Here is a 112,630-nt window from a genome sequence, read left to right as displayed (position 1 = left end):
CCGGTCGATGCGTTCTTCGAAAAAGTCCGCGTCAACGACGATGATCCGAAGGTGCGCGAGAACCGGTTGAAGCTGCTGAACGAGATCCGCAGCGCCACGCGCGCGGTGGCGGATTTCTCGAAGATCCAGGATTGAGTGTGCCCCGGACGCTGCGCAGCGCGCCGCGTCTTCGCGGCGTGATGCGCTGCAGAGCCGGGGCCCATGCTGGCCGCGTGCTCGGAGCTTCTGGGTCCCGGGTCTGCGCTTCGCTTGCCCGGGACACGAGAGAAAAAAGCCCCGCCCGGCGGGGGGAGACCGGGCGGGGCCTGATGTCCGACTACGCGATGCGCGTCAGCCTGATTTGACGCGCCGGACATCGAGTCGTGCAGAGCGTTTTCGAGCGACGTGGAGACCGGTTCGTGCAAGGCAAACGCATCCGGACCAGAGTCTAATCCATCACCTCGACGATGCGGCGCGAGCGCGGCTCGACCAGCACGGTCTCGCCGTTCACGACGGTGTAGCGATAGGTGGTGGCGCCGAAACGTTGCGGCACGTCATAATAGGTGACGCCGCTCTCGGGTAAGGTGGCTCCAACCACCACGCGGTCCGGAATGCGGAAGGCCGGCACACGTTGTTCGACGACATAGTCACGAAAGGCGGGTCGTTGTTCGACCTCAATGGTCGGGCCGCTGTCGACCACGACGGGTGCACGTCCCACCGTAATACCTGTCTGCGCCTGTGCCGCGATCGGCGCACCGAGCGCGGCGCCAAGCGTTGCGAGAGCGAGAATCCTGTTCCGCATGGACAACTCCTTCGACATGATTCAGCCGGCGCCAGTGGCGCGACCGGTTGCCAATGCTGCGACGCGCATGATGTTCCGGAAAATGCCCTGCCGCATTCGCGGCATTTTCGGGCAGTTTTCGCGAAGCCGGGAACTCGCACGACCCCCAGTGCGTCTCTACCCGCGGAACCGGGTCCGCTATGATCCGCCCGCGATTCGCCTCACCTCCACGGAAAGATAGTTCATGCACATCACTGTCGCCCACATTTCGCCGATCCTGTCGCTGATTGCGGGCGTGCTCATTTTGATCATGCCGCGCCTTCTCAACCTGATCGTTGCGATCTTTCTCATCGTAAATGGTGCGATCGGGCTCGGATTGTTGAAGTGGCTCCATCTCTAGGCCTTCATTTTCCGGAACTCTTCGACTTGCGCGACCCTGCCCAAAGTGGTGTAAGGCGCGCGATTTCCCTTTCCTCTCGCAGGTTGTGTGCAAGCTATGGCCAAAGCCGCCTCGAAGCCCAATAAAACTCCAGCGAAATCAAAGTCCTCCGGCAAGGCGACCGCCGCGCCGGCGGCCCGCAAGGCACTTGCCAAGAGCGCCCCGAAGCCGGTCGCCAAACCCGCTGCAAAGGCGGCGGCGAAGCCCGCAGCCAAGCCGGCTGCGAAGGCTGTGACCAAGCCGGTTGCTCCGAAGGTCGCTGCGAAGAAGCCGGCCCCCGCCAAGGCGGCGCCAGCCGCGGCGAAGGCCGGCAAATGGGTGTTCACATTCGGCGACGGCAAGGCCGAGGGCCGCTCCGAGATGCGCGACCTGCTCGGCGGCAAGGGCGCCAATCTCGCCGAGATGGCCAATCTCGGCCTTCCCGTGCCTCCTGGCTTCACCATCCCGACCTCGGTCTGCACCTACTTCTACGCACACGACAAGTCCTACCCGAAGGAATTGCAGTCGCAGGTTGAGAAGGCGCTGGACCATGTCGGCAAGTTGACCGGGAAGATCTTCGGCGACACCAAGAACCCGCTGCTGGTGTCCGTGCGCTCCGGCGCGCGTGCCTCGATGCCGGGCATGATGGACACCGTGCTGAATCTTGGCCTCAACGACGAGACCGTGGAAGCGCTGTCGGAATTGTCGGGCGACCGCCGCTTCGCCTATGACAGCTATCGCCGCTTCATCACCATGTATTCGGACGTGGTGCTCGGCTTCGAGCATCATCACTTCGAGGAAATCCTCGACACCTTCAAGGACAGCCAGGGCTACACGCTCGATACGGACCTCACGGCCGAGGACTGGGTCGACCTGGTCGGCAAGTACAAGGATGCAGTCGCGCGCGAGACGGGGAAGGATTTTCCGCAGGATCCGCACGACCAGCTCTGGGGCGCGATTGGTGCTGTGTTTTCCTCCTGGATGAATGCGCGCGCGGTGACCTATCGCAAGCTGCACGATATCCCCGAGTCCTGGGGCACCGCGGTCAACGTGCAGGCCATGGTGTTCGGCAACATGGGCGAGACGTCGGCCACCGGCGTTGCCTTCACGCGCAATCCCTCGACCGGCGAGAGCAAGCTCTACGGCGAGTTCCTGATCAACGCGCAAGGTGAAGACGTGGTGGCGGGCATCCGCACGCCGCAGGACATCACCGAGGACGCGCGGAAAGAGTCGGGCTCCGACAAGGCGTCGATGGAAGCGGCGATGCCGGAGGCCTTCAAGGAGCTGACGCGGATCTACACGCTGCTCGAGAAACACTACCGCGACATGCAGGACATGGAGTTCACGGTCGAGCAGGGCAAGCTGTGGATGCTCCAGACCCGCGGCGGCAAGCGTACCGCCAAGGCGGCGCTGCGCATCGCGGTCGAGCTCGCCAATGAGGGCCTGATCACCAAGAAGGAAGCGGTGACGCGGATCGATCCCGCTTCGCTCGATCAGCTGCTGCATCCGGCCATCGATCCCGGCGCCAAGCGCGACGTGATCGCGACCGGCCTGCCGGCATCCCCGGGTGCTGCCTCCGGCGAGATCGTGTTCTCCTCGGATGAAGCGGCCAAGCTTCAGGCCGACGGGCGCAAGGTGATCCTGGTGCGCATCGAGACCAGCCCGGAAGATATCCACGGCATGCACGCCGCCGAAGGCATTTTGACCACCCGCGGCGGCATGACCTCGCATGCGGCGGTGGTCGCGCGCGGCATGGGCAAGCCCTGCGTCTCCGGCTGCGGCACTATCCGTGTCGACTACGGCCGCGGCACCATGAGCATCGGCTCGCGCACCTTCAAGACCGGCGACGTCATCACCATTGACGGCTCGCTCGGCCAGGTGCTGGCCGGCCGCATGCCGATGATCGAGCCGGAGCTCTCCGGCGAGTTCGGCACGCTCATGACCTGGGCTGACCAGGTCCGCAAGATCGGCGTTCGCGTCAATGGCGATACGCCGGAAGACGCGCGCACCGCGATCAAGTTCGGCGCGGAAGGCATTGGCCTGTGCCGCACCGAGCACATGTTCTTCGAGGAGACGCGCATCCGCACGGTGCGCGAGATGATCCTCTCCGAGGACGAGCAGTCGCGCCGCGCGGCGCTGGCAAAACTGCTGCCGATGCAACGTGCCGACTTCGTCGAGCTGTTCGAGATCATGAAGGGCCTGCCCGTCACGATCCGCCTGCTGGACCCGCCGCTGCACGAGTTCCTGCCGCACACCCACGCCGAGGTCGAGGAAGTGGCGCGCGCCATGAACACCGATCCGCGGCGTCTGGCCGATCGTGCGCGCGAGCTCTCGGAATTCAATCCGATGCTCGGCTTCCGCGGCTGCCGTATCGCGATCGCCTATCCCGAGATCGCCGAGATGCAGGCGCGCGCGATCTTCGAGGCCGCGGTCGAGGCCGAGAAGCGCACCGGCAAGGCCGTCGGCCTCGAGGTGATGGTGCCGCTGATCGCGACCAAGATGGAGCTCGACCTCGTCAAGGCGCGTATCGACGCCACCGCGAAGGCGGTAATGCGCGACAGCAATACCAAGATCGCGTACCAGGTCGGCACCATGATCGAGCTGCCGCGCGCTTGCCTGCTCGCGGCGGAGATCGCGGAGAGCGCCGAGTTCTTCTCCTTCGGCACCAACGATCTGACGCAGACGACTTACGGCATCAGCCGCGACGACGCCGCGAGCTTCCTCGGGACCTACGTGTCCAAGGGCATCCTCCCGATCGATCCCTTCGTGGCGCTCGACCAGGAGGGCGTCGGCGAGCTCGTCAAGATCGGCGTCGCGCGCGGCCGCAAGACGCGTCCGAAGCTCAAGGTCGGTATCTGCGGTGAGCACGGCGGCGATCCCGCCTCCGTCGCCTTCTGCCACAACATCGGCCTCGACTACGTCTCCTGCTCGCCCTACCGCGTGCCGATCGCCCGCCTTGCGGCGGCGCAGGCCGCGCTTGGCAAGGCGATCGCGAGCCAGGCGTAAGACGTATTGAAAGAGTGAGTTCGAGAGAGGCGGGGCCAAACCCCGCCTCTTTCATTTTGCCACCGCTCTCTCCACGCCGTCATTGCGAGCGCAGCGAAGCAATCCAGACTGCCGCCGCGGAAAGATTCTGGATTGCTTCGCTGCGCTCGCAATGACGAGATTGTTGCACGCGCATGCCGCACGCTCGCTGTCATCGCCCGCGAAGGCGGGCGATCCAGTACTCCGAGACAGTGCGAGGATACGGAGAGGCCGCGGCGTACTGGATGCCCCGCTTTCGCGGAGCATGACAGCCGTTGTTGTCGAAGCTCTTCTTGCAACACCGGGAACTCATCGCGCGTCCCGTAATGATACGTGCGCGCAAGAGTTCCTTCACCATTCGCGTTGACCAGATGTTTACCGCTTCACGTCAGCGGACGTTTACCACGCGTGCAATTGCCCCGTGAAAACACCTGTGTTTGCTTGAGTGTGCCGCGCGCGCAACGGCGATTAACGCCCCGGCAACCTAAATTAGATACTCACGATAAAGATCGAATTGCACGGATGTACTGCGGCTTGATCCTTCTAGAGTAAGCGTAGCGTGAGCGTGTTGATGTCAGTGTTGCGTAACCATCCGAAGGGCGCGCGGTTCGCGTCCTTCGGCATCGGTCTCTGCATCTTCGCATTGATGCCGAGAGAGACCGGCTATCAGGACATTGCCTCTTTGCTGGCGCGCCAACCCGGCGTCGCCGAGCGCTGGCAGAAGCAGGTGTTTTCTGCCGCGTCCTCGATCCAGCTCGCCACTTACAGTTTTTCCCGCCCGATCGGCACGTCGGTTCCGCAGAGCGCGATGGTTCGCCTCGCAAGCATCGATGGCCGCGACGTCACCGGCGCGATCAGCCGCAATCCGGCGCTCCAGGCGCCGCCGCGCTACCAGGCCGCAGATTTTCCCAAGGTCGATCGCTCCATGAAGGGTGATCGTCTCGCAGCCGTTGCGCCCACGCAGGTGCCCGAGACGGCCGCTCCGGCCGCCGTGCCTGCGCAGGAAGATCCCGCGAAGTCGAACAGTTCGGTGTTCGGCGCCAAGACCGTCGCCCTGCCGCAAGCGATGTCGCCGGAGTCCGCAGCTGCGCTCGACCCGGAGCTCGCAGAAGCACTACGCGCGCCGCCTTTGCCGCAATATGCCAATCCGCCAAAGGCCAGCGACCTTGCGCGCTCGTTTGCGGTGCAGCCGCTGGAAGCGCTGAAGCGGGCCACTGCGCCGGCCGCGCCGCGCGATCCCTTCAGCGTCAAGACCTCGAACCTGTTCTTCGGGAGCTCCTCGCTCGGCGGCAATGTCGAAAGCATCGAGAGCTGGCAGCCCGGCGCCGAGCCGCTGATCGTGATGCCCGATCCCGACATGAAGGTGACGGCTTCGCTGTCGCCGCCGACGGAGGAGATCGCCAAGGACATCGAGAGCGGCGAGAGCGTCGCGCCGAAGGGCGAGGTCAACGCCGACAACCAGCGCGCCAAATCGCCGGCCGAGCGGCTCGCGCTCGACGACAAGTCGCGCGCGAAGTCGGAGAAGTGTCTCGCCGAGGCCGTCTATTTCGAATCCCGTGGCGAGGCCGTGCGTGGCCAGATGGCGGTCGCGCAAGTCGTGATGAACCGCGTGTTCTCCGGCAAATACCCCGATACGGTGTGCGGCGTAGTGTACCAGAACAAGTACCGTCACCTCGCCTGCCAGTTCACCTTCGCCTGTGACAACAATCCCGACGTGATCCGCGAGCCAGAGATGTGGGAACGCGCGAAGAAGATCTCGAAGGCGATGCTCGACGGCCAGATCTGGCTGCCCGAGGTCGGCAAGTCCACGCACTATCACGCCTACTGGGTGCGGCCGTCTTGGGTCGCCGAGATGAAGAAGCTGTACAAGACCGGCGTCCACACCTTCTACCGCCCGCGCAATTGGGGCGACGGCAGCGAGGAACCGAGCTGGGGCACCCCGGCCCAGACGGCGGCGCTTTCGGCCGAGCTCGCGCAGGAAGCCAAGAGCTCCGCCGAGATGGGTGTGAGCGAGCGGCGCTGAGATGGTTTGCGGCTGTCGCCGCAAGCGCAACTGCGCTCCCTCGCCCCGCTTGCGGGGAGAGGGTTGGGGTGAGGGGGACTCTCCACGAGGACGGTGAGAGCTGACCTCGCGGAGACTCCCCCTCACCCGGAATCCGCGCTTTCAGCGCGAATTCCGGCCTCTCCCCGCACGCGGGGAGAGGCGAAGAGATCACGCCTCGATATCCAGTGCGCAATCGAAGTTCGGCGCCGAATGTGTCAGCGCGCCGGCCGACGCATAGTCCACGCCGGTCGCCGCGATCGCGGCGATCGAGTCCAGCGTGACGCCGCCGGACGCCTCCAGCTCGAGGCGGCCCTCATTGAGCCTGACAGCCTCGCGCAGCGTCGCAAAATCCATGTTGTCGAGCAGGACGGCGTCAGCCATTCCCGTGTCCAGCACCGCGCGCAGCTGTGCCAGCGTATCGACCTCGATCTCGATTTTGACGAGATGGCCGGCATGCGCCCGGGCGCGCTCCAGCACCGCACCGATGCCGCCGGCGACCGCGATGTGGTTGTCCTTGATCAGGATCGCGTCGTCGAGCCCGAAGCGGTGGTTGAAGCCGCCGCCGCAGCGCACCGCGTATTTCTCCAGAGCCCGCAATCCCGGCGTCGTCTTTCGCGTGCAGCAGATGCGCATCCTGGTGCCCTCGGTGCGCGCGACGTAGTCGGCCGTCAGCGTCGCAACGCCCGACAGGCGGCCGACGAAGTTGAGCGCGGTCCGCTCCGCCGTGAGGATGGCGCGCGCGGGACCCGAGATCGTCAGCACATGCTGTCCGCGGGCGACGCGCGCGGCGTCGCGGACATGCGCGCGTACCTCGATGTCGGGTGAGAGTTTTTGCAGCGTCGCCAGCGCCAGCGGCAGGCCGGCGATCACGCCGGACTGGCGCGCGACGAGGATCGCCTGTGCTTTGGTCGCTTCCGGGATCGTCGCGAGCGAGGTGATGTCGCCGGCGCGGCCGAGATCCTCGTCGAGCGCGCGATGCACGGCCTCGTCGATCGCGAGCGGCGAGAGGAAAGCGTCGGGATAGAGCAGAGAGGTCGGGATGATCATGATAAACTCCGTCAGGCGATCATAGGTTGCGCGGTGCGCGGCATAGGACGTTCGGTGAGGTTTTCTGCGACCTCGCGCGCTGCGGCGAGCGTGGTCATCGTTCGCTGCGCCAGCGCGGCGACGTCCGCCGGATGATCGATGCGGAAATGCGCGCCGCGGCTCTCGCGCCGGCTCCAGGCGGAAGTGGCGACGAGCAGGGCCGAAATCGCCATGTTGCGAACAGCCGCGCTGGTGGCTTCGTGTTCGAGCGCGGCAAAGCTGCGCACGGCCTCTGCAAGCCCGTCAGCGTCGCGGATGACGCCGACATGTGCACTCATCGTCGCGCGCAAACGCTTCGCACCGGCGGCGTCCGGTGTGCCGTCGGGTCGCGTCACCAGCGCATCGGGAAGGCGTGCAGGCGAAAGGATGGCGCGGCCGGCGATGTCGTCGGCGATGCGCGCGGCGTAGACGACCGCCTCTAGCAGCGAATTCGAGGCGAGGCGGTTGGCACCGTGCGCGCCGGTGGACGACACCTCGCCGCCGGCCCAGAGCCCGTCGATCGAGCTGCGACCGCGTTCATCCACCGCGATGCCGCCCATGTGGTAGTGCGCGGCCGGCGCGATCGGGATCGCCTGCGTCGCGGGACCGATGCCGGCGGCGATGCAGCTTGCATGCACGGTCGGGAATTTGTCGGCAAAGCGCGCGCCGAGCGCCTGCCGCGCATCGAGGAAGGCACCGCGCCCGGCCGCGATCTCCGCGAACACGCCGCGGGCGACGATGTCGCGCGGCGCGAGCTCGGCGAGCGGATGGAGCGCCAGCATGAAACGTTCGCCGCGGCCGTTGATCAGCGTGGCGCCTTCGCCGCGCAGTGCCTCCGTTGCCAGCGGTGCCGGATCGCGGCCGACCATGATGGCGGTGGGATGGAACTGCACGAATTCAGGATCGGCGATGATAGCGCCGGCGCGGGCCGCGATTGCAAGGCCGGAGCCGCTGGCTTCAAGCGGGTTGGTGGTGACGCCATAGAGATGGCCGAGGCCGCCGGTCGCGAGCACGATCGCGCGTGAGGCGAGCAGGACAGGCCGGGCGGCGGCATTGCCGGCCTCCCGCAATTGAAGGCCGGTGACGGCGCCGTCGTCCGTCAACAGGGCTTCGGCAACAAAGCCTTCGATCAGCCGGATCGATGGCGTGCGGCGCACCGCCTCGCTCAAGGCCGCGATGATCGCCGCGCCCGCGCCGTCGCCGCGCACGTGCACGATGCGCCGCGCCGAATGCGCGGCTTCACGCCCCACTGCGAGTCGGCCTTCGAGATCGCGATCGAACGGGACGCCATAGGCGAGAAGGTCATGAATGCGTGGCGCGGCCTCGCGCGCGATGCCGAGTGCGACTGCCTCGTCGACGAGGCCGCCGCCGACCGCAATGGTATCGGCAGCATGCGCTTCCGGCGTATCGCCTTCGGCCACCGCCGCGGCGATGCCGCCTTGCGCCCATGCGGACGATGCGCCCTGTCCGAGCGGTGCGGCCGAGATCAGCGTCACCGGCCGCGGCGCGAGCTTGAGCGCGCAAAAGAGTCCGGCAAGGCCGCCGCCGACGATGACGACGTCATCGGTGTTGCGGGTGAGATTGTGGATGTTGTCCTGCATGTTCTGCTCTCAATTCTTCAGATTGATCATCCGTTCGACCGATCGTCGCGCGCGCATCGCGAGCGCTGGATCGATCGTGACTTCCTCGCGCAGCGTCAGCAGGCTCTCCAGGATGTTGGCGAGCGTGATGCGCTTCATGTGCGGGCAGAGATTGCAGGGGCGCAGCATCTCGACGTCGGGCAGCTCGGCGCGCACATTGTCGGCCATCGAGCATTCTGTGATCATCACCAGCCGCCGCGGTCGCTTTTCGCGGACCCAGTTGATCATGTGCGCGGTCGAGCCGGTGAAGTCGGCTTCCGCCAGCACGTCAGGCGGACATTCGGGATGGGCGATGATCTGCACGGTCGGATCGGCCTCGCGAAGCGCGCGCAGCTCTTCGCCTTTGAATCGCTCGTGCACCTCGCAGGCGCCCTTCCAGGCTATGATCTTCACGTCGGTCTTCGAGGCCACGTAGGTGGCGAGATAACGGTCGGGCAGGAAGATCACGGTCGGCGCGTTCAGGCTCTCGACCACCTGCACCACGTTCGAGGACGTGCAGCAGATGTCGACCTCGGCCTTCACTTCCGCGGATGTGTTGACATAGGCGACGACAGGCACGCCGGGAAATTTTTCGCGGAGCAGGCGGACGTCCGCACCCGTGATGCTGGCGGCGAGCGAGCAGCCGGCGCGCGAGTCCGGAATGAGCACCGTCTTGTCCGGATTGAGCAGCTTTGACGTCTCCGCCATGAAATGCACGCCGCACTGGACGATGATGCCGGCCTTCACCTTGGTCGCCTCGACCGCGAGCTGGAGCGAGTCGCCGCCGATGTCGGCGACGCAGTGGAAGATCTCCGGCGCCTGGTAATTGTGCGCGAGGATCACCGCGCCGCGGGCCTGCTTCAGCTCGTTGATCGCCTTGATGGTCGGCGCCATCAGCGGCCATTCGATCGGCGGGATGACGTGCTTGACGCGCTCATAGAGCGGCGCGGTCGCGCGTTCGACCTCCGGTGTCCATTCCAGCGAGGGCATTGGTAGCGCAGGCCCGGTTCGCGCTGGCGCGGCACGGGGCGAGGCGGGGAGGTGGCCCTGCGGCCGGTCTGTAAAGTCGTCGGGGCCGTAAATTCCAGTGATCGGCATCGAAGCCTCCCGTGTATGCTAATTATACTCTATATGAGTATATATGGAGCCCGAGAAATCCGGCCGAGTGGGCCGGTGCAGTTTCGTTAGCGTTCACATATACTCAAACTGAGTAAATCGAAGATAACACGCCGCGAGGGAGCCCGCTAGGCCCACCCGCACACATTCCCGTTAAGAGGCCTATCGCGCGTCAGGCGGGGCCGCCGGGAAAACGCAATGCTCCCGCCACAGCCCTTCGTGGAACGCAATCATTTTTGACTTGGGATTTTCATGCATCTGCATTAAACGCCTGACTCGCGGTGACCTATTCCGGCCCCGCCAACGACAGTTGAGGAAGCGCATGTCGACACAAGCAAGCGAGCTCGGTCGTTCCTCCTCCTGGCGCACGCCAGCGATCATCATTCTCTGCGGCTGTGCCATCGGCATGCTCGGCTTCGGCCCGCGCTCGGCGCTGGGCTTCTTCGTGCAGCCGATGAGCCACGAATATTCCTGGGGCCGCGACGTGTTCGGCCTTGCGATTGCCTTTCAGAATTTGCTGTGGGGATTGGGCCAGCCGGTCGCCGGCGCAGTCGCCGATCGCTTCGGCTTGTTCCGTGTGATGTGCGTCGGCGCGCTGCTCTATGCCGGCGGCCTGCTTCTGATGCGCTACTCGTCGACGCCGCTGTCGCTGAACATCGGCGCCGGCGTGATGGTCGGCTTCGGCCTCGCGGGGTGCTCGTTCAACCTGGTGCTGTCGGCCTTCACAAAGCTGTTGCCGGCCGAGAAGCGCGGCCTGGCGCTCGGCGCCGGCACGGCAGCGGGCTCGTTCGGCCAATTCCTGTTCGCGCCGATCGGTGTGGCGCTGATCGACAATTTCGGCTGGCAGCAGGCGCTCACCGTATTCGGCTTCCTGATGCTGCTGATCATTCCGCTGTCGCTGGCGCTCTCCACGCCGCCGGTTGACAGCTCTGCGAGCAGGGCGCCCGCGGACGACCAGACCTTTACCAAGGCGCTTGCCGAAGCTTTCGGCCATCGCTCCTACGTGCTGCTGGTGCTCGGCTTCTTCACCTGCGGCTTCCAGCTCGCCTTCATCACGGTTCACTTGCCGGCCTTCCTGGTCGACAGCGGCATCTCGGCACAGACAGGCGGTTGGGTGATCGCGGCGATCGGCCTGTTCAACATCATCGGTTCGCTCAGCGTCGGTTATCTCCAGAATAGCTTGCCCAAGCGCTACATCCTCTCCGTCATCTATTTCACGCGCGCGCTTGCGACGCTTGCCTTCATCTCGTTCCCGATCACGCCGTTCTCGGCGATCGCATTCGGCGCGATCTCCGGCCTGACCTGGCTGTCGACGGTGCCGCCGACCTCGGCTCTGGTGGCGCTGATGTTCGGCACGCGCTGGCTTGCCACGCTCTATGGCTTTGCCTTCGTCAGCCATCAGGTCGGCGGCTTCCTCGGCGTCTGGCTCGGCGGCATCGTGTTCGAAAAATTCGGTTCCTACACGCCGATCTGGTGGCTCTCGATCCTGTTCGGCGTGCTCTCCGCGCTGATCAATCTTCCGATCGTGGAGAAACCGGTCCAGCGAGCGGTTGCGCAGCCTGCCTGATCGGCTAAACATCCCGTCAAACAAGTCAGGGAGTGCAGTCGTGGCCACATTCAAGGCGATCCGCATCGACAAGGCGGACAAGGGCACCACCGCCACGCTCGCGCAGTTCGACGAAGCCGAGCTGATGGAGGGCGACGTCACCGTCCGCGTCGAATGGTCGACGCTGAACTACAAGGACGGCCTGGCGCTGACCGGCAAGGCACCGGTGGTGCGCCGCTTCCCGATGATCGGCGGCATCGATTTCGCCGGCACGGTCGAAGCCTCCTCGCATCCGACGTGGAAGGCGGGCGATAAGGTCGTCTGCACCGGCTGGGGCATGGGCGAGACCCATCTCGGCGCTTACGCCGAGAAGGCGCGGGTGAAGGGTGACTGGCTGGTCGCGCTGCCACAGGGGCTGTCGGCGCGCGATGCGATGGCGATCGGCACCGCCGGTTTCACCGCAATGCTCTCGGTGCTGGCGCTGGAAAAGCACGGCATCTCACCGAAGAGCGGCCCCGTCGTGGTGACGGGCGCAGCCGGCGGCGTCGGCTCGGTCGCCATCGCCGTGCTGTCCAAGCTCGGCTACCACGTCATCGCCTCGACCGGCCGTGCCGCGGAGGCGGACTATCTGAAAGAGATCGGCGCGACTGAGGTTATCGACCGCAATGAACTGGCGGCGCCGGCAAAGCCCCTCGCCAAGGAGCGCTGGGCCGGTGGTGTGGACAGCGTCGGTTCGACCACGCTGGCGAATCTCCTGTCGATGACGAAATACGGCGGGGCGATCGCGGCCTGTGGCCTCGCGGCCGGCATGGACCTGCCGTCTTCTGTCGCACCCTTCATTTTGCGTGGGGTGTGCCTTCTCGGCATCGATTCCGTGATGTGCCCGATCGAGCCGCGAAAAGCCGCCTGGCTGCGTTTGGCATCCGATCTGGATCGGTCAAAACTATCTGAAATCACTCACGAAATTCCGCTCGACGAGGTTCCGGAATGGGGCGCGAGAATCCTGGCCGGCCAGGTCCGCGGTCGCATCGTGGTAAAAATTGTCTAACGGCGTTCAGACTTTACCAACCAAGCTGCTTCAATGTCGCCATGGTTAGTATGGTAAGCAGCGGGTAAAGAGATAAGGCATCGCCCGCGCTGGGGTTGGTTCGGAGTAGAGCATGCTTGCGCGTATTGTGTTGGGGGCTGTCACGGCGGCAGCGACGTTGGCGCCGGCCATTGCTGGAAGCATGAATGCCGACGAGGCGCGCCGCTTCGTCGCCGGCAAGGTGTTCGCGTTCACCTGTTTCGACGGCACCCGCGGCGCAGGCCGCATCCTCGACGACCTCGGCGCCGCCGGGGCCGTGCAGTTCTCGGGCGCAGGCCCGGTCAAGCATCTCCGCCTGCCCGGCAACACGCTCCAGATCCGCGGCCAGAACGTCTGCGCCTCGATCAAGGGCATTCCATTCGAGCCCTGTTTCAACCTTGAAAAGACCGACGATCGCAGCTTCCGCGGCTCGGTGTCGGGCATGGGCTTCGCCTATTGCGACTTCCACCACCAGGGCGGCAACCAGATGCTGATGGCGCGCGCCGTGGCGCGCCCGCGCTCGCTGCGCTCCTCGGAGCACACCGGGTCGGTCAGCACGCCGAACACCGAGGTTGCCGCGCGCGTGGAGACGCCGCGTGTCGAGGGTAGCCGCCTCGAGCCGGTGAAGTCGGAAGCCAAGTCGGAGCCTGCCAAGAACGACGCTCCGCTGGAACTGCGCCGCTCCACCCAGTGAGTTGCTGCGCGGGACGATCCGCACCTTTTCGTTGAAGACATCCACCGCGCACGAAGCCGCCGCGCCGTAGTCATACGGACGGCGTCTTTCATGCGTTGGTAGCTGTTCGCGCCCCAGTTTGCGCACGGCCGGGGGGCGCGGCCCTACAAAAGGGTTCAACGATGTCGCTGTACTTCTTCCGCATCAGCACGGGCCGCTATTCCGGTGCCGCCGATCAACCGTACGAGTTCGAGGATCGCGCCGCCGCGTGGACCGAAATGACTGAGGTCTGCGCCAATCTGCTCGGCGGCATCTCGCGCAGCCTGAAGCCGAATGCCAAGTGGAGCATGGAGCTGCTCGACGAGAATAAGGAGCCGGTCTTCCGCATCAGCATCGTGGGGGAGGCGGTGAGCTGACACCGCCGCGAATGACGGTGCGGGCGTTAACGAACGCGAAGCATGCAAATCCGCGAAGCTTCATTCCGCTGCGCGCGCAAAGTGTGGAAGTCTGCCGATTTGAGCGGCGTTGTCCGTACTTCTACCCAAGGCATGGGGGTCGCACTTAACGTTAATGAGCAACCTGCCGTTCTAGCCTTCTGGGGATGTTCACGCGCTTCGTCGCGGCAATGCATATCTCGGAGATAGTTCGATGTCGTTCATTCAGAACCTGCGCATTGGCACCAAGCTCGCCATCACCTCCGCGCTGACCATCGGGCTGGTCGCGCTGATGATCTATCTCCGGATGAGCGGAGACGCCGAGGTTCAGAAGCTCGGCAATGGAGCATCGGGACAGCAGACGATCGCGCAAAACGCCGCGGAAGCGAAGGCGTCCGTTCGCGGCATGCAGATCGGCATTCGCGACATCCTGACGTCCAGCTCGCCGGCCGAGATGCAGAAGGCCGTCGCCTATTTCAACGACCGGCAGACGGCGGCCCTGAAATTCTCAGGCGAAATGGCGCGGCTCTCGCACTCGCCCGAAAACCACAAGCGGATCGATCGCCTGACCGTGCTGATCGGCAATTTCAGCAAGGGCGAGCTGCAGATCGAAGCCATCCGTAAGCAGGAACTCGCGCTCGACGGGAAGAAGGACAGCGAAGCGGCGGCGCAGATCGCAAAACTCGTGGCCGAGATCGGCGCCATCCGCAAGGGGACGCTGGTGCCGATCAACGAAGAGATTTCCGAGCTGACCAACCAGATCACCGACTTCGCCAAGCAGAAGAGCGTCGAGGCGCGCGCGGAGGCGGAAGCCGAGGCTGCGTCGGTCGCCCGGACGTCACTCGTTGTCGGCGTTCTGGTCGCGCTGGTCCTGATCGGCGCGTGCATCTTCTCCGTCTTCAGCATTGCCCGGCCGATGCGTGCGCTCACGGCAGCGATGGAGAAGCTCGCCGGCGGCGACTTTTCCGTTGTGCTGCCGGGCCTCGGCCGCAAGGACGAGGTCGGTGAGGTTGCCGGCGCCGTCGAGAAATTCAAGATCGTATCCGAGCAGAAGGCGCGCGAGGAAGCGGCAGCCAAGATGCGCCAGGATCAGATTGCTGCCGAGCAGCGCAAGGCCGAGATGCACAAGCTCGCCGACAGTTTCGAAGGCGCCGTCGGCGAGATCGTCGGAACGGTGTCATCGGCCTCGACCGAGCTCGAGGCATCTGCCACCACGCTGACCTCGACCGCCGAGCGCACGCAACAGCTCACCACCGTGGTTGCGGCCGCCTCGGAGGAAGCTTCCACCAACGTCCAGTCGGTGGCGTCGGCGACGGAGGAGCTGTCGTCGTCGATCACGGAGATCAGCCGTCAGGTGCAGGAATCCGCACGTGTGGCAAGCGAGGCCGTCGGTCAGGCTCGCACCACGACCGAGCGCGTCAGCGAACTGTCCCAGGCCGCGACGCGGATCGGCGACGTGGTCGAGCTGATCAACACCATCGCGGGTCAGACCAACCTCCTGGCACTCAATGCCACGATCGAGGCCGCGCGCGCCGGCGAGGCCGGCCGCGGCTTTGCCGTGGTGGCCTCCGAGGTCAAGGCGCTCGCGGAGCAGACCGCGAAGGCGACGGGGGAGATCGGCCAGCAGATCGCCAGCATCCAGACCGCGACGGAGTATTCGGTCGGGGCCATCAAGGACATCAGCGACACCATCGAGAAACTGTCGGAGATCTCCTCGACCATCGCGGCGGCGGTGGAAGAGCAGGGCGCGGCGACGCAGGAAATCTCCCGCAATGTGCAGCAGGCGGCGGAAGGCACGCATCAGGTATCGGCCAACATCACCGACGTGCAGCGCGGCGCGAGCGAGACCGGCTCGGCCTCCTCGCAGGTGCTGTCCGCCGCGCAGATGCTGTCCGGCGACAGCAACCGCCTCAAGTTGGAGGTCGGCAAATTCCTGGAGACGGTGCGGGCAGCCTGATCCAGTTCCAGCCTCGCAGTCCGGACGGTGGATATGTAAGGAGACCTGTCGCTAAACCCGTGGTTGTACGGTTGTCTTTCTTAAGAGACTGGGAATCCTTCAGAGAGATGCTTTACCGCGATTTAAGCATTTCCGAGAGCCGCCAATGCATTTCCTGGGTCGTTTCCGCATCCTCACCAAGATTCTTGGCATCGTTGCGCTGCTTTGCGCGATCGCCGCGAGCATTGCCTATATCGGTGTCTCCGCGCTCGCGGAGCTCAACGGCAAGGCCGACGCCATGTCGAGCGCGGCGCGCCGAGCCTTGTCGGCCGCGCGTGCAAATCAGAACGTGATCGCTCTCAATCGCGCGGAATTTCGCAGCGCGCTCGACCCTCGCGATGAGAATCGCCGTTCCGCACACGAAGTGATCGACGCGCAGCTCAAGCAATACCAGGAGCGGCTCGAGCATATCGCCGGGACCCGTGACGAACAGGCCCTGGCCATGTTGCCTGCGGTACGTGAGGCCTTCTCCGCCTACAAGAGCCAGCTCGATGCGACCATGACGGTCATCGAGGGCGAGAGGTCCGCGAAGCTGAGCGATAGTGCCGACAAGCTGCGCGATACCGCGATGAAGAGCAGGGCAGCCGCCGAAAATCTTCAGGCCAAGATCCGCGCGGTGGCCGATCGCCTGAATTCGCGGGTCGAGGAGAAGACGCGCGAGGCGCGGGAACAATATGAGTCCACCTCGCAGCTGTTGATCGTGCTGGCGGCTATCGGCGTCATTGTCGGTGGTGTGGTTGGTTTCGTGCTCGGCCAGTACGGCATCGCCGCGCCCATTCGCAACATCGTCGGCCTGCTCCAGGAGCTTGCCACGGGCAATTATTCGGTCGAAGTTCGCGGCCTCGATCGTAAGGACGAGGTCGGAGAGGTCGCCAGGACGGCCGAGGTGTTTCGCGAGAATGGTCTCGCCAAGCTCCGCATGGAGGCCGAACAGAAGGAGAGCGAGCAACGCAGCGCGGCGCAGCGGCGCCAAGACATGCTGCGCCTCGCAGACCAGTTCGAGACAGCTGTTGGCGAGGTGATCGAAACCGTGAGCTCGGCATCCACCGAGCTCGAAGCATCCGCGACGACGCTGACTTCGACCGCCGAACATGCGCAGCAACTTGCGACTGTCGTGGCCTCGGCCTCCGAGGAGGCGTCCACCAACGTCCAGTCGGTGGCGTCGGCGACCGAAGAGCTGTCGTCCTCGATCACCGAGATCAGCCGTCAGGTACAGGAATCCGCGCGCGTGGCGGGCGAGGCAGTCAGCCAGGCCCGGACCACGACCGACCGTGTCGGGGAGCTGTCCCAGGCGGCGATGCGGATTGGTGACGTGGTCGAGCTGATCAACACCATCGCCGGCCAGACCAACCTCCTGGCACTCAACGCCACGATCGAGGCGGCGCGTGCGGGCGAGGCCGGCCGCGGCTTTGCCGTGGTCGCCTCCGAGGTCAAAGCGCTCGCTGAACAGACCGCGAAGGCGACGGGAGAGATCGGCCAGCAGATTGCCAGCATCCAGACCGCGACGGAGTATTCGGTCGGGGCCATCAAGGACATCAGCGACACCATCGAGAAACTGTCGGAGATCTCCTCGACCATCGCGGCCGCGGTGGAAGAGCAGGGGGCGGCAACGCAGGAAATCTCCCGCAATGTGCAGCAGGCGGCGGAAGGCACCCACCAGGTCTCGTCCAACATCACTGACGTGCAGCGCGGCGCGAGCGAGACCGGTTCGGCGTCCGCGCAGGTGCTGGCGGCGGCGCAGTCGCTGTCCGGTGACAGCAACCGCCTCAAGCTCGAGGTCGGCAAGTTCCTGGGCACCGTTCGCGCGGCGTAGGAGTCGCCGCATGATTGACGAGGCAGTTCGTGAGATCATCTGCCTCGTCAAGCGGCCGGCTGCAAAGGCGAACGATGGGCAGCTCAAGCTGAAATTCGTAACTTGTTCGTGAAATTGGTATTTCAGTGTTAATTATTTGACTCAAGATCTCCGTATTACTCCGGAGGGTGCGTTAATCATAACAGGGAACTCTGCCGCTAGTTTCTCTGGCAGGGGCGATCAGCGTCCAAGTGGCCGGCAAGACTTGGCTGCGTGTTTCCTTTGCGAAAAACGGACCATGTCGAGCCTCGCCCAGAGTCAGCAAACCCGAACCAAGGTCGCCGGCGCGTCGAGCCGGCTTGGATACATTCGAATCGGCACGATTTTGCCAACCATCATCGCAGCGCTGGTGCTGCTGGGGTTGTCTTCGGCTGGATTCATTGCCTACCAGGCGATCGTCAAGAGGCAGGAGTCCGAAGCATTCCTGCGGGTCAATCGAGTCGCGCAGCTGCTGTTGCGCAGCGCGGGACAATGGGCGATTGAGCGCGGCATGACCTACGTGGCGCTGAAGTCTCCCGATGTCATGACCTCCGAGCGTCATGCCGAAATCGAGAGGGCACGCGCGATGGCGGACGAGGCCTTTCGCGAAGCTCTGCTTGATATTGGTTCGATTCCCGAAATGGCGACCGAGCAAAGGCAGGTTGCGGACGCGGCGGCGAAGTTCGAGGCACTGCGCGTGTTGCGCGAGAAGGTCGATGCAAGCCTCTCGCGACCGCGCGTCGAACGCGCGCCTGACGTGGTAGACGGCTTCGTTCCGATGATTACCGACGTCATCGACGTTGCGAGCAACCACTTGCGGTTGACGCTTGAAACCCTCACCAGCCCACCTGCGGCAAGGTTGGTGCAATTGATCGGCTTGCGGCACCTTGCAGCTCAGATGGCCGAGAACGCCGGAAGGGAGCGCGCCATGCTGGCGGTGGCTGTCGGGGCGCATGCGAAACTCGGCACTGAAGGCTTTCAACGTCTTTCCGCGCTGCGGGCGAAGGTGGAGCTCGCGTGGGATACGATATTGCCAGTGCGACTGCGCCCGGATCTGCCAGCGCAGATCAGGGACGCGATGATCGAGGTCGAGAAGATCTATCTCGGCGCCTATGGCGAGACGCGCGCGATCACGCTCGCCTCGGGCGACAGTGGAAACTACGAGATCACCGGCTCCGAGTACTTCGCGCGGGCCACTGCCGGCATCAATGCGGTGCTGAAGCTCGGCGAAGCCATTGGCGTCGCCGCCGGCCGTGAAGCCGCCATGCAGGCGGAAGCCAGCACGCGCAACTTCATGCTTGCGGTTCTGTTGCTTTGTGCTTCTCTTGTGCTCGCGGGCCTCAGCTTCTGGATCACCTTCTCGCGGATTCTCAATCCGCTCTCAGCTATTTCGGGCGCGATGGGCCGGCTCGCCAACGGCGACTTTGGCACCACAGTGCCCGGCACCAGCCGAGCTGATGAGGTCGGGGAGATGGCGCGTACGGTCGAAGTCTTCAAGCAGAACGGTATCGAGGTCGAACGCATGCGCAGCGAGCAGGCGGAGGCCGAGAAACGCGCCGCCGCGCAACGCAAGGCCGAGATGCGCAAGCTCGCGAATGACTTCGAAGCTGCCGTCGGCGAGATCGTCGACACCGTCTCCTCGGCTGCGACAGGGCTCGAGGCTTCGGCGTCGACGCTGACCTCGACGGCGGAACGTGCAAAGGAACTGACCACAATGGTTATGGCGGTCTCCGGGGAAGCATCCACCCACGTGCAGTCGGTGGCCGCAGCGACCGAAGAGCTGTCGTCATCGATCACCGAGATCAGCCGGCAGGTCCAGGAATCCGCGCGGGTGGCGGGCGAGGCGGTCGGCCAGGCCCGAACCACGACCGAGCGCGTCGGTGATCTGTCCCAGGCGGCGACGCGCATTGGCGACGTGGTCGAGCTGATCAGCACTATCGCCGGGCAGACCAACCTTCTGGCGCTCAACGCCACGATCGAGGCGGCGCGTGCGGGTGAGGCCGGCCGCGGCTTTGCCGTGGTGGCTTCCGAGGTCAAGGCGCTCGCTGAACAGACCGCGAAGGCGACGGGCGAGATCGGCCATCAGATTGCCAGCATTCAGACCGCGACGGAGCACTCGGTCGGTGCCATCAGGGACATCAGCGATACCATCGTAAGACTGTCGGAGATCTCATCGACCATCGCCGCGGCGGTCGAGGAGCAGGGGGCCGCGACGCAGGAGATTTCCCGCAACGTCGCGCAGGCCTCGCAAGGTACCCAGCAGGTGTCGTCCAACGCCACCGACGTGCAGCGCGGCGCGAGCGAGACCGGCTCGGCGTCCGCGCAGGTGCTGTCGGCCGCGCAGTTGCTGTCCGGCGACAGCAACCGCCTCAAGCTCGAGCTCGGCAAGTTCCTTGACACCGTACGGGCCGCCTGAGGGCGGCCGTCCTCACCCATCACGTGGACTGCAACCGCCGCGCGAGGATGCGCGGCGGATCGCATGCGTTTGAAGTTGGATGCCGCGTTGCGAAGAGCTGCACGGTTAACTTTCCGGAAAAGCGACGCAGGCATGATCTCCGCAATATTCCGGGTGCCGAGTCCCCCTCCCTGTATTGCGTACCGAGCGTTTTGGAGCACATTCAATGAGCGGCCTTTCCATTCGTCTCACCCATAAGGTCATGGCGATAGGACTGCTCGGACTGCTGGGTCTCGGCGCCTTCGGCGCGATCTATGAGGTCGGCAACCTCTCCCAGGATGCGTCTCGCAACATCGCCAACCGCGCTCGGGCGATCGCGGATCTCGACAAGCAGCTCTCGATCGAGATGCTGGAGGCCCGTCGCAACGAGAAGAACTTTCAGCAGCGCCGGACCGAGAGCTATGCCAAGGCGCATGCCGATCTGATCGGGCCGATCAACCGCGATTTCGACGAGGTCGAGCGGCTGATGGCGGCGGGCGGGATGAGCGCGCTGTCGGACAAGATGAAGTCGGCGCAGGATGGCTTCAAACGCTACGCTGCGGATTTCAATGCGCTGGTCGCCGCCGAAATCAAGCTCGGGCTGAACGAGACGCTAGGCCTGTCCGGCTCGCTCCGCGCCGCGGTGCACGAGATCGAGGCGAAGCTGATGGAGATCGACAATCCCAGGCTGACGAACTGGATGCTGACGATGCGCCGGCACGAGAAGGATTTCATGCTGCGGCGAGATCCCAAATACGTCACCGAACTGAAGAAGGCCGCGGCCGAGTTCACGAAGGCCATGGAAGCCGCGGCGGTGCCTGCCTCCGTCATGGCCGACATCACAGCCAAGCTCCAGAAATACCAGTCCGAGTTCGTGACGTGGGCCGAAACCGCGCAGCAGAGCGCGGCTTATGATGCCGGCATGATGAAGACCTTTCGCGAGCTCGAACCTGCGATGATCGAGGTTCGGACCGCCGTCGATGCCATGTACAAGCAGGCCGACGCCGCCGAGGCCGCGACCCGCGACGCTGTGCGCCTGTGGATGATGATCGCCTTCGCCGTCACCGTCGTCGTACTGGCGTTGGTCGGCTTCCTCTTGGGACGCTCGATCTCGAAGGCGCTGTCCGGCATGATCGGCGCGATGACGCGGCTCGCGCGCGGCGAATTGTCGATCTCCGTGCCCGGCGTCGGGCGCACGGACGAGATCGGCGAGATGGCCGGTGCGGTCGAGGTGTTCAGGACCAACATGGCGGAGGCCGAACGGCTGCGCGCCGAACAGGCGGAAGCGGATGCGCGTGGGCGCGAACAGCGCAAGGCCGACATGCAGCGGCTCGCCGACACGTTCGAAGGCGCGGTCGGCGAGATCATCGAAACCGTATCGTCGGCGGCGACCGAGCTCGAGGCCTCCTCCAACACGCTGACGCGGGCCGCCGAGCGCGGCAACGGGCTTGCAACCGCCGTGGCGACGGCCTCGGAGGAGGCTTCGGCCAACGTGCAGTCGGTGTCCTCGGCAAGCGAGGAGATGACCTCATCGATCTCCGAGATCAGCCGCCAGGTGCAGGAATCGGCTCGCGTCGCCGACGTCGCGGTCGGGCAGGCGCAGCGCACCAATGCGCGTGTCGCCGAGCTGGCGAAGGCTGCCTCCCGCATCGGCGACGTGGTCGAGCTGATCAACACCATCGCCGCCCAGACCAATCTCCTGGCATTGAACGCCACGATCGAGGCGGCGCGGGCGGGTGAGGCCGGCAGGGGTTTTGCCGTGGTCGCGTCCGAAGTGAAGGCGCTTGCCGAGCAGACCGCGAAAGCCACGGGTGAGATCAGCCAGCACATTGGCGCGATCCAGACCACGACGGAAGACTCCGTCGGCGCCATCAAGGAGATCGGCGACACCATCGCGCGGATGTCGGAGATCTCGTCGACCATCGCGGCCGCGGTGGAGGAGCAGGGCGCCGCGACACAGGAGATCTCCCGCAACATCCAGCACGCCGCGCAGGGCACCTCGGAAGTCTCGGCGAATATCGGCGACGTCCAGCGCGGCGCCGGCGAGACCGGAGCCGCCTCGGCGCAGGTGCATTCGGCGGCGCAGTCGCTGTCACAGGAGAGCAACCGGCTGAAGAGCGAGGTCTCCCGCTTCCTGGACTCGGTGCGGGCGGCGTGAGGGCGTCAGTCGTCCTGCTTGAGCCGCATATTGCGGTGCGCTGGTGCGGCGCTGCGCGATGTCTGCTGCACTGCAACGCATGATTGCGGAACATGTAACGGCGGTGGCAGTGAATTCCGTAGTTTCACTAGGTTCCTGTTAACGCCTGTTTGCAACTATGGGCGCAATCTTACCGGACAAAAACCAGCCAACATTGTTGGAATGCCCCCGTCCTGTCGTCCGTCGTGACGATTGCGGCGCGGATGACTTATGCGTTGCTAGGGATTCGGGATTAGGTGTGATGTCGAAATTGTCGATCGTCTTCAAGCTTCTGACCGTGTTGTCGGTCCTCGTGATCTCGCTCGCCGGCGTTGGCGTGACCGCGATCGGGACCATGCAAAACATCAACTCGCACACGGTGGAGATCGCAGAGAGCTGGCTGCCGAGCGTGCGTGCGCTGGGTTCTATCCGCGCCGACGTCAACGAGTTGCGCGTCGCACTTCGTCTGCATCTGATGCAGGACACCGCCGAGGGCAAGGAAGCTGCTGAGAAGCGCCTCGCCTCGCTGCAGGGGCGCATCGACCAGACCCGCAAGGTCTACGAGCCGTTGATCACCTCCGCCGAGGAGCGCTCGCTCTACGGGCAATGGACCAGGGCATGGGCCGAGTATCTGAACGGCGTGCAGGACGTGATGGCGCTGTCGCGCAAGAGTGTCGGTAAGTTCCCGACCGATGCCAATGAGATGTTGCAGACCAAGGTCGCGAAGATGGCGCAGGCCGCCGATCCCTTCCTCCAGAAGGGCATCGAGATGAACAACCGCGGCGCCGAGCTCGAGACCAGGCAGGCGGCCGACAGCTACGCCATGATCTTCCGCGTGCTGGTCGGCATCATCGTGCTCTCGGTCGTGATTGCGATCGGCGCCGCCTATTATCTGGTGCGCGATGTCTCGCGCGGCATCGCCTCGATCATCCGTCCGATGCAGTCGCTCGGCGAAGGCGACCTCTCGGCCGAGGTGCCGCATCGCGGCGAGAAGACCGAGATCGGCTCGATGGCGGACGCGCTCCAGATCTTCAAGGAAGCCCTGATCGCCAAGAAGGCCGCCGACGAGGCCGCTGCGGCCGACGCCGAAGCCAAGATCGAACGCGGCCGCCGCGTCGATGCCATCACCCGCAAGTTCGAAGCCATGATCGGCGAAGTCGTCGGCACCGTCTCCTCGGCCTCGACCGAGCTCGAAGCGTCGGCATCGACGCTGACCAGCACCGCGCAGCGCGGCCAGGAGCTCGCGACCGTGGTTGCGGCGGCGTCCGAGGAAGCCTCCACCAACGTTCAGGCGGTCGCCTCCGCCTCCGAGGAGCTGTCGTCCTCCATCACCGAGATCAGCCGCCGCGTGCAGGATTCGGCGCGGATGGCCGCGGAAGCCGTCGAGCAGGCGGCGCGGACCAACGAGCGGGTCAACGCGCTGTCGCTGGCCGCCTCCCGCATCGGTGACGTCGTCGAACTCATCAACACCATCGCGGGCCAGACCAATCTGCTGGCGCTGAACGCAACCATCGAGGCGGCGCGCGCAGGCGAGGCCGGTCGCGGCTTCGCCGTCGTCGCGTCCGAGGTCAAGGCGCTGGCCGAGCAGACTGCGAAGGCGACCGGCGAGATCGGGGCGCAGGTGTCGGGCATCCAGGCGGCCACGCAGGAATCCGTCAGCGCGATTCAGGAGATCGGCGGCACCATCGAGCGGCTGTCGGAAGTGTCCGCGGCGATTGCTGCCGCCGTCGAGGAGCAGGGCGCGGCCACGCAGGAGATCTCGCGCAACGTCCAGCAGGCCTCGATCGGTACGCAGGAGGTCTCGGCGAATATCACCGACGTGCAGCGCGGCGCGATCGAGACCGGCGAGGCCTCGGGCGAGGTGCTGTCGGCGGCGAAATCGCTGGCGACCGACAGCACGCGCCTCAAGGTCGAGGTCGCGCAGTTCCTGGATTCGGTCCGCGCGGCCTGATCCTCAACTGCCCGTTTGCGGCGCCGGCGGCACCTGCCGCCGGAACAGGATGCGCTGGTAGAGCCAGCCGATCGCGACCAGAACGATGCCGAGGCACATGAACGACAGCGCGCGATAGACGCCTGTCAACGTCGACATGTCGATCACGAAGGCCTTCAGGATCGTCAGCGCGATGACGGCGGCCGACGCCAGTCGCGCGCGCTCGGAGTTGACGAGGATGCCGACGCCGAGCAGCACCACGCCGAAGCCAAGCCAGCCGATCGAATAGGTGTATTGCTCCGCGCCCGTGGTCGATCCGGTGGAGAGGATCGGGCCGTGATAGAAGCGGCGGATCTCCACCGTGACATAAGCGAGCGCGAACAGCAGCGCGCCGCCCGCGATCGTGTTGGCGTAGACCTTGCCGCGTTCGCCGACCACCGCATAGGACAGCAGCAGCATCAGCACCGCCGGCAGCGCATAGCCGAGCAGCAGCAGGTTGAACACGGCGCCGCCGACATCGATGTACCAGATCAGCGGGTTTTCGAGGATCAGCAGGCCAAACACGCTGATGAGGCCGGCGATTGCGGTGAGCACGACCGCGCCGAAATTGTGCACGACACTGCGGCTGCGAAGCCTGAGCCGTTCCAGCCCGATCGTCATCGCAAGCGCAATGCAGACCTGAAGTGCGCATTCGAGCAGCGACGGCGCCGACGTCATCTGGCCGCCGGTCGCAAAGTGCCGGATCTCCATGAAGGCGAGCAGTGCGGTGAACAGGATCGCGGCGGCCTCGACGACGCGCAAGGGGGCATCGTCGCCGCGGCGGCGCAGGAAGATGCTCGCGCCCCAGAACGAGGCCGCCGGCAGGCCGTAGCCCCACAGCAGCCAGTTGAAGATCGGCGTCGTGCCGACCGCGTCGCCGACGATGCGCGGATCATAGCCGATGCGCGCGGTGACGATGGCCGCGAAGATGGCCGCGAGCCGGCGCAGGACGGGGATCGGCCGCTGCAACGAGATCCAGGCGGTGCCGAGCGACATCAGCGCCAGCGCAATGGTGAGCCAGCCCTTTTCCAGCGCAAAGGTCAGCGCCAGTGCCAGCGCGCCGAGCGTGCCGGTCGCGAACAGCGCGGTGGAGATTGCTAGGCCCGGCCGGTCTTCGCGGCGGTTAAGGGCTTCGGTTGCGGCGCCAAAGGCCGCGGCAAGCAGCACCGCGAGGATCGCAAACGGGATTGAGCGATCGAGATGGGCGATGCGCGCGTAGAGCGCAACGAGGATCGCGATCGGCGTGGCAACAGCGGCCGCCGACCACACCACCGGAATGATCGCCGAGTTCGAGCGGCCCTGCGCGAGGAAGCCCGCAATGCCGAAACCGGCGGCGAAGATCGCAGCCGTCACCAGATGCAGTGTCACCGAGCCGTCGGTTGCGACCGGTCCGACGCCGGGAATCGGGCCGCCCGGCAGCACCAGCATGTCGGGATTGGCGAGCACGGCCCATTCGGCGAACACGATGAAGACGGCTGCTGCGGCCGCGCCGAGCGCGCCAGTGGCAGCCGGTGCGCGCCAGGCCACGAGCAGCGTTCCGCCGACCAGAAGCGTGAAGGCGATCAGCGCGAGATCCGCATGCGCACTCGACAGCACGATCAGCATCGCGCCGAACAGATAAGCGCCGAGCGAGCTCGAGGAGACCGGCTCGATCTCACCGTCCTCGATGGTCGGACCGAACATGAAGCCGCAGACGACGAGCAGCGCGGCAAGCACGAAGCCCGCGATGACATGGAAGGCGTGCGGCGCGACCTGCATCTCGCTGGGGTCGAGGCCCGGGAAAACCCACAGCACGGCGAAGGCGATGGTGGTCACCGCCAGCCAGCGCCACAGCCGGATACGCGCCAGGCCGAAGCTCGCGGCGGTGACGACGGCAAGATAAATGTAGAGCGCCCAATAATCCGGCTTGCCGCTGGAGACGAGGATCGGTGTCGCGAACGCGCCGACTACGCCGAGGCCGGCGAGCGCGGGCCCGTGCAACAGTGCGGCAGCCAGCGTGCCCATCGCAACGATGCCGAGCAGCACGAAGGCTGTCGCTGGCACGAGGAAGCCATACAGCGCATAGGCCGCATAGATGGTCGCGAACGCCACCGCCGTTCCGGCCGCGGTGAGGATCGCGGGGATGTTGGCAATCGGCAGCGCCGCGATGTTGGAGATGCTTTCCTTGCGCCGCGACCATTCGCCGGCACCTAACAGCGCAGCTGCGAACAGCCCGCCGAGGAACACGCGCACGCCGGGACCGACGAGGCCAGCCTCGATCGAATAGCGCACCATGAAGAAGCCGCCGAGCGCGAGCGCGAGGCCGCCGATCCACACCACCCAGCGCGTGCCGAGCCGCTCCTCGAAGCCGGGCTCTCTCACATCAGGCGCCCGTGTGGGCAGTGGCGGCGGTGCGTCAGCCTCCACGCTTGCTGCGAGCGGGGGCGGTGGCGAAACCTCTTCGGTGACGCGCGGAGGCGGCGCTTGCTCGGCTTCGGGCGCGAGCGGCGGCGGTTCGGCGGCAGGCGTCGCGGGCGCTTCAGCCTGCACTGGTGTGGGCATCAGCGGCGGCGGCTGCACGACGCGCCGTTGCGCGTAAAACATCTCTTCGAGCGCGTTCAATTTTCGGCGCAGCTCGGTCACCTGGCTCGAGGCCTTGATCGCGATCAGGATGGCGACGATCGCAATGATCAGCGCAAAGACGTCAAACGGGCCGTCGAACATGAAGCCTCCAGGCAACCGGCGGGCAGGGGCCGGTCACGCAAATCCTAAGGTTTAGCGCCGGGAGCGCACACGCAAGCCCGGTGCGGGCCGCTCCTGGAGCACGTCGCGGCGGAAGCGGTAGAGCGCCGCCGGCCGTCCGCCGGTCTGTGTCGACATCACCCCGGTCGGTTCGACCAGGGCTTCGGTTTCGACCAGGCGGCGGAAATTTTGCTTGTGCAGGTGCCGGCCGGAGATCGCCTCCACGGTGTACTGCAGTTCAGTGAGTGTGAACTCGGCGGGCAAAAGTTCAAACACCACAGGACGATACTTCAGTTTTGCGCGCAGCCGCGCGATCGCGGTGGCGAGAATCCGGCGGTGGTCGAACCGCATCGAGGTGCCGAGTGCGGGAAGCGCCTTGCGCGCTAATGCCGCAGGACGGCCGTCGCGCCGCGCCTCCTCGATCAGCCCGGCCTCGTAGAGCAGCTCGTAGCGGTCGAGCACGCGCTCCTCGTCCCAGGGTGCGCCGTCGAGGCCGAAATAGAACCGCACGCGATCTTTTCGCGGCAGCGCGCGCGTCGTCTCAGGCGTCTCCTGCTCGGCCCATTCCGTCAGGGCCGGGATGATGTCGCGGGCGATGATCGCGGGCGGTTCCTCGCGCCAGTCTTCCCAGGGCAGGAAGCGGTACCACGGCTCGAAGCTCGCGCCTGTCGCGGCAAGCTCACCGTCGACGGCGCGCGTGAGTGCGAGATAACCGATCGACACCATATGCGCGCCGGTGTCGCCGGCCTCGGCGTGACGGCCGCGGTCGCCAAACGTGTAGAGCTGCTCGACATAGCCGAGCCGCAAGCCCGCCTGCTCCTCGACCCATGCGCGCAGGCCGATCTCGAAGGTGCGATGGCTCAGCGCATCGAACGGGCCGAACGGCAGGCCGGCGAGGCCGTCGCTGCCGCGCGCGGTCAGGATCAGCGGCTCATGATCCTCGATCGCGACGATCGCGGCAGTCAGGCCGATCTCGATCGGCGTCAGGAGCGTGTCGCTCATGCGGCAGTTGTCGTGGGTGTCGTGAGAAGGTCGATTGATCCGGCCTCTCCGCGGGCTCGCTGCACCTCTCCCGCTTGCGGGGGAGGTCGACGCGCTCGAAGAGCGCGGCGGGTGGGGGCTCTCTCCCCATGGGGGTCCTTCCTCGCAGAGAGACCCCCACCCCAACCCTCCCCCGCAAGCGGGAGAGGGAGCGCACCTGCATTGTGGTGCGCGGCGGTCATTCGAGCTCGATCACGAAGGGGCGGCCCTCGACCATCATCGCGCCGGGGCCCATCTCGTCGAGCGCGCGCAGCATGCGGCCTTCGCGCCCCAGCGCGCGGTCGGCGAGGCCGACGATGCGCCGGTTCGGGGAAGCGATCGGCGAGGCCGCGCGGATCTTCTTTGCGATCTCGATCTCGTCGCGATGCGGATTGAGGGCGCACACGGCCGCGAACGCGCTCGCGGTCGAGCGGCTGATGCCGGCATAGCAATGCACCACCAGCGGCGCGTTGCGGTCCCAGCCGCGCACGAAATTCAGCACCTGATCGATATGCGCTTCGGAGGGTGCGGTGAAGCCGTCCATCTCCTCGGTGATGTCGTCCATCGACACCTTGAGATGGTTGGCCGGCAGCACCGACACCGGCCGCACCACCTGCTCGACATTGGCCATCACGGTCAGCACGTGACTGGCCCCGGTGAGGCGGACGGTTTCGGGAAGGGCGGCAAGGGAGCAGACGTGGATCATGGCGGACCTTTTTGGCGATTATAACGATCGCCGTAGGGTGGGCAAAGCGCAGCGTGCCCACGTTTTTGTCGCAAGCGCGAAAAGATGGTGGGCAAGGCGCAAGAGCGCCTTTGCCCACCCCACGAGACCTTACGCAAAGACTGCGCCAAACCGCTCCAGAAATTGCTTCTCGGCCCGCGCCGCGGTCCAGGGCGTCAGATAATCGCGCCGGACACTGTCGGAGAGGCCGGGATCCCCACCGAACAGGCGCTTGGCCTCGGCATCGCTGAAGCCGGCGAGCTCGGTCGCCTCCAGATATGCCGCGCCGCGATCGGCGGCCTTGATGGCCTGCGTGATCTCGTCCGGCAGCATCGGCGGCAGGCCGAAGCGGATATGGATGGCGCCGAGCAGGCGTTTCTCGACCGCCTTGTAATGGCCGTCGAGCACGGCCTTGAAGGGCGAGATCATGTCGCCGATCACATATTCGGGCGCATCGTGCAGCAGCGCGGCAAGTCGCATGCGCAGGTCGGCGCGCGGCATCTCGTGCCGCATCACGGTTTCCACCAGTAGCGTGTGCTGCGCGACCGAGAAGATGTGCGCGCCGGTCGTCTGCCCGTTCCAGCGCGCCACGCGCGCAAGCCCATGCGCGATATCGGCGATCTCGATATCGAGCGGGGAGGGATCGAGCAGGTCGAGCCGCCGGCCCGACAGCATGCGCTGCCAGGCGCGGGACTCCGCGCCGCGTGTCGTTTTCTTCGCGCTCATTTGGCCTTGAGGCGCGGCTTGCGCTGCATTTTGCTACAGCTCGCGTGACAGTGGCAGTCGACGAGATGATCGTTGACCATGCCGGTCGCCTGCATGAAGGCATAGACGATGGTCGGGCCGACGAACTTGAAGCCGCGCGAGGACAGCTCCTTGGAGATCTGCACGGAGAGCGGCGTCGAGGCCGGCACGCTCGCGGTGGTCTTGAAATTGTTGACCTTGGGCTTGCCGCCCATGAAGTCCCACAGCAGTTTTGAGAAGCCCGGCCCCTTCTCCATGATATCGAGATACGACTTCGCGCTCAGGATGGTGCCGTCGATCTTGGCGCGGTTGCGCACGATGCCGACGTCGTTCATCAGCGCATGAACTTTCTTGTCGTTGTAGCGCGCGATCTTCTCCGGTTGGAAATCGTCGAAGGCTTTGCGGAAATTGTCGCGCTTGCGCAGGATCGTGATCCAGGAGAGGCCGGCCTGAAAACCGTCGAGGATCAGCTTTTCGTAGAGCGCGCGGTCGTCATACTCCGGCACGCCCCATTCGGTGTCGTGATAGGCGACATAGAGCGGATCCTCGCCGGGCCAGGGGCAGCGCGTCTTTCCGTCGGGATGCAGGCGGGGAGCACGGCTCATGCGATGGGCTGCTTGGTTGGGATACGCACGACTTCGGGCTCGGCGAGCGTCAACGCGACGCCTCCGGCGCTGAGCGGCTGAGTTGCGTCGAGCGCGTCGGCAACGCGGTCGATGCGGACCAGCGCGATGCCCTTGCCCTGCGCCGACGAGCCCATCGTGCCAACGGACTTGTCGCCGGCCATGACACTGACGCCGACTTCGGGCGACGGTCCATCGAGCAGCACCTTCACGCTGCGGGTGCGCGCGGTGCCGCGATGCTGCATCCGCGAGACGACCTCCTGGCCGACATAGCAGCCCTTGTCGAAATCGACGCCGGCGAGGCGGTCCATGTTGGTCTCGTGCGGGAACGCATCGCTGTACATGAAATCGAGCCCGCCGCGCGGCACGCCGAGCGCGATGCGGTGCGCTTCGTAGTCGGCCGCATCGACCAGCTCGGCGCCGATGAGGTCGGAGAGCTTCTGCTTCAGATCGTCGGGGATCAGGATGCGAGAGCCGAGCTCGCCATGGCGCGGATCGGCGAAGGCGAGGTCCGGCTGGGCCGCAAGCTGGCCGTCCCAGGCCGCGAGCACGCCGAGATCGAGGTTTTCCACACTGACCTTGGCGCGCAGCTTGTAGAATTTCAGCTTGGTGGCGAGGCCCTCGCCCAGCGCCTTGGGGCAGTCGATCAGGAACCCGCCGCCATGGCCTGCCGGCACCTCCGTGATCAGGAAATCGACGATGATCTTGCCCTGCGGCGTCAGCAGCGCGCCGAATCGCCCCAGGCCCGGCTTGAGCCTGTCGAGATCGGTAGTGATGAGGCCGTTGAGGAAGTTGCGCGCATCCTCGCCCGCGACCTTGATCACGCTCCGGTCGGGAAGAAACGCTGATTTCATGCGAAAATCTCTTGCGACATGTTGCTCCGGAACGTAAGCCCGCAAGGCATAAACGACAAGACCTCGAGCCCTGCGCTTGGGGACGAGAGAGGCCTCCAGCCATGACCCAGCGTTTCGATGTGATCCTCAAAGGCGGCACCGTCGTCAACCAGGACGGCGAGGCTGTTCGCGATATCGGCGTCACCAACGGCCGTATCGCCGAGCTGGGCCCGCTGTCGCAGGCTTCCGCCGCCGAGGTGATCGACTGCAAGGGTCTGCACATCCTGCCCGGCGTGATGGACACTCAGGTGCATTTCCGTGAGCCGGGGTTGGAGCAGAAGGAAGACCTCGAGACCGGCTCGCGCAGCGCCGTAATGGGCGGCGTCACCGCTGTGTTCGAGATGCCGAACACGTCGCCGTTGACCGTGACAGAGGCCACCTTCACCGACAAGGTGAAGCGCGCCCACCACCGCATGCACTGCGACTTTGCCTTCTTCATCGGCGGTACCCGCGAGAACGTGCAGGACCTGCCGGTGCTCGAACGCGCGCCGGGTTGCGCCGGTGTGAAGGTGTTCATCGGCTCGTCCACGGGTGCACTGCTGGTGGAGGACGACGAGAGCCTGCGTCGCATCTTCCAGGTGATCCGCCGCCGCGCGGCCTTCCACGCCGAGGACGAATACCGCCTCAACGAGCGCAAGCCGCTGCGCATCGAGGGCGACACGCGCTCGCATCCGGTCTGGCGCGACGAGACGGCGGCGCTGATGGCGACGCAGCGTCTGGTCAAGCTTGCGCACGAGACCGGCAAGCGCATCCACGTGCTGCACATCTCGACCAAGGAAGAGATCGAGTTCCTGCGCGACCACAAGGACGTCGCCTCCTGCGAGGCGACGCCGCATCATCTCACGCTGGTCGCGCCGGAATGCTACGAGCGCCTCGGCACGCTGGCGCAGATGAATCCGCCGGTGCGCGGCGCCGATCACCGTGCCGGCATCTGGCGTGGCATCGAGCAGGGCATCATCGACGTGCTCGGCTCCGACCACGCCCCGCATACGCTGGAAGAGAAGCAGAAGACCTATCCGGCTTCGCCGTCCGGCATGACCGGCGTGCAGACGCTGGTGCCGCTCATGCTCGATCACGTCAATGCCGGCCGCCTGTCGCTGGCCCGCTTCGTCGATCTCACCAGCGCCGGCCCCGCGCGGCTCTACAACATGGCCTGCAAGGGCCGCATCGCTGCTGGCTATGACGCCGACTTCACGGTGGTCGACCTCAAGCGCAGCGAGACCATTACCAACAAATGGGTGGCGTCCAAGGCCGGCTGGACGCCCTATGACGGCGTCCGCGTCACCGGCTGGCCCGTCGGCACCTTCATCCGCGGCCGCCGCGTAATGTGGCAGGGCGAACTTGTGACGCCGTCGCAAGGCGAGCCGGTGCGGTTTCTGGAGACGCTGAAGCAGTAAGGGCAGATGTAGTTGGGGATGCACAGCGCGTCCCCACACCGTCATTGCGAGCGCAGCGAAGCAATCCAGACTGTCGCCGCGGAAAGATTCTGGATTGCTTCGCTGCGCTCGCAATGACGAGGGGAGAGGGCTACACTTCCTCTCGAACGGGAGAGCAGTCCGATGTCCCAACCGACACCCCTCATCACCCCCGAGCAACTCGCCACGATCCTCGGCGATCCCAATCTCCGCCTCTACGACTGCACGACCTATAACGAACCGGTGCCGCCGGGCAGCGACGTGCCCTATCGTGCAGTGCCCGGCGACAAGACGTTCGCGGCCGGCCACATCCCGGGCGCCGATTTCCTCGACCTGCAAGGCGAGTTCTCCGATGCCTCCGCGCAGCAATTCTTCATGATGCCCGATGTCGCGCAGCTGGAAGCCGCCTTCGGCCGCCATGGTGCCGACGCATCCAAGACCATCGTGCTCTACAGCATCGGCACGATGATGTGGTCGACCCGGTTCTGGTGGATGCTGCGTTCGCTCGGCGTCGATGCGCGTGTGCTCGACGGCGGCCTCGACAAATGGAAGGAAGAGGGGCGGCCGATCGAGACGGGCGCGCCGAAGGGCTATCCTGCAACAATCTTCAAGGCCGCGCCACGCGCGGGCTTGTTCGTCGACAAGACCGCCGTGAAGGCGCGGATCGACGATCCCTCGACAGTCATCGTCAACGCGCTGGGGCCGCAATTTCATCGCGGCCTCGAGCCGAGCCGCTATGGCCGGCCGGGCCGCGTGCCCGGCAGCGTCAACGTATCAGCGGCAACACTCACGAAGACCGACAAGACGCTCACTTCGCTTGCGGATGCGGAAGCCAAATTCGCGGCGCAAGGCGTCACGCGCGACAAGAATGTGATCCTATATTGCGGCGGCGGCATCTCGGCGACGATCGATCTGCTCATGCTGACGCAGCTCGGCTACGACAAGCTCACACTGTACGATGCGTCGATGGGGGAGTGGGCGAGGGATCCGGCGCTGCCGATCGAGACGGATTAGCGCGCATCCCGACCGTTTCGGGAAAACGTCCCGGCCATTGCGAGACTAATGCTTGTCTGCGGGAAACGGCTTCCGTGCGATAAACACCGCAGACTTCGCGACGTGTCGCAGAGTCATTCATCCGTCAACTGGCCCCGCCTGCATGGCGGGGTCATTTTCGAAAGCGCTTACTGCCGGGAGATGTCGACGGAGAATTCGCCGTTGCGGATGCGGCCCGGAAAGCCCTCGACGAACTTCGCCACCGCGTCCTCGCCATAGGTGCCGACGAGCTCGGCGAAGGCCGCAAACAGGCTCGCCTGCGCCAGGCAGTCGCCGTCGACGCCGTCATGGCGCGCTTCGGCCCAGGCCTCGTTGAGATAGCTCAGAGCGGCCTGTTTCTGCTCGTGATCGGGCAGCGGCGCGCGGGCGGGGGCGTAGGAAATCGGCTGGCTCATGAAACTCGATCAGGGCTGGGGCGCGATCCACGGCGATGCGCTGTGCGAGAGGTGTAGCACGCGCATTAACGACCGCTAGGCCACATCTTTAGGAACGGTTAATGGCGGTGGACAAAGACGATGACAGGGTTCCGGTGCCCGTCATTCCGGGGCGCGCGTAGCGCGAACCCGGAATCCATCGAGCCGCAGCGTTGGTGGATGAATGGATTCCGGGCTCGCGCTACGCGCGCCCCGGAATGACAATTCAGTTCGCGTAACGCGCCGTGAGATCCCGCGAGATTTTCGAGCCTTCCTCGATGTAGCGGCGGATCGCCACCGTCGCGGCCGGGGTGCAGCTCCGATAGGTCTGCTGAAAACCGTTATAGCCGCGGTTGAAGCCGGCGATCATGCGGGTGCGACGCTCGCCGGAGGGGGTTTCGGCATCGATCAGCGCCTGCATCTCGCTGCGCCATTTGTTGCCCTCGTTGGACCCGCAGATGCCGCGCAGATAGTGCAGCCCGCCGAGGATCTCGGCCAGCCGCTGCAAATCGGCGTCAAACGGCGCCGCCACGTCCTGGGCCCTCGTGGGCACGGAAGCGCAGGCGAGGATCAGGGCAAAAATGGCCAGAAATCGCGTGGACATCGGCGGGGTGTATGCCCCCTCGGGGCCGATGACGCAAGGCGGGGCGGTCAGGGGCCGACCAGGCGCGCGGCGGACTGGATGACCTCCTCGAGCCCCCCGGTCAGCTTGAGGTCACCCAGGCCTGCCAGGGCGTCCGGGGCGATCCAACGATAATCGTCGAGCTCGTCGTTCAGGACCGGCTCCCGGTCGGTCCAGCGGGCGGCAAAGGACATGATGAGGTAGTGGCCGGCACCGGGTGCGGCCGGCAGCACCTCGCGCCAGCCGGCGAGGCCGATGATCTCGATATCGAGCCCGGTTTCCTCGTCGACCTCGCGGCTCAGTGCCCGGTGCAGCGATTCGCCGAACTCGACCCGGCCGCCGGGCAGCGAATAGAAGCCCTTGGCGGGCGAGCGGGCGCGGCGGGTCAGAAGCACCTTGCCGTCGCGGAAAATCGCGGCACTGACCGCAAGCTGGGGATGGCTGGGCTGGATGACCGCTGACATATCTCTTCAGCTATCCTGGCTCAGTTCGCCATGATGGTGTCGACGTCGGCTTCCGCGCCGCCATTGATGATGCCGCCGCAGGCCGCGATCAGCGGCCTGACCCAGAGGGAGGCCTGCTCGGCGAGCCGGACCCGCGTCGTGTCCTTCTCGACCTCGCGCATGGCCGAGCCGACCGCGGTCAGGATCGAGGTCATGGTGTCGGTGAGGTGGTCGAACTGGGCGCGCACATTGGGATCGGCCTTCTCATAGGCCTCGATGGCGAGATCCCGTGCCTTGAAATTGGACGCGGTGAAATGCTCGGCATAGGACAGCGGCGACCAGGTCAGAAAGTCTTCGGCGCATTCCGGCATATCAGGCACCATTTCCAGGAGCATCACGGCTTCATTGAAATGGTTGAGATAGTCGGTGGCAAGCCCGGTCCGCGGGTTGATGTTGGCCACGCGCAACCGTTCGGCCCAGGCCGTGGCCTCGGGCCCCGTCTGTCCATGCGTCCGCGCGGCTTGGGAGACCGTTGAGCTCATCTGCCGCAGTGTTAACGTTCGGGGTTAAAAGGACCTGAACGGACCCTATATAGTCGCTCAAGGATGTGTGGACGCTTCGTCATAACTTCGGCCCCGGCGGCTTTGCGGCAACTGTTCGGCTATGTCGAGCAGCCGAATTTCCCGCCACGGTACAATGTCGCGCCGACGCAACCGATTCCGGTCGTGCTGATCGAGAATGGCGCGCGTCATTCCCGCCTGATGCGCTGGGGCCTGCTGCCGGGTTGGGTCAAGGACCCCCGGGGCTTTACGTTATTGATCAACGCCCGTTCGGAGACGGTGCTGGAGAAGCCCGCGTTCAAACGCGCGATTCGCCGGCGCCGCGGCCTGATCCCGGCCGACGGCTATTATGAGTGGAAGTCGGAGGGCGGCCGCAAGCAGCCGTTCTTCATCCACCGCGCCGACGGCGCGCCGCTCGGCTTTGCAGCCTTGTTCGAGACCTGGGTCGGCCCAAACGGCGAGGAGCTCGACACGGTCGCGATCGTCACGGCCGCGGCGAGTGAAGATCTCGCCGCGCTGCATGACCGCGTGCCCGTCACCATCAGCCCGCGCGATTTCGAACGCTGGCTCGACATCAGGGGCGACGAGGTCGATGCGATCCTGCCGCTGATGACCGCACCGCGCATCGGCGAATTCGCCTGGCACCCGGTCTCCACCCGCGTCAACCGCGTCGCCAATGACGATGATCAGCTGCTGTTGCCGATCAGCGCGGAGGAGATGGCGGCGGAAGTGGAGTCGTTGAAGCCGAAGCGGGCGGTGAGAAAGGCTGCGGCTGGATCGGCGGATGACGGGCAGGGGTCGTTGTTTTAGAGCTGGCTGGCGCTACAAAACATACTGTCGTCCCGGCGAAGGCCGGGACCCATACCCCCAGGGAGCGGTGTGGCGCACGATAGTAGTTGGCAATCCTTGCCAAATTTAGATTTGTGGTTATGGGTCCCGGCCTTCGCCGGGACGACAGCGGAGCTTTTTGGCGGGCGCTCTACACAATCTCCCTTGCCCTTAACGCCGCAATCGCATCCGCATCAAACCCAAGCTCACCCAAGACCGCGTCCGTATCCGCCCCCAGCTCCGGCGCCATGCGGTCGAGCTTGCCGCCGCCATGGGCGAGCTTGAAGCCGCTGCCGGCAAAGCGCAGGCGGCCGTAGGGCGTATCCAGTTCCTGGATCGCGCCGCGCGCCTTGATCTGCGGATGGTCGATCACCTCCTCGACCTTCCAGATGCTGGCGCAGGGCGCGCCCGCGTCCTCCAGAACCGTTTCCCATTCCCGGGCAGGTCTTGCAGCGAGCGCCGCCTCGATGATGGCGCGGAGCGCGGGCTCGTTCTCGTTGCGCGCGAACCAATCGGCAAAGCGCGGATCGGAGAGGGTGTCCTCGCGGCCGAGCGCAGACATCAGCGCGCGATATTGTTTTTCGTTGTTGACGGCGAGCAGGATGTGGCCGTCGCCGCATTTGAACAGGTTTGCCGTGGTCCTGCGGCTGACGGCCTGGTTGCCCGACAACTGCTGTCGATGACCGGCGACCGACCAGTCCGCGATCTGTCCTGATAGAAATGCCATCGTCGCCTCCAGCATCGAGACGTCGATCAGCTGCCCCTTGCCGGTGCGGTCGCGCTGATAGAGCGCGCTCGACACGCCGAACGCGGCCGTCGCGCCCGAGAGCACGTCGCAGACCGCAAAGCCCGCGCGCGTCGGCCCTGTCTCCGGATGACCGGTGATAGCCATGATGCCTGAGAGCGCCTGCATCTTGCCGTCATAGCCGGGCCGCAAACGATCCGGGCCGGTCTGGCCGAAGCCTGACACCGCGCAATAGATCAGCTTCGGATTGATCGCGGAGAGCGCTTCATAACCGATGCCGAGCTTGTCCATCACGCCAGGGCGAAAGTTTTCCATGACGACGTCGACCTGTGCTGCCAGCTTCTTCACGATCGCGATCGCGTCCGGCTTTTGCAGGTCGAGCGTCAGGCTGCGCTTGTTGCCGTTGATGGCCTGGAACGCCGGCGCCAGCCCGCGCTCGGCCCATTCGCGGCTGAGCGGCGTACGGCGCATGTCCTCGCCCTCGCGCCGCTCGACCTTGATGACGTCCGCGCCCAAGAGCGCGAGCTGATAGCTCGCATAGGGGCCGGCCAGCACTTGCGTGAAATCCAGAATCTTCACGCCCTCGAACGGTCGCGTCACGTCGCTCTCCCTTTTGATTGTCGTTATTGGAGGACGTCAGGCGGCGCGGTTGCCGCGCGCGATCTCCTTCTGCTTGTCGAATTCGGCACGGCGGCGCGCCAGCTCTTCAGGCGAGAGCTGGGCGACATTGTTGTAGTCGAGCTTCCAGGAGGCGTCCTCGCTCCAGCGCAGCGGCGACTGCATCGTGGTCTGCGGGCCGCTCGCGCTCTCCAGCAGTTTGAACGCCAGCTCCAGCGTCTGCGCCTGTGACGCGACGTCGTGCGGCTTGCCGGCGGAATTGCCGAGCGGGAAGTCCGAGAACAGGAAGCGCGGCACGGCGGCGTGCTCGATGATGTCCTTGGCGCAGCCCATCACCACGGTCGGGATGCCGTTCCGCTCCAGATGCCGCGCCACCAGCGCGGTGGTCTGGTGGCAGACCGGGCAGTTCGGCACCAGCACGGCGACGTCCACCTTGTCAGCAAGGCAGCGCGCCAGAATCTCCGGCGCGTCGGTGTCGAGCGTGACACGATGGCTGCGGTTGGTCGGCGCGCCGAAGAAGCGCGGGGCGACCTCGCCGATGCGCCCCGCCGCGCTCGCCTTCAAAAGCTGCGGCAGCGGAAACCAGGTGCCGTTGTCGGTCGCCGTGGTGTGCTTGCGGTCGTAGCCGATGTGCGAGATGCGCAGATCGTGCTGCTTGGACGTGTCGCCGTCATAGACCTGATAGAACTTCGCGCCGCCATTATAAGCCGCGCCCGGCCCCTGATCGCCCTTGGCCGGATCGAAAGGAGCCGCCGTGGTGATGATGGTGACGCGCGACTGCGCCAGCGGCTTCTTCAGCGGCTGGAACGGCGCCTCGGTGTAATGAGCCCAGCGGTACGCCGTGGTGTAGCCGATCGCGGCGTAATAGTCGCGCGTGCGCTGCATATAGGGGACAGGGGAGTCGTAGTCGGGCGCAAAGCCGAATTCGTCGTCGCGCGAAGCGGACATGGGGCGCGTCTCCTGGTTCTTGTTGGCGACAGACTAGAGATAGTCGGCCGGCAGCTCAACGGGGAGGGCGGCGGCGCAGGCCAGAATTGCGATCCTGTGGGGGAGCACTTCTTTCCCTCTCCCCTTGTGGGAGAGGGTGGCTCGCCGCGTAGCGGCGAGACGGGTGAGGGGTCTCTCTCGACGAGTCTAACTCGTGGAGACATACCCCTCATCCGGCGCTTCGCGCCACCTTCTCCCACAAGGGGAGAAGGGAAGAGCACGCCTACCTGAAAATATGCAGCGCCGCGTATTGCAGCAGCATGATCGCCTTGCCGTCGATGATGCGTCCGTCCGCGATCATCGCCAGGGCCTCGTCGATGCCGAGCTCCAGCACCTCGATGTCCTCGCCTTCATGTTCGAGGCCGCCGCCGGCGCTGACGCGCATTTCCGGCTCGTATTCGGCGACGAAGAAATGCAGCTTCTCGGTCACGGCGCCGGGACTCATGAATGCCTCGAACACTTTCTGCACGTGGTGCAGGCGATAGCCGGTTTCTTCCTCCGCCTCGGCGCGGATGCGGACCTCGGGGGACGCGTCGTCCAGCACGCCGGCGGCCGCCTCGACCAGCAGATCGTCGTAGCCGCGAATGAAGGCCGGCAGGCGGAACTGGCGCACCAGGATCACCGTACGCCCTGCGCGATTATAGGGCAGTACGGCGGCGGCGTTGTCGCGCTCATAGGTTTCCCGGTGCTGCGTCTGCCACTCGCCATTGGCGCGCCGGTACTCGAACGTCGTGTTCTTCAGCGTGGTCCAGCCGTCCGAGAGCACGCGGACGTCCTTGATGCGGACGCGGTCGGAAATGGTCATTGCTATCTTCCGCTAACGGGGCTGCTCGCGGCCGTCGAGCCACTTCTGGAACATCACCGAGGTCGATTCCTCGAAGCCGAGCGACTGATAGAATGCATTGGCCTGCGCGTTCTCGCGCCGGACCAGGAGCTGGAGCTTTGCGATGCCGGCGTTCCGCAGCCAGTCTTCCGCCGCCGCCATGATGGCGCGGCCGAAACCGCGCTTGCGGATGTCAGGATCGACCGCGACGTAATAGACCCAGCCGCGATGGCCGTCATGGCCGACCATGACGGTGGCGACGATCGCGCCGGCCTCGCGGCCGATCAGTACGGTGGAGTTCTCGCGCCGCCGCGCCAGCGCGATGTCGGCATGCGGATCGTTCCAGGGACGTGTCAGGCCGCAGCGCTGCCACAGCGCCACGACGTTCTCGACGTCGGCATCCCCAATGGCGTCGATCGTAAGTGAAACGCTCACAGCACCTTCCCCGGATTCATGATTCCCTGCGGATCCAGCATCGCCTTGATGGCTCGCATCAGCTCGATCGCGGTCTTGTCCTTCACCTCGGGCAGCTCGTCGCGCTTGAGCACGCCGATGCCGTGCTCGGCCGAGATCGAGCCGCCCATGCGCAGCACGATCTCGAACACGACGGCATTCATCTCGTGCCAGCGCGCCAGGTAGTCCGCGGTGTTGGCGCCGATGGGCTGGCTGACATTGTAATGCAGATTGCCGTCACCGAGATGGCCGAACGGCACCGGCCGCGCGCCGGGGATCAGCTTCACCACCGCTTCATTGGCCTCAGCGATGAAGGCCGGCACCGTGGCAACAGGCACCGAGATGTCGTGCTTGATCGAGCCGCCTTCCGGCTTCTGCGCCGCCGACATCTCCTCGCGCAGCTTCCAGAAGCCGTTGCGCTGGGTGAGGTTGGCCGCGATCACGGCGTCGTCGACGATCTCCTCCTCCATGGCGCGGGCCAGGATCGTCTCCAGCCGCGTGCGGGCATCGTCGCCGGGGGAGGACAATTCCATCAGCACGTACCAGGGATGCTTCGCTTCGAGCGGATCGCGCACGTCGATGCCGTGGCGGACCGAGAAATCGACCGCCATCTCGGACAGCAGCTCGAAGCTCGTCAGCGCGTTGGCGGCTTCGCCTTGCGCGATCGTCAGCAGCTTGAGCGCCGCCTCCGGCGACTTCAGCCCAACGAAGGCGGTCTCGACCGCCCGCGGCTTCGGGAAGAGCTTCAGGGTCGCGGCGGTGATGATGCCGAGCGTGCCTTCCGCACCGATGAAGAGATTGTGCAGATTGTAGCCGGTGTTGTCCTTCTTCAGCTTCGACAGCACGTTGAGCACGCGGCCGTCGGCGAGCACGACTTCCAGCCCGAGCGCCATCTCGCGCGCGACGCCATAGGCGAGCGCTGCGGTGCCGCCGGCATTGGTCGAGAGATTGCCGCCGATGGTGCAGCTGCCTTCGGCGCCGAGCGACAGCGGGAACAACCGGTCGACGTCGGATGCCTTCGCTTGCGCGATCTGAAGCACCACGCCGGCCTCGCAGGTCATGGTGTTCGAGGCGGTGTCGACCTCGCGGATCTTGTCGAGCCGGCGCAGCGACACCACGACCTCGCCATTGTGCGGCGTCTGGCCGCCGACGAGCCCGGTATTGCCGCCTTGCGGCACCAGCGCGATTTTGTGCGCGAAGGCGAGCTTGCAGATTTCGGCGACTTCCGCGGTCGAGCCCGGGCGCAGCACCAGCGGCGAGCGGCCGTGGAACAGATTGCGCTCCTCGGTGACGTAGGCTTCGATGTCGGCCGCGTCGGTGATCGCGTGGCGCTCGCCGACGATCTTGCGGAATTGGTCGATCAGCTCGGGCGCAAGCGGAGGAGTGGCAGGCTTGTTGATGTTCATTGTCTCGTCTCTTGCTTCGCTCTTATCTTGCCACCGCAGCCCGGCGCAGCCGGTCGTTGATCGCTTCGCCCAAATCGTCTTCGGGAATCGTCATCACCGCGATCGCCCGTGGCCCCTTCGCATCGAGGCTGCGAAGATAGCCGAACAGGTTCGCGGCGGCTTCATCGAGATCACCGGCGGGCGACAAATTCATGACGGCCGATGCTGCGTCAAGGCCGGGCAGGCGATCGGGCCCGAATGCCAGCAGCGCTTCGCCAGGCGCCACCTCGCGCGCGTTGAGCCGCACTTGGGCGCGCGGCGCGTAATGCGAGGCCAGCATGCCCGGCGCCAGCGGCTGGCTGTCGTCGCTTTCGGCCTCCACCGGCGGCCGTGTCAGGGCCACGCCGAGCACGGCCTCGATCCGCTCGCGCGACAGCCCGCCCGGGCGGAGCAGCATCGGCGCCTCGAAGCAACCCACGATGGTCGATTCGACGCCGACCGCAACCGGCCCGCCGTCCACGATCAGGTCGATCCGCCCGGAAAGGTCGCTCTCGACATGGGCGGCCAGCGTCGGCGACACATGGCCGGAGATGTTGGCCGACGGCGCCACCACCGCCCCGCCAAAGGCGCGCAGGATCGCCTGCGCGACCGGGTGGGCGGGGATGCGGATCGCGACCGTGTCGAGGCCCGCGGTGGCGAGGTCAGCCACCGGGCAATTATCCGTCTTCGGCACCACCAGCGTCAGCGGCCCCGGCCAGAATGCTTCCGCAAGCCGCAAGGCGCGCGTGTCGAACCGGCCGATGGCCCGCGCGGCGGCAATGTCGGCGACATGGGCGATCAGCGGATTGAAGGCCGGCCGCCCCTTGGCGCTGTAGATATGGGCAACCGCGGTGGCATTGGCGGCGTCCGCCCCGAGCCCGTAGACCGTCTCGGTCGGGAACGCGACCAGCCCGCCGGCGGCCAAAGTCCGGGCGGCGGCCGCGGCGGCAGCCGCTCCTGCCGGTAAAATCAGCGTTTCAAGACCCGTTTTCACAGGGATAAAATTCCTCAACTCGGCCGCTTGCGGTGCGCCACACCCGACGCTATAAGCCGGCCTCTTGTCGGAGTGTGGCTCAGCCCGGTAGAGCACTGCGTTCGGGACGCAGGGGTCGCAGGTTCGAATCCTGCCACTCCGACCATTCTTCCAAAAGTCGACGTTTTCCTAAAGGCTTGGCGGACCGGCCGCCGGCGCCTCAGGAGCGCCTTTTTGCAACGATTTAGGGTGCGGGTCCACGGCCGATTTGGCCGGGCAGGGGCGACTGTGCGCGTGGCATGGCTCTTCATTCGCTCTGCCACCGATCGTCAACGCTATCCGATAGGTCAGAGGCCTACCTTCTCGCCACCAGCACGCCGAGCATGAACGCCACCATCAGCGCCGGCAGCGGCGCCTCGCGGACCATGCCGCGAACGATGGCCGTCCAGTGCTGCTCCGGGACGAGTTTCGGAGATCTGATCTCAGGCGCCGGCGTGATGCCCCATTCCGAGGCGAGTTCGGTGATCTCGCTTGAGGCAAGCCGCACGCCGTCGCGGACACGGAAAATGGCGGCGTCCGTACGTTCGCGCGGCGCAAGCAGCATCAGCGTTGTGATCGCCGTCCGCAGCGTCATCTCGCCATAGCCTTGCAGCCTCACCGATTCCTCGGGGTCGGACGTCATGCGAAATCCCTCACAGCGCCAAATTCTTCACAATGCAAAGTGGCGCGCGATGGTGAATGCCGCCGTCGCGCACAGGACCAGCGTGGAAACCGCGCCGGCCACGCCGCGCGCGAGATGGGCTCGCGTCAGGTGCCTGGTCATGATTCTGCTCCATGCTCAGCATGGCAATGGCGCCGAGGGAACTTGGTTCCTTGCGCGGCGGGCGAATCGTCGGGTGCCGGTTACTTTCGCAACAACTCGCTCAAGGCCGCCGTCGCCTCGGCGCAGCGGATGTCGTCGATCTCGCGCGACAGGCTGAGCGCACTCGATCTCAGTTCTTCGAGCTTCCAGCTTTCCGGATGCTGGCTTTCGAGCTGACCAAGACGCTTGTTCAAATCGTCCAGTCTCGACTGGAGCTGCCCGATGCTGGCGGCCCCATTCACTTTCCAAACGCGCTGTGCACGCATCGTCGTTCCCCTGTAGTCTCACGGCGTTGTGAGAGCGGTTCGTGGCCGGAATGGGAGTTTCTTTTGTCCGGCTTCAGACCGTGGGGAACCGTTGCAGATCGGCAACGAAAGTTCCGGATTACGCGGCGTCCGGCTGATGCTGCGCGATATATCTCAGCAGCCGCGGGATCTGGTTGTGAGCGATCGCGACGATGCGCCAGGAGCCTTCGAATTTCGCGAGGCTGTAGCTGGCCTGGAAATCGTAGAGAAGATTCGACCCGCCATCGAGCACATCCATCCACAGCGAGGCCTGCACGAGCTGCGGCGACAGCTTCAGGATCGACAGGTCGTGAATGCGGCCTGAGGGCGCGCCGAGCTGGCGATGAAGGGCGACCACCCGGCTCATCGCAGCCAGGCACTCCTGCCTGTTCGACATCGCGATCAGCGTGACGTCGTCACCATCGGAGACGATGTGGCTGGGATAGGCGACGCAATCGGCGATCGCCTCGACGTCCAGCGCCTCGAACGCCGCACAATAAGCCCGGAAAAATGACTTCACGTCGTCAGCCAGCTCGTTCGACATTTCGCCTGCTCCGCTCAGCACATTGACCCGGGCAAAGCGTAGGCGCGCAACATTACAATTTGTCGTCGGTGCTTTCCGTGCGGCGGAAGCAAGCCTGCCTCGCAGTTGAGCATCATGCCGGACAGCGAGGCTGTGCGTGTGGCGTATCGCACGATAGGTTTGGTCCCGATCCGATCCGGGAATCGAACGAAGGACAGACGCGTGGCGAGATTTGTGAATGTTGCGGCCGGCCAGCTTGGCCCGATCGCGCGAGCCGAGGCGAAGACCGAGGTCGTGGCGCGCCTGATGGATTTGATGCGCCAGGCGAAGGCCAATGGCTGCGATCTGATCGTTTATCCCGAGCTCGCGCTGACCACGTTCTTCCCGCGCTGGTATTTTGAGGATCAGGCCGAGATCGACAGTTTCTTCGAGCGCGAAATGCCGGGGGCGGAGACGCAGCCTCTGTTCGACCTCGGCAAAGCGCTCGGCATCGGATTTTACCTCGGCTATGCCGAGCTGACGGTCGAGGCCGGAATTGTCAGGCGCTACAACACCTCCATCCTGGTCGACAAGAGCGGCGCAATTGTCCTGAAGTACCGCAAGGTCCATTTGCCCGGCCATGCCGAGCACGAGCCATGGCGCAAATTCCAGCATCTGGAAAAGCGCTATTTCGAGCCCGGCAGCGGTTTCGGCGTGACCCGCGCCTTCGGCGGCGTGATGGGCATGGCGATCTGCAACGACCGCCGCTGGAGCGAGACCTATCGGGTGATGGGCCTCCAGGGCGTCGAGATGGTGATGATCGGCTACAACACGCCGGTGCATAATCCGCCCGCGCCCGAGCATGACGATCTCTCGCTGTTCCACAATCATCTGGTGATGCAGTCCGGCGCCTATCAGAACGGCACCTTCGTGGTCGGCGTCGCCAAGGCCGGCGTCGAGGAAGGCGTGGACCACATCGGCGGCAGCTGCATCGTCGCGCCCTCGGGCGAGATCGTCGCGCGGTGCACGACCAAGGGCGACGAGATCGCGCTGGCGCGCTGTGATCTCGATCTCTGCAATTCCTACAAGCGTACGACATTCAATTTCGACGTTCATCGTCAGCCCCGTGCCTACGGGATGATCGTGGAGCGGAAGGGCGTGACGACGATGGCAGATGGCACGCCGGTGCGGCCGAAGGGGTGAGCGCTCCGGGCTTCGAGATTTTGCCCGACGGGCAAAACACCCGTGAGGCTGTCAATCTGCCCGCGCAAAAATATTCCACTTTACCGAAATTCGGATTTGTCGTATGTGTCTCCCATCCCGGCTCATCCTTGAGGGGCGATCGTACGTCGTCACGATATGCGAGCCGGGTTGCGGTGGACGCGGCGGCGTCGTGCGCGAGAGGCGCGGGCAGGGCGGGTAGTCCCTGTGAGCCCGTGGCCACGTGCGGACGAGCGGCGCTGAAGTCCGGCGAAGCCTCTTGGCGAAGCCGGATGAGCTGCGTACGGCAAAACCGTGTGGTCCTGGCCGTCGTTGCTACGGTCAAGTCTTCGCGAAGGTGCAAGCGAGCCCAACCGGGCAGACTGCATCATCCAATTCGCGAGGCGAGGGAGGCCAGAAGGAAAGTTCGGCTCCCGGGAGAGCACGGCATAAGCCGTCCAACCATCGCGCAGGGAAGGCCGAGTGATTGGCACCACCTGTATGCTGCTGTGCGGTTTTCCTGCGTGTGCGTTTCGCGCAGCGGACCGCGGGTGCGAGGTCAGCACCCGGCCTTCCCTGCGCCCTCTTGGCTTAGAGGGTGGCGTGACCAGGCAAAGCTCGGGCGAATTGCGCCGCGAGGATGCGAAGGCGTGTCTGCGGCTACACACTCACTGTCATCGCCCGGCTTGTGCGCAATTGTGCACTGGGACGGGCGATCCAGTACTCCGAGACAGCTATGATTGAACCGAGAAGCCGCAGCGTACTGGATTCCCCGCCTTCGCGGGGAATGACAGTGGTGTTTAGAGAGAAAGCGCATCGCGCCGTGCCCACCATCTCGTAGCAACCGCAAAAGCAGGTGGGCACGCTTCGCTCTGCCCGCCCTACGGCACTTCGGCAGTGCGCAGAGCCGGGACACGAGCGTGAGCAATGTTGCTACCACCGATAGCTCAACGTGCCGATCACCTGACGCCGCTCGCCGGCATAACAATAGCTGGCCTGGCAGGTGGTGTATTTCTTGTCGAACAGATTGGTCGCGTTGACGCGCATGTAGGCGCCACGAAAACTCCGGTCGAGCTTACCGAGATCGTAGTCGATCACGGCGTCGAACAATGTCGTCGCCGCATTCTCGAAGGTGTTCTGGTCGTCGCCGAAATTGGCGCCGATATAGCGCACGCCGAGGCCCAGCCCCAGCCCTTCCACCGGCGTGCCGGACTGGAACGTGTATTTGCCGAAAGCCGCGACCGAGTCCCGCGGGATGCCGGAATACTCATTGCCGGTCGTATCGGTATTGCCGCGCGTGATCACGACGTTGAGGTGGGTATAGGCCGCGGTGAGATCGAAGCCCGGCTTGAGCGCCAGCTTGGCTTCGAGCTCGAGGCCCTTGGACTCGACCTGTCCGGTCGCCGCCTGGAACGCGATGTTGTCGGCATTGGTACGCAGAACATTGTCCTGCTTGATGTCGAAAACGGCAGCGGTCAGCAGCAGCGGAAAATTCGGCATTTGATACTTGACGCCCGCTTCGGTCTGCTCGCCGGTGGTCGGCTTGAAAGTGGCGCCCGTCACGTCGACGCCGGTCTGCGGGCTGAACGACGTGGCGTAGCTGACATAGGGGGCAACGCCGTTGTCGAACAGATAGCTCAGACCTGCGCGACCGGTGAAGGCCGAAGGCTTCGAGGTGACCGGCGTTCCGTCCAGCGTCGTTGTCGTGCTCTGCGAGACCCAGCTCTGACGACCATTGAGCGTCAGGATGAATCCGCCGAGCTTGGCCTGTTCCTGTACATAGACGCCCACCTCGTCGGTCGACTGTTTGGTGAAGATCGAGAATGCCGGCGAGGCGATCGCCTGGGCGCCGTAGTTCATGGTCGCAAGATTGAGATCGGGCGCCGGCCCGTACCCGATCTTGTCGTCGTAATGGGAATGACTGTAATCGACGCCGAACAGGACGGTGTTCTTGACTGCGCCGAGCATGAACTTGGCTTCGGCCTGGTTGTCGAGCGTGGCGGTCTTGAGATTGTCGACGATACGCCAGGCAGAACGCGACGCGGTCTGGGTCGCTTCGTCGATCGAATCAATCTGGGTGTATTTCGCGTCCACGCCGACCTGATAGTATCGGAAGTTCTGTCGCACGGTCCAGGTGTCGTTGACGTTGTGCTCGAACGCATAGCCGATGCGGAACTGTTTCTGGTCCATGGCGCTGAAGGCGGGGTCGTTCGAGTAGATGTTGGTCAGCTTGCCGTCAGCCGTGTGCGCGTTTCCGATGCTCGCGGCGGTGCGGCTGGTCTGATATTCGCCGAGGATCGTGAACGTCGTGTCGAGGTTCGGCTTCCAGGTCAGGGCCGGCGCGATATAGGCGCGGTCGTCGTCATTACCGGGAAACCAGGTCTTGGCGTCGCGCAGCAAACCCGTCAGCCGATAGTACAATTGATCGCTGCCGGGCACCGGGCCGCCGACGTCGAAGCTGCCCTGGTAACGATCGTAATTGCCGGCCTGCAATTGCACCTCACCGAACGGCGTTTGTGTTGGCCGCTTGGTCGTGACGTCGACAATGCCGCCTGGCGAGCCGAGGCCATACAGGCCGGAGGCCGGCCCCCGGAGAATCGACACGCTCTCGAGCCCATAGGGCTCGATCTTGGGAATGACGAAATTGCCGCCGCCTTGGCGCAGGCCATCGCGATAGATGCCCGTGTAGGTCACGTCGAAGCCGCGGATGGAGAAGCTGTCGAAGCGAGGATCGTAGCCAAACGCCGTCGTCGTGACGCCGGGCGTGTAGTTGACCGCGTCCTTGAGCGTCTGGACGTTGCGATCCTCGAGCTCCTTCTTCGTCACCACCGAGAGAGATTGCGGCGTCTCGATCAACGGCGTGTTGGTCTTGGTGCCGGCGGTGCTGGTGGTCGCGACATAGCCGGTCGTCGCAGCAGTCGTGCCTCCGGCTGTCTGCGCAGCGCGATTCTGATTGGCTGCCACGTTGGCACGCCGGTTCGCCGACGTCGCGCGAGGAGATCGTGTGGGCTGATTGGACGCGGCGGTGCTGCGCGGCTTCGGCGCGGCCGGCGCTTCGACGGTGACAGGTGGAAGGTTGCTTGCCTGGGCCTGCGCTTGGGAAGGCAATGCTTCAACAGATGCGAACACGACTGAACCGAACATCGTTACGTTGATGGCAGCTGCGCTTCCAAACCAGCGATGTTTCCTCTCCGACAAAGCAACGCCCACCGATGATGATCCCCAATTTCGCCGAACTGATTCACGCGAACGCGCGCAGCTGTGTGCTGACGCGTGTCGCGCGATGCGGGACTTCTATTGGTGAAGCAGTCGGAATTCCACACGCGCAAAATAGAATTGCTTGAACGTGCGGCGAGCGAGTTTGGAATGGTTCAAGATGTGCGGGCGCGTGTGCGGCAGATGCGCGCACGCTGAGCTCGTCGTCGCTCGCATGCGATCGCGGTGTCGCGATTGGCGCAATGTTGTCGCGTGCGACCGCGCATTGCTGGTCGTCCCGTTCGCAGGGACGACTGCCAGGGTCGCTGCAAGCGCGTTACCAGGAGATCGGGATCCGCTGCGCGAAACCGCCCAGATCCGAGTCAGGGCTCAGAGGTTGGCGATCCAATGGGCGATTGTTGTTTCCGCGGGCGAAGGATGCGCCGGGTGGCAAGGCATAGTCGGTGAACTTGCGCTCACCGGGGAGTACCTCGGTTCCACCATCCAGCCAGGACCGCTTGCTGACATAGATGCGCGTGCGCGAACCGGATTGGTAGGACCGGTTCGGGCCGCGCGGACCGTACTCATAGACCGCAATTTGCGTCGTCGGCGATGGATCGCGCTTGCCAGCGTTCGCGGCATGAGCGGTGAGGGTCGAGGCGAGAAGGGCGACCAGCGCCGTTCTGGCCATGACAAGCGGGTTCATCGGCAAATACCCCATGCGAGTTCCTGATGTCGTGGCCTCTCGCACCGGCTTAAGCGCCTGTAAAGAATTCGGACGTTGCGCGATGTTGCTGTGTGTTTGCCTAAGCAGTGGCTTCAATGCCGGTCAACCCGCGCTGACGGCCCGTGCAGTCGTCGTGGCAGCCATTCGCACATGGCTGATCGGCCAATCAAATTCAACGACCGGAAACAGTACAGCAATCTCAAAGCCACACCGCGGCCACAGCCGTCTCGTTTCAGAGCAGGAGGTGTTCTTGAGGTGTGGAATGTCGGTGTTGCGGGCCTGGCTTGTCGCGGTGGCGATGTGCGGTGTGTCGATTGCGAGTTCAATTCCCGTGCTGTTGCCGCAGCCGGCGGCCGCGCAGGCGGTGGAGACGATCGTTGTCGAAGGCAATCGCCGCGTCGAGGTCGAGACGGTCCGCTCCTATTTCAGGCCCGGCCCCAGCGGGCGTCTCGACCAGCCGGCGATCGACGACGGCCTCAAGGCGCTGATCGCGACCGGCCTGTTCCAGGACGTGAAGATCAACCAGGCCGGCGGCCATATCGTGGTGTCGGTGATCGAGAACGCCGTGATCGGCCGCATCGCCTTCGAGGGCAACAAGAAGATCAAGGACGAGCAGCTCTCGGCGGAAATCCAGTCCAAGGCGCGCGGGACCTTCTCGCGGGCGCTGGTGCAGTCCGACACGCTGCGCATCGCCGAGATCTATCGGCGTTCCGGCCGCTACGACGTGCGCGTCACGCCCGAAATCATCGAGCAGCCAAACAACCGCGTCGATCTCATCTTCACGGTCGAGGAGGGCGCCAAGACCGCGGTCAAGTCGGTCGAGTTCATTGGCAACAGCGCCTATTCGGCCGCGCGTCTGCGCGACGTGATCAAGACGCATGAGAGCAATTTGCTCAGCTTCCTTGCCAGCAACGACATCTATGATCCCGATCGCGTCGAGGCGGATCGCGACCTGATCCGCCGCTTCTATCTCAAGAATGGCTTCGCCGACGTCCAGGTCGTGGCCGCGCTCACCGAATACGACCCTGAGAAGAAGGGCTTCAACGTCACTTTCAAGATCGAGGAAGGCCAGCAATATCGCGTCGGGTCGGTGGACTTCCGCTCCAGCATTGCCAATTTCGATGCGAACTCGATGCGCTCCTATTCGCGTATCGGGGTCGGTTCGCTCTACAACGTCGAATCGGTCGAGAAGTCGACCGAGGACATGCAGATCGAGGCGTCGCGCCGCGGCTACGCCTTCGCCATCGTGCGGCCAGGCGGTGAGCGCAATTTCGAGGCGCACACCGTGTCCGTGGTGTTCAACGTCGACGAGGGTCCACGCACCTATATCGAGCGTATCACTCTGCGCGGCAACACCCGTACGCGCGATTACGTGGTCCGTCGCGAGTTCGACATTTCCGAGGGCGATGCCTACAACCGTGCGCTGGTCGACCGTGCCGAGCGACGCCTGAAGAACCTCGACTACTTCAAGAGCGTCAAGATCGTCACCGAGCCGGGCTCCTCCAGCGATCGTGTGATCCTGATCGTCGATATGGAAGAGAAATCGACCGGCGACTTCTCGATCTCGGGCGGCTATTCCACGAGCGACGGCGCACTGGCGGAGGTCTCGATCTCAGAGCGCAATTTGCTCGGCAAGGGGCTCTACGCCAAGGCGTCGGTCAGCTACGGCCAGTACTCGCGCGGTATCTCGCTGTCCTTCGTCGAGCCATATTTGCTCGACTACCGGCTGGCGCTCGGCTTCGACACCTACTGGCGCCAGCAATTGTCGAACAGCTATACGAGCTACGGCGTAACGACGCTGGGCTTCTCGCCACGCCTCGGCCTTGCGTTGCGCGAAGACACCTCGCTCCAGTTGCGCTATTCGCTGTATCAGCAGAGCATCACCCTCGCCAGCGCCTACAATAACTGCAACAACAACGCGTCGAACACCTCACTGGCCTTCAATCCGACGCCGGCTTACGTCAAGAACGTTCTGGGCGGCGTGGACCCGACCAACGCGACGGACTCGGGCGTCTATGGTTATGGCTGCTATGGCGACGGCGAGTCGAGCCTGCCGGTGCGGAAAGAGCTGGCCAATGGCGCGACCTGGACCTCGGCGATCGGCTACACGCTGAACTACAACACGCTCGACAACAACAAGAACCCCACGGACGGGTTGCTGGTCGATTTCAAGCAGGATTTCGCCGGCGTCGGCGGCGACGTCACTTATCTGAAGACGGCGCTCGATACCAAATATTATACGCCGCTGGTGTCGGAGATCGTCAACGTGATCCATGTGCAGGGCGGCATCCTCAACAAGATCGGCAACAACGATCTGCGCATGCTCGATCACTTCCAGATGGGCCCGAACCTCGTGCGCGGCTTCGCTTCCAATGGCATCGGCCCGCGCGACATCACCTACTACAATTACGGCTCCAACGGCGATGCGCTCGGCGGCACGAAATACTGGGGCGCATCCATGGAGTTGCAGATGCCGTTCTGGTTCCTGCCGAAGGAAGTCGGCCTCAAGGGTGCGGTCTATGCCGATGCCGGTTCGCTCTGGGGTTACCAGGGGCCGACCTCGTGGACGGCCACGGGCGAAGTCAACACCAAGGCCTGCCCGACCTGCGGACTGCAATATGACGACGGCAACACGGTGCGCTCGTCGGTCGGTGTCGGCCTGATCTGGGCCTCGCCGTTCGGCCCGCTGCGCTTCGACTACGCTGTGCCGCTCACAAAGGGCAAATACGACATCGTCCAGGAGTTCAGGTTCGGAGGCGGCACCTCGTTCTAGGAGGCCACGCGGCCGCGGGAAGCCGCGGCATCTGTCGTGCATTTGTGAAAATCCGTGATGAGCTTGCTGCGCGCGAGCGTGGACAGCTATTGGCGAATGTCCGATAATGGTGTTGCAAATTGCAGGACCCTGCGGCCTGCATTTGAGCTTCCACAGAGGGACGATTCCGATGACACAGGCAGGCGCCTACGGGCAGAGGCTTGGGCAGTTCCTGCGCTTGAAGGATGCGCCGCCTGCGCTGGTCGCGCGCTCGCTGCGCAGTGCCGAACTCGCGGTCACCGAGACCCGGAATGACGATCCGGTGCGCGGCCTGTCCGGTTCGTTGGCCGAAGAAGATGCCTTTCTGGTCAGCCTGAAGCTGCACGATTACCCGGATTGCGAGCTCTGGGAGGGCGGCAAATCCGTCATGAAGGCGGACGTTCGTGCCGGCACGACCTATCTCTATGATCTCAAGCGCGACCCGCGCTACGTGATCGACAAGCCGTTCCACTCGCTGTTCTTCTACATTCCGCGCTCGGCGCTCGACAGCATCGCCGAACAAAGCAAAGTGCCGCGGGTCGACCAGCTCGACTGTCAGGTCGGCGTCGGCCATGACGACGGAATCATCCGCCATATTGGTGCGTCGCTGCAGGAAGGCCTGCGCAGGCCGGACGAGGCCAACCAGCTTTTCATCGATCATATGATGCTCGGGCTCACCGCCCATGTCGCCCAGGCCTATGGCGGGCTTCAGCGCACGTCCGCGCTCGCGCGTGGCGGTCTTGCGCCATGGCAGGCGAAGCGTGCCTGCGAGAGGCTGGAGTCGGACCTCGGCGGCAAGCTGTCGTTGCAGAAGGTCGCCGCCGAGCTCGATCTCTCGATCAGCCATTTCTCGCGTGCGTTCCGAATTTCGATCGGCCTGCCGCCGCACCAATGGCTGCTGCATCAGCGCGTGAAAGCCGCCAAGCAGTTGATGAGCGTCCGCGACCTGCCGCTGTCGGAGATCGCGATGTCGGCCGGGTTCGCCAACCAGAGTCACTTCACGCGGGTGTTTTCCTCGATCGCCGGCGTCAGCCCCGCCGTCTGGCGCCGCGAGGCGCTCGGGGCCTCCAGTGGCGAGACGTGAACCCGGGCGCCTTCCGTGCTCAGCGGCGTTTCGCGAGTGAGATGGTGTAGGCGGCGCGCCGCGCCGCGAAGATTTCGTCCGGCGGGTGAGCGATGCCGTCGGCGAGATTGGCCGGATTGAAGATGGAGCCGTCGCAGGCCTGATCCGGCTCGAAGCCGGTGATCACGATCGTGCCGAGGCGTACCTCTTCGCGATCATCCTCATCCGGCCAGCGCATGGTCACATCCATGGTAGGATCGCCAGGGCGGTCGAGCAGGGCCATCACGTTGAAGCGGACATGACCCGCCGCGATCCACGTGCCCAGATCGGCGTGCAGGAAGTCGGCCGGCTTCGCCCTCGCTTCGTCCTCGCTCAGTGTGATCTCGCCGCCGGCCGGGACAACCTTGAACTTGATGAAGCGCGTCTCGCCTTGCTCGTTCGTTGCCGGAAAGGCGTGCACGCCCCAATAGGTCGTGCCGGCAAAGCTTCCGGGCAGCGGCCGCGCGGCGACATAGTTCGCCTGGTTGAGCGTCTCAGGGTTGGCTGCCGAGAACGCCTTCACCTTCGCCATATCAGGCTTGCCATCCGGCCCGGGGATGCGGGCCTCGAGGAAAGCCTGCATCTGGCCGAGCGTTCGCGCAAAATGCACGGGCGCGCTCTCCACGAGAATGTCGGAGCGGTGGTCGTCGTCGCCGAGCTTGAAGCTGAAGCCGCGCAACACCAGATTGTTGGTGTCGGCGACGTCAGGATTGCCACCGCCGACCGAGAAGCGCGCCAGTACGCGCGATGGTTTCGTAAAACTCTGCGACCGCGTGACTCCCGCCGCCCTGTCCGACGGAGTGTAGGTGCCGCGAACGCACCGGCCCTTGGCGAAGCTCGCGCGGACCTTTGGCGGATTGCCGGCGACGGCCTTCAGGGCGTCAACGATTGAGGCGGGCGTTGCGGCACCGTTCGGACTCTTGGACATGGCGGACCTTCTCGCGCGTGCGGGCCATGTTCTAGGCGCGAGGCCAAGCCGGCGTCTTTCCCAAAGCGGCCAGGTTTTGCCCGATCCTGCTCAAGATTCATGCAGGCAGCGGTGCAACCGGCTCGCTGCGATCTCGTTTCGGAAAATGCATTATCATCCGACGGGTGGGGTTTGGAGTTGTAATTGCAGGCTCCATTTTGGGCCAAATGTTGCCAAAATCGGTCGAATTCAACCCTCGGAAGGGTCGTGACCGTGTTGACTCGCTCTTAAGATAATGCATTATGCATTTATGTTGGTCACAGAAGCCCAAGGCAAGGCGCTGCTTCGCGCCGCTGCCGTCGCCACACCTTCAAGCCAGGAGTTGCGCTCGCTCGACGAGGTCAGGGCCTGCCGGGTCACGCTGCCTGTCGCGGTGAAAGCCCAGGTGGCTGCCGGCGGCCGCGGCAAGGCGGGGGGAATCCGAAAGGCCAGTTCCGCTGCCGAGCTCGAAGAAGCTTTCGGAGCGATCATGGGAATGCGGTTCGGCGGCGAAGCGCCGTCCTCGGTGCTGGTCGAAAGCTGGCTCGACATCGAGCGCGAGCTGTATCTGGCGGTCGCGATCGACAGCCGCGTCGGCGGCTTCAACGTGCTTTATTCGCCGCGCGGTGGCATCAACATCGAGGACGGGCCACCGCCGCTAAGCTATCCGGTCGGGCTCGCCCGCAACTTCCGAGCCCATGTGTTTCGCGCGCTTCTCGAGCCGGTCGAGAGCGATGCCAGGGTGCGCGAGCGCGTGATCTCCACCGCGCGGCGCCTGCTCGAGATCGCGCAGTCGAACGAATGCACGACGGTCGAAATCAATCCGCTGGTCGTCTCCCGCGGCGGTACGTTGATCGCGGCGGACGCCAAGGTCATCCTCGACGAGGCTGCGGCGTTCCGCAGAACGGCGACCGCTGCGGCCATCGCGGCTGCGCGCGACAAGGCCGAGCGCGAGATCAGGCTGTGCGAAGAGGCCAATCTGATGCTGGTCTGGCTCGATGGCGAGATCGGCCTGATCTCGGGTGGCGCCGGCATGACGATGGCCGCAATGGACGCAATCGACGGCGCCGGTGCGCAGCCGGCCTGCTTCCTCGACGTGAGTGGCAATCCGACGCCGGCGGGATTCGCGCTCGCCTTCGATCTCCTGGATCGCGCGCCGAACGTGAAGGGCATCCTGGTCAGCATGTTCGGTGGCGGGCTGCATACCGACCGTGTGGCCAAGACCCTCGTCGAGCTTCTGGCGAAGCGAGCGTCCTCGAAGCCGGTGACGCTCCGCCTCAACGGCACGCGCAGCGATCTGGCGACGACCATTCTCGGTGAGGCCGGCCACCGGAACCATGCGACGCTGGAGGAGGCCGTCGCCGACATCGTGAAGACGGTTGCGGGAACGCGGTCATGAGCATTCTCCTCGACTCTGACGCACGCGTGCTGATCGTCGGCATCACCGGCAAATTCGGGACGTTCTCGGTCAAGGATCTCGCGCAGAGCCACACCCGGGTTGTCGCCGGCGTTGCGCCAGGGCGCGGCGGCCAGGCCATCGAGGGCATTCCGGTGTTTTCGAGCGTCGCAGCCGCGATGAAGGAAACGCACGCCAACGCGGCGCTGATCTATGTGCCGGCGATGGTCGCACTCGACGCGGTGCTGGAGACGATCGAAGCCGGCTGTTCGCTGATTGCCTATCCCGGCGACGGCCTGCCGGTGCTGGATGCGATGGAGATGCGTGCGGCGGCGATTGAGCACGGCGCGCATCTGGTCGGGCCGAATTCGCCCGGCCTGATTTCGCCCGGCAAGGCCAAGCTCGGCTTCATGCCCTCCTTCTGCTACACGCCCGGCCCGATCGGTGTGATCTCGCGCAGCGGCTCGCTTTCCTATGAAGCCTGCTTCCGCCTGTCGCAGGCGGGCCTCGGCCAGACCAGCGTCATCGGCATCGGCGGCGATCCCGTGCGCGGCGTCAACGCGGCGGAAGCGATCGCGTTGTTCCACGACGATCCGGAGACGCGGGCCATCATCTATCTCGGTGAGATCGGCGGCTCGGAAGAGTACGCGCTTGCCGAATATGCCGGGCGTTCGGACGCAAAACCGGCGGCGGCGCTGTTGGTCGGCCGGACCGCGCCCGCCGGCAAGAAGATGGGACATGCCGCCGCGATGATCGGCTCCTACGCCGAGAGCTGGGCCGCCAAGGTCGAGGCACTCGATCGCGCCGGCGTGGTGATCGCGCGCGACCTCGATGGCCTTGCGGCTGCGGCTGCATCGGCACTGGCCCGCGCCATGAAACCCGCAGCCTAGAAAACCTCAACTCAGACAGGGAATGGAGACCACAATGGCAGACGTCATGGAAAAAGAAAATGAGGTCGGTCACGCACCGGCGGAAGGAAAGATCACCGACGAGGCGATCGCGCAGGCGCGCGGCATGATCGGTCTCCAGCTTCGCCCCGAAGGACCGTATCTCCAGGATGCGACCGACGACACCATCCGCAATTTCTGCAACGGCATTGGCGATCTCAACCCGCTGTATCGCGATGCCGAGCACGGCCGCCAGAGCCGCTACGGCACCAATGTCGCCCATCCCATGTTTCCGATGGCGTTCGGCTGGATCGGCCGGACCCGCTGGGGCCTGCCCGGTGTGCACGGCTTTTACGCCGGCAACGACTGGGAGCTGTACCGCCACATCCGTCCGGGCGACCGCATCACCGCGATCGAGCGCGTCGTCGGCATCGAGGAGAAGGAGAGCAAGTTCTCCGGCCGCCTCGTGCTGCAATATGTCGAGGCGACCTATTCCAATCAGCGCGGCGACGTCGTCGCCCGTGCGCTCGGAACCTGCACGCGTCACGAGCGCAAGGCCGCGCGCGATGCCGGCAAGTACAAGGACGTCAAACCCTATGAGTACACCGCCGACGAGTTCGCCGCGCTCGACGAGGCGATCCTGAAGGAAGACGAGCGGATGCGCGGCACCGCGGTCCGCTACTTCGAGGACGTCAATGTCGGCGACGAGTTGCCGCCGATCGTGCGCGGACCGCTTTCGTTGATGGACACGATGGGCTTCCTGGTCGGCTGCGGTCGCGGCCACACGCACGGCATCGTGCTGAAATCCGCCGTCAAGCATCCCGGCCATTTCTTCCGCAATCCGGAAGCCGGCGGTGGCATCGAATATACCGGCATCGGGCATCATCGCGAGTCGGTGGCCAAGGAAGTCGGCGTTCCCGGCACCTATGATTACGGCCCGCAGCGCTCCTCCTGGCTTGCGAGCCTCGTCACGAACTGGATGGGCGATGCGGCCTTCCTGAAGCGCGTGCGCACCGAGATGCGGCGCTTCAACACCATGGGCGATTCCACCTGGTGCAAGGGCAAGGTCAGCAAGAAGTACGTCAAGGACGGTTTTGCGCTGGTCGACCTGGAGATCTGGGGCGAAAACCAGCGCGGTGAATTGACCACGCCGGGCCTTGCCACTGTGATGCTGCCGTCGCGGAACGTCGAGAACCGCGTGTTCTTCGACGGATCGACACTCGAGCTGGAATTGCCGACGGTCCGCTAAGGCCCGCCCGAGCCGACAACCGAGGCGTGGTGCGCGTCCGTGCATCACGCTTCGGACTCAACCAAGAACAATAAGGGGAAGCGTTGCCATGATGGACGGGGCTGCTGCGCCTCTGCTGGCGGGAGTGAACGTCGTCGAAATTTCGCGCGGTGTTGCGGCGAGCCATGCCGGTCGGCTTCTCTCCATCCTCGGTGCCGAGACGATCCTCGTCGAGCCGTCGGCTGGCAACCCTCTTCGCTGTGAGCCGCCGTTCCTCCCGCCGGCGGGCGATGCCAGCGCGCTGTTCGCTTTCCTGGCGGCCGGGAAAAAGAGTGTCATGTGCGATCTCGATACGCCGTCGGGGCGGGCGGGACTGTCCGTGCTGCTGGCGGCCGCCGATGTCTTCATCCATGACCTTCGCCCTGACGAACGTGCGAGCCTCGACCTCGACGAGCAGGCGCTGAGAGCGCGCTATCCGAAGCTGGTGGATGTCTCGGTGCTGCCCTTCGGCGCCACGGGGCCGAAGGCCAGCTGGCAGGCCGAGGAGATCAACCTGATCCACGCCTCGGGCGAAGGCTTCCTGCTGCCCAACGGCCTTGCCGCCGAACTCTTCCCGGATCGTCCGCCGCTGAAGGTCTACGGGCACTTCGCCGAATACCAGGGCGGCGTGGTGGCTGCGCTCGGCGCGCTGTCTGCGTTGATCGGCCGCGAGCGCGGCGGCGCCGAGAGCGTCGATGTTTCCGTGCAAGACGCGGCGCTCGCCGTGGGCGCATTCGCGCTCCAGCGTTTTGGCGACGGCTCGCTGGAGCACCGCCGGATGCGCTCCTTCAAATATGGCGGCGTGCTCGAATGCGCTGACGGCTATGTCGAGCTGCTAACGCTCGAGGAGCGGCAGTGGCGCGGCCTGGTCGAGCTGATGGGCCGCCCCGACTGGATGCTCGACCCCGCACTCGCGGACTCGCTGGAGCGCAGCCGCCGTGGTGACGAGATCAACCGCGCCGTTCGCGCCTGGGCGCTCCAGCAGGAGACGGCGGACGTCGTCGCGCGGGCCCAGGCGCTCGGCGTTCCCATGGCGAAATATGCAAGCCCCGCCGAGGTGTTGTCCGGCGCGCACGAGCGCGCGCGGGACTTGTTCCAGCCGGTGGAGATTCCGGGCGGCGGCTCGCTGCCCGTGTTGTCGGCGCCGTTCCATGTCGACGGTGCGGCACTGCGCCTGAAAGCCGGGCCGCCGCGGCTCGGTGAACATCAGCACCTGCTCATGGTCGGTCGCCATCGCGATCAGCCGCGCGTCGCCGTGGAGGCCTCATGAAACCGCTTGCGGGTGTTCGCATCGCCGATTTCACGCTGCATGCGGCAGGGCCGTTCTGCACGCATATGCTGTCGCAACTCGGCGCGGAGTGCATCAAGGTCGAGAGCGCGGCGCGACCCGATATTTTTCGCAAGCCGCATCCGGTCTATGGCCGGATGGGGCCGGCGAGCTTCGATCAGGTTGCGGCCAACAAGCTCTCGGTGCGCATCAATCTGAAGGACGCCAAGGGCATCGCGCTTGCCAGGAAGCTTGTCGGTGCGAGCGATCTCGTCTGCGAGAGCTTCCGGCCCGGCGTGATGGAGCGGCTCGGCCTCGGCTATGCCGCCCTGGCCGCGCTGAAACCGTCCGTGGTGATGGTGTCCGTGTCCTCGTCAGGCCAGCGCGGGCCGGATTCACATTTCGCGGGCTACGCGCCGTTGTTTGGCGCCTGGGGTGTACTCGGCTATCTCACGGGCTACGAGGACGGACCACCGGTCGAGATGCGGCATGTGATGGACCACAGCATCGGCATGAACGCGGCAATGGCGGCAGTGGCCGCGGTGTACCGGCTGCGCCGCACCGGACGCGGCGGACATGTCGATGTCAGCGCGCGCGAGGTTGCCTGTTCGCTGGTCGGGGAGGCGTTGCTATTCGCCGCCGCGGGAGGAAGCCCAACGCGGATCGGCAATGATCATCTGCGCATGGCGCCGCACGGCGTGTTCCGGACCCGCGAGGAAGATCGCTGGTTGACCATCGCGGTGCGCACCGACGACGAATGGCGCGCCCTGGTGAGGTTGATGGATGCGCCGCATCTGCTGACCGATCCGCGGCTTCAGAGCGCAGCAAGCCGGCACGAATATCGGCGGACGCTGTACGGCGAAATCGAGCATTGGACGACGACCTGCGAGGCCGGCGCAGCGGAGCGAATGCTTCAGGCTGCCGGGATCGCCGCTCATGTCTCCTGCAACATGGAAGACATTGCGCAGGACCGGCATTTGCGCGAGCGGGGAACCATCGTCGAGGTCGAGGATATGACCGGCCACAAGCGTGCCGCGCTGAAGGCGCCGATCCGCTTCTCGAAATCCGACGTCGGCATGACGCGGGGCACACCGCGGCTTGGCGAAGACGAGGACTATGTGTTCGGCGAGCTGCTCGGTCTAAGCCGCGAGGAACGCCAGAGCCTGATGGATCAGCAGGTGATTTACTGACCGCTTGAAGTGGAGTTGCCGTCATGAGCGAGAGCGAAGCGCTGGCCGGAGAGGACTGGCAGGCCTGGGTCGGCCGCAAGGAGACGATCCGGGAGCTGATCGCACCGGACCGTGTCGCCGCGCTCGGCGCCACACTCGGCATCGAGGGACATCATGCGGCCGGCGCGCCGCTGTCACCGGGATGGCACTGGATCTTCTTCAATCGCTTCGTGCCGCGTCACGAACTCGGAACCGACGGACATCCCAAGCGCGGCGGATTCCTGCCGCCGGTGTCGCTGCCGCGCCGCATGTGGGCCGGTGGGCGGCTCACCTACCACAGGCCATTGACTATCGGCGGGGAGGGCTTGCGTGAGAGCACCATTCTCAAGGTCGAAGCCAAGTCCGGGCGCGCTGGAAGGCTGGTGTTCGTGACCGTCAGCCACAGCATTGCTTGCGATGGCAGTGCGTGCATCACCGAGGAGCAGGACATCGTCTATCGCGAGGCGGCCGCGCCAGGGGCGCCGGCGCCTGCGGCCACTCCCGCTCCGCAGGAGGCGGCATGGTCGGAGACGTTCCGGCCCGACACCGTGCTGCTGTTCCGCTATTCGTCGCTGACGTCGAACGGGCATCGCATCCACTACGATCAGGCCTACGCGCAGGCCGAAGAAAACTATCCCGATCTCGTCGTGCACGGGCCCTTGACGGCGACGCTGCTGCAAGGCTTTGCGGAACGACGCGCCGGCAAGCCGCTCAAATCCTTCGAATTCAGGGGTGTCTCGCCACTGTTCGTGAGTTCGGCGCTCAAGCTGGAAGGCACGGGCGATGCGAGCGCGCTCGATCTCTGGGCCAGCGGCCCCAATGGCACGCTGGCGATGCGGGCAGCCGCAACGGTCTGACGGTCCGCTCCCGGAGCGGGATCGGTCACAAGAAGAGTGCAGGGGAGATCAAGGCGATGAGATCAGCGCACCTGTCTGTTGTCCCTGCGCAAGATTGCGAGGCGCGGTGCGCGCCCGCGGTCGAGCTGCGCGGCGTCGGCAAGACCTTCAGCTCGCGCAATGGCCGGGTCGACGTGCTCAGCGGATTGAACTTCTCGCTCCAGAACGGCGAGTTTCTCGCCATCGTCGGCCCGAGCGGTTCGGGCAAATCGACCGTCCTGAATTTGCTCGCTGGCCTCGATCAGCCGACCGCAGGTTCGGTCTTGTGTCAGGGCGCGCCGGTCGCGGCGGTCAATACCGGGATCGGTTATCTGACGCAGCATGACAGCCTGCTGCCGTGGCGGACCGTGGAGCAAAACATCGCGGTCCCGTTGGAGCTGCGCAAGATCGATCGCGCGGAGATTGCCTTGCGCGTGCGCGACCTGATCGCGCAGGTCGGCCTCGAGGGCTTTGAGCGGCATTATCCGAGCCAGCTCTCCGGCGGCATGCGCAAGCGCGCCATGTTGGCCCGCACGCTGATCTACGATCCGCCGGTGCTGCTGATGGACGAGCCGTTCGGGCCGCTCGACGCCCAGCTCAAGCTGGTGCTCCAGGCCGAGCTTTTGAAGCTGTGGTCGGCGCGACGCAAGACGGTGGTGTTCGTGACCCACGACATCGTCGAGGCGATCACGCTTGCCGATCGTGTCCTGGTGTTTTCATCGCGTCCCTGCCAGATCAGGCTCGACGAGCCGATCGCCATTCCGAGGCCGCGCGAGGTGCACGAGGTGCGCTTCCATCCTGCGTTCGAAGAGCATTATCGGCGGCTCTGGGCCGCCCTCGAAGCACCGGCGAGGCGACCGTCATGAGCACGCAGGCGCTGTCCGAGATGCAGGCCGAACCGGCCTTGAGCCTATCCAGCCGCGTGTGGCTCTATCGCGCGATCTCAGTGGTTGCGGTGTTGACGGCCTGGCAAGCCGCGTCGGGCCCGTTGCTCGATCCATTCTGGGTGAGCAGCCCGGCTGCGGTATTCAAGACGCTGGTGGCATGGACCGCGAGCGGCCAGCTCACCTATCACCTCATGATCACCTTCAAGGAAACCGCCGCCGGCTTCGTGCTGGGTGCGACCGCCGGCGTCCTGTTCGCATTGCTCATCGGTGCGAGCGACACCCTGCATCGCACGGTGGATCCGTTCGTCACGGCAGTGTACGGTGTCCCGAAGGTCGCACTCGCGCCGCTCTTCATCATGTGGTTCGGGATCGGGCTCGCGCCCAAGATCGTGCTGGCCGCGATCAGCGTTTTCTTCCTGGTGTTCTTCTCGACCTTGCGCGGCGTGCGGGAGGTCGATCATAAAATGGTCGATGCGCTCCGCACCATGGGCGGAGGCAAACTCGCGGTCCAACGCATGGTGATCTTTCCGTCGGCATTGCCGTGGCTGTTCACAGGCCTGAAGCTCGGTCTGCCCTACGGCTTCGTCGGCGCGGTCGCTGCCGAGATGATGGCCTCCAATGCCGGCATCGGCTACCTCACGCAGAACTCGGCAGGACAGCTCGACACCGCCGGCGTGTTCGCCGCGCTGTTTGCGCTGATGGTCGTCACCACGCTGCTGAACGAAGCGCTCGGACGGCTGGAGAGCTGGATCTTCCGCTGGCGCTGAGGAGACTTTGCCACAACAAGAATAATGGGAGGACACCATGATCACACGTCGGACGATGCTGGGCGGCATTGCCGGAGGCGCGCTGGCCGGCTCGGTGACGCGAAGCCTGGCGCAAGGTGCGGGCGGCAAGCCGGTCACGATCGCGATCGGCGGCTACACATTCGCCTATCTGCCGCTGCTGGTGGCAACGGCGGCGGGCTTCATGACGGACGCTGGCCTCGACGTCTCCCTGATCGATACCGGCAGCGGCACCAACAGCATGGCGGCGATCCTTGGCGGCAGCGTTGACGTCGCCGGTCTCGTCATGAGCGACGCGATCCTGGCGGTTGCCAAGGGGCAGAAGATCAATGCCTTCGCGCCGCTGATGTCGCAATATGCGAGCGACGCCGTCGTCAGCCGGAAGACTGCGGAGAAGATCGGCCTTGCACCGGAGATGCCGTTGAAGGAGCGCATGGCCCGCATGAAGGGCCTGACGCTTGCGATCTCCGGTCGCGGCAGCGGCACCGACAAGATCTGGCGCTATCTGCTGTCGCTCGGCGGGCTCGATCCCGAGAAGGATGTCAGCCTCACGGTGGTCAAGCTCGACAAGATGTATCTGGCGCTGCGCTCCGGCCAGATCGACGGGTTCAACACCACGGCGCCCGCCAACAACCAGGCGGTGGAGGATGGCCTTGCCGTCTGGGCCGCGCGCCCGTCGCACGGCGAAGTGCCCGGCATCGAGAATTTTCTCTACACCGTGCTGTGCGGACGACCGGATTTCCTCGACAAGAACCCGGATGTGGTTGCGCCGCTCGTTCGTGGCATGACCAGGGGATCGGAATTGATCCGCAACGATCCCGACACGGCTGGCCAGGTTCTGCACGACCGCTATTTCCAGCAGACCGACATAGCGCTGATCAAGCATACGGTGTCGGACCAGCGCATGACCGTCTCGGTGCCGCCGACGCTGTCGGAGCAGCAGTTCGCGCACAACATCGAGTTCGAGCTGAAATTCAGCGACGCCGTGCGCGGCGTCACCTACCAGCAGGCGATCAATCCGCGCTGGCTGGGAACTTAGTTTCTTCACCTCGCCCCGCGAAGAGCGGGGAGGGTGGCTCACCCGAAGCTCACATCCGCGCTGGTCTTGATCGCGGCGAAGCGGGCGAGGCAGCGCAGGGCGCTGTCGTGCTCGTCGGTCGTCCCGCCGGCGCAGCAGTCTTCCAGCACCGTGCAGGCATAGTCGCGGTCGTGCGCTTCACGCGCGCCGGTGTGCACCACGCCGTTGGTGGAGACGCCGGTCAGGATCAGGTCGGTCACGCCCTGGGCGCGCAGGATCGGCTCCAGCGACGTCCCGTAGAACGGGCTGACCCGATGCTTGACGATGTCGCAATCGCCCGCCTCCGGCGTGAGGTCGGGATGCACCTCGGTGCCCCAGGTACCGAGCTTGAACAGGCCGGCGCCCTTGGCACGCGAGAAGATGGGCGAATTGGGCGGGCATTCCCGGTAGTCGGGCGAGAACCCGACCCGGACATAGCCGATCAGCACGCCGGCCGCGCGTGCCTTCGCGATGACAGCCTTGGTGCGGCCGAGCACGTCACGCTCCTTCATCAGCGGAACGTAGGTCTTGGCCCCGGCGCCGTTCTCGTGAACGAGGTCGTTCAGCATGTCCATGACGAGCAGCATCGGTTTCATAGCGTCTCCTTCTCAGAGCTCTTGCTCTCAGGACTCTTGTTCTCAGGATTCTTGTTCTCAGGCTTCTTGGATTTGACGGGATTTTCGGACCTTGCGGGCATGCTGTTGCGCAGCTCGGTCCAGCCGGTCTCGATGTGCTGCCGCATCGTCAGCATGGCGCTTACGGCGTCGCCCTCGATCACGTTCTTCAGGAGGTCGTTATGCTCCCTGGCGGCGCGTAGCGCCCGGCCGCCGATGCGGTTGATGACGTCGAACGGATATTGCGCCCACAACACCTGCACGAAATGCAGCGTCTTCGGCAGCCGCGCGAAATCGTACATGCGGCGATGGAAGCGATAGTTGATGCCGCGCGCCGACGTGCTGTCATTGGCGAGCGCGGCTTCCTCGAACTGCCGCGCCAGCTCGCGCAACTCCGATATCTCCTCGGCGGTGATGTTGCGCACGGCGCTTTCGACCAGCTGGGTTTCGAGCGTGATCCGCAGCTTCAGGATCTCGGTGGAAGCCTCGACGTCGAACGGCGCCACGGTCGCGCCGCGATATGAGTCACTGGCGAGATAGCCTTCCGCCTCGAGCAGCTTCAGCGCCTCGCGAACCGGCGTGATGCTGATCTTGAGCTCCTGCGCGATTTCCGTCTGCTTCAACCGGGCGCCACGCGGCAGCCGCCCCGAGATGATGCCCTCGCGGAGATAGTCAGCGACCTGCTCCTCTTTGGTCCGATATTCCATTGGATGCCGCCGCCCCCGCCTGATTTGCCCGCGACTACCATAGACGCGCTCTCCCAGAGAGGATAGAAATACAAACGATAATGCATGATGCATAATCGAGGTTGACGTCGAATGTCCAGCGCTTTGTCCCGTTCTTTCCTGTTTGTCCCCGCCAACCGGCCGGAGCGTTTCGACAAGGCGGTCGCGTCCGGCGCCCACCAGGTCATCCTCGATCTCGAGGATGCGGTGGCGCCGGTCGACAAGGGGGCGGCGCGCGGCTTCATCGCGCAGTGGGCAGGGCGGGCTGATGCAATCGTGCGCGTGAATGGCGCGGATAGTCCGTTCTTCGCCGCGGACATGGACATGATCCGCCGTGCCGGCGTGACCAAGCTGATGCTGCCGAAGGCTGAGCCTGGAGCCCTCAATCGTCTGGTCGGATTGCTGGATCAACCCTGTCAGGTGATTGCGCTCATCGAGACGGTCAGGGGATATGCGGAGCTGCGGAGCATCGGCAAGAGCGGCCTGGTTTCGCAACTTGCCTTCGGCAATCTCGATTTCGGCATCGATGCCGGCGTGACCGAGACTGCGCAGGAGCTCGATCCGGTGCGCCTGCAAATCGTTCTTGAGTCGCGGCTGGCTGGATTGGCGGCGCCGGTCGACGGAGTGACGACAAATTGGACGGATCCTGCGGCATTCGGGGCGGCGGTCGGTCGCGCCAAGGCGCTGGGCTTTGGGGCCAAACTCTGCATCCATCCGGCCCAGGTCAAGCTGGTCAATGATGTCTTCCTGCCCACGGCCGACGAACTTGAGTGGGCGCGGCGCGTGATGGAGGTCGCCGAAGGCGCAGGCGGCGCTGCGGTGGCGCTGGATGGCAAGATGATCGATGCTCCAGTCATCCGTCGCGCCGAACTGATCCTGGCCAGCGAGGCGCCATTGTCACATAATGCATAATGCATTTTCTATTGACCGGACAGGTTCCTCGCTCTAAAGATGATCGGAGAAAAACAAATACCGGGGAGGGCCTATGAAGAGGCGTGACTTTCTCAAGCTGTCGGGCGCCGCTGCGCTCGCGTCAGCCTATCCCGGCACATCGCTGCTCGCCGACGAGATCGGGGTCGATGCCGCCGCCAAGACCATCACCATCGGCGGGTTCACGCCGATCACCGGACCCGTCCCGTTCTATGCGATCCTGACCCATGCGGCTGACGCGTATTTCAAGAGCGTCAACGAGGCCGGCGGCATCAAGGGCTGGAAGATCAACTATGTGACACTCGATGACGGCTACGATCCCGCCCGCAGCGTTGCCGCCGTCAGGCGCCTCGTCGAGGACAACCACATCTTCGCGCTCGTGGCTGCCGTGGGCACTGCCACCAACGTCGCCGTCATTCCCTATGCCAAGGAAAACGGCCTTGCGATGATCGGGCCGATCGGCGGAGCCAGCGCCTTCTTCGCCGAGCCGAACATCTTTCCGCTCCTGCCCGATTACGGCTGGTCGGCGGCCTCGAATGCCGAGTTCGCCGTCAACGATCTCAAGCTGAAGAAGATCGCGCTGCTGTGGGAGAACGACGAGCTCGGTCGCTCGGCCAAGCGCGGCTTCGATCTCTTCATGGAGGCCAACAAGCTGACGGCGGCGGAGTCGGTGCCGTTCGAGGTGAAGACCACCGACTTCACGCCGCACATCCGTCGGGTGGCGAACTCTGAAGCCCAGGCCGCAATCCTGTTCGGCTCCAACGCCAATCTCGCGGCCGCGCTGAAGGCGGCCGATCGCCAGGGCGTCAAGCTCACCTGGTTCGCGCCCTTCTTCACCGCCGATCCCGCCACCTACAAGCTGACCGGCGACCTCCTCAACGGCGTCTACTTCTCGTCATGGCTGCTGCCGGTCGACAGTGGCGAGCCCGAGATCAAGGCCTATCGGGAGGCCGTGTCAAAATACTATCCGAACGATCCGGTCGGCGTGTTCGGCCTCAACGGCTGGAGCAATGCCGCGCTGTTCGGCAGCATCTTCGGCGCGTTGGTCGACAGCGGCAAGCCGATCACGCGCGCCAATCTGATCGAGGCGGGCAATACGCTGAGCAATGCCTCGGTGGGCGGCGCGCGCAAGGTGACCTTCACCGGCGCCGACCACCGCGGCACGCGCCAGGAGGCGATCCTGCAAGCGCAGGGCTCCTTCGTCATGGTGCGCGACTTCAAGCCCTATCCGGCGGTGGCCTTCGACGCCAAGCCGGCCTGAGCCTTTCGTTTCAGCGGGTGGCCGCAAGACATTGTCGCCCGCTGCTCGTGTTAGCTACCAAGAAAAACAAGGAAAGTACGACATGGCTGGATCGCCCTTGAGCGGGCCCTCGCGTCTCGACGGACAAATTGCCCTCATCACGGGAGCTGCCGGCGGCATCGGCCGCGCCGTCGTCGCCGCGTTCTGTGCGGCAGGCGCCGACGTCATCGCGACCGACATTGTCGAGGACGGCGGCAAGTTCCCCGAGCGGGCAAGCTATCGTCGCTGCGATGTGACGGATCGCGCGGCGACCGAGAAGCTGATCGATGACGAGCTGAAGGCGCGCGGCAGGATCGACATCCTGGTGCTCTGCGCCGGCACGATTGCCAACACGCCGTTGGCGCAGTCGACCGACGAGGAATGGGAGAAGATCCTCGCCGTCAACCTGATGGGCACGGTCAATCCCGTCCGCAAGCTCTATCCTGTCATGGCCGAACGCGGCTTCGGCAAGATTGTGGCGCTGGGCTCGATAGCCGCCAAGATCGGGGGCGTCGCGTCAGGGCCCGCCTATGTTGCGGCGAAATCGGCGGTGCACGGCCTGATGAAATGGGTCGCCAAGAACGGCGCGGCCAAGGGCGTGTACGCCAACATCATCGCGCCCGGTCCGGTCGAGACGCCGATGTGGGCGACCGTCACCGATCGCGCCGCGCCGTCGGCGAACGGCAACGTGCCGCTCGGACGGTTCGGCCAGCCCGAGGATATCGCCCAGAGCATTCTCTTCCTCTGTTCGCCGGCGTCGAACTGGATCACCGGCACGGTGCTCGACGTCAATGGCGGCATGTTGATGGATTGACATCATGAGCGCAGCAGAGACCCTCGGCTTCATCGGGCTTGGCGTCATGGGCGGTCCGATGTGTCGGAACATGGCGAAGAAGCATGCCGGACGCGTGCTGATGCTCGACCGCGATCCGGCGGCGATCGCGGCGCTGTCCGACACCAAGGCGGAGGCGGCCGCCTCCCTCGAAGCGCTTGCTGCCGACGCGCACGTCATCTTCCTGTCGTTGCCCGGCGGACCTCAGGTGGAAGCGGTCTCGTCCGCGATCGCGCAGGCGGCGCGGCCGCGGACCACGATCGTCGATCTCAGCACCACGCCCGTTGCGCTGGCGCGCAGCGTATCCGAGCACCTGAAGGCCAAGGGCTTTGCCTTCGCGGATGCGCCGGTGGCGCGCACGCGAGAGGCCGCGCAGCGTGGCGAGCTCAGCATCATGGTCGGCGCCGAGGAGGCCGTGTTCGCACGGATCAAGCCGCTGCTCGATTACATCGGGTCCGACGTCACCCATTGCGGCGAGGTCGGCTGTGGCCAGGTCGTCAAGCTGATCAACAATGCGCTGGTGTTCGAGCACACGCTGGCGCTGGCCGAGATGATGGTGGTCGGCGAGCGCGCCGGTGTGAAGCCCGAGACGCTGCTGAGCGCCGTCTCGAAGGGGTCGGGCGACAGCTTCGTGCTGCGCAATCACGGTACCAAGGCGATGCTGCCGCGCAATTTTCCGGCAAAAGCCTTCCCGCCGGAATACGTGCTGAAGGACCTCGACTACGTGCTTCAGCTGGCTTCCGACACCGGCGTCCGCCCCGGTGTCGCCGAGCTTGCGCGCCGCTACTATGACGCCGCCTGCCGTCAGGGGCTCTCGGGGCGCTATTTCCCCGGTGTGATCGAGTTCATCGAGCAGGGTGGCGTGCCGGACGAAGGGCAGGGGTGAGCGTGGCGGGATTCATCCGAGACATCCCGCCGTTGCTCTGGTCCGGCCTCATATCCGGCTGCCTCTACGGCGTCGGCGCGCTCGGCCTCGTCATGGTGTTCAAGAGCTCGCGCGTCGTGAACTTCTCGCACGGCAATCTTGCCTGTCTCGGCGCCTTCGTGGTCTACGGCTTCTCCAGCGGTAGCCTGCTCAGCCTGTCCTGGGGCAGTGCGGTGGCACTGGCGCTCGGCATAGCCTGCGCGATTGCGGTTATGAGCTATGCCCTGATCGCGCCGATCGTCTTCAAGTCCGATCTCGCCTCGACCATCGCAACGCTCGGCGTCGGGCTGATCCTGCAAGGCGCCGTGCAGCTGGTGTTCGGTGCCGACATCGTCAATCTCGACCTCCCGGTGCCCCGCCTCAACTTCAGCCTCGGCGCGATCCGTATCTCCTCCTATGATCTCGCCGTTCTCGTCGTCACGCTCGTCATCGTCGGCGGCCTGTTCGTGATCATCGAGCGCACCAAGCTCGGTGTTGCGTTCCGCGCGGTGTCCACCAACCCGTTCGCCTGCGAGGTCTGCGGGCTGAACCTGCGCTCGGTCCACCTGTTCTCCTGGCTCGCGGGCGCCGTCCTCGGCCTCGTCGCCGCATTGTTGATCGTGCCGACGACGTTCCTGAGCTCGACGACGGTGCCGTCCTTCATGTTGCAGGCTTTCACCGCAGCCGTGGTCGGCGGTTTCTCGAGCCTGCCGGGCGCCGCCGTCGGCGGCATCCTGGTCGGCGTCGCCATGAACCTGTTCTCGTTCTACGTCTCGCCGGAGTTCATGAACACGTTCCTGCTCGGCGTGATCCTGCTGACGCTCAACTTCTTCCCCAACGGACTGCTGGAAAGGGCGATCGGTGGCCGTGTCTGATTTCGCCCACGCGTCCAAGGTCGGCGCGTCCGCCCGCGGCAGTCACGTCGATATCGCGCGCCTGTCCATGCTCGTCTTGGTCGCGGCGCTGGCGCTGCTGCCGCTCCTTGCCGGCGGCTTCCTGCTCTACAGCCTGTCGCTGTGCTTTGCCAATGCGCTCGCCGTTCTCTCCGTCAGCATGCTGGTGCGTTACGGCGGCGAGGTGTCGATCGGACACAGTTTCTTCGTGGCGCTCGGCGCCTATGCGGTCGCGATTGTCGAGCACCGGCTCGGCCTGTCGATCGCCGTGAGCCTGCCGCTGGCCGTATTGCTCGGTGCCGGCGCCGGTTTTGCATTCGCGTTTCCGTCGCGGCGATTGTCCGGCATCTATCTGGCGGTGGCGACCATGGCGCTGGCGCTTGCGTTGCCGGAGATCCTGATCGGCTTCGAGAAGTTCACCGGCGGTTTCGAAGGTCTCTACATCGCGCAGGACCTGGTCCCCGGCGTCTCCAAGGCGTTGCAGCGCTATTACGTCGCTCTCGTCGTTCTGATTGTCGTCTGTCTCGCGCTCGCGCATTTCCGCAAGTCGGCGCAAGGCTTGGCGCTGTTGATGGCGCAGGCCCAGCCGCGCGCGGCCGAGGCGATGGGGATCACGCGGAGCTGGGCGCGTATCTCGATCTTTACGGTGAGCGCTGCGTTGGCCTCGCTTGCGGGGGCGCTGACGGGCTTTGCGTCCTCGACCGTTTCGCCGAACAGCTTCACTTTCTTCAGCGGCGTCTTCCTGCTGGTCGGCTCGGTCGTCAGTCTGAGCAGGCTGTCATTGCCCGCCGCGCTCGTCGGCGGCGCCTTCATCACGCTGGTGCCGACCTATCTCGCGAAAGCCGGCGACTGGGTCCCGATCCTCTATGGCGTGGCGCTCGTCGTCGTCACGCTGGTGGCGAATGCCGGCGATCTGCGCCGCTTCCTGCCGGGCGGGAGGGTACGATGACGGTAGCCGCCGGCAGCGGGCTCGTCGCCGAGGGGATCTCGCTCGGATTCGGCGGACTTCAGGTTCTCAGCGATGTCTCGCTGACGTTGCGGCCCGGCGTCATCACGGGCCTGATTGGACCCAATGGTGCGGGCAAGACCAGCTTGTTCAACTGTCTCACCGGGCTCTACCGCGGCCAGCGCGGCCACAGCAGTTTTGCTGGCAGGCCGCTGGACGGCATGGGGCCCGCCCAGCGCGCCGGATGCGGCATCACCCGCAGCTTCCAGAATCTGGCAATGTGTCCTGATCTGTCGCTGCTCGAAAACGTCCTCGTCGGTCTCACTCTCAAGCGGCGGTCCGGCTGGTTCAGCGCCTTCGTGCCGACGCCGGCGCAACGGATCGAGCAGAAGGACACTGAGCGCCGCGCCATGGCGGCGCTGAATGAGCTCGGCATTGCGTCTGCCGCCCATCAGAAACCGTCCGACCTGCCGCCAGGGACGCTGCGTCTCGCCGAGATCGCGCGCGCCATTGCCAGCGAGCCCAAGGCGATCCTGCTCGACGAGCCGGCTGCGGGACTGAACGCCGTCGAGACGCGCGATCTGATGCGGGCTTTGAAGCGGCTGATGCGGCCCGACCTCGTGCTCCTCGTCGTCGAGCACGACATGGACCTGATCATGGAGCTCTGTGAGCACATCTATGTACTCAATTTCGGCAAGATGATCGCGAACGGCACGCCCGCAGAGATCCGTGCGCATTCCGACGTGATCCGTGTCTATCTCGGAGACGATGCCGATGATTGAGCTGTTCTCGGCACGCGGTCTCTCGGTCAGCTACGGCAGGGCGCGTGTTGTCGAAAACGTCGATCTTTCCGTGCCGGAAAAAGGCGTGGTGGCACTGCTCGGCGCCAACGGCGCGGGCAAGTCGTCGGTGCTCAAGGCGATCGCCGGCCTGGTGCCGGCAGAGGGCGAGATCCGCTTTGCCGGCGAAGACATCGGAGCTCTCGCCGCGCGGCAGCGCGTGAAGCGCGGGATCGTCTATGTCCCCGAAGGGCGTCAAATCGTCGGCTCGCTCACGGTTGCCGAAAATCTCCTGCTCGGCGGTTTCTTCCTCGATGCGCGCGTGCAGCGGCAGCGGCGCGATCTCATGCTGGATCTGTTTCCCGAGATCGCAAACCGCCTGAAATCACCAGCATGGATGCTGAGCGGCGGCGAGCAGCAAATGCTCGCGATCGGACGCGGCCTGATGAGCGCACCGCGGCTGCTGCTGCTCGACGAGCCGTCGCTGGGATTGGCGCCGCTCCTGATCCGGCGCGTGTTCGAGCGCCTTGTCACGATCAAGCAGGACACCGGCCTTGCCATCATGCTGGTCGAGCAGAATTTCCGCATGACCATGAAGGTTGCCGACGAGCTCTATTTCATGCGCAACGGCGCCATCGTGGGCCATCGCAGCGCGGCTGATCTCGCGACGCCGGCAAGCCGGGCCGAGGTCGTGGACGCTTATCTCGGCGCAGGCCAGCCGGCGCCGGCCTAAGGATATGGAGTGACGCGATGCGCCTCGAGGGCAGAGAGATTGCGAATGGACTGGCCTTTCCCGAAGGGCCGGTCGCGCTCGCCGACGGCAGCGTCATCGTCGTCGAGATCGAGGGCGGCCGGCTGACGCGCGTGCTTCCGTCGGGCCGGAAAGAGGTGATCGCGCATCTCGGCGGCGGCCCGAACGGCGCCGCCATTGGTCCGGACGGTAAATGCTACGTCTGCAACAATGGCGGCTTCTCCTGGCACAGGGACAGCAGCAACTTTGCTCGCCCGACGGGCCGCGCCGAGGACTACATGACGGGACGCATCGAGCAGGTCGACCTCGATACCGGCGCGGTCAAAACCCTTTACGACAGTTGCGGCGGCGTTCATTTGAAAGGGCCGAACGACATCGTCTTCGACGACAGAGGTGGCTTCTGGTTCACCGATCTCGGCAAGACCTATGGCCGGCTGATGGACCGCGGTGCGGTCTATTATGCGCGTACTGACGGCTCCATGATCCGGGAAGCAATCTTTCCGATCATGACGCCGAACGGCATCGGCCTGTCGCCGGACGGACGCACGCTCTACGTCTCCGAAACCGAGACCAGCCGGATCTGGAGTTATCCGATCACGGGTGAGGGCGAGGTCCTCAAGGAGCCCTGGCCGTCGCCCAATGGCGGCCGATTGTTGCACGGCCTGCCGGGTTATCAGCGCTTCGATTCGCTCGCAGTCGAGGAGGGCGGCAACATCTGCGTTGCCACACTGGTACGTGGTGGGGTTAGCGTGTTCTCGCCGGCCGGCAAATTGATCGAGTTTCACGAAGCCGACGAGGTCTATTGCACCAACATCTGCTTCGGTGGCCCGGATATGCGTACCGCCTTCATCACGCTGTCCGGTACCGGCCGGCTCATCACGGTGGACTGGCCGAGGCCCGGCCTTGCGCTCAACGATCCCCGTACAGCGCGCAGATAGCGCCGCCGACCCCACTGACAAACCTCCCACCCCCGTGTACCGTGCCCGCGGTTTCATCGCGGGTGAGGGGAATCGACGGTTCGTGACTGCCGGTAGCGACACAGGGAAGGCGGCGCCGATCATCGGCTCCAAGGAGCGGCGGCGTAAGGAGTCCGACCGGCGAATGCTGCGGGCGGCGGTGGCGCTGATCGGCCGGCACGGCACGTCCGGCGCGAGCCTCGCCGATATCGGCGTCGAGGCCGGCTACAGCCGTGGCCTTCCGGTGCAGCGCTTTGGCACCAAGCTCAACCTCCTGGAGACCGTGATCGACACGATCCAGGAGCGCTTCATGCGCCAGGTCGAGCGGCGGATCGATGGTCGCACCGGTTGCGCGGCGCTCGCCGAGCGCATCCGGATCCAGATGGAGGCGGTCCGCGACATGCCGGACTCGGCGATCGCGCTCTACCATCTGATCGTGGATTCCACCGGCACCGTGCCGGAACTGAAGCCGCGCATCGCCGAGCTGCACGCGCTCTACCGCGACAATCTCCGCGCCTATCTGTTGCAGGCGCGCAAGATGGGCGAATTGCGCAAGGACGTCGACATCGAGCAGAACGTGCGGGCGATCTCCGGCGCGATCAGCGGCATCTGCATCCAGGCACTGGTGACCGGTGATACCAGAAAGCTCGGCGAGGACGCAGAGTTCGTCGCCGACCTCTTCATCGACCGCATGACGGAGCCGACCTCGAAGCCCGCCACCTCTGGCAAGAGCAAGGTCCGCGCCCCTGTCAGAACCAGGTCCGCGCCTCGGAGAGTTGCGCGCTGAGCGCCGGTTTGCTTCCGGCCGTCCGCGCCTGCTTGACGTCTGCCGGGAATGGCAGCGTTCCCTCGCCTCAGGAGCCTTTCGACACCGGACCGAGCTGCTGCGGCGCGGGGCCGCACGGCCGCCCGCATCCCAGGCGTGGTCTCGGCTCAATTACTTGCTAGTCAGCAAGCAACTAACGTGATAGCTAACCCGCCGACAACTGAAACAGATGTTGCGGAGGGAAAGAGGTGACGATCAGAGCGGGCATCATCGCGTTCGGAGCGTTGCTGGCATTCGGTCTCCAGGCCTCGGCCGGAGAGAAGAAGTACGGCCCGGGCGTCACCGACACCGAGATCAAGATCGGCAACACGGCGGCCTATAGCGGGCCGGCCTCGGGTTTCGGCCTCATCGCCAAGACAGGAGAGGCCTATTTCCGCAAGATCAACGAGGAGGGCGGCATCAACGGCCGGAAGATCGTATTCCTGTCGTATGACGACGCCTATTCGCCGCCGAAGACGGTGGAGCAGACCCGCAAGCTCGTGGAGAGCGACGAGGTGCTCTTCATGTTCAATGCGGTCGGCACGCCCACCAACTCCGCCGTGCAGAAATATCTCAACGCGAAAAAGGTGCCGCAGCTCTTCGTCTCAAGCGCGGCCGCAAAGTGGAACGATCCGAAGAACTTTCCCTGGAGCATGGGTTTCGCGCCCTCGCTTGAAACCGAGGGAAAGGCTTACGCGAAATACGTCCTGAAAGAGAGGCCGGGCGCCAGGATCGCTATTTTCTATCAGAACGACGATTTCGGGAAGGACTACCTCAAGGGCATCAAGGCCGGCCTCGGCGACAAGGCGCAGGCGATGATCGTCGCAGAGGAATCCTTTGACGTTGCCGAGCCGACCATCGACTCGCACATCGTGAAGCTGAAGGCCACCGGCGCCGACGTCGTCTTCAACATGGCAACGCCGAAATTCGCGGCCCAGGCGATCAAGAAGATCAACGAGCTGAACTGGAAGCCGCTCCAGCTTCTGAGCTTTGCCTCAGCCTCGATCGGCAGCGTGATCAAGCCGGTCGGATTCGAGAACGCGCAAGGCATCGTTTCGGCGACCTATTTCAAGGATCCCAATGATGCCAGATGGAAGGACGATGCGGACTTCAAAGCGCTGAACGCCTTTCTCGACAAATACCTGCCGGATGCCAATCGTACCGACACGCTGATCATCAACGGCTACAATCCGGCGTTGCTGCTGGTGCAGGTGTTGAAGCAGTGTGGCGACGATCTCAGCCGCGAGAACGTCATGCGGCAGGCCGCAAGCCTTGGAGATGTCGAGGTCGGCACGCTGCTGCCTGGGATCAAGATATCGACGTCGCCGACGGATTACGCGCCGATCAAGCAATGGCAGCTGATGCGCTTCGAGGGAAGCAACTGGCAGCTCTTCGGCGATCTCGTTGGCAGTGATTGATCCCGGGATCCTGAAGGAGCTGGTCATGTTTTCCCTGACGGGCAAAGTCGCGGTGGTCACCGGCGGTGGACGCGGTATCGGCAAGGGCATCAGCCTTGCCTTGGCGCAGGCGGGCGCGACCGTGATCTGCACGGGACGCACCTCAACGCCACTGGAAGCTACAGCGGCGATGATCCGTGAGCAGGGTGGTCATGCGCGGGTCCTCGCCAACGACATCGCACGGCCCGGCGCCGCCCAGGCTATCGTCGACCGGGCGCTGTCGGAATTCGGCCGGCTCGACATCTGGGTCAACAATGCCGGCAGCGCCGCGCGCGAGGATGTCGGACCGCTGATCGATCTCGACGAGGGGCAGTGGGACCGGGTCGTCGATCTCAATCTGAAGTGGACCTTCTTCGCCGCGCAGGCCGCGGCCCGCGCGATGACGGCAAGTGGCTCCATCATCAACATCACCTCGCGCTCGGCCTCGCAGCCAAACCCCATGACGGGCCAGTACGGCGCGGCCAAGGCCGGCGTCGACAACCTCACAGGAACCATGGCGGTGGAGTGGGGCCATCTCGGCATCCGTGTCAACGCGATCGCACCGGGGCTGGTGCTCACCGAGGACAATTCCGAGTTCATGTCCGGCCCGCGAGCGCAGAAGCAGATCGATGTCGTGCCGCTCGGGCGGCTCGGCACGCCCGATGACATCGGCCCGCTCTGCGTCTATCTCGCCTCCAATGAGGCAGCCTGGATCTCTGGCGTCGTCATCCAGGCCAATGGCGCAAGCCGCATCCCGTTCGGCTATCTCGCTTATCTGCACAAGATCGCGAAGGCGAAGCACGACGCTTCGGCCGTGTCATGACGTCATCGGGACGGCTTGTGCCGTATCGCCGCGTTGACCTGAAGCCGCTCTACGATCCCGGAAGCGTCGCGATCATCGGCGCCTCGCCGCGCCCGGCGTCCTTCGGCGCGCGCACCGCAGCCAATCTGAAAGGCTTTTTCGGCGGCCGCAGCTTTCTGGTAAACGACAAATACGACCGGATCGGTGACGCGCCGTGCTATCCGAGCTTGCGCGGGCTGCCGGCGATTCCCGATCTTGCCGTGGTCACGACGCCTGCGGCGACCGTTGAGCCGATCATCGAGGCCTGCATTGCGGCCGGCGTTCCGAGCGTCATGCTCTACGCTTCGGGGTTTGCCGAGATCGGCACCAGCGAGGCGATCAAAATCCAGAACCGCATCGTGCGCCGCGCACGGGAGGCAAATCTTCGTCTGCTCGGGCCGAACTGTGTCGGGCTGTTGAATTACACCAGCGGCGCCCGCATCACCTTTGCGGCGGTGCCGGAAACGCGGCCGCTGGCGCCATTCGCGATTGGGCTCGTCAGCCAGTCCGGCGCGCTCGGTTTTGCGCTGGCCCAGGCCATCGAGCGCGGCGTGTCGTTCAGCCATGTGCTGACATCGGGCAATTCCGGCGATGTTGACGTCGCCGACTGGATTGCCGTGTTGGCGGAAGATCCGGCCTGCGCCGTTATCGCCTGCGCGTTCGAGGGTGTTGCGGACCCGCTGAAGATGCTCGCGGCGGCCGAGCGCGCATGGGAGAACGACAAGCCGCTGATCGTGTTCAAGCTCGCCACCGGAGAGACCGGCGCCACCGCCGCCCTGTCCCACACCGGTTCGCTCGCCGGCTCAAACGCGTCCTGGCGCGCGTTGCTGGAGCGCGGCGGTGCCGTCGTCGTCGATAATTTCGAGGATCTGATCGAAACCGCCGCCTTCTTTGGCAAAGTGGGACGGCCGACGGCACAAGGCGTGGCCGTGCTCGCAGGCTCCGGCGGTGCCGCGATCATGGGCGCAGACAGTGCCGAGCAGCACGGCGTGCCCCTGCCGCAACCGGAGCCGCGCGTGCGCGCCGTGCTGGAGGCGCGCATTCCGCCATTCGGGGCTCCGCGCAATCCGTGCGATGTCACCGCACAGGTGATCTCGGATTCGGAGTCGCTGATGGATTGCGCGGACGCGCTTCTCTCAGATACGGGTTACGGCGCGCTGGTCTATGGCTGTACCTATGCCTATGGGCCCGCGACCGAACGGCTTCCGCATCTCAGCGCGCTCGCCGGCAAACATGGCAAGCCGATCTGTGCGGTGTGGCTGACGCAATATCTGGAGGGGCCAGGTTCCGAGGTGATCGAGCGCGATCCCAACATCGCGATCTTCCGCTCGATGGATCGCTGCTTTTCGACGCTTGCTGCCTGGACTGCGCGGGCCGAACGCGCGGCACATTTGCCGGTCGGGTTCGTGGTCGATGCGGAGCGCAAGGCTCGCGCCGCCGCGCTGCTGCCGTCGCAGGAGACCGTGCTCGGTGAGACCGAGACCAAGGCGCTGCTCGCGATCTACGGCATTGCGACATCGCGCGACATCACGGTCACCAGCGCGCATGACGCGGTGCGGGCTGCGCGCGCAATCGGCGCCAAGGTCGCCATGAAGATCGACAGCCCTGATATCGCGCACAAGTCGGACGCGGGCGGGGTCTTGCTCAGTGTCGAGGGCGATACGGCCGTGCGCGAAGCCTACGATCAGATCATGGCGGCCTGCGCCAGAGCGGCTCCGACGGCGCAGCTGCGGGGCGTGATCGTGCAGGAGATGGTCCCGGCGGGCGTGGAAATCATCGTTGGCGTGAACAATGATCCGCTATTCGGACCCATGATCGTCATCGGCCTCGGCGGGGTCCTGACCGAACTTCTGCGCGACAGCGTGACGGCGCTTGCACCGGTCGACGAGCACGAGGTCCTGCGGCTGCTCGCCCGGCTTCGCGGCGCCGCGATCCTTGACGGATTCCGCGGCTCGCCGCCGGCCGATCGCAGGGTGCTCGCACGCACGATCAGCCGCATCTCGGCGCTTGCCTGTGCCCACCGCGATCGCCTGCGCGAGCTCGACGTCAATCCGCTGATCTGCCGCGGCGAATCCGTTGTCGCGGTCGATGGCCTCGCCGTGATCGGCCCGAACGCCTGAGAGGGGATGATGAATTTCGAATGGAGTGCCCGCGAGCAGGCCTTTCGCGACGAGATCAGGTCGTTTCTCGCGCGCGAACTGCCGCCGGATTGGGAGACCATCGCGCGCCATGGGCCCGGCTCGAAGCAGCAGACCGATTTCTCCCGCGTCTTCTGCGCCAAACTCGCGGCGGCCGGCCTGCTCGTCCCGCACTGGCCGAAGGAGCATGGCGGCCGCGGCAGCTCGGTGTGGGAGCATTTCATCCTGGGCGAGGAGATGTGGGCCGTCGGCGAGCCGCGCGGCCCGCAATACATGAACGTCAACTGGATCGGCCCGACCATCCTGCGTTTCGGCACCGCGGAGCAGAAGGCGCGCTACATCCCGGAGATCGCTGCCGGCAACGCGGTGTGGTGCCAGGGTTTTTCGGAGCCCTCCGCCGGCTCCGATCTTGCCTCGCTACGGACGCGTGCCGACCGCGACGGTGATCATTTCGTCATCAACGGCTCCAAGGTCTGGACCTCCTATGCCGGCCTCGCCCAGCACTGCTTCCTGCTCGCGCGCACCGACGGTAGCCGGAAGGACGGCATCTGCATCTTCCTGATCTCGATGCAGACGCCGGGCATCACGGTGCGGCCGATTCCGGCCCTCGTCGGCAACGGCGACCTGCACGAGGTGTTCTTCCAGGACGTTCGCGTTCCCGTCTCCAGCATGCTCGGCGAGGAAGGCAAGGCCTGGTCGCTGATCACCTATGCACTTGCCAACGAGCGTATCGGCCTGCCGCGCTATCAGCTCTCCACCCGCGTGCTCGGCGAGATGGTCGAGCTGTTGAAGGCAAACGGCTCGTGGAACGACGATATCGTCAGGTTCAGGGCCGGGCAGGCGCTCGCGGCCTGCGAAGCGGCGCGCATGCTGGTCTACCGCGTGGTGGACCAGCGCTCGCGCGGCTTGCCACCGAACTCGGAATCGTCCCTGGCGCGCGTCGCCATTGTCGAGGCCGATCACGCGGTCGCCAATTTCGCGCTCGACTTTCTTCCGGAGGCGTTTTCGGGCGACGTTCTGCCGCTGCTCAAGCCGCATCATGAACGCGCGATCGCGGCCGGGATCGCCTCGGGCGCGGCCGAGATCCAGCTCGGCATCGTCGCGTCCGACTATCTGAACCTGCCGCGGAGCTAGGGCGCATGTTTCTCGATATCAGCGACGACCAGGACGCGCTGCTCACGACGGTGTCCGCCGTTCTCTCCCGGGCGAAAAGCCGGCTCGTGCTTGGGAGCGGCAAGGCGTCTTTCGATCTCGAACTCGATGCAGATCTGGACAAGAATGGCGTGCTCGACGCGGCATCCTATCCGGAGTTCGGTGTGTCGACGGCGGCGCTCATTGTACACGAGGTTTGTCGCAGTGCCGCCATCGCCGAGGTCGCGGCATCAGCCGTGATCCGTCCGCTGATCTGCCCCGATGCATCACGACCGCTCGCAGTGCTGACGGGCGATCCGAGGCAAGCGGTGCGTTTCCTGCCGGTTGCGCGCGCCGTCCTCGTCCTGTCGGAGGCCGGCGCGTCGTGGTTTCCGGTCTCGCCGGACGACATCGAGGTCGTCGATTCCTATTTCGCCTATCCCATGGGCCGGATTCATGATCCCGAGCGCTGCTTTGCGCGGTCGTGCACTGTCGCCGATCCAATGTTGGCGCGGCGCCTCGCCCAGCTCGCCGCCGCTGCGGAGATCAGTGGCGTGCTCCAGGGCGGTCTCGACGCCGTCGTAGAGCACGTCACCGACCGCCGCCAGTTCGGCCGGCCGCTCGGTGCGTTCCAAGCGGTGCAACACCGGCTCGCCGCCTGCGCCTCGAAGATCGCCGCGGCCAAATGGCTGGCGTTCAAGGCCGGCAGCGGCAGCGCCACGCATGCCGACGCCGTCACGGCGCTCGCCTATGCGCAGACCGTGGTCGACCCCATCGTCTACGATCTGCATCAATTCCTTGGCGCCATGGGTCTGACGCTGGAGCACCCGTTGTATCGCTGGACCTATCGCGCAAAACTGCTCAAATCGGAGTTCGGTGGCGCCTCGCGCAGCAATCGCGAACTGGCAGACCTCGCCTGGTGACATCGGGCGAGACGCCCGGCCAATCAGGGAATGGCGGGCTGCGTCTCTGTCAGCGGGATCCAGCCGGCGTCGCTACGCTGGAAGAGCGGGCACCCGTAGACCGCTCGAACCGCAAGCGGCGCGACCGAGGCCTGCCAGCGATTGGTTTGCTTCATCGCGACGACCATGCCGGCAATGTCGACGCCGATCGTCTGCAACAGGCGTATCGCAGCAATCGCGGTCGCGCCGGTCGAGATCGCATCGTCGACCAGCACCACGCGGCGGCCTTCGATCAGGGGCAGCAGGTTCGGATCCAGCCGCAGCTTCTTCCCGACCTCGGGGCTGGTGATTGACGCCACGGGCTCGGACAGCGCATCGTCGTACCAGAATTTGCGCGAGTAGCCGAGCGGGACATAGCGCGGCTGCCCGAGGCGTTCGGCGACCAGCGATGCGAAGGCAAGACCAAGGGTCGGCAGTCCGACGATGATCTCGGCTTCCAGTGCGCGCGCCTGCGTCGCCATGTGGTCTGCGAGCGCGGCCACGACGAGGTTTGAAGCCTGGTTGGCGATGAGCGAGGCGACGGCGCGGTCGCTGTCGGGCAATTGACGTAGCGGCAGAACGAGGACACGGCCACAGGGCAGGGTGGCGGGATAGCCGAAGCGATAGGGCGGCGTTGCCGAGAAACGGGCGGGGAGCTCCGGCGTCAGCTCCTGCCAATAGCCGGTTGTCGCCTCGGTATAAGTTTCGCTCGTGCTCATGATGCCGGCATCGGACGCCTAGCCACCGAGGATTCGCCGACAGGCGTCGACGAAGACGTGCGCGCCGGTGAGGATGTCGTCGTCCGCAGTGTTCTCGGTCCAGTGATGGCTGATGCCGCCGATCGACGGCACGAACAGCATCGCCGCGGGCATGACGGTCGCAAGCATCTGTGCATCGTGCCCGGCGCCACTGAGCATGCGGAGGGATCGTCCGCCGGCGACGGCCTTGCTCGCAGCTTCGATCGCGTCCTGAAAGCCGGCGTCCATCATCGCGGGCGCGCCGGTGCGAATCTTTTCCACGGTGACGTTGCAGCGGCCCTTCGCGTTGACCTCATCGGCCATCGTGCGCAGCAGCTCCTCGAGTCGCGCGATGATGGCCGGATTATCGTCGCGGATCTGGAACAGCATTTCGGCACTCCCGGGAATGATGCTCGGCGCGCCCGGATCGAGCGTGATGCGGCCGGTGGTCCAGACGGTGCGCGGACCGCAAGCGGCCGGGAAGCGCTCGTCGATCGCCACGCAGAACTTCGCCAGCGCAAGGCCGGCATCCTTGCGTGCGGCCATGCGGGTCGTGCCGGCGTGGTTCTGCTCGCCGGTGAAATTGATGCGATACTGCCAGATGCCGACGATGGAGGTCACGACGCCGACCGCGAGCTTGCCGCTCTCCAGCGTGTCGCCTTGCTCTATATGTGCCTCCAGATATCCGACGTGCCGCCCCGTCTCGACGGCGACACGGGCGCGTCCAGCGAGCCCCACGTCGGCGAGCGCATCGCGCATGGGCCGCCCGTTGGTGCGGTCGTGCGCGGCGTCGATTTCAGCCTCGGTCACTTGCCCCACATAGGAGCGCGAACCGAGGAAGCTGCCAAAATGTCCTTCCTCGTCGCACCAGGCAGCGACCTCGACCGCGCCCTTCAGCGAGGCATCGGCATTGAGCACGCGGGCGGCTTCGAGCGCATAGACGACGCCGAGCGGGCCATCGAGCCAGCCGGCGTAGTTCTGGCTTTCCAGATGGGAGCCCGCCAGCAGTTTCGGACCTGCCTTCGTGCTCGTCCCGAACACATTGCCGATGCCGTCAAGCGTCGCGGAGAGACCCGCATCGGGCAATTTCCGCACCAGCCAGTCCAGCGAAAGCTTGTGTGGCTCGGAGAAGGTCGGCTTGTGTACCCCGGTCTTATAGGCGCCGATGGCACGGAGCGCATTGAGGTCGGCAAGAACGCGCTCGCCATTGGCGCGGGACTGAGTGTCAGGCATGTTCGGCAACCTTCAGCGCCTCGGTACGGATTTCCTCGACCAGCCGTTCCTTCAGCTGGACGAATTCGGGCGTCGTTTTGATCTTGTAGGAGCGCGGATGCGGTAGGTCCACCGCAATTTCGGCCTTGATGCGGCCCGGACGCGCGCTCATGACGATGACGCGGCTGCCGAGGAAGATCGCCTCCTCGATGTCGTGGGTGACGAACAGCACGGTTTTCTGGTCGCGCTCCCAGATACCGAGCAGCATTTCCTGCATCAGGGCACGGGTCTGGTTGTCGAGCGCGCCGAAGGGCTCGTCGAGCAGCAGGATTTTTGGATCATTGGCAAGCGCGCGTGCGATTGCCGTGCGCTGCTGCATGCCGCCGGAAAGCTGCTTGGGCCAGTGGTTCTCGAAACCGGACAATCCGACCTGGCGAATGAAGGCGTCGGCGATCTTGTGCCGCTCTGTCTCGGAGACGCCGCGTTCGCGCAGGCCGAAGGCGATATTCTCGCGCACAGTGAGCCACGGGAACAGGGTGTACGATTGGAACACCATGCCGCGATCGGCGCCCGGACCGGTTACCTCGCGCCCGTCGAGCGTGACGCGGCCGGTGGTCGGGCGGTCAAGCCCGGCGACGATGCGAAGCAGCGTGGACTTGCCGCAGCCGGAGGGGCCGAGGATGGTGACGAAGTCGTTGTTGCCAATGGTGAGATCGGTCGGCTCCAGCGCCTTGGTCGGCGCGTCGCCGTGGCGGGCGGGAAAGGTCCGCGAGACCTGCTCGATCTTGAGCGTGGTCATGCAAGCCTCCATGGAAACAGCCAGGCGTTGAACGCCTTGAACATGAAGTCCGAGAGGAGGCCGATCAGCCCGATCACGATGATGCCGAAGATGATCTGGCCGGTGTTGAGCAGCGCCTGGCTGTCGGTGATCATGTGGCCGATGCCCGAGGACGAGCCGATTAGCTCGGCGACGATGACGTAGGTCCAGGCCCAGCCCAGCACCAGCCGCAGAATTTCCGCGATCTCCGGCGCGGAGGAGGGCAGCAGCACGCGGCGGATGACGCCACGGTCGCTGGCTCCCAGCGTATAGGCCGCCTCGACCAGATCGCGCCGCGTCGCGCCGACCGTCACGGCGACCATCAGGATGACCTGGAACACCGAGCCGATGAAGATGACCAGCAACTTTTGCAGCTCGCCGATGCCGGCCCACAGGATCAGGAGCGGGATGAAGGCGGAGGCCGGCAGGTAGCGTGCAAAGGAGACGAACGGTTCGAGGAAGGCTTCGACCGGCTTGTAGGCGCCCATCAGCACGCCGAACGGCACCGCGATGATCGCGGCGAGCGCGAAGCCGCCGACGACACGCCAGATCGTCATGCCGATGTCGTAGCCGAATCCCTGCTTGGCCAAGAGGTCGTAACCTTCCTGCACCATGGTCAGCGGGTTGGCGAGGAAGGTCTTCGACACATGGCCGCCGAACGTCGCCCAGGACCAGAGGGCAACGAACAGCACGAAGAACGCGAGGCCATAGGCCACGCGCTGCCTCGATGTCACGGGATCCAAGGGACGCATCAAACTGTCTATCCGAATGGTCGTGCACCGGCTCCGCCTCCTGGCGGAGCCGGTAGCTTGCAGAAATTTACTTGATGAAGCTGGCGTCGTAGAGGTCCTCGACCTTCGGCGCAGCCTTGATGATGCCGATCTCGAGCAGGAGCTCGGCAGCCTCCTTGTTGAAGGTCAGGAAGTCGCCGGCAAAGAACTTCTGGTTCGCGGCCTTGTCCTGCCAGCGCAGGTACTTTGCCGAGTTGCCGAACGCTTCGCCGGTCTGCTTCACGTCGGTGCCCATGATCTCATAGGCCTTGGCCTGGTCCTTGGCGATCATGTCGAGCGACTCGAAATAGCTGTTGGCGAGCGCCTGGGCTGCCTTCGGATTCTCGCTGAGGAATTTCGGCGTGCAGCCGAAGGTGTCCATCACGATCGGATAGTCGAGCGTGGTCGCGATGATCTTGCCCTTGTCGGGCGCGGCGCGCACGGTCGACAGATACGGCTCGTAGGTCATCGCGGCATCGTTCTGGCCGGAGACGAAGGCCTGGGCCGCGGCCGCCGGCTCGAGGTTCACGACGGTGACGTCCTTCACCGTCAGCCCGTTCTTCTTGAGCATCCAGGCCAGCGCGAAATAGGGCGAGGTGCCGGGCGCGGAGGCGGCGACGGTCTTGCCCTTCAGCTCCTTGATCGATGTGACGTCGTTGCGCACGGCCATGCCGTCGGCACCAAAACTCTTGTCGAGCTGGAAGATCTGCTTGGTCGCAACGCCGTTGGCGTTCCAGGAGATCCAGGTCTCGACGGTCGTTGCCGCGCACTGGACATCGCCGGAAGCGATCGCGAGGTGGCGGTCCTTCTGCGGGATCTTCTTGATGGTGACGTCGAGGCCGTTCTTCTTGAAGATGCCGGCCTCCTTCGCCAGCGTCAGCGGCGCGAAGCCGGTCCATCCGGAAATGCCGATTCCGACCTTGACGTCGTCGGCGAGCACGGGAGTGGAGGCCGCAAGGGCAATGATTGTCGCAAATACCTTTGAATTACGCATGATTGTCGTCCTCTTGCCGATCGATGGATTGACGTCCTGTTGATCTGTCTATTTCGATCCGGATTGCATGGATCTTTGCCCGAAGCGTTGCACGAATTGTGCCGACATTCTCCTCTCAACCTCCCTTGAATCGGGCGACAAGGCGGTGAGAGTCACCGGGATAGAGCAGCCGTACGGCGGTGATCGTGCGCGCGCTGCGCCAGGTGTAGCGGTCGATCACGAGGCAGGGCGCGCCGATGGCGATGTCGAGCGCTTCCGCCGTGCGAACGTCCGCAACGATGGCGCTGATCGTATGCTCGGCTTCTGTCCATGGGACATGATGAAGCAGCCACGAGCCGGGTGGTTCGCGCGAAAAATCCGCGGTCGCAGCATCCGGCACGGACGACAGATCGATCAGCCTGTCCTCGACGGCAAACGGTACGTTGTCGGCGCTGTGCCGGCAGCTGATCGCGACCACCTTGCCGGCTTTCTTGACGCCGAGACGCTCGCGGTCGGCGGCGGTCGCCGCGCGCAGCTTGCGATGGATCAGCTCATAGCCATAGCTGCGGCCGAGCGCCGTGATCTCGGCGCGCATGTCGGCGATCTTGAGCACGGCCGACTGATGTTGTGGCCGGCGCACGAAGGAACCGGCGCGACGTCGGCGCTCGATCAGGTCGGCTTGCGCGAGCTCCGTCAACGCCTTGCTCACCGTCATGCGCGAGCAGCCGTAGCGTACGACCAGTTCGTGCTCGAACGGGATGCGGTGGCCTGGCGGCCACTCGCCGGTCAGGATGCGCTTCTCGATGTCGGCGCGGATGCGCTTGTAGAGCGTCGGCTGGTCGGTGGCATCTGTGGCGAGGCTCATGCGACGAGCCTCCGCACCGCTGCGTTGAATCGCTCGCGCGCGGCCTGGCGCAGCCGGTGCCGTCCGCCTTCGACCACCTTGTCGCCGCCGGCCCAGACGCAATCGATCGCGCCGCTGCCGGCGGCAAAGATCCAGCCGTCGATGGCAGCGTCGCCCCTTCGACCTGCGAGCGACGGATGTTCGCCGTCGAGTGTCACGATGTCGGCGCGAGCGCCGGGGACGAGGCCGATCGTTGCCTGCGCCAGTGCCTGCGCACCACCGGCGAGTGCATCATCGAACAACGTGCGTCCTGTCGACGTACCGGCGCTGCCTGAGAGCACGTTGCGCTGACGATGCTTGAGCCGCTGGCCGTATTCGAGCTGGCGCAACTCGTCGGCGACGCCGATCAATACGTTGGAATCGGTGCCGACGCCGAACCGGCCGCCGGCATCGAGGAACTCGCGAGCCGAAAAAATCCCATCGCCGAGACTGGCCTCGGTGATGGGGCAGAGGCCCACCACCGCGCCGGTCTTCGCGAGCGCGCTGACTTCCTCGCTTGTGGTGTGGGTTGCGTGGATGAGGCACCAGCGCTGGTCGAGAGGTGCGTGCTCCAGCAGCCACTGCACCGGCCGCCGGTCCGACCAAGCAAGGCAATCCTCGACTTCCTTCACCTGCTCTGCGGCATGAATGTGCACCGGCCCGCCATCGGCAAGCGGAATGATCGCCGCGAGCTCGTCCGGCGCCACCGCGCGCAAACTGTGCGGCGCGATGCCGATATTGGCCCCCGGCAATGTTGCGATCGCTTTGCGCGACGCTGCCATCAGCGCGGCGAACCGATCGACCGAGCAGATGAAACGGCGTTGGCCGGCATGTGGCGCTGCGCCGCCGAAGCCGCCGTGCGCGTAAAAACTAGGCAGCAGCGTCAGAGCTATACCCGATGCTTCGGCAGCCTGCGCAATGCGCCCGGCCATTTCGGCAAGGTCGGCGTAGGGTGAGCCGTCGCGATCATGGTGGAGATAATGGAATTCGCCGACGCGGGTAAAACCCTGCTCCAGCATCTCGACATAGAGCTGCGTCGCGACGGCGGCGACGTCATCCGGCGTCATCGCGAGCGCGAAGCGATACATCGTCTCGCGCCAGGTCCAGAACGTGTCGGTGGAATCGCCGCGCAGTTCCGCAAGCCCCGCCATGCCGCGCTGGAATGCGTGGCTGTGCAGGCTCGCAAGTCCCGGAAGCGCGATATGATGGCGCTCGTCGCCGGCGGACGGCGCCACGCCCGGCGTCACCTCCGCGATCGCGCCGGCGGTGATCACCACCTGCACGTCATTGGCCCAGCCCGAGGGCAGGAGCGCGGAGGCGAAATGCAGTCGGGTCATGTTTACACGCCGGCTGGACAGAACCGCCCCACGATTATATGTCTAGACATATAAGTCAAGCATCCCACGGCGAATGGACACCCGCATGGCAGAGCGCTTCGACCGGATCTGGCATAATGCCCGTCTCGCCACGATGCGGGCCGACCGTCCCGATCTCGGTGAGATCGAGCATGGCGTGATCGCCATACGTGGCGGCCACATCGTATATGCCGGCACGGAGGCGGATTTTCCTGCAGATGCCGACGCGATCAAGCGGATCGATTGCGAGGGGCGCTGGATCACGCCGGGCTTCGTCGATTGCCACACCCACCTCGTCTATGGCGGCAACCGCGCGCACGAATTCGAGCTGCGCCTGAAGGGCGCGAGCTACGAGGAGATCGCGCGCGCCGGCGGCGGCATCGTCTCGACGGTGGCCGCGACGCGCAAGGCGAGCGAAGCCGAGCTCGTCGCAAGCGCGTTGCCGCGGCTCGATGCGCTGATCGGCGAGGGCGCGACCACGGTCGAGATCAAGTCCGGCTACGGCCTCGACGCCGAGACCGAGATGCGCCAGCTCGCGGCCGCGCGCAGCCTCGGCGGTCAGCGGCCGGTTGCGATCCGCACCTCCTTCCTCGGCGCCCATGCGCTGCCCGTGGAAGCCGACGGCGACAAGGATCGCTACATCGATCTCGTCTGCAAGGAGATGCTGCCCGCGATTGCAAAGGCCGGCCTTGCCGATGCCGTCGACGCCTTCATGGAAGGTATTGCGTTTTCTGCTGACCAGACGGCGCGGGTGTTCGAGGTGGCAATAGGGCTTGGCTTGCCGGTCAAGCTCCATGCCGACCAACTGTCGAACCTCGGGGGTGCTGCGCTCGCTGCAAAATTTTCTGCGCTGTCGGCCGATCATCTCGAGCACACCGACGAAGCCGGCGCCGCCGCGATGGCGAAGGCTGGAACGGTCGCCGTGCTGCTGCCCGGCGCCTTCTACTTCATTCGCGAGACGCAGAAGCCGCCGGTCGAAGCATTCCGCAAGCACGGCGTTCACATGGCGCTCGCGACCGACTGCAATCCCGGCAGTTCGCCGCTGACCTCGCTGCTGCTTACCATGAACATGGGTGCGACGCTGTTTCGGATGACGGTCGCCGAATGCCTTGGGGGCGTCACCCGTGAGGGGGCGCGCGCGCTCGGCGTGCTTGATGAAACCGGCACGTTGGAGGCCGGCAAATGGTGCGATCTCGCGATCTGGGACATCGAGCGTCCGGCCGAACTCGTCTACCGTATCGGCTTCAATCCGCTGCACCGGCGCGTGTGGAGAGGGCAGTGACGCAGCAGGGCGGAGCGATCGTCGTCAAGCCGGGAACGGTCAGCCTCGACGATCTCGCGCGCGTGCTCGAGGGCGCCCCTGTCGTCCTTGATCCCACGTTCTGGCCGCGCGTGGAGGCTGCAGCTGAGATCGTCGCGAAGGCCGCGAAAGCTGACGCACCCGTTTACGGCATCAACACCGGCTTCGGGAAGCTGGCCTCGAGGCGCATTCCGCCCGACCAGACCGCGCTGCTCCAGCGCAACCTCATCGTCTCGCATTGTTGCGGTGTCGGTGCGGCGACGCCGGAGCCGATCGTGCGCCTGATGATGGCGTTGAAGATCGTCTCGCTCGGCCGCGGCGCCTCCGGCGTGCGGCGCGAGGTGATCGAACAGTTACAGGCCATGCTGGCGCGGCGCATCTATCCGCTGGTGCCACAGCAGGGGTCGGTCGGGGCTTCCGGCGATCTCGCGCCGCTCGCGCATATGACCGCCGTGATGATCGGCGAGGGGCAGGCGCTTGTCGATGGCAGGGCCATCTCTGGCAGCGAAGCACTCGCTGCCGCTGGCCTGGCGCCGCTGACGCTCGGCCCCAAGGAGGGGCTCGCGCTGATCAACGGCACCCAGTTTTCGACCGCCTATGCCATCTCAGGCGTGCTTCGAGCCTTTGGCTTGGCGCGCGCCGCGCTCGTGACCGGCGCGCTGTCGGTCGATGCGGCGATGGCATCGACGGCGCCGTTCCGTCCCGAAATCCAGTCGCTGCGCGGCCATGCCGGCCAGATCGCCGCGGCCGTAGCGCTGACCGCGTTGCTCGATGGCAGCGATATCCGCCTGTCGCATCTCGAGGGCGACGAACGTGTACAGGATCCCTATTGCCTGCGCTGCCAGCCGCAGGTCGCAGGTGCTGCGCTCGACTTGATCACGCAGGCTGCGCGCACGTTGATCATCGAGGCGAACGCCGTCACGGACAATCCGCTCGTTCTGATCGAGACTGGCGAGATCGTCTCCGGCGGCAATTTCCACGCCGAGCCCGTGGCCTTTGCCGCCGATTCGATCGCACTGGCGCTGTCGGAGATCGGCGCGATCAGCGAGCGTCGCATTGCGACGCTGGTGGATCCCGCGCTGAATTTCGGCCTGCCGCCGTTCCTCACCCCCGATCCCGGCATCAATTCCGGCTTCATGATCGCTGAGGTCACGGCGGCTGCGCTCTACGCCGAGAACAAGCAGCGTGCGGCTGCCTGCTCGATCGACTCGACGCCGACCAGCGCCAACCAGGAAGACCACGTCTCAATGGCGGCGCATGCCGCGCGGCGGTTGTCCGACATGGCCGACAATCTCGCCGCCATCCTCGGCATCGAGCTTCTGGTTGCCGCGCAAGGTATCACGCTGCGCGCGCCGCATGCGACCAGCGCGCCGCTCGTCGCCGTCATCGCGGCCCTGCGCGAACAGGTGCCGGCGCTCGGTGCCGATCGCTATATGGCCGGCGATCTCGCTAAGGCCGCTACGCTGATCCAATCCGATGCATTGCCGACCATCGCGCTCACGGCGCTTCCAACCGACCCGTTTCCAAGACTCGCCTGAAGAGGTTTCCGCATGAACCGCCGACTGGACAACGACCGCACCATCCGCGCCCCCCACGGCAGCGAGATCAGCGCGAAAAGCTGGCTGACCGAAGCCCCCTTGCGCATGCTGATGAACAATCTCGATCCCGACGTCGCGGAGCGCCCCAGCGAGCTCGTCGTCTATGGTGGCATCGGCCGCGCCGCGCGCGACTGGGAGAGCTTTGACCGGATCACGGCGGCATTGCGCAAGCTCGAAGGCGACGAGACGTTGCTGATCCAGTCCGGCAAGCCGGTCGGTGTCTTCCGTACGCATACCGATGCGCCGCGCGTGCTGATCGCAAACTCCAACATCGTGCCGCATTGGGCGACGCTCGATCATTTCAACGAGCTCGATCGCAAGGGCCTGATGATGTACGGCCAGATGACCGCCGGCTCCTGGATCTATATCGGCAGCCAGGGCATCGTGCAGGGCACTTACGAGACCTTCGTCGAGGTCGGCCGTCGCCATTATGGCGGTAGCCTCGCTGGCAAATGGATCCTCACCGCCGGTCTCGGCGGCATGGGCGGCGCGCAGCCGCTGGCTGCGACCATGGCGGGCGCCTCGATGCTCGCGGTCGAATGCCAGCCGAGCCGCATCGAGATGCGGTTGCGCACCGGCTATCTCGATCGCCAGGCCGCGACGCTCGACGAAGCGCTCGCGATCATGGAGGAGGCCGCGAAGACGAAGAAGGCGGTCTCGGTCGGCCTGCTCGGCAATGCCGCGGAGATTTTTCCGGAGCTGGTGCGGCGTGGCGTCAAGCCCGACATCGTCACCGATCAGACCAGCGCGCATGATCCGATCAACGGGTACTTGCCGAAGGGCTGGACGCTCGCGGAATGGGAAGCCAAGCGCACCTCCGATCCAAAAGCTGTCGAGCGCGCGTCGAAGACGTCGATGGTCGAGCACGTCCAGGCCATGCTGGACTTCCATGCGCAGGGCATTCCGACGCTCGATTACGGCAACAACATCCGCCAGATGGCGCAGGACATGGGCTTGAAGAACGCCTTCGACTTCCCGGGCTTCGTGCCCGCCTATATCCGCCCGCTGTTCTGCCGCGGCGTCGGTCCCTTCCGTTGGGCCGCGCTGTCGGGCGATCCGGAGGACATCTTCAAGACCGACGCCAAGGTGAAAGAGCTGATGCCCGACGACAAGCATCTGCATAACTGGCTCGACATGGCCAGGGAGCGCATCAAGTTCCAGGGCCTGCCGGCGCGAATCTGCTGGGTCGGCCTTGGCGATCGCGATCGCCTCGGCCTTGCCTTCAACGAGATGGTGGCGAGTGGCGAGTTGAAAGCACCGATCGTGATCGGCCGCGATCATCTCGACAGCGGCTCGGTGGCAAGCCCCAACCGCGAGACCGAGGCGATGAAGGACGGATCGGATGCCGTGTCCGATTGGCCCCTGCTCAACGCGCTGCTCAATTGCGCCAGCGGCGCGACCTGGGTCTCGCTGCACCACGGCGGCGGTGTCGGTATCGGCTATTCCCAGCATGCCGGCATGGTGATCGTCGCCGACGGCACGCCGGAAGCGGCCAAGCGCATCGAGCGCGTGCTGTGGAACGATCCCGCCAGCGGCGTCATGCGCCACGCGGATGCGGGCTATGAGACCGCGATCGACTGTGCCCGTGACAAGGGGCTCGATCTGCCGAGCCTGGCTTAATCGGGCGTCATGCGAGGGCTTTGCCGAGCTCGTTGAGCTTTGCGATCGCGGCCTTGCCGACATCGGTGATATTCTTTTCCGCGCGTGCGGCCAGCTCGCGATCGGCGTCAAAACCCTTCCTGACGGCATTGACGCTCTCTCGGATCTGGGCGCCGATCGTGGGATCGCTGATTGCCTTCTTCACAGCGCCGTCGTCGAAGGCCTTCACCGTCTGGTCCTGATCGGCGAGGCGCACGCTGTTGCCGGCCGAGGTCTCCTGGAGCGCGGCACTAAGCGCCTCGTCCAGGAGGTCGTGCAGCGCCGCGAGCGGACCTTCGGTGGCGGAGCTGGTCGTGCTGACCTTGAAGCCTGGCGTATCCGGCACGAACAGAACGGTGCCACGCGTGAGCTTGTTGAAATTGGCATGCGGATTGGCCTCCTGCAACGCCTTCAGCGCGGCTTCGCTGCGAACGTTGCTCAGATTGGCGTGCAGCAGCTTCTCGCTGACGGCCTTGAGTTTCGTCTCGTCTCCGACAATGAACGTGCGCATCAAAATATCTCCCGAAATTAGCCGATCGCGTTGAGCGGCGCCCACGGCGTGTTGGCAATGCCGCCGGGGATGAGGATGTTGCCGGTGGTGATGTTGCCGAGCACGGTCATCGCCCGCGCATTGGTGAGGCGAATCGAGCTTTCGCCGCCGCGCACACGGTTCGTGCTGATGATGGCGATCGCGCTTTCCAGCGACACCGCGATGCTCTTGGTGCTGGCCTCGACCCGGTTGTCGTTGAACAGGCATTCCTGGCCGGCGGTCACCAGCACGGCGGGGGCGGGGCCGCGTGCGGAGAGCATGTTGCCGATAATGCCGGCGCGCGCGCCCTCGGTGTCGTTGGCGGCGAGACTGGCCCTGACAAAGGCATAGTCGGTGCCGAGTGCCAGGATGCGCCCGTCGCCGAGCCGGATCGCGACTTTTTCGCCGGCCTGCGCGAACGGCACCCTTGGATTGACCTCGGCCGTCGTCAACGCGAACCAGTTGCCGGTCGAATCGTCGGGGGCCGGCGCGAGGTCGCGTTGCACGCTGTTGTGGTTGACTTCGATCTGGGTCTGCGGCGCACGCAGCATCGCTGATCGAGCCGTCGCGCAGGACGAAGCCGGCTACCCCGGCCTCTGCGCAGGCCAGGATGTCCTGTTCGACCTCGGCGACCGCGATGGCGACGACCTTCAGCTCTGGCAACAGGCTGCGGCAGGCCGCCGATTGCTGCAATCCTCGCGACGTCGCGATGTCGACCAGCAGCACTTGGGCACCGCTATCGACGACCTGCTCCGGCAGGGTCGTGAGATCGCCGTGCCCGGCGATGTGTAAGCATCCCTGCCGTGCCAGGCACGAGCCGAGGCCTTCGCAGAGCAGGCGCACGTCGCTGAGGATGAAGAGGCGGATCGGCATGTCGCCGCTACCATCCGGCTCCTCGGGCGGTCGTGACGCATGTGAAATGGCGAGGTGGGAATGCGGCGGGGCGAGGCGCCCTGCCGGAAATGACGCATTGGACGACATGCCTGCCTCCGATTGCCAACTCACAACCGTGTTTGCCGCCGCGCCCAGTTGAAAGTCACCAAGATCAAAAAGTTGTATCTTTAGTATCTTTCCCCTTGAAATTGAGTATCGCGTTTTTTGGGGACGCTGACAAGCTTCCACATCACGCATGGGGACATCAGGGCATTTCGACGCATGTGAAGCGGTCGAGTTGACAGGCCCAGGTTCGACCTGTCGGCGATGCACCTTAAGGTATTTTTTGTCGCCTCAGGCGACCACCTTGGCAGCAGGCGTTGCGGCGCCGTCGAGACGCTGCCGTTCCTTTGCGAGATAGGCGCCAATCGCGTTGCCCGGCATGGGCTTTGCGAAATAATAGCCCTGGATGTAGTCGCAACCGAGACGGCGCAGGCTATCGAGCTGGGCGCGGGTCTCGACGCCTTCGACGACGCAGGCGATCTCCATGTCGTCGCACAGGCCGGTGAGCGACTTGATGATCTTGTGGCTGACCGGATTGTCGTTGATGTCGGCGACGAAGCTGCGGTCGACCTTGAGCTTGTCAAGCGGCAGCCGGTGCACGTGGCTCAACGAGGAATAGCCGGTACCGAAATCGTCCAGCGAGATGCCGCAGCCCATCGCCTTCAATGCGGCGATCGACTGCTGCGCGCGCACGAAGTCGAAAGTGACGGCGGTCTCCGTGATCTCGAAATCGATCCGGTGGGGCGGCAGCCCACTCTTCTCGACGATGCTGATCAGCGGCAGGATGCCCTCGGGCGAGCAGACGTCGTGGGCGGAGAGGTTGAACGACAGGTGGATGTGGTCGGGCCAGGTCTTCGCCGCCGCCAGCGCGCGTACCAGCAGCGCCTGCGTCAGCGGCCGGATCAGGCCGATACGCTCGGCGGCCGGGATGAAATCGGCCGGCGAAACCAGTCCGAGGCGCGAGCTGTGCCAGCGCGCCAGGACCTCGAAGCCGGCCGTGTGCTCGCTCATGGCGTCCACGATCGGCTGGAACACCAGATCCATCTCGGTGCTGAAGTCGGCGGTGCGCAGCAGATTCTCGATGACGCCGCGGCTGCGGATCTCGGCCTCGAGCTCGCTCGAGAAGATCACGGTGCGACCGCGCAGATGGCGCTTGGCGTGGTAGAGCGAGTAATCGGCGCATTCGTAAAGCGCCTCGGCGGTGGTTGCCGATTGCGGGAATAGCGCAAGGCCGATCGAGCAGGACAGTCCGGTATGGGCGGTGTCAACCTGGTACGGCAGCTTGAGCTGCTCGCCGATGCGTTCACCGAGTCGGTGCAGATCCGCGTCATCGGGGTCGCCGCACACGACGAGGCCGAACTCGTCGCCGCCGAGCCGGGCGAATTCCACCCGCTGCGGACCAAAGCCTTCGCAGACCTCGCGGATGCGGCGGCCTGCCTCGATCAGGACGCGGTCGCCGACCGAGTGCCCATAATTGTCGTTGATCGGCTTGAAGCCGTCGAGATCGATGATCCCGACCGCGACGCGAACGCTCCTGCGCTCGGCATCAGCGAAGGCGCTGGACAGCTCGGCAAAGAAGCGGCGGCGGTTCGGCAGCTCGGTGAGCGAATCGAGATTGGCGAGGCGGAAGTTCTCGTCCGAGAGTGCCTGGGTCGCCGCCTGCTGCGCCAGCAGCGATTTGCGGCTGGCGACGAGATCGGCGAAGTCGCGATAATAGATGAACAGCACCGTCACCATCGCGCCGGAGACCAGCAAATTGTTGACCGCGATCGCCTTCAGCGTCGGCTCGCCGGTCGCCCAGAAGAACAGTACATAGGGCACGTCGACGACCAGCGTCACGATCAGCGCCGCGGAGCGCAGATGCATCAGCGAGAAGATGCAGCCGATCACTGTGACGGCCATGTAGAAGGCGACCTGGCTCTTGGCGAACGCATCGCCGTAAGGGTAGAGCGTGAAGGACCAGGCGGTGAAGCCCGCACCGATCGGCAATGTCATCCAGTTGGTGGCGCGCAGATTGCGCAGGATGTCGGCATCGCTGCGCACGAGGTGACGCTGGCGCAGCCACCAGAAGGTGCGCAGGGCCGCGAGCACGGTCAGCACGCTCGGCACGATCATCGTCAGCCAGTCCGGCGCCACGTTCACATAGGTGTAGGCGACGGCGATCGTGTTGCTCATCAGGATGAAGTAGAGCAGCGGGATCTGCTTCGAGAAGGCGTCGAACTGCGCGCGTGTCAGGTCCGGGTCGTCCGGCACGCGAAACAGCCGCATCGCGGCGGCGAAGTGAGACTTCAAATTGGCGACAGGCATTGCAATACGCGCCCCGGATCCCTTGAAAACGGAGGCGATCTTGCACAGCGGGGGTAAAGGGCGCGTTAGACGGGTTCCACGCGGAAAGGCCAGCGCAGGTTGCACGCTACCGCGTTGTGTTCCGGCCGCGTGCATTGGTGAGGTGCCGTTAAGGATATGGACCGTCCGAGGGGGGCGTCGGCCCCGTCAGGCCGTTCGTGGTCACACCCTGCTAACCATGTGCATCGGCCGCCACGCATTGCCGCACGTCGACAGGACGGGCCGACGTGCGGGGACACCTCTCCCCTCTGCGAGAGGTGAAGGACGATGACTGATCGCCGCTATTTCTTCTCCAGCGCTGCGGTCTGCTTGGCGAGCTGCTTGTCGAAGTCCGCCGACAGGGTGGTCGCGTAGGTTGCAAGCTCGCCCGGCTTGACGAATGGGTTCGGCGCGCCGTCCTTCATTTCCGCGCGCTTGGCCTGCATGCCATAGACCTCCGGATGCGGTCCGAGCAGCACGTCGATCTTCATCGCCTTCACCTTGGCGTAGGTCGCACGGTAATCCTCGACGATGCCGGCATGGGTCGGCTGGCCGACCAGCCGGTTCAATGCCACTGTGCCGCTACAGAAGAACAGCACCTCGCGGTCCTCCTTGCCGTCCTTGACGGTCATCTCCCAGCTCGTGCAGCCCGGCGAGTGGCCGGGCGTTGCATGCGCCGTCAGTGTGGTGTCGCCGAGCGTCACCTTGTCGCCTTCCTTCACGGCGCGATCGACCTTCACCGCGGGGAAGGCGAGATCCTCGTTCTTCTCATCGCCCGGATAGTAACCGCCCTCGAGCAGCGGCTTGTCGCGCTCGCCGGCCACGAGCTGGGCTCCTGTCTCCTTCTTGATCTCGGCGAAGCCGCCGGTGTGGTCGAAATGCGCGTGCGTGTTGAGGATATACTTGATGTCGGCGACCTTGAAGCCGAGTTTCGTGATGTTGTCCTTGATCATGCCGGTCGACTCCGGCAGCGCGGTATCCATCAGGATCAGCCCCTGCGAGGTCTTGATGATGTAGACGGCAATGCCGTCGGTGCCGACATAATAGATGTTGCCGATGAGCTGGAACGGCTCGAACGGCGTGGTCCATTTCTTGGTGACCGCCGCCAGGAAGTCCTTGACGGTCTGCGCCTGCGCGCCGGTTGCCAGCAACGCCAATGCGCACAGCGCGGCCGTGAATACTCTCATGGTTTGCCTCCGGTATTGTTCTTGTTGGTTCTTGTTCGTTCTTGCTTGTTGTTCTCGATCGGACGCAACCTGCGTGCCTTCCCAATGGGTCGCAAACTACGCCGTGAGGGGCCTGTCAGCAACGGTTTCATGTCCGCAATATTTTCCGACCCGCGCGGGAATAACGGCTCGCGGCCGGTTTAGGCATGGCGGTTATCGTGGCAACGCGGGCCACGCGAGTTTGACCGCCTGCCGGCCACCCGGCATACTTCTCCTCAAGGCGAGCCAACAAGACTCGTCGGCACCGGGAGCTGAAATGACCAGGATCTTGCCCGTCCTCGTGGCGACGCTGATTTCCGCGGCCTCCTTCACGTCAGTCGCCATGTCGCAGCCGGCCTGCGTCACCCAGAACATGGCCGTGCCGCCAGGCGCCAACACCGCCGACAGGGCGGCGCCCTTCTTCATCGACACGACGGGCCTCGACTTCAAGACGGCGCCGCCGACGCGCGATCCGTCAAACCCGAACTATCCGCGCGCGACCGAGCTGCCCGACGGGACGCTGCCGCCGCCCGGCGCTGAAGGCAATTTCATCATCGGCCCCACCCACAATCCAGCTCCGGAGACGATCGCGAAAGAAGGCGTGCCGCGCGGTGCGACGAAATCCTTCACGCTCACCTCGAAGGAGAGCACGATCTACAATCCCGGCCTGATCCGCGACGACGTCGCGGGCTGCACGAATTCTTCGATCATGACCACCGTCACCGCGCCGGAGGACAAATCGCACATGATCGTCACCACCAGCCATCCCGGCGTCTGGTCGCGCACGATCGACGTCTACGTTCCAGCGCAATATGTGCGCGGTACCGAGGCGCCGTTCATCGTGGTCGGCGACGGTGGCTCCAACGCCTACAAGGACCTTGCCAACACGCTCGACAATCTCATCGCACAGCGCCGCGTACCGCCGATGATCGCGATCCAGATCGGCAATGGCGGGCAGGACGCGCAGGGCAGCCAGCGCGGTCGCGAATATGACGCGGTGTCAGGCGTCTATGCTCAGTTCGTCGAGCGCGAGGTGCTGCCGCTGGTGGAAAAGAACGCCGATGTCAGGCTCACCAAAAATCCCGACGGGCGTGCAACCATGGGGCTGAGCTCGAGCGGAGCTGCTGCCTTCACCATGGCGTGGTTCTATCCCGATCTCTATCACCGCGTGCTCGCCTTCTCACCGACCATGGTCAACCAGCAATGGCCGCATGATCCGTCGCTGCGTGGCGGCGCGTGGGAATATCACAGCGCATGGGCGGGGCCAGCCACTCCCAATCTCATTTCGAAGGCGGGCGTGCTGACGCCGGCCGAGCCCCCCGGCGTACCGCTGATCGTCGCGGCGCCGACGAAGCCGATCCGCTTCTGGTTCTTCGGCGGCGACCAGGATCTGTTCTATCCAAACCCCACCATTCCCGACGGCATGCACGACTGGACGCTGTCGAACGCGCTGATGGCGAAGGTGTTGGCCGAGAAGGGCTATCACTACCAGTTCCTGTTCGTGCGCAATGCCAAGCACGTCGACCGGCCGACGATCGCGCAGACGCTGCCGTCGGCGCTGGAGTGGATCTGGAAGGGGTATCCGATTCCGTGAGCGTGGATGCGGACGCCTAGCGCCCGATCGTCACGCCGGCGGTCGAGCGCATGGCGTCTCGCAGGCTGGTCGCGTTCTTGTCGTCGAGGACCTGACGCGTCAGCACCGTAGTCTGGCCGGGCGTGTCGAGGATCGTCTCACCGCGCGAGGACGAGAGCCGGTCGGCCTTGTAGGGCGCGGCTGGGTCCGCGGCGGGCGCTGCCGGCGTGTGGCGCGGCCGCTTGCCGGACGCCGCCCAGGCGCCTTGCGAGACGCAGAGGGTGGCCAGCAGGATCAATGGCAACAATTTTGCGGGCATGCGATCTCCCACATCCATGGCATCAGCCCAGCATATGGGGAGCAATGCCGTTCAGGAAAAGGTCAGGCGAGGGCGGCCTGACGTTCCCGCACCGGTTCGCGGGCGCGGTCTGACTTCACGGGCTCGGCGAGCCGGGTGAAGCTACGCTGGCCTGCGTGCGCGGGCGCCTCGACGACAACGCCCTCGCAGACGATTTGCCCACCGAGCATTTTGAATTCGAGCCTGTCGTAGCGCGGCATCGTCTCGCCGGGCGCGGGCGGCAGCAGTTCGCTTCGTCCCTGGATGTTCAACGTGGCATCGCCGGTGCCGTGAAGCCGAGGATTCCACATCCTGATCCCGGTCTCCGTCCAGCGTTGCCGGATCAGCGTTGCGCGATCGGCGGGATCCGCCGCTCTCGTCGGAGTTTTCGGCGCGCGGCTGGGCTTCGCCCGGGACGCTACTGCGACCAACGCGGGCGCGCTGCTCGTGCTTGAATCTGAAGAGATTGCCGGAACTTCGTCCGCAGCGACGGGCTTCGCGGGTGAAGGGACCTCTGTCGGGACGGGGGCGACGTCCGCGGCGACGCTGGGAGCTGGATCGCTGGCGATGACGAGGTCGAAAATGGTCGTCGCGCTTTCAGCCTGGACGAGCGCCACGGGCGCGTCGTCAACCCCGACTGCCTCGACGTCCGCAATAGCTTCAGCGGTTGGCTCGCTGGCGACGACGAGATCGGAGATATCGGCCGCCGGGCTTTCGACCTCGGCGAGTTGCGTGGGCGCGGCCTCTGCGCTGGCGGGCTCGGCGTCCGTTGCGAGTTCAGTGAACGGCTCGCTGATGATGAGATCAGAAGATTCCGCCGCAGGGCTCAAGCCGTCAGCCGAGGCGGCGTCTGCGATGACCGGCTCAACGTCTGCGGCATCGCCGGCGCAAGCATCGTTGCTGACGATGTGATCGGCGACTTCAACAAGCTCCCTCTCGACCTCAATGGAAAGGTCTGCAGGCTCCGCGACCGGATCGATATTGGCCGGCACCTCGTGAGACGAATCCTCGGCGGTGGTGATATCGGACGGCACGGCGGAGGCGCTATCCTCGACATCGGGAACAGCGGTCTCACCGACCGCGACAGGAACTGTTGCCGCGACCGGCGCGTCCTCGTGCAGCGGGGCTGCGCAGATCTCTGCGCTTGGAGAAGTTTCGGCGAGGTCTGCAACGAGAGCCTGAGGCTCATCCGCTGCGACTGGCGCACCGGTGACGCTGCCGCTCTGCGATGAAGGCCGAAGCCGGGTGAACGCCCATTTCACCGCAGGGATGCGGCGCAGCAACGATATCAGTCTCGAAAGCACTGGGAGTTGTCCAAGAGGTACTCGGCGTGAGGCAATCGCTGATTCGTCAGCAATGCAAAAACTGCCCCGGCCGTCACACTGATGTCAATGTAGGTGGGACCAATTGCAGAACATCGACAACGGCTGCGCACGGGAAAATGCGGGTTATTGCCGTCTTCGCTTCGGACCGTTCGCTGGTCGCGACACAAACGCTCCTGCATCCTTCATTCGAAATGCGTCAATGCGAGCGGATCTTCCTCGCGATCAGGCAGGCGCGTGGTAGAGGGGATCGCGCCGCACGCCCGATATTCCGGGCCATACGAGGGACCACGCGGGGTTCAAAATGCGTGAAACGGGCGTGGGGGCCCGGGAGAGCGATGCGCGACAAACCGTCCCGGGAACCCGGATGCGACAAAGCACCACCGCCGGGTTGTCGGAGCCCGCGCCTAGGATGGGCGGGCAGCAACGCAAAGCACTCGCATGTCCGATCCTCCAGACGACAGGATCGTTCCGCTCCGCTCGTTGCAAGGCGCCCGGCTCGACGAGCGCTTTGACGCAACGCTTGCGGACCTGGAGGCGCGCCGCGACGAGCTCGTGCAAGTCATCGCGCGTCTCAACGACGGATTGAGCGTGATCGATCAGGCCGCTGCGGCCGGATCAGCACAGTCGGCGCGGGATCTGCTCGATCTTCTGGCCAGGGCCAAAGCTCAGCTGGGCGAGGTGACGGCCATCATCGAGAAGCTGAGGTCGTTGTGAGTGCGCGGCGCGACCGGGCGCCAATGTGATGGTGCCCACAGAGTTGCCGTGCCGCGCCCGGATAAGATTCCTTCGAACGCGAAGGAGAAAAGACGTGATCGGGAAGACCTTTCTGGCGGCGGCGCTCGCCGCCTTCATTGGCGCGCCTGCGCTTGCGGACGATCTCACGCCGAAAATCGCCGCTCACCTCGTCCCGCCGAATGCGGAGATCCACGTCTCCTGGACCAGCCCCGCGTCAGATCCGCAGGGACGCGCGATCGAGGTGGCCTGCGGCGAGGTCACGGTCCGCAATCCCAGAGGGTTCGATACCGTGACGTTCGCCTATGTCATCGGCGACGACAAACTTTGGCTGCACGAAGACGCGTGGGTGAAGGAGCCGGAGCCACAGGCGATCCGCGCCGTCATGCGCTACTGCCCCGATCGCTGAGCCTGCGCCGAAGGTTGGGCTTTCCTGCGTCATCCGTCCTGGCGTAATTTGAAGCGTCAGGGGAGTGAGGACGACGCAATGAGGAAACTTGCCGCCATTACCGCGGTCTTGGTCTGGTCAACATGCGCATTCGCGCAGGATCGCACCATCACGGTGGCCTCGACGACGTCGACGGAACAATCGGGCCTGTTCGGCTATTTGCTGCCGCTGTTCTCAAAGGCCGCGGGCATCAGCGTGAAGGTCGTCGCCGTCGGCACCGGCCAGGCGCTGGACATCGGGCGGCGCGGTGACGCCGACGTGGTGTTCGTTCATGACAGGCCGGCCGAAGACCAGTTCATGTCCGAGGGGCAGGGCGTGAAGCGCTTCGACGTCATGTACAACGACTTCATCATCGTCGGCCCGAAGAGCGATCCCGCCCACATCGTTGGCGGCAAGGACGTCACCGATGCGCTGCGCAAGATCGCGGCGGCCAAGGCGCCGTTCATTTCGCGCGGCGACAAGTCCGGCACGCACGCGGCCGAGCTGAGATTGTGGAAAGAGGCGGGCGTCGACATCGCTGCCGGGAAGGACAGCTGGTACCGCGAGATCGGCCAGGGCATGGGGCCGGCACTGAACATGGCCTCGTCGTCGAATGCCTATCTCCTGTCGGATCGCGGCACCTGGCTGTCGTTCAAGAACCGCGGCGAGCTCGCCATCCTGACCGAAGGCGACAAGCGGCTCTTCAACCAATACGGCGTCATGCTGGTGAATCCGGCAAAGCACTCGAATGTGAAGGCGCAGGATGGGCAGGCCTTCGTCGACTGGCTCGTTTCCCCGAAGGGACAGGAGGCGATCGCCGGGTACAAGGTCGGCGGCGAGCAGCTATTTTTCCCCAACGCGGCCAACTAGCAGAAAGGCGACGGTCGACACCGCCACGCTGAGCGCGAGCAGGATCAGCCCGAGCCCCAGCGCCAGCGGCAGGTCGCCCTTGCTGGTCTCGAGCGCGATCGCGGTCGTCATCGTGCGCGTGAAGCCGCGGATGTTGCCGCCGACGATGACGATGGCGCCGACCTCGGCGATGGCGCGCCCGAACGCCGCGAGAAAGGCCGTCAGCAGCGAGGTCCGTCCCAGCGCCAACAAGAGCGCCATGCTGCGCAGCGCGGACAATCCGTCGATCCGCGCCAGATCGCCATACTCGGCCCAGAGCAGGCTAGCCGGCCGGTGCACCAGTGCCACCACGATCGGTGTCGCGAGCAGCGTCTGTGCGATCACCATCGCGGTCGGCGTGAACAACAGGCCCGCCGCTCCGAGCGGGCCGGAGCGCGACAGCAGCAGATAAAGCGCAAGCCCGACCACGACCGGCGGAAGGCCGAGCAGGGCATTGGTCAGCACGATGATGACCTGCCGCCCCCGGAAACGGGTGATTGCAAGCAAGGCCCCGAACGGTGCGCCGATCAGCAGCGCGACGATGCTGGCGCTCAGGCTGACCCTGACCGACAATGCGACGATGCCCAGAAGCTCGGAATCGGCCTCGCCGATCAGCGTGAAGGCGGCACCGATGGATCGCGCAAAATCGTTCATCCGCGGGATGGTCCCTACAAATTTCGTGTGGGGCAAAGCAGCGGGCATTCGCGCCCGTCGTGGGAAGGGCTCACAGAATACTCGCGAGCCGCGTTTTGAAAACCCGCTTCTTGCGGCAGCGAATGCCGCAGTTGCGTGGCCTCAGGATGTGAGCCGTCGGGCGTCCGGCTTCGAGGGAAAACCGCCCCAAAGCCAGCCTGCGAGCGGAACGGCGAGAAGTGCCCCCGCGATTTGCGCAACGATGAAAGCCGGCACGCCCTGGGGCGCGATCCCCGCGAAAGTGTCGGATAGCGACCTGGCGATGGTGACCGCCGGATTGGCAAAGGACGTCGAGGCTGTGAACCAATAGGCCGAGGTGATGTACAGGCCGACCGCGTAAGCAACGGCGGTCTGTGTTCGCGAGGCGACGCCGAAGATCGTCAGCAGCAGACCGAAGGTCGCCACGGCTTCCGCAAGCCATTGCCCGGCTCCGGTACGCTCCGTCAGCGAGAGCTGGAGCACAGGCAGCCCAAACATCAGATGCGCGATCCACACACCGATGATTGCGCCGGAGATCTGTGCGGCGATGTAGATCGCCGCGTCTTTCCACGCTGTTTCGCCGCGCAGGACGAAGGCGAGCGTCACGGCGGGATTGAAATGAGCCCCCGATATCGGAGCGAACATCAGGATCAGCACCACGAGGATGGCGCCGGTTGCGATGGTGTTGCACAGAAGTGCGAGCGCGACGTTTCCGCCGGAGAGCCTCTCGGCCATGATCCCCGAGCCGACCACCGCGGCAAGCAGGAACGCGGTCCCGAGCCACTCGGCGAAGGCGCGCTGTGCAAGCCCCGGCATCAGGCGCCGCGGTCCAGCCGGACGCGCTCGCCGTCTTCCTTGACGAATTCACCCTGCTGTGCCGGGAGGAGATCCAGCACCAGCTCGGAAGGGCGGCAGAGTTTAACGCCTTTTGGTGTGACTACGATCGGCCTGTTGATCAGGATCGGATGCGCCATCATCGCCTCGAGAAGCTGATCGTCGGTCTGTGCCGCGTTGCCGAGCCCGAGCTCGGCATAGGGCGTGCCCTTTTCGCGGAGCAGATCGCGCACGGACAGTCCCATGCGCGCGATCAGCTGCCGCAGCAGCGCCCGCGATGGGGGCGTTTTCAGATACTCGATCACATGCGGCTCGATGCCGGCGTTGCGTATCATCGCGAGCGTGTTGCGCGAGGTGCCGCAAGCGGGATTGTGGTAGATGATCGCATCCATGGCGTTATACCCCGTCTTCAGCCGCGAGCCGTGGACACGTGAATGTGCTGGCGATCCATGGTCTGTCCTCTCAGGCTTGGATTTTGCCGCGCTTTCGCGCGGGCTTGCAGACGGCAACGGGCGCGCATGGCGTTCCATCGCAACAGTTCTCGGTCAGGAAGCCGACGAGCGCATTGGTGGTCTCGAACCGCGCCGCATAGATCATCGAGCGCCCCTCGCGCCGGACGGTGGCAAGACCCGCCATCCGCAGGCGGTCGAAGTGAAACGTCAGCGTGTTGGGTGCCAGATCCAGCGCCTCTGCGATCGCACCGGCGGCCATGCCGTCGGGGCCCGCCTGCACCAGCAGTCGGAAGACGTCGAGGCGATTGTCCTGGGCAAGCGCGGCAAGCGCCGCGACGGCATCCGTCTTTTCCATATTTCAACGATTATCGAAATGATGACCATCAGTCAATCGCTTCTCCAGCCGGACCGGTCGCTACCCCGTGCTGTCCCATATCGGACGTCTTGACGATTGGTCAGCTCACGCGGTGCGGTCGATCGCGAAATCATCGAACAGGGGAGAATTGCCTCCGGAGCAAAGCGTCGCCAGCAGTTCGGCGGCAAGGTAGCTGAATGTGATGCCGTTGCCCCCGTAGCCGTAGGCCGCGAAAATGTTCTTCTGGCCGGGTACGGCGCCGATGAGCGGCAATCCGTCCTCCGTCGTATCGAACGCCCCCGACCAGCAATAGTCGATCTTGTCGGAGGACCGCGGCCAAAGCGCCCTGAGCTCTTGCTTCAGGCGTTCCCGCTTGGCCGGGTTTAGCGTGTCGCGGGCCTGCGGCTCTATCGTGGAATCATCATCCTCGCCGCCGAAGATGATGCGGCCGTCGGATGTGCTGCGGGCATAATGGTAGTCGTGGCTCGCCTCCCAGATCAGCGCGTCTTCGGGCCACAGGTTTTGGGGCTGAGGCTCCGTGGCAATGGCCCAACTGGAAGTTGGACGCTGGATGGTCGGACGCACGATGCTCGGCATGACGTAACCCGTGCACAGCACCACGCGGTTCGCCTCGATCTCGCGACCGCCGTCGAGCCCAACGATGATTTTGGCGCCGGCGCTCTCGAACGCCGCCGCGTTGGCTTGCCGGATCGAAGCGCCGCGGCCGATGGAAATCTTCAGAAGCTCGTGAGTAAGCTCGACTGGATCGGCATCGGCGGCGAGCGGCGAGAGAATCGCACCAGCGCGCGCAATCTCGAACCGGCTGAGCAGAGAGACATGATCGAGAAACACGCCCGGAAGGTCGGCACGCGTTCTCAGTTCGGATTCCTCTCTCAGAGACTTTCCACTGTCGGCAACCGCAAGGTAAAGCGAATGCCGATCCCTGATATGGCAGGGGATACGATAGCGACGCGTCAACGACAGCAGGCCCTGGACAGCCCGGAGGCTCGCCGTGTAGCAGCGCGCCGCCCGTTCAAATCCGTAGGCTTGCGTGAGCTCGGACAACGGGCGATCGATTTCCCAGAGCAGCATCGCTGTGCTCGCGCCCGTGCTGCCGTGTCCGGGTGTTTCACGATCGATGATGACGACCTCGTGCCCGCGACGGGTGAAGCTCTCGGCGACCATGGCGCCGGTGATGCCCGCGCCGATCACGAGGACGTCGCATGTGAAGCTTCCGGCGACAGGGCGAATGTCGGGGCCACCGCTCGTGACCCAAGGGGTCGCTGAACTCCTGAGGTCGCCGTGATCGATGTCTTCGTCATCGGAAAAAATTGCAATTCCTCCAGCCGGCTCAAACGCGGCCCGTCGGCCAGCTAACGTCCTCAAAGCACGCAAGGTTCCCGGCCGGCAGGCCAGCGGACATCTGCCCGACGGGCAAAACACGTCGCCAAAGGGGGCTCCCCGATTGTCAATCCGCTCGCGCAAAAATATTTCACTTTACCGAAATTCGGATTTGACGTATATGTTCTGCCGTCTCACCCGGTCCGAGGGTGCGGATCGCGAGTCGTCCGATACGTGGGTGAGGTGCGGTGGACGCGAGCTGCGTCGGCACGCAAGGTCGAGGGCGGGGCGGGCAGAGGATTGAGCCGAACCCCGTGAGCCCTTGGCGGCGTGTGACGGACGGCGCAGATTGCGTACGGCAAAACCCGTGTGGTCCTGGCCGTCGTTGCTACGGTCAAGCCTTGCGAATGCGGTGTTCGTCCAACCGGGCGGCATCGGCGAATTTCGTGAGGTGACGGAGGCCAGAGAGAACTCGGCTCCGGGGAGAGCACGGCATAAGCCGTCGACCATTCGCGCAGGGAAGGCCGGGATGTCCTGGCTGCCCTGTATGCCGCTGTGCAGTTTCCTATGCGCTACCAGCGCACAGCGGACCGCGGGTGCCAGCCGGCGCCCGGCCTTCCCTGCGCCCTCGGCACTTCTCGAGGGCGGACGAGATGCAAAACTCGGGCGAAACAGGCCGCGAGGCCGTCAAATCATGCCGTTCGCGACCGAATGGCGGCTTTATTCCCGCTTCGGATGCTTTAAGGAAGAGGCAGGATCAGGTCGCACCGGCCCGGCGGCGGTGCTAGACCCTGATGCAGGAACAATGGGGTTGGGCCGTTAGCGGCGCGCCCGCAGGGATGAAGGATATGAGGCAATGATCCAGACGGTTGGTATCATCGGGGCAGGGACCATGGGCAACGGCATCGCGCAGATTTGCGGTGCGGCCGGGCTCTCGGTCGTGATGGTCGACATTTCCGATGCGGCGGTGAACCGCGGGATCTCGACCGTCGGCGGCAGCCTCGAGCGCCTGGTCAAGAAGGAGAAGATGTCGGCGGCCGACCGCGATGCCACGCTCAAGCGCATCACCGGCACGACCGACCGCGCGAAGCTCGTCGATTGCGACCTCGTCATCGAGGCCGCCACCGAGAACGAGGAGCTCAAGGTCAAGATCCTGAAGGACCTCTGCGCTACGCTGTCGCCGCGCACGCTGCTTGCGACCAACACCTCCTCGATCTCGATCACCAAGCTTGCCACCGCAACCGATCGCCCTGATCGTTTCATCGGCATGCACTTCTTCAACCCGGTGCCTGTCATGGCGCTGCTCGAGCTGATCCGCGGCTTGCAGACCTCCGACGACACCCATGCCAAAGCGCTCGATTTCGCCCAGCGCGTCGGCAAGGTGGCGATCACGGCCAAGAACAGCCCGGGCTTTGCGGTCAACCGCATCCTGTGCCCGATGATCAACGAGGCGATCTTCGCGCTTCAGGAGGGGATCGCGACGGCGGAAGAGATCGACGCCGGCATGAAGCTCGGCTGCAACCATCCGATCGGGCCGCTGGCGCTGGCCGATCTCGTCGGGCTCGACACCATGCTGTCGGTGATGGAGGTCTTCTATAAAGGCTTCAACGACCCCAAATACCGTCCGGCCCCCTTGCTCAAGGAAATGGTCGATGCCGGCCATCTCGGCCGCAAGACCGGGCAGGGTTTCTACAGCTACGGCGCCTGATATTGGCGCAGGCGGCGGGCGCCCCGCGCCCGCTGCCCGATCCCGCAATTTGCGCTGCGACAAAGACGCCGTGCGCACTTGGCCCGACAATGTCGAACGGGCGGCCCGCGGGAACAACGGAACGGAACCATAAGGACATGTCGGATCGACTGAAGGCCGAGCGCGAGGCGGCGGCCGCGCGGCGGAACCTGTTGACCCAGGATGCGATCGAGCGCACCGGGATCACCGAAGAGATGATTGGGGAACTCGTCACCCGCTTCTACGGCCGCGTGCGCGAGGACGCGCTGCTCGGGCCGGTGTTCGCGGTCGTGCAGAATTGGGACGAGCATCTTACCAAGCTTAAAGGTTTCTGGTCATCGGTCGTGCTGATGAGCGGTCGCTATCATGGCTCGCCGATGCGGGCACATGTTCCGCTAAGCCTTGTCGGTGACCATTTCGACCGTTGGCTCGATCTGTTCGAGCAGACTGCGCGCGAGGTCTGTCCGCCTCCGGCGGCCGCGCTCTTCATCGACAGGGCACGGCGCATCGCCGACAGTTTTGAAATGGCGTCGGCAACCGTCGCAGGCCGCATCGCTTCGCCGCGTCACGTGCTCAGGTCGTGACATACAAGATGCCTGCCTGAGAAATGCGCAAGCGTGCGTCGCGCGTGGCGCGTTGCACCAATTCCAACATCATCGGTCTGGTCTGCAAAATCATCATGCCGTTCGCGCGGTGCGACGTAGAACTGTGAAAATACGTTTGAACGCATTCACTCTCGTTCAATCAAAGCGAGCATAGCCATATTGATGCACTGCGGCGCCAATTCTTCGCCTTTCTTTCGGCAGAGTTCCAGCGCCTGCTAGCGGGCATGTCGCGCGCATCGTTCAACAGTACTTCATCATCCTCCGAGAACATCGCGGAGCCTGACGTTGACGCGGGTCCGGAGCAGACGCGACGAACGCTGCTGCTTGGTGCGCTCGCCACCACTGCCTGCCTCGGTTGTTCCGCAGCGGCGCACGCAGGCGAGGAGCCGCCCGGTTCCGACGAACGGCCACAGAAGGGAGATCTGCTCGTCTTCTCCGAAGGCGACCAGGAAGGGAAGCCGGTCACCCTGGCCGATCTTTCCGCAGGCGGGCCGCCGGTGCATGCCTGGCCGAAGGATCCCAAGACATCGGTGGTGCGCAGTGCCTCTCGGCTCAACGAGATCCTGATCATCCGGCTCGATCCCGCGGAACTCGACGAGCAGACGCGCGCGCGTGCCGTCGACGGCATCATCGCCTATTCGGCGATCTGTTCGCATGCCGGTTGTCCAGTTACCGCCTGGGTCAAGAGCGATGTCGGCGACAAGGAGGTATTCAAGTGCATGTGCCACAACTCCGAATACGATCCCCGCGCGGGCGCGCAGGTCGTGTTCGGGCCGGCACCGCGACGGCTCGCGACGCTGCCACTAGCGCTCGCTGACGATTCGATCAGCGTTGCCGGCAATTTCATCGGAAAGGTAGGTGGCGCGCAGCCCGGATGATGGACGGTGCGGGGTATGCCCGCGTCACGAGAGGCCGCATCCGCCGATGGGCGGACGACGGGACGAACGACAAGAATTCACAACAAGAATTCAAACGGATGAAAAAGGGGAACGTCCATGAAAACCTCCATGACCAGAAAGCAATGGTACCTGTCCGGCTTCGTCGCCTTCACCTGCCTTGCCGCAACCGCCGCGACCGCCGGCCCGATCGAAAACTACGCGCCTGTGACCCAGCAGCGCCTGGAGAATCCGGAACCAGGCAACTGGATGCTCTACCGGCGCACCTATGACGGGCAGGGCTACAGCCCGCTCGACCAGATTACAGCCGCCAACGTCAAAGGCCTCACACCGGTCTGGACCTTCGCCACCGGCGTCGTCGAGGGCCACGAGGCGCCGCCCATCGTGAACAACGGTGTGATGTTCGTGGCGACCCCGATGGGGCAGGTGATCGCGCTGAACGCGAAAACCGGCGACGAATACTGGCGCTACAAGCGGCAGCTGCCCGACGATTTGTTCCAGCTGCATCCGACCAGCCGCGGCGTCGGCCTCTGGGAGGACAAGCTTTACCTTGCCACCACCGACGACCATGTCGTCGCGCTCGATGCCAAGACCGGCAAGGTGGTGTGGGACACCAAGGTGCAGGATTACAAGAAGGGTCAGTACATGACCCTGATGCCGCTAATCGTCGACGGCAAGGTCATCGTCGGCGGCTCCGGCGGCGAGTTCGGCGTGCGCGGCTATGTCGCCGCCTATGACGCCAAGGACGGCAAGGAGCTGTGGCGGACCTACACGATCCCCGGCGAAGGCGAGCCCGGTCACGACACCTGGCACGGTGACGATTGGAAGAACGGCGGCGGCTCCGCCTGGATGACCGGCAATTACGACAAGGACACCAAGACGATCTATTGGGGCGTCGGCAATGCCGCACCCTGGCCCGGCGAGATGCATCCCGGCGATAATCTCTATACCTCGTCCGTACTCGCGCTGGATCCGAACAACGGCAAGATCAAGACCTATCACCAGTATCACCAGAACGATTCCTGGGATTGGGACGAGGTCGAAGCGCCGATGCTGATCGACCTGCAACGCGATGGCCGCAGCATCAAGAGCCTGGTCCATCCGGGGCGCGACGCGATCTTCTGGGTGCTCGAGCGCACGCCGACCAAGATCAACTACGTCGCCGGCTGGCCGTTCGTTGCCACTGACGTGTGGAAGGGCATTGATGCCGAGAGCGGCAAGCCGATTGTCGATCCCGCCCACAAGCCGGTGGTCGGCAAGCGCGTCGAATTCTGCCCGTCACTATGGGGCGGCAAGGACTGGCCGTCAGCGGCCTACAGCGAAAGGACCAAGCTCGTCTATGTGCCGGCCAACGAAAATTTCTGCGGCGGCTTCACCGGCGAGAAGCTCCCGCTCAAGCCCGGCGAGCTCTGGCTCGGCACCAAGCCCGAGGACATCGGCTTGAAGACCAAGCCGGGTGCAGATCATTTCGGCGAGCTCCAGGCCTGGGATCCCGCCACCGGAAAGAAGGTGTGGCAGCACAACTTCCCGAAATCGCAGATGTTTGGCTCGGTGACGGCGACCGCGGGCGATCTCATCTTCGCCGGCGGCACCAACGACCGCAACTTCCGCGCCTTCAACGCCAGGAGCGGCGAGCTGTTGTGGGAGCAGAAGACCAACTCCGGCATCATGGGCATGCCAGTGTCCTATGAGGTCGATGGCACCCAGTACGTCGCGATCCAGTCGGGCTGGGGCGTGGACGCGCAACGCATTCAGGATGCGCTCGTCACCAACGATATCGGCATCGAGGCCAACGTGCCGCAAGGCGGCGTGATCTGGGTGTTTGCGCTGAAGAAATAGCTCCGCGGCGGATCGACGAAGGCGGAGCAGCAGGGGGGTGGCGAATGCGGCGGACGGAAACGTCCGCCGCATTTTGTGTGGGCGCAGTGTGGCTATTTCCCCTGACGATCGACCTTGTCCTTTTCCTTCTGGTTCATCTCCTGAACCTTGGGATCGGTATTGCTCTGCCCGGTGGTCTGGGTGGTCGAGGCGGGTGGGGTGGTGGCGTTGGGGAGCGAGTTCTGGTCAGGCGCGGTAGGGCGCGTGGCCGTGGTCGGTGGTGTGGTGCTGCTCTGGGCGAACGCGCCCGTTGCGGTCAAAAGAAAGGCGCCCGACAGCAACGAGACTGCGAGCGCCTTTGAGATGTTGATCATCGATCTGCTCCTGTCAGATCGATGGAAACGGCGCGAGGCCGTTCAATGTTCCGCTTTAAGCTTCCAATTGCTTGCCGAGCGGAAGGTTGCGGATACGTTTTCCCGTCGCCGCGAAGATCGCGTTCATCAGTGCAGGTGCGAAGGGCGGAACGCCGGGCTCGCCTGCGCCGCTGGGCGGCGTGTCGGGTCCGGGCGGAACGATGTAGACGTTGGTGATCCCAGGAGATTCATCCATCCTGATGACCTGGAAGTCGTCAAAGTTCTTCTGCTCCACCTTGCCGTCCCTGAAGGTGACCTCGCCGTATTTGGCGAGGCTCAGGCCCATGATCGCGGCGCCCTCGATCTGCGAGGCGATGCGCTCCGGATTGACATAGGTGCCGCAGTCGATCGCGGTGTCGACCCGCGGCACCGTCAGCTTGCCCTTGTCATCGACGGCCACCTCGACGATGGTCGCGATGTAGCTGACGAAGCTGCGGTGCACGGCAATGCCGAGGCCGTGGCCCTTGGCGACGGGCCGCCCCCATTCGCCCTTCTCGGCCACCAGCTCGACCACCTTGCGCAGGCGCGCGGTGTCGATCGGGTAGCTGTCCTGGGGCTCGCCGTAGTTCCACATGTCCTTCACGGCGGGCTTGACGATCCGCGGGCTGCCGATCAGCGCGAGCAGCGTCTCCTTCTGGTCGCGGCCGGTTGCAGCCGCGATCTCGCCGACCATCGATTGCACCGCGAAGGCGCGCGGAATGTTCGAGACCGAACGGAACCAGCCGATGCGGGTGAACGCCGCAGCTTCCGGATTCTCGCAGGAGATGTTGGCGATCTCGAACGGCATGTCGACGAGGCCCATGCCGAGCTCGAACGCCGCTTCGTGCTTCGCACCGGCGGCAAAAGTCGAGGCGATGGTCGGCGCTACGCTGCGATGGCGCCAGGCGATCACCTTACCGCTCTTGTCGAGGCCCGCCTCGATGCGTTCCACGGAGACGGTGTGCAGGAAGTCGTGGCGGACGTCGTCCTCACGCGTCCACTGCACCTTCACGGGCGCACCGAGCTCCTTCGACAGCAGTGCGGCCTCGAGCGCAAAATCGCATTTCGACTTGCGGCCGAAACCGCCGCCGAGCAGCGTGACATTGACGGTGACATTGCCCTCGGGGATGCCGAGCGTTTTGGCGACGTCCTCGCGGGTGCCGCCGGGGCTCTGCACTGGCGCCCAGATCTCCGCCTTGTCGCCCTTGACGTCGGCGACCGCGACCGGCGGCTCCATGCTGACATGGGCAAGGTGGGGCAGATAATATTCGCCGACGATGACCTTGTCGGCGCCCTTGAGCGCAGTGTCCGCGTCACCTTCCTGACGCACGACGAGACCCGGCTTGCGCGAGGCCTCCTCGAGCTCCTTGCGATAGGCAACCGAGTCGTATTTGCCGTTGGCGCCGTCATCCCAGGTCAGCTTCAGCGCGTCGCGGCCCTTGATCGCCGCGCCGGTGTTGCGGGCGATCACCGCGACGCCGCCGAGCGGTTGGAACTTTGACGGCCACGGCCAGCCGCGCACCTGCATCACCTTCTCGACGCCGGGAATCTTCAGTGCCGCGTCCGGATCGAACTTGACCAGCTTGC

At 64.9% G+C, this 112,630-nt stretch carries 103 protein-coding genes and 1 tRNA gene (2 of these 104 only partly in view); 56 read left to right on the top strand and 48 right to left on the bottom strand.

Annotated elements, in window-relative coordinates; genetic code table 11:
* On the top strand, positions 1-135 hold the final stretch of the coding sequence (gene glyS, locus AC1RR3_RS14120) for a glycine--tRNA ligase subunit beta (protein WP_492823495.1). Its footprint begins 2,055 nt before the window's first position; 135 of the gene's 2,190 nt are visible here — the last part of the coding sequence; its start codon lies off the left edge, out of view; the stop codon is at positions 133-135.
* 292 nt (positions 136-427) lie between these two features.
* Here glyS and AC1RR3_RS14115 read toward each other — a convergent pair whose 3' ends face one another.
* A complete protein-coding gene (locus AC1RR3_RS14115) occupies positions 428-781 on the bottom strand; it encodes a DUF1236 domain-containing protein (protein ID WP_492823493.1) in 354 nt (117 codons plus the stop codon).
* A 223-nt stretch (positions 782-1,004) separates the two neighbouring features.
* On the opposite strand from AC1RR3_RS14115, the gene AC1RR3_RS14110 reads away from it, so the two are divergent.
* The 3 genes from AC1RR3_RS14110 to AC1RR3_RS14100 all read left to right on the top strand — a co-directional run bounded on the left by AC1RR3_RS14110 (position 1,005) and on the right by AC1RR3_RS14100 (position 6,225).
* A complete protein-coding gene (locus AC1RR3_RS14110) occupies positions 1,005-1,160 on the top strand; it encodes a DUF3096 domain-containing protein (RefSeq protein WP_018648785.1) in 156 nt (51 codons plus the stop codon).
* A 96-nt stretch (positions 1,161-1,256) separates the two neighbouring features.
* Complete coding sequence (gene ppdK, locus AC1RR3_RS14105) at positions 1,257-4,184, top strand: pyruvate, phosphate dikinase (protein WP_492823490.1); 2,928 nt, start codon at positions 1,257-1,259, stop codon at positions 4,182-4,184.
* Positions 4,185-4,773: 589 nt separating this feature from the next.
* On the top strand, positions 4,774-6,225 hold the full coding sequence (locus AC1RR3_RS14100) for a cell wall hydrolase (RefSeq protein WP_492823488.1): 1,452 nt from the start codon (positions 4,774-4,776) through the stop codon (positions 6,223-6,225).
* A gap of 189 nt (positions 6,226-6,414) precedes the next feature.
* Here AC1RR3_RS14100 and nadC read toward each other — a convergent pair whose 3' ends face one another.
* The 3 genes from nadC to nadA are packed head-to-tail and all read right to left on the bottom strand — an operon-like array spanning position 6,415 to position 10,028.
* Complete coding sequence (gene nadC, locus AC1RR3_RS14095; RefSeq protein WP_492823486.1) at positions 6,415-7,293, bottom strand: carboxylating nicotinate-nucleotide diphosphorylase; 879 nt, start codon at positions 7,291-7,293, stop codon at positions 6,415-6,417.
* A gap of 11 nt (positions 7,294-7,304) precedes the next feature.
* Positions 7,305-8,912: an L-aspartate oxidase gene (locus AC1RR3_RS14090; protein ID WP_492823484.1), complete on the bottom strand. Its 1,608-nt coding sequence runs from the start codon at positions 8,910-8,912 to the stop codon at positions 7,305-7,307.
* Positions 8,913-8,921: 9 nt separating this feature from the next.
* The gene (gene nadA / locus AC1RR3_RS14085) at positions 8,922-10,028 is read right to left on the bottom strand and encodes a quinolinate synthase NadA (protein WP_492823482.1); all 1,107 of its coding nucleotides are present in this window, start codon (positions 10,026-10,028) and stop codon (positions 8,922-8,924) included.
* Between the two features lie 340 nt (positions 10,029-10,368).
* Between nadA and AC1RR3_RS14080 the strand changes: the two genes are divergently transcribed.
* The 9 genes from AC1RR3_RS14080 (at position 10,369) to AC1RR3_RS14040 (ending at position 24,153) form a co-directional block, all read left to right on the top strand.
* Positions 10,369-11,613: an MFS transporter gene (locus AC1RR3_RS14080; RefSeq protein WP_492823480.1), complete on the top strand. Its 1,245-nt coding sequence runs from the start codon at positions 10,369-10,371 to the stop codon at positions 11,611-11,613.
* Between the two features lie 40 nt (positions 11,614-11,653).
* Complete coding sequence (acuI, locus tag AC1RR3_RS14075) at positions 11,654-12,640, top strand: acrylyl-CoA reductase (NADPH) (RefSeq protein WP_492823478.1); 987 nt, start codon at positions 11,654-11,656, stop codon at positions 12,638-12,640.
* 112 nt (positions 12,641-12,752) lie between these two features.
* Positions 12,753-13,352 (top strand): hypothetical protein, encoded by a 600-nt coding sequence (locus tag AC1RR3_RS14070; RefSeq protein WP_492823476.1) that lies wholly within the window; start codon positions 12,753-12,755, stop codon positions 13,350-13,352.
* Between the two features lie 161 nt (positions 13,353-13,513).
* On the top strand, positions 13,514-13,747 hold the full coding sequence (locus tag AC1RR3_RS14065; RefSeq protein ID WP_492823474.1) for a DUF6894 family protein: 234 nt from the start codon (positions 13,514-13,516) through the stop codon (positions 13,745-13,747).
* A 232-nt stretch (positions 13,748-13,979) separates the two neighbouring features.
* Positions 13,980-15,722, top strand: a complete 1,743-nt coding sequence (locus AC1RR3_RS14060) for a methyl-accepting chemotaxis protein (RefSeq protein WP_492823472.1) — start codon at positions 13,980-13,982, stop codon at positions 15,720-15,722.
* A 145-nt stretch (positions 15,723-15,867) separates the two neighbouring features.
* On the top strand, positions 15,868-17,574 hold the full coding sequence (locus AC1RR3_RS14055; protein WP_492823470.1) for a methyl-accepting chemotaxis protein: 1,707 nt from the start codon (positions 15,868-15,870) through the stop codon (positions 17,572-17,574).
* A gap of 277 nt (positions 17,575-17,851) precedes the next feature.
* The gene (locus AC1RR3_RS14050) at positions 17,852-20,008 is read left to right on the top strand and encodes a methyl-accepting chemotaxis protein (RefSeq protein WP_492824220.1); all 2,157 of its coding nucleotides are present in this window, start codon (positions 17,852-17,854) and stop codon (positions 20,006-20,008) included.
* Positions 20,009-20,213: 205 nt separating this feature from the next.
* On the top strand, positions 20,214-22,184 hold the full coding sequence (locus AC1RR3_RS14045; protein ID WP_492823468.1) for a methyl-accepting chemotaxis protein: 1,971 nt from the start codon (positions 20,214-20,216) through the stop codon (positions 22,182-22,184).
* Positions 22,185-22,464: 280 nt separating this feature from the next.
* Entirely contained in the window at positions 22,465-24,153 is a 1,689-nt protein-coding gene (locus AC1RR3_RS14040) for a methyl-accepting chemotaxis protein (protein WP_492823466.1), read from the top strand.
* 3 nt (positions 24,154-24,156) lie between these two features.
* On the opposite strand, the gene AC1RR3_RS14035 is transcribed toward AC1RR3_RS14040, so the two are convergent.
* The 6 genes from AC1RR3_RS14035 to ygfZ all read right to left on the bottom strand — a co-directional run bounded on the left by AC1RR3_RS14035 (position 24,157) and on the right by ygfZ (position 30,857).
* Positions 24,157-26,874, bottom strand: coding sequence for a DUF2339 domain-containing protein (locus AC1RR3_RS14035; RefSeq protein WP_492823464.1), 2,718 nt, complete (start codon positions 26,872-26,874; stop codon positions 24,157-24,159).
* A gap of 51 nt (positions 26,875-26,925) precedes the next feature.
* Positions 26,926-27,894, bottom strand: a complete 969-nt coding sequence (locus tag AC1RR3_RS14030; protein ID WP_492823462.1) for an NUDIX hydrolase — start codon at positions 27,892-27,894, stop codon at positions 26,926-26,928.
* A 217-nt stretch (positions 27,895-28,111) separates the two neighbouring features.
* Entirely contained in the window at positions 28,112-28,618 is a 507-nt protein-coding gene (locus AC1RR3_RS14025; RefSeq protein ID WP_492823460.1) for a tyrosine phosphatase family protein, read from the bottom strand.
* 129 nt (positions 28,619-28,747) lie between these two features.
* Entirely contained in the window at positions 28,748-29,362 is a 615-nt protein-coding gene (locus tag AC1RR3_RS14020) for a YfbR-like 5'-deoxynucleotidase (protein WP_492823458.1), read from the bottom strand.
* The gene (locus tag AC1RR3_RS14015; RefSeq protein WP_492823456.1) at positions 29,359-29,985 is read right to left on the bottom strand and encodes a DNA-3-methyladenine glycosylase I; all 627 of its coding nucleotides are present in this window, start codon (positions 29,983-29,985) and stop codon (positions 29,359-29,361) included. The genes AC1RR3_RS14020 and AC1RR3_RS14015 overlap by 4 nt, the downstream gene beginning before the upstream one ends.
* Positions 29,982-30,857 carry a CAF17-like 4Fe-4S cluster assembly/insertion protein YgfZ gene (gene ygfZ / locus AC1RR3_RS14010; RefSeq protein ID WP_492823454.1) on the bottom strand — a complete coding sequence of 292 codons (876 nt, stop codon included), beginning with the start codon at positions 30,855-30,857 and terminating at the stop codon, positions 29,982-29,984. Before ygfZ ends, AC1RR3_RS14015 begins: the two co-directional genes overlap by 4 nt.
* A gap of 101 nt (positions 30,858-30,958) precedes the next feature.
* Between ygfZ and AC1RR3_RS14005 the strand changes: the two genes are divergently transcribed.
* Positions 30,959-32,293, top strand: a complete 1,335-nt coding sequence (locus tag AC1RR3_RS14005; RefSeq protein ID WP_492823452.1) for a dihydroorotase — start codon at positions 30,959-30,961, stop codon at positions 32,291-32,293.
* Positions 32,294-32,455: 162 nt separating this feature from the next.
* Complete coding sequence (locus AC1RR3_RS14000) at positions 32,456-33,325, top strand: sulfurtransferase (protein ID WP_492823450.1); 870 nt, start codon at positions 32,456-32,458, stop codon at positions 33,323-33,325.
* A gap of 167 nt (positions 33,326-33,492) precedes the next feature.
* Here AC1RR3_RS14000 and AC1RR3_RS13995 read toward each other — a convergent pair whose 3' ends face one another.
* The 4 genes from AC1RR3_RS13995 to AC1RR3_RS13980 all read right to left on the bottom strand — a co-directional run bounded on the left by AC1RR3_RS13995 (position 33,493) and on the right by AC1RR3_RS13980 (position 35,384).
* Positions 33,493-33,759, bottom strand: coding sequence for a hypothetical protein (locus AC1RR3_RS13995; protein WP_008135624.1), 267 nt, complete (start codon positions 33,757-33,759; stop codon positions 33,493-33,495).
* 244 nt (positions 33,760-34,003) lie between these two features.
* Positions 34,004-34,381, bottom strand: a complete 378-nt coding sequence (locus AC1RR3_RS13990) for a TIGR02301 family protein (protein ID WP_011085347.1) — start codon at positions 34,379-34,381, stop codon at positions 34,004-34,006.
* Between the two features lie 47 nt (positions 34,382-34,428).
* Positions 34,429-34,863, bottom strand: coding sequence for an NUDIX hydrolase (locus AC1RR3_RS13985; RefSeq protein WP_492823445.1), 435 nt, complete (start codon positions 34,861-34,863; stop codon positions 34,429-34,431).
* A gap of 20 nt (positions 34,864-34,883) precedes the next feature.
* Positions 34,884-35,384, bottom strand: a complete 501-nt coding sequence (locus AC1RR3_RS13980) for a hypothetical protein (RefSeq protein ID WP_492823443.1) — start codon at positions 35,382-35,384, stop codon at positions 34,884-34,886.
* A 63-nt stretch (positions 35,385-35,447) separates the two neighbouring features.
* On the opposite strand from AC1RR3_RS13980, the gene AC1RR3_RS13975 reads away from it, so the two are divergent.
* Positions 35,448-36,212: an SOS response-associated peptidase gene (locus AC1RR3_RS13975; protein WP_492823441.1), complete on the top strand. Its 765-nt coding sequence runs from the start codon at positions 35,448-35,450 to the stop codon at positions 36,210-36,212.
* 169 nt (positions 36,213-36,381) lie between these two features.
* Here the strand turns inward: AC1RR3_RS13975 and AC1RR3_RS13970 are convergent, their stop codons facing one another.
* The 6 genes from AC1RR3_RS13970 to AC1RR3_RS13945 form a co-directional block, all read right to left on the bottom strand.
* On the bottom strand, positions 36,382-37,575 hold the full coding sequence (locus AC1RR3_RS13970) for a CaiB/BaiF CoA transferase family protein (RefSeq protein WP_492823439.1): 1,194 nt from the start codon (positions 37,573-37,575) through the stop codon (positions 36,382-36,384).
* Between the two features lie 36 nt (positions 37,576-37,611).
* Positions 37,612-38,541, bottom strand: a complete 930-nt coding sequence (locus tag AC1RR3_RS13965) for a glycine reductase (protein ID WP_492823437.1) — start codon at positions 38,539-38,541, stop codon at positions 37,612-37,614.
* A gap of 262 nt (positions 38,542-38,803) precedes the next feature.
* Positions 38,804-39,385, bottom strand: coding sequence for a GDP-mannose pyrophosphatase (locus AC1RR3_RS13960; protein ID WP_492823435.1), 582 nt, complete (start codon positions 39,383-39,385; stop codon positions 38,804-38,806).
* Between the two features lie 12 nt (positions 39,386-39,397).
* Complete coding sequence (locus AC1RR3_RS13955; RefSeq protein WP_492823433.1) at positions 39,398-39,838, bottom strand: GNAT family acetyltransferase; 441 nt, start codon at positions 39,836-39,838, stop codon at positions 39,398-39,400.
* Positions 39,835-41,262: an FAD-binding oxidoreductase gene (locus tag AC1RR3_RS13950; protein WP_492823431.1), complete on the bottom strand. Its 1,428-nt coding sequence runs from the start codon at positions 41,260-41,262 to the stop codon at positions 39,835-39,837. The genes AC1RR3_RS13955 and AC1RR3_RS13950 overlap by 4 nt, the downstream gene beginning before the upstream one ends.
* Before the next feature lie 22 nt (positions 41,263-41,284).
* A complete protein-coding gene (locus AC1RR3_RS13945; protein WP_492823429.1) occupies positions 41,285-42,274 on the bottom strand; it encodes an L-threonylcarbamoyladenylate synthase in 990 nt (329 codons plus the stop codon).
* Between the two features lie 68 nt (positions 42,275-42,342).
* Here AC1RR3_RS13945 and AC1RR3_RS13940 point away from each other — a divergent pair.
* Positions 42,343-42,419: transfer RNA gene (locus AC1RR3_RS13940), tRNA-Pro, on the top strand.
* A gap of 189 nt (positions 42,420-42,608) precedes the next feature.
* Here AC1RR3_RS13940 and AC1RR3_RS13935 read toward each other — a convergent pair.
* The 3 genes from AC1RR3_RS13935 to AC1RR3_RS13925 all read right to left on the bottom strand — a co-directional run bounded on the left by AC1RR3_RS13935 (position 42,609) and on the right by AC1RR3_RS13925 (position 43,943).
* Positions 42,609-42,935 carry a hypothetical protein gene (locus tag AC1RR3_RS13935; protein WP_492823427.1) on the bottom strand — a complete coding sequence of 109 codons (327 nt, stop codon included), beginning with the start codon at positions 42,933-42,935 and terminating at the stop codon, positions 42,609-42,611.
* Positions 42,936-43,156: 221 nt separating this feature from the next.
* Positions 43,157-43,381, bottom strand: coding sequence for a hypothetical protein (locus tag AC1RR3_RS13930; RefSeq protein ID WP_445220516.1), 225 nt, complete (start codon positions 43,379-43,381; stop codon positions 43,157-43,159).
* Positions 43,382-43,499: 118 nt separating this feature from the next.
* Positions 43,500-43,943, bottom strand: coding sequence for a DUF6841 family protein (locus AC1RR3_RS13925; protein ID WP_492823425.1), 444 nt, complete (start codon positions 43,941-43,943; stop codon positions 43,500-43,502).
* 201 nt (positions 43,944-44,144) lie between these two features.
* Between AC1RR3_RS13925 and AC1RR3_RS13920 the strand changes: the two genes are divergently transcribed.
* Complete coding sequence (locus AC1RR3_RS13920; protein ID WP_492823423.1) at positions 44,145-45,104, top strand: N-carbamoyl-D-amino-acid hydrolase; 960 nt, start codon at positions 44,145-44,147, stop codon at positions 45,102-45,104.
* Between the two features lie 930 nt (positions 45,105-46,034).
* Here AC1RR3_RS13920 and AC1RR3_RS13915 read toward each other — a convergent pair.
* A complete protein-coding gene (locus AC1RR3_RS13915; RefSeq protein WP_492823421.1) occupies positions 46,035-48,065 on the bottom strand; it encodes a TonB-dependent siderophore receptor in 2,031 nt (676 codons plus the stop codon).
* A gap of 568 nt (positions 48,066-48,633) precedes the next feature.
* Positions 48,634-49,017 (bottom strand): hypothetical protein, encoded by a 384-nt coding sequence (locus AC1RR3_RS13910; protein WP_492823419.1) that lies wholly within the window; start codon positions 49,015-49,017, stop codon positions 48,634-48,636.
* A 268-nt stretch (positions 49,018-49,285) separates the two neighbouring features.
* Between AC1RR3_RS13910 and bamA the strand changes: the two genes are divergently transcribed.
* Positions 49,286-51,796: an outer membrane protein assembly factor BamA gene (bamA, locus tag AC1RR3_RS13905; RefSeq protein WP_492823417.1), complete on the top strand. Its 2,511-nt coding sequence runs from the start codon at positions 49,286-49,288 to the stop codon at positions 51,794-51,796.
* 169 nt (positions 51,797-51,965) lie between these two features.
* Positions 51,966-52,898, top strand: coding sequence for a helix-turn-helix domain-containing protein (locus AC1RR3_RS13900; RefSeq protein ID WP_492823415.1), 933 nt, complete (start codon positions 51,966-51,968; stop codon positions 52,896-52,898).
* A 19-nt stretch (positions 52,899-52,917) separates the two neighbouring features.
* Here the strand turns inward: AC1RR3_RS13900 and AC1RR3_RS13895 are convergent, their stop codons facing one another.
* The gene (locus tag AC1RR3_RS13895) at positions 52,918-53,844 is read right to left on the bottom strand and encodes a catalase family peroxidase (RefSeq protein ID WP_492823413.1); all 927 of its coding nucleotides are present in this window, start codon (positions 53,842-53,844) and stop codon (positions 52,918-52,920) included.
* Between the two features lie 289 nt (positions 53,845-54,133).
* On the opposite strand from AC1RR3_RS13895, the gene AC1RR3_RS13890 reads away from it, so the two are divergent.
* The 9 genes from AC1RR3_RS13890 (at position 54,134) to AC1RR3_RS13850 (ending at position 63,473) form a co-directional block, all read left to right on the top strand.
* Positions 54,134-55,261, top strand: a complete 1,128-nt coding sequence (locus AC1RR3_RS13890; RefSeq protein ID WP_492823411.1) for an ATP-grasp domain-containing protein — start codon at positions 54,134-54,136, stop codon at positions 55,259-55,261.
* A complete protein-coding gene (locus tag AC1RR3_RS13885; protein WP_492823409.1) occupies positions 55,258-56,148 on the top strand; it encodes a succinate--CoA ligase subunit alpha in 891 nt (296 codons plus the stop codon). The genes AC1RR3_RS13890 and AC1RR3_RS13885 overlap by 4 nt, the downstream gene beginning before the upstream one ends.
* Before the next feature lie 34 nt (positions 56,149-56,182).
* Entirely contained in the window at positions 56,183-57,394 is a 1,212-nt protein-coding gene (locus AC1RR3_RS13880; RefSeq protein WP_492823407.1) for an FAS1-like dehydratase domain-containing protein, read from the top strand.
* Between the two features lie 88 nt (positions 57,395-57,482).
* Positions 57,483-58,682, top strand: a complete 1,200-nt coding sequence (locus AC1RR3_RS13875) for a CaiB/BaiF CoA transferase family protein (RefSeq protein WP_492823405.1) — start codon at positions 57,483-57,485, stop codon at positions 58,680-58,682.
* The gene (locus tag AC1RR3_RS13870; protein WP_492823403.1) at positions 58,679-59,869 is read left to right on the top strand and encodes a CaiB/BaiF CoA transferase family protein; all 1,191 of its coding nucleotides are present in this window, start codon (positions 58,679-58,681) and stop codon (positions 59,867-59,869) included. The genes AC1RR3_RS13875 and AC1RR3_RS13870 overlap by 4 nt, the downstream gene beginning before the upstream one ends.
* A gap of 23 nt (positions 59,870-59,892) precedes the next feature.
* Positions 59,893-60,744, top strand: a complete 852-nt coding sequence (locus tag AC1RR3_RS13865) for an HTD2 family dehydratase (RefSeq protein WP_492823401.1) — start codon at positions 59,893-59,895, stop codon at positions 60,742-60,744.
* A 56-nt stretch (positions 60,745-60,800) separates the two neighbouring features.
* Complete coding sequence (locus AC1RR3_RS13860; protein WP_492823399.1) at positions 60,801-61,628, top strand: ABC transporter ATP-binding protein; 828 nt, start codon at positions 60,801-60,803, stop codon at positions 61,626-61,628.
* Complete coding sequence (locus AC1RR3_RS13855; protein WP_492823397.1) at positions 61,625-62,416, top strand: ABC transporter permease; 792 nt, start codon at positions 61,625-61,627, stop codon at positions 62,414-62,416. Before AC1RR3_RS13860 ends, AC1RR3_RS13855 begins: the two co-directional genes overlap by 4 nt.
* A 37-nt stretch (positions 62,417-62,453) precedes the next feature.
* Positions 62,454-63,473 carry an ABC transporter substrate-binding protein gene (locus AC1RR3_RS13850; RefSeq protein ID WP_492823395.1) on the top strand — a complete coding sequence of 340 codons (1,020 nt, stop codon included), beginning with the start codon at positions 62,454-62,456 and terminating at the stop codon, positions 63,471-63,473.
* Positions 63,474-63,511: 38 nt separating this feature from the next.
* Here AC1RR3_RS13850 and AC1RR3_RS13845 read toward each other — a convergent pair whose 3' ends face one another.
* Together AC1RR3_RS13845 and AC1RR3_RS13840 are read right to left on the bottom strand one after the other, a co-directional pair.
* Entirely contained in the window at positions 63,512-64,087 is a 576-nt protein-coding gene (locus tag AC1RR3_RS13845; protein ID WP_492823393.1) for a cysteine hydrolase family protein, read from the bottom strand.
* Positions 64,084-64,812, bottom strand: coding sequence for a GntR family transcriptional regulator (locus AC1RR3_RS13840; RefSeq protein WP_492823391.1), 729 nt, complete (start codon positions 64,810-64,812; stop codon positions 64,084-64,086). Before AC1RR3_RS13840 ends, AC1RR3_RS13845 begins: the two co-directional genes overlap by 4 nt.
* Before the next feature lie 111 nt (positions 64,813-64,923).
* On the opposite strand from AC1RR3_RS13840, the gene AC1RR3_RS13835 reads away from it, so the two are divergent.
* The 15 genes from AC1RR3_RS13835 to AC1RR3_RS13765 all read left to right on the top strand — a co-directional run bounded on the left by AC1RR3_RS13835 (position 64,924) and on the right by AC1RR3_RS13765 (position 80,374).
* Positions 64,924-65,742 carry an HpcH/HpaI aldolase/citrate lyase family protein gene (locus AC1RR3_RS13835; protein WP_492823389.1) on the top strand — a complete coding sequence of 273 codons (819 nt, stop codon included), beginning with the start codon at positions 64,924-64,926 and terminating at the stop codon, positions 65,740-65,742.
* A 73-nt stretch (positions 65,743-65,815) separates the two neighbouring features.
* Entirely contained in the window at positions 65,816-67,021 is a 1,206-nt protein-coding gene (locus tag AC1RR3_RS13830) for an ABC transporter substrate-binding protein (RefSeq protein WP_492823387.1), read from the top strand.
* 82 nt (positions 67,022-67,103) lie between these two features.
* Positions 67,104-67,853 carry an SDR family NAD(P)-dependent oxidoreductase gene (locus tag AC1RR3_RS13825; RefSeq protein WP_492823385.1) on the top strand — a complete coding sequence of 250 codons (750 nt, stop codon included), beginning with the start codon at positions 67,104-67,106 and terminating at the stop codon, positions 67,851-67,853.
* A gap of 4 nt (positions 67,854-67,857) precedes the next feature.
* Positions 67,858-68,757, top strand: a complete 900-nt coding sequence (locus tag AC1RR3_RS13820) for an NAD(P)-dependent oxidoreductase (protein WP_492823383.1) — start codon at positions 67,858-67,860, stop codon at positions 68,755-68,757.
* 2 nt (positions 68,758-68,759) lie between these two features.
* Complete coding sequence (locus tag AC1RR3_RS13815) at positions 68,760-69,650, top strand: branched-chain amino acid ABC transporter permease (RefSeq protein WP_492823381.1); 891 nt, start codon at positions 68,760-68,762, stop codon at positions 69,648-69,650.
* A complete protein-coding gene (locus AC1RR3_RS13810; RefSeq protein ID WP_492823379.1) occupies positions 69,643-70,617 on the top strand; it encodes a branched-chain amino acid ABC transporter permease in 975 nt (324 codons plus the stop codon). Before AC1RR3_RS13815 ends, AC1RR3_RS13810 begins: the two co-directional genes overlap by 8 nt.
* Positions 70,614-71,396, top strand: coding sequence for an ABC transporter ATP-binding protein (locus tag AC1RR3_RS13805; RefSeq protein WP_492823377.1), 783 nt, complete (start codon positions 70,614-70,616; stop codon positions 71,394-71,396). The genes AC1RR3_RS13810 and AC1RR3_RS13805 overlap by 4 nt, the downstream gene beginning before the upstream one ends.
* Positions 71,389-72,126 carry an ABC transporter ATP-binding protein gene (locus tag AC1RR3_RS13800; protein WP_492823375.1) on the top strand — a complete coding sequence of 246 codons (738 nt, stop codon included), beginning with the start codon at positions 71,389-71,391 and terminating at the stop codon, positions 72,124-72,126. Before AC1RR3_RS13805 ends, AC1RR3_RS13800 begins: the two co-directional genes overlap by 8 nt.
* Before the next feature lie 17 nt (positions 72,127-72,143).
* Positions 72,144-73,082, top strand: coding sequence for an SMP-30/gluconolactonase/LRE family protein (locus tag AC1RR3_RS13795; protein WP_492823373.1), 939 nt, complete (start codon positions 72,144-72,146; stop codon positions 73,080-73,082).
* 82 nt (positions 73,083-73,164) lie between these two features.
* A complete protein-coding gene (locus AC1RR3_RS13790) occupies positions 73,165-73,887 on the top strand; it encodes a TetR/AcrR family transcriptional regulator (RefSeq protein WP_492823371.1) in 723 nt (240 codons plus the stop codon).
* 227 nt (positions 73,888-74,114) lie between these two features.
* Positions 74,115-75,323: an ABC transporter substrate-binding protein gene (locus tag AC1RR3_RS13785; RefSeq protein ID WP_492823369.1), complete on the top strand. Its 1,209-nt coding sequence runs from the start codon at positions 74,115-74,117 to the stop codon at positions 75,321-75,323.
* Between the two features lie 25 nt (positions 75,324-75,348).
* Entirely contained in the window at positions 75,349-76,164 is an 816-nt protein-coding gene (locus AC1RR3_RS13780; protein WP_492823367.1) for an SDR family NAD(P)-dependent oxidoreductase, read from the top strand.
* Complete coding sequence (locus AC1RR3_RS13775; protein ID WP_492823365.1) at positions 76,161-78,302, top strand: acetate--CoA ligase family protein; 2,142 nt, start codon at positions 76,161-76,163, stop codon at positions 78,300-78,302. Before AC1RR3_RS13780 ends, AC1RR3_RS13775 begins: the two co-directional genes overlap by 4 nt.
* A gap of 6 nt (positions 78,303-78,308) precedes the next feature.
* A complete protein-coding gene (locus tag AC1RR3_RS13770; protein WP_492823363.1) occupies positions 78,309-79,454 on the top strand; it encodes an acyl-CoA dehydrogenase family protein in 1,146 nt (381 codons plus the stop codon).
* Between the two features lie 5 nt (positions 79,455-79,459).
* Entirely contained in the window at positions 79,460-80,374 is a 915-nt protein-coding gene (locus AC1RR3_RS13765; protein ID WP_492823361.1) for an acyl-CoA dehydrogenase family protein, read from the top strand.
* 23 nt (positions 80,375-80,397) lie between these two features.
* Here AC1RR3_RS13765 and AC1RR3_RS13760 read toward each other — a convergent pair whose 3' ends face one another.
* The 7 genes from AC1RR3_RS13760 to AC1RR3_RS13730 all read right to left on the bottom strand — a co-directional run bounded on the left by AC1RR3_RS13760 (position 80,398) and on the right by AC1RR3_RS13730 (position 87,121).
* A complete protein-coding gene (locus AC1RR3_RS13760) occupies positions 80,398-81,111 on the bottom strand; it encodes a phosphoribosyltransferase (protein ID WP_492823359.1) in 714 nt (237 codons plus the stop codon).
* A gap of 18 nt (positions 81,112-81,129) precedes the next feature.
* Complete coding sequence (locus tag AC1RR3_RS13755; RefSeq protein WP_492823357.1) at positions 81,130-82,362, bottom strand: Zn-dependent hydrolase; 1,233 nt, start codon at positions 82,360-82,362, stop codon at positions 81,130-81,132.
* A complete protein-coding gene (locus AC1RR3_RS13750; protein WP_492823355.1) occupies positions 82,355-83,140 on the bottom strand; it encodes an ABC transporter ATP-binding protein in 786 nt (261 codons plus the stop codon). The genes AC1RR3_RS13755 and AC1RR3_RS13750 overlap by 8 nt, the downstream gene beginning before the upstream one ends.
* Positions 83,137-83,910, bottom strand: coding sequence for an ABC transporter permease (locus tag AC1RR3_RS13745; RefSeq protein WP_492824219.1), 774 nt, complete (start codon positions 83,908-83,910; stop codon positions 83,137-83,139). The genes AC1RR3_RS13750 and AC1RR3_RS13745 overlap by 4 nt, the downstream gene beginning before the upstream one ends.
* A gap of 67 nt (positions 83,911-83,977) precedes the next feature.
* On the bottom strand, positions 83,978-84,922 hold the full coding sequence (locus AC1RR3_RS13740; protein WP_492823353.1) for an ABC transporter substrate-binding protein: 945 nt from the start codon (positions 84,920-84,922) through the stop codon (positions 83,978-83,980).
* 115 nt (positions 84,923-85,037) lie between these two features.
* Positions 85,038-85,766: a histidine utilization transcriptional repressor HutC gene (hutC, locus tag AC1RR3_RS13735; protein ID WP_492823351.1), complete on the bottom strand. Its 729-nt coding sequence runs from the start codon at positions 85,764-85,766 to the stop codon at positions 85,038-85,040.
* Positions 85,763-87,121, bottom strand: coding sequence for a formimidoylglutamate deiminase (locus AC1RR3_RS13730; protein ID WP_492823349.1), 1,359 nt, complete (start codon positions 87,119-87,121; stop codon positions 85,763-85,765). Before AC1RR3_RS13730 ends, hutC begins: the two co-directional genes overlap by 4 nt.
* 85 nt (positions 87,122-87,206) lie before the next feature.
* Here AC1RR3_RS13730 and hutI point away from each other — a divergent pair, with 85 nt between their 5' ends.
* From hutI to hutU, 3 genes are read left to right on the top strand one after another with little or no spacing between them, the layout of a single operon-like run.
* Entirely contained in the window at positions 87,207-88,421 is a 1,215-nt protein-coding gene (gene hutI, locus AC1RR3_RS13725) for an imidazolonepropionase (RefSeq protein WP_492823347.1), read from the top strand.
* Positions 88,418-89,977, top strand: a complete 1,560-nt coding sequence (gene hutH, locus AC1RR3_RS13720) for a histidine ammonia-lyase (RefSeq protein ID WP_492823345.1) — start codon at positions 88,418-88,420, stop codon at positions 89,975-89,977. Before hutI ends, hutH begins: the two co-directional genes overlap by 4 nt.
* 12 nt (positions 89,978-89,989) lie before the next feature.
* The gene (hutU, locus tag AC1RR3_RS13715) at positions 89,990-91,657 is read left to right on the top strand and encodes a urocanate hydratase (protein WP_492823343.1); all 1,668 of its coding nucleotides are present in this window, start codon (positions 89,990-89,992) and stop codon (positions 91,655-91,657) included.
* Between the two features lie 7 nt (positions 91,658-91,664).
* Here hutU and AC1RR3_RS13710 read toward each other — a convergent pair whose 3' ends face one another.
* Positions 91,665-92,186 (bottom strand): hypothetical protein, encoded by a 522-nt coding sequence (locus tag AC1RR3_RS13710; RefSeq protein ID WP_492823341.1) that lies wholly within the window; start codon positions 92,184-92,186, stop codon positions 91,665-91,667.
* Between the two features lie 17 nt (positions 92,187-92,203).
* Positions 92,204-92,755, bottom strand: coding sequence for a hypothetical protein (locus tag AC1RR3_RS13705; protein ID WP_492823339.1), 552 nt, complete (start codon positions 92,753-92,755; stop codon positions 92,204-92,206).
* On the opposite strand from AC1RR3_RS13705, the gene AC1RR3_RS13700 reads away from it, so the two are divergent.
* Positions 92,721-92,996: a hypothetical protein gene (locus AC1RR3_RS13700; RefSeq protein ID WP_492823337.1), complete on the top strand. Its 276-nt coding sequence runs from the start codon at positions 92,721-92,723 to the stop codon at positions 92,994-92,996. The genes AC1RR3_RS13705 and AC1RR3_RS13700 overlap by 35 nt on opposite strands.
* Positions 92,997-93,431: 435 nt before the next feature.
* Here the strand turns inward: AC1RR3_RS13700 and AC1RR3_RS13695 are convergent, their stop codons facing one another.
* Entirely contained in the window at positions 93,432-95,447 is a 2,016-nt protein-coding gene (locus tag AC1RR3_RS13695; protein WP_492823335.1) for a putative bifunctional diguanylate cyclase/phosphodiesterase, read from the bottom strand.
* A 320-nt stretch (positions 95,448-95,767) separates the two neighbouring features.
* Positions 95,768-96,652: a BJP family subclass B3 metallo-beta-lactamase gene (blaBJP, locus tag AC1RR3_RS13690; RefSeq protein WP_492823333.1), complete on the bottom strand. Its 885-nt coding sequence runs from the start codon at positions 96,650-96,652 to the stop codon at positions 95,768-95,770.
* A gap of 295 nt (positions 96,653-96,947) precedes the next feature.
* On the opposite strand from blaBJP, the gene AC1RR3_RS13685 reads away from it, so the two are divergent.
* Complete coding sequence (locus AC1RR3_RS13685) at positions 96,948-98,264, top strand: alpha/beta hydrolase (RefSeq protein ID WP_492823331.1); 1,317 nt, start codon at positions 96,948-96,950, stop codon at positions 98,262-98,264.
* 16 nt (positions 98,265-98,280) lie between these two features.
* On the opposite strand, the gene AC1RR3_RS13680 is transcribed toward AC1RR3_RS13685, so the two are convergent.
* Together AC1RR3_RS13680 and AC1RR3_RS13675 are read right to left on the bottom strand one after the other, a co-directional pair.
* Positions 98,281-98,562: a TonB-dependent receptor plug domain-containing protein gene (locus AC1RR3_RS13680; protein ID WP_492823329.1), complete on the bottom strand. Its 282-nt coding sequence runs from the start codon at positions 98,560-98,562 to the stop codon at positions 98,281-98,283.
* A gap of 62 nt (positions 98,563-98,624) precedes the next feature.
* The gene (locus AC1RR3_RS13675; RefSeq protein WP_492823327.1) at positions 98,625-99,863 is read right to left on the bottom strand and encodes a hypothetical protein; all 1,239 of its coding nucleotides are present in this window, start codon (positions 99,861-99,863) and stop codon (positions 98,625-98,627) included.
* A gap of 480 nt (positions 99,864-100,343) precedes the next feature.
* Here AC1RR3_RS13675 and AC1RR3_RS13670 point away from each other — a divergent pair, with 480 nt between their 5' ends.
* The 3 genes from AC1RR3_RS13670 (at position 100,344) to AC1RR3_RS13660 (ending at position 101,934) form a co-directional block, all read left to right on the top strand.
* Positions 100,344-100,619 (top strand): hypothetical protein, encoded by a 276-nt coding sequence (locus AC1RR3_RS13670; RefSeq protein ID WP_492823325.1) that lies wholly within the window; start codon positions 100,344-100,346, stop codon positions 100,617-100,619.
* Positions 100,620-100,713: 94 nt separating this feature from the next.
* Positions 100,714-101,046, top strand: coding sequence for a hypothetical protein (locus AC1RR3_RS13665; protein ID WP_492823323.1), 333 nt, complete (start codon positions 100,714-100,716; stop codon positions 101,044-101,046).
* Between the two features lie 78 nt (positions 101,047-101,124).
* Entirely contained in the window at positions 101,125-101,934 is an 810-nt protein-coding gene (locus AC1RR3_RS13660) for an ABC transporter substrate-binding protein (RefSeq protein ID WP_492823321.1), read from the top strand.
* Here AC1RR3_RS13660 and AC1RR3_RS13655 read toward each other — a convergent pair.
* From AC1RR3_RS13655 to AC1RR3_RS13635, 5 genes are all read right to left on the bottom strand, one after another.
* On the bottom strand, positions 101,908-102,606 hold the full coding sequence (locus AC1RR3_RS13655; protein WP_492823319.1) for an ABC transporter permease: 699 nt from the start codon (positions 102,604-102,606) through the stop codon (positions 101,908-101,910). The two genes, AC1RR3_RS13660 and AC1RR3_RS13655, sit on opposite strands and share 27 nt — an antisense overlap.
* 141 nt (positions 102,607-102,747) lie before the next feature.
* Positions 102,748-103,440, bottom strand: a complete 693-nt coding sequence (locus AC1RR3_RS13650) for an MIP/aquaporin family protein (RefSeq protein WP_492823317.1) — start codon at positions 103,438-103,440, stop codon at positions 102,748-102,750.
* The gene (arsC, locus tag AC1RR3_RS13645) at positions 103,440-103,850 is read right to left on the bottom strand and encodes an arsenate reductase (glutaredoxin) (protein ID WP_492823315.1); all 411 of its coding nucleotides are present in this window, start codon (positions 103,848-103,850) and stop codon (positions 103,440-103,442) included. Before arsC ends, AC1RR3_RS13650 begins: the two co-directional genes overlap by 1 nt.
* A gap of 70 nt (positions 103,851-103,920) precedes the next feature.
* The gene (locus tag AC1RR3_RS13640) at positions 103,921-104,265 is read right to left on the bottom strand and encodes an ArsR/SmtB family transcription factor (RefSeq protein WP_492823313.1); all 345 of its coding nucleotides are present in this window, start codon (positions 104,263-104,265) and stop codon (positions 103,921-103,923) included.
* Positions 104,266-104,370: 105 nt separating this feature from the next.
* A complete protein-coding gene (locus AC1RR3_RS13635; RefSeq protein WP_492823311.1) occupies positions 104,371-105,477 on the bottom strand; it encodes an NAD(P)/FAD-dependent oxidoreductase in 1,107 nt (368 codons plus the stop codon).
* Positions 105,478-106,462: 985 nt separating this feature from the next.
* Between AC1RR3_RS13635 and AC1RR3_RS13630 the strand changes: the two genes are divergently transcribed.
* From AC1RR3_RS13630 to AC1RR3_RS13615, 4 genes are all read left to right on the top strand, one after another.
* A complete protein-coding gene (locus AC1RR3_RS13630) occupies positions 106,463-107,314 on the top strand; it encodes a 3-hydroxybutyryl-CoA dehydrogenase (RefSeq protein WP_492823309.1) in 852 nt (283 codons plus the stop codon).
* 137 nt (positions 107,315-107,451) lie between these two features.
* Positions 107,452-107,916, top strand: coding sequence for a group III truncated hemoglobin (locus AC1RR3_RS13625; RefSeq protein WP_492823307.1), 465 nt, complete (start codon positions 107,452-107,454; stop codon positions 107,914-107,916).
* Positions 107,917-108,161: 245 nt separating this feature from the next.
* Complete coding sequence (locus tag AC1RR3_RS13620) at positions 108,162-108,815, top strand: QcrA and Rieske domain-containing protein (protein ID WP_492823305.1); 654 nt, start codon at positions 108,162-108,164, stop codon at positions 108,813-108,815.
* Between the two features lie 129 nt (positions 108,816-108,944).
* Complete coding sequence (locus AC1RR3_RS13615; protein ID WP_492823303.1) at positions 108,945-110,672, top strand: methanol/ethanol family PQQ-dependent dehydrogenase; 1,728 nt, start codon at positions 108,945-108,947, stop codon at positions 110,670-110,672.
* 92 nt (positions 110,673-110,764) lie between these two features.
* On the opposite strand, the gene AC1RR3_RS13610 is transcribed toward AC1RR3_RS13615, so the two are convergent.
* Together AC1RR3_RS13610 and AC1RR3_RS13605 are read right to left on the bottom strand one after the other, a co-directional pair.
* Positions 110,765-111,025: a hypothetical protein gene (locus AC1RR3_RS13610; protein WP_492823301.1), complete on the bottom strand. Its 261-nt coding sequence runs from the start codon at positions 111,023-111,025 to the stop codon at positions 110,765-110,767.
* A 55-nt stretch (positions 111,026-111,080) separates the two neighbouring features.
* A protein-coding gene (locus tag AC1RR3_RS13605; RefSeq protein ID WP_492823299.1) for a xanthine dehydrogenase family protein molybdopterin-binding subunit crosses the window boundary here: on the bottom strand, positions 111,081-112,630 show its 3' portion. 763 nt of this gene lie beyond the right edge of the window; the window shows 1,550 of its 2,313 coding nt (coding positions 764-2,313); its start codon lies beyond the right edge, outside the window — the gene reads right to left on this strand; the stop codon is at positions 111,081-111,083.

The sequence above is a fragment of the Bradyrhizobium sp. GW821-FHT13H05 genome, from assembly GCF_058804065.1.
Note: the sequence above shows the minus strand (reverse complement) of the source record. Positions and strands in the feature narration are given on the sequence as shown.

What these genes read in the sequence shown, in the direction of transcription:
- AC1RR3_RS13800 (WP_492823375.1), top strand. Translation starts at nt 71,389, where the DNA reads ATGATTGAGCTGTTCTCGGCACGCGGTCTCTCGGTCAGCTACGGCAGG.
- AC1RR3_RS13975 (WP_492823441.1), top strand. Translation starts at nt 35,448, where the DNA reads ATGTGTGGACGCTTCGTCATAACTTCGGCCCCGGCGGCTTTGCGGCAA.
- AC1RR3_RS14030 (WP_492823462.1), bottom strand. Translation starts at nt 27,894, where the DNA reads ATGAGCGACACGCTCCTGACGCCGATCGAGATCGGCCTGACTGCCGCG.
- AC1RR3_RS13880 (WP_492823407.1), top strand. Translation starts at nt 56,183, where the DNA reads ATGGCAGACGTCATGGAAAAAGAAAATGAGGTCGGTCACGCACCGGCG.
- AC1RR3_RS13740 (WP_492823353.1), bottom strand. Translation starts at nt 84,922, where the DNA reads ATGCGTAATTCAAAGGTATTTGCGACAATCATTGCCCTTGCGGCCTCC.
- AC1RR3_RS14005 (WP_492823452.1), top strand. Translation starts at nt 30,959, where the DNA reads ATGACCCAGCGTTTCGATGTGATCCTCAAAGGCGGCACCGTCGTCAAC.
- AC1RR3_RS13875 (WP_492823405.1), top strand. Translation starts at nt 57,483, where the DNA reads ATGATGGACGGGGCTGCTGCGCCTCTGCTGGCGGGAGTGAACGTCGTC.
- AC1RR3_RS13935 (WP_492823427.1), bottom strand. Translation starts at nt 42,935, where the DNA reads ATGACGTCCGACCCCGAGGAATCGGTGAGGCTGCAAGGCTATGGCGAG.
- AC1RR3_RS13710 (WP_492823341.1), bottom strand. Translation starts at nt 92,186, where the DNA reads ATGCGCACGTTCATTGTCGGAGACGAGACGAAACTCAAGGCCGTCAGC.
- AC1RR3_RS13900 (WP_492823415.1), top strand. Translation starts at nt 51,966, where the DNA reads ATGACACAGGCAGGCGCCTACGGGCAGAGGCTTGGGCAGTTCCTGCGC.
- AC1RR3_RS14100 (WP_492823488.1), top strand. Translation starts at nt 4,774, where the DNA reads ATGTCAGTGTTGCGTAACCATCCGAAGGGCGCGCGGTTCGCGTCCTTC.
- AC1RR3_RS14025 (WP_492823460.1), bottom strand. Translation starts at nt 28,618, where the DNA reads ATGATCCACGTCTGCTCCCTTGCCGCCCTTCCCGAAACCGTCCGCCTC.
- AC1RR3_RS13680 (WP_492823329.1), bottom strand. Translation starts at nt 98,562, where the DNA reads ATGCCCGCAAAATTGTTGCCATTGATCCTGCTGGCCACCCTCTGCGTC.
- AC1RR3_RS13990 (WP_011085347.1), bottom strand. Translation starts at nt 34,381, where the DNA reads ATGTCCACGCGATTTCTGGCCATTTTTGCCCTGATCCTCGCCTGCGCT.
- AC1RR3_RS14050 (WP_492824220.1), top strand. Translation starts at nt 17,852, where the DNA reads ATGTCGAGCCTCGCCCAGAGTCAGCAAACCCGAACCAAGGTCGCCGGC.
- AC1RR3_RS13860 (WP_492823399.1), top strand. Translation starts at nt 60,801, where the DNA reads ATGAGATCAGCGCACCTGTCTGTTGTCCCTGCGCAAGATTGCGAGGCG.
- AC1RR3_RS13610 (WP_492823301.1), bottom strand. Translation starts at nt 111,025, where the DNA reads ATGATCAACATCTCAAAGGCGCTCGCAGTCTCGTTGCTGTCGGGCGCC.
- AC1RR3_RS14115 (WP_492823493.1), bottom strand. Translation starts at nt 781, where the DNA reads ATGCGGAACAGGATTCTCGCTCTCGCAACGCTTGGCGCCGCGCTCGGT.
- AC1RR3_RS13995 (WP_008135624.1), bottom strand. Translation starts at nt 33,759, where the DNA reads ATGAGCCAGCCGATTTCCTACGCCCCCGCCCGCGCGCCGCTGCCCGAT.
- hutU (WP_492823343.1), top strand. Translation starts at nt 89,990, where the DNA reads ATGAACCGCCGACTGGACAACGACCGCACCATCCGCGCCCCCCACGGC.
- AC1RR3_RS14000 (WP_492823450.1), top strand. Translation starts at nt 32,456, where the DNA reads ATGTCCCAACCGACACCCCTCATCACCCCCGAGCAACTCGCCACGATC.
- AC1RR3_RS13865 (WP_492823401.1), top strand. Translation starts at nt 59,893, where the DNA reads ATGAGCGAGAGCGAAGCGCTGGCCGGAGAGGACTGGCAGGCCTGGGTC.
- AC1RR3_RS13835 (WP_492823389.1), top strand. Translation starts at nt 64,924, where the DNA reads ATGTCCAGCGCTTTGTCCCGTTCTTTCCTGTTTGTCCCCGCCAACCGG.
- AC1RR3_RS14035 (WP_492823464.1), bottom strand. Translation starts at nt 26,874, where the DNA reads ATGTTCGACGGCCCGTTTGACGTCTTTGCGCTGATCATTGCGATCGTC.
- AC1RR3_RS13745 (WP_492824219.1), bottom strand. Translation starts at nt 83,910, where the DNA reads ATGCGTCCCTTGGATCCCGTGACATCGAGGCAGCGCGTGGCCTATGGC.
- AC1RR3_RS13845 (WP_492823393.1), bottom strand. Translation starts at nt 64,087, where the DNA reads ATGAAACCGATGCTGCTCGTCATGGACATGCTGAACGACCTCGTTCAC.
- AC1RR3_RS13705 (WP_492823339.1), bottom strand. Translation starts at nt 92,755, where the DNA reads ATGCTGCGTGCGCCGCAGACCCAGATCGAAGTCAACCACAACAGCGTG.
- hutC (WP_492823351.1), bottom strand. Translation starts at nt 85,766, where the DNA reads ATGAGCCTCGCCACAGATGCCACCGACCAGCCGACGCTCTACAAGCGC.
- AC1RR3_RS14055 (WP_492823470.1), top strand. Translation starts at nt 15,868, where the DNA reads ATGCATTTCCTGGGTCGTTTCCGCATCCTCACCAAGATTCTTGGCATC.
- AC1RR3_RS13840 (WP_492823391.1), bottom strand. Translation starts at nt 64,812, where the DNA reads ATGGAATATCGGACCAAAGAGGAGCAGGTCGCTGACTATCTCCGCGAG.
- AC1RR3_RS13885 (WP_492823409.1), top strand. Translation starts at nt 55,258, where the DNA reads ATGAGCATTCTCCTCGACTCTGACGCACGCGTGCTGATCGTCGGCATC.
- AC1RR3_RS14060 (WP_492823472.1), top strand. Translation starts at nt 13,980, where the DNA reads ATGTCGTTCATTCAGAACCTGCGCATTGGCACCAAGCTCGCCATCACC.
- AC1RR3_RS14020 (WP_492823458.1), bottom strand. Translation starts at nt 29,362, where the DNA reads ATGAGCGCGAAGAAAACGACACGCGGCGCGGAGTCCCGCGCCTGGCAG.
- AC1RR3_RS13780 (WP_492823367.1), top strand. Translation starts at nt 75,349, where the DNA reads ATGTTTTCCCTGACGGGCAAAGTCGCGGTGGTCACCGGCGGTGGACGC.
- nadA (WP_492823482.1), bottom strand. Translation starts at nt 10,028, where the DNA reads ATGCCGATCACTGGAATTTACGGCCCCGACGACTTTACAGACCGGCCG.
- AC1RR3_RS14080 (WP_492823480.1), top strand. Translation starts at nt 10,369, where the DNA reads ATGTCGACACAAGCAAGCGAGCTCGGTCGTTCCTCCTCCTGGCGCACG.
- hutI (WP_492823347.1), top strand. Translation starts at nt 87,207, where the DNA reads ATGGCAGAGCGCTTCGACCGGATCTGGCATAATGCCCGTCTCGCCACG.
- AC1RR3_RS13960 (WP_492823435.1), bottom strand. Translation starts at nt 39,385, where the DNA reads ATGACCATTTCCGACCGCGTCCGCATCAAGGACGTCCGCGTGCTCTCG.
- AC1RR3_RS13855 (WP_492823397.1), top strand. Translation starts at nt 61,625, where the DNA reads ATGAGCACGCAGGCGCTGTCCGAGATGCAGGCCGAACCGGCCTTGAGC.
- AC1RR3_RS13695 (WP_492823335.1), bottom strand. Translation starts at nt 95,447, where the DNA reads ATGCCTGTCGCCAATTTGAAGTCTCACTTCGCCGCCGCGATGCGGCTG.
- AC1RR3_RS14090 (WP_492823484.1), bottom strand. Translation starts at nt 8,912, where the DNA reads ATGCAGGACAACATCCACAATCTCACCCGCAACACCGATGACGTCGTC.
- bamA (WP_492823417.1), top strand. Translation starts at nt 49,286, where the DNA reads ATGTCGGTGTTGCGGGCCTGGCTTGTCGCGGTGGCGATGTGCGGTGTG.
- AC1RR3_RS13620 (WP_492823305.1), top strand. Translation starts at nt 108,162, where the DNA reads ATGTCGCGCGCATCGTTCAACAGTACTTCATCATCCTCCGAGAACATC.
- ygfZ (WP_492823454.1), bottom strand. Translation starts at nt 30,857, where the DNA reads ATGAAATCAGCGTTTCTTCCCGACCGGAGCGTGATCAAGGTCGCGGGC.
- AC1RR3_RS13655 (WP_492823319.1), bottom strand. Translation starts at nt 102,606, where the DNA reads ATGAACGATTTTGCGCGATCCATCGGTGCCGCCTTCACGCTGATCGGC.
- AC1RR3_RS13670 (WP_492823325.1), top strand. Translation starts at nt 100,344, where the DNA reads ATGTCCGATCCTCCAGACGACAGGATCGTTCCGCTCCGCTCGTTGCAA.
- AC1RR3_RS13730 (WP_492823349.1), bottom strand. Translation starts at nt 87,121, where the DNA reads ATGACCCGACTGCATTTCGCCTCCGCGCTCCTGCCCTCGGGCTGGGCC.
- AC1RR3_RS13755 (WP_492823357.1), bottom strand. Translation starts at nt 82,362, where the DNA reads ATGCCTGACACTCAGTCCCGCGCCAATGGCGAGCGCGTTCTTGCCGAC.
- AC1RR3_RS14040 (WP_492823466.1), top strand. Translation starts at nt 22,465, where the DNA reads ATGTCGAAATTGTCGATCGTCTTCAAGCTTCTGACCGTGTTGTCGGTC.
- AC1RR3_RS13775 (WP_492823365.1), top strand. Translation starts at nt 76,161, where the DNA reads ATGACGTCATCGGGACGGCTTGTGCCGTATCGCCGCGTTGACCTGAAG.
- AC1RR3_RS13985 (WP_492823445.1), bottom strand. Translation starts at nt 34,863, where the DNA reads ATGTCAGCGGTCATCCAGCCCAGCCATCCCCAGCTTGCGGTCAGTGCC.
- blaBJP (WP_492823333.1), bottom strand. Translation starts at nt 96,652, where the DNA reads ATGAGAGTATTCACGGCCGCGCTGTGCGCATTGGCGTTGCTGGCAACC.
- AC1RR3_RS13890 (WP_492823411.1), top strand. Translation starts at nt 54,134, where the DNA reads ATGTTGGTCACAGAAGCCCAAGGCAAGGCGCTGCTTCGCGCCGCTGCC.
- AC1RR3_RS13805 (WP_492823377.1), top strand. Translation starts at nt 70,614, where the DNA reads ATGACGGTAGCCGCCGGCAGCGGGCTCGTCGCCGAGGGGATCTCGCTC.
- AC1RR3_RS13910 (WP_492823419.1), bottom strand. Translation starts at nt 49,017, where the DNA reads ATGGGGTATTTGCCGATGAACCCGCTTGTCATGGCCAGAACGGCGCTG.
- AC1RR3_RS13760 (WP_492823359.1), bottom strand. Translation starts at nt 81,111, where the DNA reads ATGAGCACGAGCGAAACTTATACCGAGGCGACAACCGGCTATTGGCAG.
- AC1RR3_RS13870 (WP_492823403.1), top strand. Translation starts at nt 58,679, where the DNA reads ATGAAACCGCTTGCGGGTGTTCGCATCGCCGATTTCACGCTGCATGCG.
- AC1RR3_RS13685 (WP_492823331.1), top strand. Translation starts at nt 96,948, where the DNA reads ATGACCAGGATCTTGCCCGTCCTCGTGGCGACGCTGATTTCCGCGGCC.
- AC1RR3_RS13750 (WP_492823355.1), bottom strand. Translation starts at nt 83,140, where the DNA reads ATGACCACGCTCAAGATCGAGCAGGTCTCGCGGACCTTTCCCGCCCGC.
- AC1RR3_RS13980 (WP_492823443.1), bottom strand. Translation starts at nt 35,384, where the DNA reads ATGAGCTCAACGGTCTCCCAAGCCGCGCGGACGCATGGACAGACGGGG.
- AC1RR3_RS13630 (WP_492823309.1), top strand. Translation starts at nt 106,463, where the DNA reads ATGATCCAGACGGTTGGTATCATCGGGGCAGGGACCATGGGCAACGGC.
- arsC (WP_492823315.1), bottom strand. Translation starts at nt 103,850, where the DNA reads ATGGATGCGATCATCTACCACAATCCCGCTTGCGGCACCTCGCGCAAC.
- AC1RR3_RS13895 (WP_492823413.1), bottom strand. Translation starts at nt 53,844, where the DNA reads ATGTCCAAGAGTCCGAACGGTGCCGCAACGCCCGCCTCAATCGTTGAC.
- AC1RR3_RS14065 (WP_492823474.1), top strand. Translation starts at nt 13,514, where the DNA reads ATGTCGCTGTACTTCTTCCGCATCAGCACGGGCCGCTATTCCGGTGCC.
- AC1RR3_RS13965 (WP_492823437.1), bottom strand. Translation starts at nt 38,541, where the DNA reads ATGTCCGCTTCGCGCGACGACGAATTCGGCTTTGCGCCCGACTACGAC.
- AC1RR3_RS13825 (WP_492823385.1), top strand. Translation starts at nt 67,104, where the DNA reads ATGGCTGGATCGCCCTTGAGCGGGCCCTCGCGTCTCGACGGACAAATT.
- AC1RR3_RS13650 (WP_492823317.1), bottom strand. Translation starts at nt 103,440, where the DNA reads ATGCCGGGGCTTGCACAGCGCGCCTTCGCCGAGTGGCTCGGGACCGCG.
- AC1RR3_RS13830 (WP_492823387.1), top strand. Translation starts at nt 65,816, where the DNA reads ATGAAGAGGCGTGACTTTCTCAAGCTGTCGGGCGCCGCTGCGCTCGCG.
- AC1RR3_RS14070 (WP_492823476.1), top strand. Translation starts at nt 12,753, where the DNA reads ATGCTTGCGCGTATTGTGTTGGGGGCTGTCACGGCGGCAGCGACGTTG.
- AC1RR3_RS13625 (WP_492823307.1), top strand. Translation starts at nt 107,452, where the DNA reads ATGTCGGATCGACTGAAGGCCGAGCGCGAGGCGGCGGCCGCGCGGCGG.
- AC1RR3_RS13950 (WP_492823431.1), bottom strand. Translation starts at nt 41,262, where the DNA reads ATGAACATCAACAAGCCTGCCACTCCTCCGCTTGCGCCCGAGCTGATC.
- AC1RR3_RS13765 (WP_492823361.1), top strand. Translation starts at nt 79,460, where the DNA reads ATGTTTCTCGATATCAGCGACGACCAGGACGCGCTGCTCACGACGGTG.
- AC1RR3_RS13925 (WP_492823425.1), bottom strand. Translation starts at nt 43,943, where the DNA reads ATGTCGAACGAGCTGGCTGACGACGTGAAGTCATTTTTCCGGGCTTAT.
- AC1RR3_RS13850 (WP_492823395.1), top strand. Translation starts at nt 62,454, where the DNA reads ATGATCACACGTCGGACGATGCTGGGCGGCATTGCCGGAGGCGCGCTG.
- AC1RR3_RS13615 (WP_492823303.1), top strand. Translation starts at nt 108,945, where the DNA reads ATGACCAGAAAGCAATGGTACCTGTCCGGCTTCGTCGCCTTCACCTGC.
- AC1RR3_RS14015 (WP_492823456.1), bottom strand. Translation starts at nt 29,985, where the DNA reads ATGAGCCGTGCTCCCCGCCTGCATCCCGACGGAAAGACGCGCTGCCCC.
- AC1RR3_RS13640 (WP_492823313.1), bottom strand. Translation starts at nt 104,265, where the DNA reads ATGGAAAAGACGGATGCCGTCGCGGCGCTTGCCGCGCTTGCCCAGGAC.
- nadC (WP_492823486.1), bottom strand. Translation starts at nt 7,293, where the DNA reads ATGATCATCCCGACCTCTCTGCTCTATCCCGACGCTTTCCTCTCGCCG.
- AC1RR3_RS13820 (WP_492823383.1), top strand. Translation starts at nt 67,858, where the DNA reads ATGAGCGCAGCAGAGACCCTCGGCTTCATCGGGCTTGGCGTCATGGGC.
- AC1RR3_RS13930 (WP_445220516.1), bottom strand. Translation starts at nt 43,381, where the DNA reads ATGCGTGCACAGCGCGTTTGGAAAGTGAATGGGGCCGCCAGCATCGGG.
- AC1RR3_RS14110 (WP_018648785.1), top strand. Translation starts at nt 1,005, where the DNA reads ATGCACATCACTGTCGCCCACATTTCGCCGATCCTGTCGCTGATTGCG.
- AC1RR3_RS13660 (WP_492823321.1), top strand. Translation starts at nt 101,125, where the DNA reads ATGAGGAAACTTGCCGCCATTACCGCGGTCTTGGTCTGGTCAACATGC.
- ppdK (WP_492823490.1), top strand. Translation starts at nt 1,257, where the DNA reads ATGGCCAAAGCCGCCTCGAAGCCCAATAAAACTCCAGCGAAATCAAAG.
- AC1RR3_RS13795 (WP_492823373.1), top strand. Translation starts at nt 72,144, where the DNA reads ATGCGCCTCGAGGGCAGAGAGATTGCGAATGGACTGGCCTTTCCCGAA.
- AC1RR3_RS13770 (WP_492823363.1), top strand. Translation starts at nt 78,309, where the DNA reads ATGATGAATTTCGAATGGAGTGCCCGCGAGCAGGCCTTTCGCGACGAG.
- AC1RR3_RS14045 (WP_492823468.1), top strand. Translation starts at nt 20,214, where the DNA reads ATGAGCGGCCTTTCCATTCGTCTCACCCATAAGGTCATGGCGATAGGA.